General features: G+C 71.4%; 101 protein-coding genes, 1 other RNA gene and 1 pseudogene (2 of these 103 cut by a window edge). 65 read left to right on the top strand and 38 right to left on the bottom strand.

Annotated features, from left to right (window positions below):
• The 3 genes from EOT10_RS11945 to EOT10_RS11935 all read left to right on the top strand — a co-directional run.
• Positions 1-339: the final stretch of a lipoyl synthase gene (locus tag EOT10_RS11945; RefSeq protein ID WP_127828097.1), read on the top strand. 627 nt of this gene lie to the left of the window's left edge; the window shows 339 of its 966 coding nt (coding positions 628-966); the start codon falls outside the window, past its left edge; it ends in the stop codon at positions 337-339.
• Between the two features lie 259 nt (positions 340-598).
• Positions 599-802 (top strand): SCO2195 family GlnR-regulated protein, encoded by a 204-nt coding sequence (locus tag EOT10_RS11940; RefSeq protein WP_100592115.1) that lies wholly within the window; start codon positions 599-601, stop codon positions 800-802.
• Positions 803-832: 30 nt separating this feature from the next.
• Positions 833-1534, top strand: a complete 702-nt coding sequence (locus EOT10_RS11935) for a DUF4191 domain-containing protein (RefSeq protein WP_127828096.1) — start codon at positions 833-835, stop codon at positions 1532-1534.
• Positions 1535-1611: 77 nt separating this feature from the next.
• Here the strand turns inward: EOT10_RS11935 and EOT10_RS11930 are convergent, their stop codons facing one another.
• Positions 1612-2082 carry an RDD family protein gene (locus EOT10_RS11930; RefSeq protein ID WP_127828095.1) on the bottom strand — a complete coding sequence of 157 codons (471 nt, stop codon included), beginning with the start codon at positions 2080-2082 and terminating at the stop codon, positions 1612-1614.
• A 190-nt stretch (positions 2083-2272) separates the two neighbouring features.
• On the opposite strand from EOT10_RS11930, the gene glnA reads away from it, so the two are divergent.
• A complete protein-coding gene (glnA, locus tag EOT10_RS11925; RefSeq protein ID WP_127828094.1) occupies positions 2273-3682 on the top strand; it encodes a type I glutamate--ammonia ligase in 1410 nt (469 codons plus the stop codon).
• Positions 3683-3796: 114 nt separating this feature from the next.
• Positions 3797-4291 (top strand): DUF1269 domain-containing protein, encoded by a 495-nt coding sequence (locus EOT10_RS11920; protein ID WP_127828093.1) that lies wholly within the window; start codon positions 3797-3799, stop codon positions 4289-4291.
• A gap of 84 nt (positions 4292-4375) precedes the next feature.
• On the opposite strand, the gene EOT10_RS11915 is transcribed toward EOT10_RS11920, so the two are convergent.
• Complete coding sequence (locus tag EOT10_RS11915; protein WP_127828092.1) at positions 4376-5716, bottom strand: DUF2252 domain-containing protein; 1341 nt, start codon at positions 5714-5716, stop codon at positions 4376-4378.
• A 35-nt stretch (positions 5717-5751) separates the two neighbouring features.
• Positions 5752-6231, bottom strand: coding sequence for a hypothetical protein (locus EOT10_RS11910; RefSeq protein WP_223280935.1), 480 nt, complete (start codon positions 6229-6231; stop codon positions 5752-5754).
• Positions 6232-6380: 149 nt separating this feature from the next.
• On the opposite strand from EOT10_RS11910, the gene EOT10_RS11905 reads away from it, so the two are divergent.
• Positions 6381-7559, top strand: a complete 1179-nt coding sequence (locus EOT10_RS11905) for a winged helix DNA-binding domain-containing protein (RefSeq protein ID WP_127828091.1) — start codon at positions 6381-6383, stop codon at positions 7557-7559.
• Between the two features lie 81 nt (positions 7560-7640).
• On the opposite strand, the gene EOT10_RS11900 is transcribed toward EOT10_RS11905, so the two are convergent.
• Entirely contained in the window at positions 7641-7919 is a 279-nt protein-coding gene (locus EOT10_RS11900) for a hypothetical protein (protein WP_127828090.1), read from the bottom strand.
• 134 nt (positions 7920-8053) lie between these two features.
• On the opposite strand from EOT10_RS11900, the gene EOT10_RS11895 reads away from it, so the two are divergent.
• The 7 genes and pseudogenes from EOT10_RS11895 to EOT10_RS11865 form a co-directional block, all read left to right on the top strand.
• Positions 8054-8416 carry an arsenate reductase family protein gene (locus EOT10_RS11895; RefSeq protein WP_189491450.1) on the top strand — a complete coding sequence of 121 codons (363 nt, stop codon included), beginning with the start codon at positions 8054-8056 and terminating at the stop codon, positions 8414-8416.
• A gap of 194 nt (positions 8417-8610) precedes the next feature.
• On the top strand, positions 8611-9642 hold the full coding sequence (glnII, locus tag EOT10_RS11890; RefSeq protein ID WP_127828088.1) for a glutamine synthetase: 1032 nt from the start codon (positions 8611-8613) through the stop codon (positions 9640-9642).
• A 379-nt stretch (positions 9643-10021) separates the two neighbouring features.
• Complete coding sequence (locus EOT10_RS11885; protein ID WP_127828087.1) at positions 10022-10603, top strand: winged helix-turn-helix domain-containing protein; 582 nt, start codon at positions 10022-10024, stop codon at positions 10601-10603.
• Between the two features lie 96 nt (positions 10604-10699).
• Entirely contained in the window at positions 10700-11722 is a 1023-nt protein-coding gene (locus EOT10_RS11880; RefSeq protein ID WP_127828086.1) for an NAD-dependent epimerase/dehydratase family protein, read from the top strand.
• Between the two features lie 125 nt (positions 11723-11847).
• Positions 11848-13155 carry a sensor histidine kinase gene (locus EOT10_RS11875; RefSeq protein WP_127828085.1) on the top strand — a complete coding sequence of 436 codons (1308 nt, stop codon included), beginning with the start codon at positions 11848-11850 and terminating at the stop codon, positions 13153-13155.
• Positions 13140-13790: a LuxR C-terminal-related transcriptional regulator gene (locus EOT10_RS11870; RefSeq protein WP_127828084.1), complete on the top strand. Its 651-nt coding sequence runs from the start codon at positions 13140-13142 to the stop codon at positions 13788-13790. The genes EOT10_RS11875 and EOT10_RS11870 overlap by 16 nt, the downstream gene beginning before the upstream one ends.
• Before the next feature lie 303 nt (positions 13791-14093).
• A pseudogene (locus EOT10_RS11865) lies at positions 14094-14987 on the top strand (DUF1996 domain-containing protein); the annotation flags it as partial.
• A gap of 56 nt (positions 14988-15043) precedes the next feature.
• Here EOT10_RS11865 and EOT10_RS11860 read toward each other — a convergent pair.
• Entirely contained in the window at positions 15044-15457 is a 414-nt protein-coding gene (locus tag EOT10_RS11860) for a hypothetical protein (protein ID WP_127828082.1), read from the bottom strand.
• A gap of 122 nt (positions 15458-15579) precedes the next feature.
• Here EOT10_RS11860 and EOT10_RS11855 point away from each other — a divergent pair, with 122 nt between their 5' ends.
• From EOT10_RS11855 to EOT10_RS11830, 6 genes are all read left to right on the top strand, one after another.
• Entirely contained in the window at positions 15580-18693 is a 3114-nt protein-coding gene (locus EOT10_RS11855; RefSeq protein ID WP_127828081.1) for an alpha-N-acetylglucosaminidase, read from the top strand.
• 88 nt (positions 18694-18781) lie between these two features.
• Entirely contained in the window at positions 18782-19588 is an 807-nt protein-coding gene (locus tag EOT10_RS11850; protein ID WP_127828080.1) for a tyrosine-protein phosphatase, read from the top strand.
• A gap of 129 nt (positions 19589-19717) precedes the next feature.
• Complete coding sequence (locus tag EOT10_RS11845; protein ID WP_127828227.1) at positions 19718-21631, top strand: hypothetical protein; 1914 nt, start codon at positions 19718-19720, stop codon at positions 21629-21631.
• Between the two features lie 122 nt (positions 21632-21753).
• Complete coding sequence (locus EOT10_RS11840; protein ID WP_127828079.1) at positions 21754-22671, top strand: metal-dependent hydrolase; 918 nt, start codon at positions 21754-21756, stop codon at positions 22669-22671.
• Positions 22668-23735 (top strand): PDR/VanB family oxidoreductase, encoded by a 1068-nt coding sequence (locus EOT10_RS11835; protein WP_189491479.1) that lies wholly within the window; start codon positions 22668-22670, stop codon positions 23733-23735. Before EOT10_RS11840 ends, EOT10_RS11835 begins: the two co-directional genes overlap by 4 nt.
• A 56-nt stretch (positions 23736-23791) precedes the next feature.
• Entirely contained in the window at positions 23792-24493 is a 702-nt protein-coding gene (locus EOT10_RS11830; protein WP_127828077.1) for a TetR/AcrR family transcriptional regulator, read from the top strand.
• A gap of 48 nt (positions 24494-24541) precedes the next feature.
• Here EOT10_RS11830 and pulA read toward each other — a convergent pair whose 3' ends face one another.
• The 6 genes from pulA to EOT10_RS11800 all read right to left on the bottom strand — a co-directional run bounded on the left by pulA (position 24542) and on the right by EOT10_RS11800 (position 36612).
• Positions 24542-29845, bottom strand: coding sequence for a pullulanase-type alpha-1,6-glucosidase (gene pulA, locus EOT10_RS11825; protein WP_127828226.1), 5304 nt, complete (start codon positions 29843-29845; stop codon positions 24542-24544).
• Between the two features lie 150 nt (positions 29846-29995).
• On the bottom strand, positions 29996-31381 hold the full coding sequence (locus EOT10_RS11820; RefSeq protein ID WP_127828076.1) for an alpha-amylase: 1386 nt from the start codon (positions 31379-31381) through the stop codon (positions 29996-29998).
• A gap of 115 nt (positions 31382-31496) precedes the next feature.
• On the bottom strand, positions 31497-33218 hold the full coding sequence (locus tag EOT10_RS11815; RefSeq protein WP_127828075.1) for a glycoside hydrolase family 13 protein: 1722 nt from the start codon (positions 33216-33218) through the stop codon (positions 31497-31499).
• Between the two features lie 59 nt (positions 33219-33277).
• Entirely contained in the window at positions 33278-34192 is a 915-nt protein-coding gene (locus tag EOT10_RS11810; RefSeq protein ID WP_127828074.1) for a sugar ABC transporter permease, read from the bottom strand.
• Positions 34193-34211: 19 nt separating this feature from the next.
• Positions 34212-35210, bottom strand: coding sequence for a carbohydrate ABC transporter permease (locus tag EOT10_RS11805; RefSeq protein WP_127828073.1), 999 nt, complete (start codon positions 35208-35210; stop codon positions 34212-34214).
• A 127-nt stretch (positions 35211-35337) separates the two neighbouring features.
• Positions 35338-36612 (bottom strand): extracellular solute-binding protein, encoded by a 1275-nt coding sequence (locus EOT10_RS11800; protein WP_127828072.1) that lies wholly within the window; start codon positions 36610-36612, stop codon positions 35338-35340.
• A gap of 408 nt (positions 36613-37020) precedes the next feature.
• Between EOT10_RS11800 and EOT10_RS11795 the strand changes: the two genes are divergently transcribed.
• Both EOT10_RS11795 and EOT10_RS11790 read left to right on the top strand, forming a co-directional pair.
• Positions 37021-38049 carry a LacI family DNA-binding transcriptional regulator gene (locus EOT10_RS11795; RefSeq protein ID WP_262985409.1) on the top strand — a complete coding sequence of 343 codons (1029 nt, stop codon included), beginning with the start codon at positions 37021-37023 and terminating at the stop codon, positions 38047-38049.
• 93 nt (positions 38050-38142) lie between these two features.
• Positions 38143-39051, top strand: coding sequence for a phosphatase PAP2 family protein (locus EOT10_RS11790; protein WP_127828070.1), 909 nt, complete (start codon positions 38143-38145; stop codon positions 39049-39051).
• Here the strand turns inward: EOT10_RS11790 and EOT10_RS11785 are convergent.
• The gene (locus tag EOT10_RS11785; protein WP_127828069.1) at positions 39032-40609 is read right to left on the bottom strand and encodes an amidohydrolase; all 1578 of its coding nucleotides are present in this window, start codon (positions 40607-40609) and stop codon (positions 39032-39034) included. The two genes, EOT10_RS11790 and EOT10_RS11785, sit on opposite strands and share 20 nt — an antisense overlap.
• A 55-nt stretch (positions 40610-40664) precedes the next feature.
• Positions 40665-42149 (bottom strand): APC family permease, encoded by a 1485-nt coding sequence (locus tag EOT10_RS11780; RefSeq protein WP_127828068.1) that lies wholly within the window; start codon positions 42147-42149, stop codon positions 40665-40667.
• Between the two features lie 150 nt (positions 42150-42299).
• Here EOT10_RS11780 and EOT10_RS11775 point away from each other — a divergent pair, with 150 nt between their 5' ends.
• Positions 42300-42911 (top strand): TetR/AcrR family transcriptional regulator C-terminal domain-containing protein, encoded by a 612-nt coding sequence (locus EOT10_RS11775; RefSeq protein WP_127828067.1) that lies wholly within the window; start codon positions 42300-42302, stop codon positions 42909-42911.
• 172 nt (positions 42912-43083) lie between these two features.
• Here the strand turns inward: EOT10_RS11775 and EOT10_RS11770 are convergent, their stop codons facing one another.
• On the bottom strand, positions 43084-46077 hold the full coding sequence (locus EOT10_RS11770) for a bifunctional [glutamine synthetase] adenylyltransferase/[glutamine synthetase]-adenylyl-L-tyrosine phosphorylase (RefSeq protein ID WP_127828066.1): 2994 nt from the start codon (positions 46075-46077) through the stop codon (positions 43084-43086).
• Between the two features lie 356 nt (positions 46078-46433).
• Between EOT10_RS11770 and EOT10_RS11765 the strand changes: the two genes are divergently transcribed.
• The 5 genes from EOT10_RS11765 to EOT10_RS11745 all read left to right on the top strand — a co-directional run bounded on the left by EOT10_RS11765 (position 46434) and on the right by EOT10_RS11745 (position 50681).
• Positions 46434-46865, top strand: a complete 432-nt coding sequence (locus EOT10_RS11765) for a VOC family protein (protein WP_127828065.1) — start codon at positions 46434-46436, stop codon at positions 46863-46865.
• Positions 46866-46962: 97 nt separating this feature from the next.
• Entirely contained in the window at positions 46963-47853 is an 891-nt protein-coding gene (locus EOT10_RS11760) for an alkaline phosphatase family protein (protein ID WP_127828064.1), read from the top strand.
• 1 nt (position 47854) lies between these two features.
• Positions 47855-49153 carry an MFS transporter gene (locus tag EOT10_RS11755; protein ID WP_127828063.1) on the top strand — a complete coding sequence of 433 codons (1299 nt, stop codon included), beginning with the start codon at positions 47855-47857 and terminating at the stop codon, positions 49151-49153.
• Positions 49150-50181, top strand: coding sequence for a TolB family protein (locus tag EOT10_RS11750; RefSeq protein ID WP_127828062.1), 1032 nt, complete (start codon positions 49150-49152; stop codon positions 50179-50181). Before EOT10_RS11755 ends, EOT10_RS11750 begins: the two co-directional genes overlap by 4 nt.
• A 65-nt stretch (positions 50182-50246) precedes the next feature.
• Positions 50247-50681 (top strand): VOC family protein, encoded by a 435-nt coding sequence (locus EOT10_RS11745; RefSeq protein WP_127828061.1) that lies wholly within the window; start codon positions 50247-50249, stop codon positions 50679-50681.
• Between the two features lie 42 nt (positions 50682-50723).
• Here EOT10_RS11745 and EOT10_RS11740 read toward each other — a convergent pair whose 3' ends face one another.
• The 3 genes from EOT10_RS11740 to EOT10_RS11730 form a co-directional block, all read right to left on the bottom strand.
• The gene (locus tag EOT10_RS11740) at positions 50724-50915 is read right to left on the bottom strand and encodes a hypothetical protein (protein WP_127828225.1); all 192 of its coding nucleotides are present in this window, start codon (positions 50913-50915) and stop codon (positions 50724-50726) included.
• A 59-nt stretch (positions 50916-50974) separates the two neighbouring features.
• Positions 50975-51223: a hypothetical protein gene (locus tag EOT10_RS11735; protein WP_127828060.1), complete on the bottom strand. Its 249-nt coding sequence runs from the start codon at positions 51221-51223 to the stop codon at positions 50975-50977.
• Between the two features lie 116 nt (positions 51224-51339).
• Positions 51340-52701, bottom strand: a complete 1362-nt coding sequence (locus EOT10_RS11730; RefSeq protein ID WP_127828059.1) for a glutamine synthetase family protein — start codon at positions 52699-52701, stop codon at positions 51340-51342.
• Positions 52702-53073: 372 nt separating this feature from the next.
• Here EOT10_RS11730 and EOT10_RS11725 point away from each other — a divergent pair, with 372 nt between their 5' ends.
• The 3 genes from EOT10_RS11725 to EOT10_RS11715 all read left to right on the top strand — a co-directional run bounded on the left by EOT10_RS11725 (position 53074) and on the right by EOT10_RS11715 (position 56538).
• Complete coding sequence (locus EOT10_RS11725) at positions 53074-53748, top strand: thioredoxin-like domain-containing protein (protein ID WP_127828058.1); 675 nt, start codon at positions 53074-53076, stop codon at positions 53746-53748.
• Positions 53745-54365 (top strand): DUF305 domain-containing protein, encoded by a 621-nt coding sequence (locus tag EOT10_RS11720; protein ID WP_127828057.1) that lies wholly within the window; start codon positions 53745-53747, stop codon positions 54363-54365. Before EOT10_RS11725 ends, EOT10_RS11720 begins: the two co-directional genes overlap by 4 nt.
• 226 nt (positions 54366-54591) lie before the next feature.
• A complete protein-coding gene (locus EOT10_RS11715) occupies positions 54592-56538 on the top strand; it encodes a S53 family peptidase (RefSeq protein WP_127828056.1) in 1947 nt (648 codons plus the stop codon).
• A 79-nt stretch (positions 56539-56617) separates the two neighbouring features.
• On the opposite strand, the gene EOT10_RS11710 is transcribed toward EOT10_RS11715, so the two are convergent.
• A complete protein-coding gene (locus tag EOT10_RS11710) occupies positions 56618-58615 on the bottom strand; it encodes a carbohydrate binding domain-containing protein (RefSeq protein ID WP_127828055.1) in 1998 nt (665 codons plus the stop codon).
• 154 nt (positions 58616-58769) lie between these two features.
• Positions 58770-59744, bottom strand: a complete 975-nt coding sequence (locus tag EOT10_RS11705; RefSeq protein WP_127828224.1) for a hydroxyacid dehydrogenase — start codon at positions 59742-59744, stop codon at positions 58770-58772.
• Positions 59745-60090: 346 nt separating this feature from the next.
• Between EOT10_RS11705 and EOT10_RS11700 the strand changes: the two genes are divergently transcribed.
• From EOT10_RS11700 to EOT10_RS11680, 5 genes are all read left to right on the top strand, one after another.
• Complete coding sequence (locus EOT10_RS11700; protein WP_127828223.1) at positions 60091-60945, top strand: ABC transporter permease; 855 nt, start codon at positions 60091-60093, stop codon at positions 60943-60945.
• Positions 60946-60980: 35 nt separating this feature from the next.
• Positions 60981-61844, top strand: a complete 864-nt coding sequence (locus EOT10_RS11695) for a carbohydrate ABC transporter permease (protein ID WP_127828222.1) — start codon at positions 60981-60983, stop codon at positions 61842-61844.
• Between the two features lie 45 nt (positions 61845-61889).
• Positions 61890-63527, top strand: a complete 1638-nt coding sequence (locus EOT10_RS11690; RefSeq protein WP_127828054.1) for a sugar ABC transporter substrate-binding protein — start codon at positions 61890-61892, stop codon at positions 63525-63527.
• 73 nt (positions 63528-63600) lie between these two features.
• Positions 63601-64650 (top strand): LacI family DNA-binding transcriptional regulator, encoded by a 1050-nt coding sequence (locus tag EOT10_RS11685; protein WP_127828053.1) that lies wholly within the window; start codon positions 63601-63603, stop codon positions 64648-64650.
• Positions 64651-64911: 261 nt separating this feature from the next.
• Positions 64912-66669: an NAD+ synthase gene (locus EOT10_RS11680; protein WP_127828052.1), complete on the top strand. Its 1758-nt coding sequence runs from the start codon at positions 64912-64914 to the stop codon at positions 66667-66669.
• On the opposite strand, the gene EOT10_RS11675 is transcribed toward EOT10_RS11680, so the two are convergent.
• The 4 genes from EOT10_RS11675 to EOT10_RS11660 all read right to left on the bottom strand — a co-directional run bounded on the left by EOT10_RS11675 (position 66659) and on the right by EOT10_RS11660 (position 71495).
• Complete coding sequence (locus EOT10_RS11675; RefSeq protein ID WP_127828051.1) at positions 66659-67876, bottom strand: MFS transporter; 1218 nt, start codon at positions 67874-67876, stop codon at positions 66659-66661. The two genes, EOT10_RS11680 and EOT10_RS11675, sit on opposite strands and share 11 nt — an antisense overlap.
• A gap of 110 nt (positions 67877-67986) precedes the next feature.
• The gene (locus EOT10_RS11670) at positions 67987-68928 is read right to left on the bottom strand and encodes an endonuclease/exonuclease/phosphatase family protein (RefSeq protein WP_431313277.1); all 942 of its coding nucleotides are present in this window, start codon (positions 68926-68928) and stop codon (positions 67987-67989) included.
• A 281-nt stretch (positions 68929-69209) separates the two neighbouring features.
• Positions 69210-69821, bottom strand: a complete 612-nt coding sequence (locus tag EOT10_RS11665) for a TetR/AcrR family transcriptional regulator (RefSeq protein WP_127828049.1) — start codon at positions 69819-69821, stop codon at positions 69210-69212.
• Positions 69822-69902: 81 nt separating this feature from the next.
• Entirely contained in the window at positions 69903-71495 is a 1593-nt protein-coding gene (locus EOT10_RS11660; protein WP_127828048.1) for an MFS transporter, read from the bottom strand.
• A 206-nt stretch (positions 71496-71701) separates the two neighbouring features.
• Between EOT10_RS11660 and panB the strand changes: the two genes are divergently transcribed.
• The 3 genes from panB to EOT10_RS11645 all read left to right on the top strand — a co-directional run bounded on the left by panB (position 71702) and on the right by EOT10_RS11645 (position 74623).
• Positions 71702-72613, top strand: a complete 912-nt coding sequence (gene panB / locus EOT10_RS11655; RefSeq protein ID WP_223280934.1) for a 3-methyl-2-oxobutanoate hydroxymethyltransferase — start codon at positions 71702-71704, stop codon at positions 72611-72613.
• Positions 72614-72776: 163 nt separating this feature from the next.
• Positions 72777-73802, top strand: coding sequence for an ATP-binding cassette domain-containing protein (locus EOT10_RS11650; RefSeq protein ID WP_189491446.1), 1026 nt, complete (start codon positions 72777-72779; stop codon positions 73800-73802).
• Positions 73799-74623 (top strand): ABC transporter permease, encoded by an 825-nt coding sequence (locus tag EOT10_RS11645; protein WP_127828046.1) that lies wholly within the window; start codon positions 73799-73801, stop codon positions 74621-74623. Before EOT10_RS11650 ends, EOT10_RS11645 begins: the two co-directional genes overlap by 4 nt.
• Positions 74624-74657: 34 nt before the next feature.
• Here EOT10_RS11645 and EOT10_RS11640 read toward each other — a convergent pair whose 3' ends face one another.
• A complete protein-coding gene (locus tag EOT10_RS11640) occupies positions 74658-77939 on the bottom strand; it encodes an AfsR/SARP family transcriptional regulator (protein ID WP_127828045.1) in 3282 nt (1093 codons plus the stop codon).
• A 174-nt stretch (positions 77940-78113) separates the two neighbouring features.
• Here EOT10_RS11640 and EOT10_RS11635 point away from each other — a divergent pair, with 174 nt between their 5' ends.
• On the top strand, positions 78114-78914 hold the full coding sequence (locus tag EOT10_RS11635; protein ID WP_127828044.1) for a site-2 protease family protein: 801 nt from the start codon (positions 78114-78116) through the stop codon (positions 78912-78914).
• Here the strand turns inward: EOT10_RS11635 and EOT10_RS11630 are convergent.
• The 3 genes from EOT10_RS11630 to EOT10_RS11620 all read right to left on the bottom strand — a co-directional run bounded on the left by EOT10_RS11630 (position 78904) and on the right by EOT10_RS11620 (position 80947).
• The gene (locus EOT10_RS11630) at positions 78904-79113 is read right to left on the bottom strand and encodes a hypothetical protein (protein WP_127828043.1); all 210 of its coding nucleotides are present in this window, start codon (positions 79111-79113) and stop codon (positions 78904-78906) included. The genes EOT10_RS11635 and EOT10_RS11630 overlap by 11 nt on opposite strands.
• 64 nt (positions 79114-79177) lie before the next feature.
• Complete coding sequence (npdG, locus tag EOT10_RS11625) at positions 79178-79894, bottom strand: NADPH-dependent F420 reductase (protein ID WP_127828042.1); 717 nt, start codon at positions 79892-79894, stop codon at positions 79178-79180.
• A gap of 9 nt (positions 79895-79903) precedes the next feature.
• Entirely contained in the window at positions 79904-80947 is a 1044-nt protein-coding gene (locus EOT10_RS11620) for a sialidase family protein (protein ID WP_223280933.1), read from the bottom strand.
• A gap of 79 nt (positions 80948-81026) precedes the next feature.
• Here EOT10_RS11620 and EOT10_RS11615 point away from each other — a divergent pair, with 79 nt between their 5' ends.
• Positions 81027-81626: a hypothetical protein gene (locus EOT10_RS11615; RefSeq protein ID WP_127828040.1), complete on the top strand. Its 600-nt coding sequence runs from the start codon at positions 81027-81029 to the stop codon at positions 81624-81626.
• 258 nt (positions 81627-81884) lie between these two features.
• Here the strand turns inward: EOT10_RS11615 and EOT10_RS11610 are convergent, their stop codons facing one another.
• Positions 81885-82115, bottom strand: a complete 231-nt coding sequence (locus EOT10_RS11610; RefSeq protein WP_127828039.1) for a hypothetical protein — start codon at positions 82113-82115, stop codon at positions 81885-81887.
• Between the two features lie 58 nt (positions 82116-82173).
• Here EOT10_RS11610 and map point away from each other — a divergent pair, with 58 nt between their 5' ends.
• On the top strand, positions 82174-83031 hold the full coding sequence (gene map, locus EOT10_RS11605) for a type I methionyl aminopeptidase (protein WP_127828038.1): 858 nt from the start codon (positions 82174-82176) through the stop codon (positions 83029-83031).
• 147 nt (positions 83032-83178) lie between these two features.
• A complete protein-coding gene (locus EOT10_RS11600) occupies positions 83179-83829 on the top strand; it encodes a biliverdin-producing heme oxygenase (protein WP_127828037.1) in 651 nt (216 codons plus the stop codon).
• Here the strand turns inward: EOT10_RS11600 and EOT10_RS11595 are convergent, their stop codons facing one another.
• Positions 83830-84471, bottom strand: a complete 642-nt coding sequence (locus EOT10_RS11595; RefSeq protein WP_127828036.1) for a PhzF family phenazine biosynthesis protein — start codon at positions 84469-84471, stop codon at positions 83830-83832.
• Positions 84472-84657: 186 nt separating this feature from the next.
• Here EOT10_RS11595 and efeO point away from each other — a divergent pair, with 186 nt between their 5' ends.
• From efeO to EOT10_RS11575, 4 genes are all read left to right on the top strand, one after another.
• The gene (gene efeO, locus EOT10_RS11590; RefSeq protein WP_127828035.1) at positions 84658-85815 is read left to right on the top strand and encodes an iron uptake system protein EfeO; all 1158 of its coding nucleotides are present in this window, start codon (positions 84658-84660) and stop codon (positions 85813-85815) included.
• 30 nt (positions 85816-85845) lie between these two features.
• The gene (gene efeB / locus EOT10_RS11585) at positions 85846-87108 is read left to right on the top strand and encodes an iron uptake transporter deferrochelatase/peroxidase subunit (protein ID WP_127828034.1); all 1263 of its coding nucleotides are present in this window, start codon (positions 85846-85848) and stop codon (positions 87106-87108) included.
• A gap of 7 nt (positions 87109-87115) precedes the next feature.
• On the top strand, positions 87116-87973 hold the full coding sequence (gene efeU, locus EOT10_RS11580) for an iron uptake transporter permease EfeU (protein WP_127828033.1): 858 nt from the start codon (positions 87116-87118) through the stop codon (positions 87971-87973).
• Between the two features lie 69 nt (positions 87974-88042).
• A complete protein-coding gene (locus EOT10_RS11575; protein WP_223280932.1) occupies positions 88043-89029 on the top strand; it encodes an SCO2278 family lipoprotein in 987 nt (328 codons plus the stop codon).
• 49 nt (positions 89030-89078) lie between these two features.
• On the opposite strand, the gene EOT10_RS11570 is transcribed toward EOT10_RS11575, so the two are convergent.
• Positions 89079-89798: a bifunctional DNA primase/polymerase gene (locus tag EOT10_RS11570; RefSeq protein WP_127828032.1), complete on the bottom strand. Its 720-nt coding sequence runs from the start codon at positions 89796-89798 to the stop codon at positions 89079-89081.
• Between the two features lie 180 nt (positions 89799-89978).
• Between EOT10_RS11570 and EOT10_RS11565 the strand changes: the two genes are divergently transcribed.
• Complete coding sequence (locus EOT10_RS11565) at positions 89979-90824, top strand: glycerophosphodiester phosphodiesterase (RefSeq protein ID WP_127828031.1); 846 nt, start codon at positions 89979-89981, stop codon at positions 90822-90824.
• Here the strand turns inward: EOT10_RS11565 and EOT10_RS11560 are convergent.
• The 4 genes from EOT10_RS11560 to EOT10_RS11545 all read right to left on the bottom strand — a co-directional run bounded on the left by EOT10_RS11560 (position 90811) and on the right by EOT10_RS11545 (position 95131).
• On the bottom strand, positions 90811-91452 hold the full coding sequence (locus EOT10_RS11560) for a TetR/AcrR family transcriptional regulator (protein ID WP_127828030.1): 642 nt from the start codon (positions 91450-91452) through the stop codon (positions 90811-90813). The genes EOT10_RS11565 and EOT10_RS11560 overlap by 14 nt on opposite strands.
• 133 nt (positions 91453-91585) lie before the next feature.
• The gene (locus tag EOT10_RS11555) at positions 91586-92602 is read right to left on the bottom strand and encodes a small ribosomal subunit Rsm22 family protein (RefSeq protein ID WP_127828029.1); all 1017 of its coding nucleotides are present in this window, start codon (positions 92600-92602) and stop codon (positions 91586-91588) included.
• A 43-nt stretch (positions 92603-92645) separates the two neighbouring features.
• Positions 92646-93791: a serine hydrolase domain-containing protein gene (locus EOT10_RS11550; protein ID WP_127828028.1), complete on the bottom strand. Its 1146-nt coding sequence runs from the start codon at positions 93789-93791 to the stop codon at positions 92646-92648.
• Positions 93779-95131 (bottom strand): multidrug effflux MFS transporter, encoded by a 1353-nt coding sequence (locus EOT10_RS11545; RefSeq protein ID WP_189491443.1) that lies wholly within the window; start codon positions 95129-95131, stop codon positions 93779-93781. The genes EOT10_RS11550 and EOT10_RS11545 overlap by 13 nt, the downstream gene beginning before the upstream one ends.
• A 130-nt stretch (positions 95132-95261) precedes the next feature.
• Here EOT10_RS11545 and EOT10_RS11540 point away from each other — a divergent pair, with 130 nt between their 5' ends.
• Positions 95262-96035: an SDR family oxidoreductase gene (locus tag EOT10_RS11540; protein WP_127828026.1), complete on the top strand. Its 774-nt coding sequence runs from the start codon at positions 95262-95264 to the stop codon at positions 96033-96035.
• Positions 96036-96332: 297 nt separating this feature from the next.
• On the opposite strand, the gene EOT10_RS11535 is transcribed toward EOT10_RS11540, so the two are convergent.
• Positions 96333-96656, bottom strand: a complete 324-nt coding sequence (locus EOT10_RS11535) for a nuclear transport factor 2 family protein (protein ID WP_127828025.1) — start codon at positions 96654-96656, stop codon at positions 96333-96335.
• Between the two features lie 206 nt (positions 96657-96862).
• Between EOT10_RS11535 and EOT10_RS11530 the strand changes: the two genes are divergently transcribed.
• From EOT10_RS11530 to EOT10_RS11450, 17 genes are all read left to right on the top strand, one after another.
• Complete coding sequence (locus tag EOT10_RS11530; protein WP_127828024.1) at positions 96863-97429, top strand: DoxX family protein; 567 nt, start codon at positions 96863-96865, stop codon at positions 97427-97429.
• Positions 97430-97453: 24 nt separating this feature from the next.
• Positions 97454-97843, top strand: coding sequence for a MazG-like family protein (locus EOT10_RS11525; RefSeq protein WP_127828023.1), 390 nt, complete (start codon positions 97454-97456; stop codon positions 97841-97843).
• Between the two features lie 67 nt (positions 97844-97910).
• Entirely contained in the window at positions 97911-98477 is a 567-nt protein-coding gene (locus EOT10_RS11520; RefSeq protein WP_127828022.1) for an MOSC domain-containing protein, read from the top strand.
• A complete protein-coding gene (locus tag EOT10_RS11515; RefSeq protein ID WP_127828021.1) occupies positions 98477-99061 on the top strand; it encodes a GrpB family protein in 585 nt (194 codons plus the stop codon). Before EOT10_RS11520 ends, EOT10_RS11515 begins: the two co-directional genes overlap by 1 nt.
• Before the next feature lie 85 nt (positions 99062-99146).
• Entirely contained in the window at positions 99147-99422 is a 276-nt protein-coding gene (locus EOT10_RS11510; protein ID WP_189491441.1) for a DUF1876 domain-containing protein, read from the top strand.
• A 181-nt stretch (positions 99423-99603) separates the two neighbouring features.
• Entirely contained in the window at positions 99604-100650 is a 1047-nt protein-coding gene (locus tag EOT10_RS11505; RefSeq protein ID WP_127828020.1) for a sigma-70 family RNA polymerase sigma factor, read from the top strand.
• Positions 100651-100796: 146 nt separating this feature from the next.
• Positions 100797-101741 carry an ABC transporter ATP-binding protein gene (locus EOT10_RS11500; RefSeq protein WP_127828019.1) on the top strand — a complete coding sequence of 315 codons (945 nt, stop codon included), beginning with the start codon at positions 100797-100799 and terminating at the stop codon, positions 101739-101741.
• A complete protein-coding gene (locus EOT10_RS11495; protein WP_127828018.1) occupies positions 101738-102508 on the top strand; it encodes an MlaE family ABC transporter permease in 771 nt (256 codons plus the stop codon). The genes EOT10_RS11500 and EOT10_RS11495 overlap by 4 nt, the downstream gene beginning before the upstream one ends.
• Before the next feature lie 3 nt (positions 102509-102511).
• Positions 102512-103315 (top strand): MlaE family ABC transporter permease, encoded by an 804-nt coding sequence (locus EOT10_RS11490; protein ID WP_127828017.1) that lies wholly within the window; start codon positions 102512-102514, stop codon positions 103313-103315.
• Positions 103312-104556, top strand: coding sequence for an MCE family protein (locus tag EOT10_RS11485; protein WP_127828016.1), 1245 nt, complete (start codon positions 103312-103314; stop codon positions 104554-104556). Before EOT10_RS11490 ends, EOT10_RS11485 begins: the two co-directional genes overlap by 4 nt.
• Positions 104553-105590 (top strand): MCE family protein, encoded by a 1038-nt coding sequence (locus EOT10_RS11480; RefSeq protein WP_127828015.1) that lies wholly within the window; start codon positions 104553-104555, stop codon positions 105588-105590. Before EOT10_RS11485 ends, EOT10_RS11480 begins: the two co-directional genes overlap by 4 nt.
• Positions 105587-106750: an MCE family protein gene (locus tag EOT10_RS11475; RefSeq protein WP_223280931.1), complete on the top strand. Its 1164-nt coding sequence runs from the start codon at positions 105587-105589 to the stop codon at positions 106748-106750. Before EOT10_RS11480 ends, EOT10_RS11475 begins: the two co-directional genes overlap by 4 nt.
• Positions 106747-107871 carry an MCE family protein gene (locus EOT10_RS11470; RefSeq protein ID WP_223280930.1) on the top strand — a complete coding sequence of 375 codons (1125 nt, stop codon included), beginning with the start codon at positions 106747-106749 and terminating at the stop codon, positions 107869-107871. The genes EOT10_RS11475 and EOT10_RS11470 overlap by 4 nt, the downstream gene beginning before the upstream one ends.
• Positions 107868-109166 (top strand): MCE family protein, encoded by a 1299-nt coding sequence (locus EOT10_RS11465; protein WP_127828014.1) that lies wholly within the window; start codon positions 107868-107870, stop codon positions 109164-109166. Before EOT10_RS11470 ends, EOT10_RS11465 begins: the two co-directional genes overlap by 4 nt.
• Positions 109163-110440, top strand: coding sequence for an MCE family protein (locus EOT10_RS11460; RefSeq protein WP_127828013.1), 1278 nt, complete (start codon positions 109163-109165; stop codon positions 110438-110440). The genes EOT10_RS11465 and EOT10_RS11460 overlap by 4 nt, the downstream gene beginning before the upstream one ends.
• The gene (locus tag EOT10_RS11455) at positions 110407-110949 is read left to right on the top strand and encodes a hypothetical protein (RefSeq protein ID WP_431313282.1); all 543 of its coding nucleotides are present in this window, start codon (positions 110407-110409) and stop codon (positions 110947-110949) included. The genes EOT10_RS11460 and EOT10_RS11455 overlap by 34 nt, the downstream gene beginning before the upstream one ends.
• Positions 110950-110991: 42 nt before the next feature.
• On the top strand, positions 110992-111816 hold the full coding sequence (locus tag EOT10_RS11450) for a hypothetical protein (protein ID WP_127828012.1): 825 nt from the start codon (positions 110992-110994) through the stop codon (positions 111814-111816).
• Between the two features lie 86 nt (positions 111817-111902).
• On the opposite strand, the gene EOT10_RS11445 is transcribed toward EOT10_RS11450, so the two are convergent.
• The 3 genes from EOT10_RS11445 to EOT10_RS11435 form a co-directional block, all read right to left on the bottom strand.
• The gene (locus EOT10_RS11445; protein WP_127828011.1) at positions 111903-112403 is read right to left on the bottom strand and encodes a hypothetical protein; all 501 of its coding nucleotides are present in this window, start codon (positions 112401-112403) and stop codon (positions 111903-111905) included.
• A gap of 169 nt (positions 112404-112572) precedes the next feature.
• Positions 112573-112994, bottom strand: an RNA gene (rnpB, locus tag EOT10_RS11440) — RNase P RNA component class A.
• Between the two features lie 29 nt (positions 112995-113023).
• Positions 113024-114453 carry the 3' portion of an RNB domain-containing ribonuclease gene (locus tag EOT10_RS11435; protein ID WP_127828010.1) on the bottom strand. 31 nt of this gene lie beyond the right edge of the window, so the window shows 1430 of its 1461 coding nt (coding positions 32-1461); the start codon falls outside the window, past its right edge; the stop codon is at positions 113024-113026.

Here is a 114453-nt window from a genome sequence, read left to right as displayed (position 1 = left end):
ATCACGAAGGCCCGCGAGGCCGGCCTGGTCACCAAGTCCAACCTGATCCTGGGCATGGGCGAGGAGCGCGAAGAGGTCAGCGAGGCGCTGCGCCAGCTGCACGAGGCGGGCTGCGAGCTCATCACGATCACGCAGTACCTGCGCCCGACGCCGCGCCACCACCCCGTCGAGCGCTGGGTGAAGCCGCACGAGTTCGTGGAGCTGAAGGAGGAGGCCGAGCAGATCGGTTTCTCCGGTGTCATGTCGGGCCCGCTGGTGCGTTCCTCGTACCGCGCCGGACGGCTCTACCAGATGGCCGTCGAGAAGCGCGGCTCGTACGTCGCCTCGCAGGCGGTCTGACCCGGCACGACGGCACCGCCCGCCAGCCGTGTGAACTCGCGCACAAGTAGCTACCGGCCGGTAATGGCCAACAGGACGCGGTCCTGACAGTCCCCGCAGATGGGGGGACCGTCAGGGCCGCGTCCCTCGTTCGGCTCCCCCGCATCAAGGCTTCACGGGCGTTTGACCCTTCGGTCACGCCCTGGTAACACCGAACAGTGACGCTGTACTCACGCCACGTACACCCTTAGTCAGAGCCGCTCCCGAGGGGGACCTACCGATGCAGGCCGCGCCCGTACGCGCCACCGCCATCCCGACCTTCACCGACGCGCTCCGCGCGGTCGAGTCGCTGCTCATGAGCAGCGGCCAGCGCACCGCACGCCGCAATGCCTGGACCTCCGTGCTCGAGGACCGCCGCCGCGCCAAGGACCGGGTGGAGGCGCAGCGCGTGCTCGAAGAGGCTGTGGCCGCCCGCACGTCGTAGCCGCTTTACCGGACACGTAGACTTCAAGACATGGCGAGGAAGGAAACCGCAGCGGACGCTGCGAACCCCGGGCGACTCAAGCAGATCGCCCTGACCTTTAAGATGACCCGCAAGGCCGACCCGATGGTCAGTCTTGTACTCGCGGCTGTGGGAATCGTCACCTTTGGTGTGTTCCTCGCGATCGGTTTCTTGATCGGTCACCCGGTATATCTCGGAATTCTCGGCTTCCTGCTCGCCTTCCTCGCGATGGCGATCGTCTTCGGACGCCGTGCCGAGAAAGCAGCCTTCGGGCAGATGGAGGGCCAGCCCGGCGCGGCCGCCGCGGTACTCGACAACATCGGCCGTGGCTGGACCACGACCCCGGCCGTGGCGATGAACCGCAGCCAGGACGTCGTCCACCGGGCCGTCGGCAAGGCCGGCATCGTCCTGGTCGCCGAGGGCAACCCGAACCGGGTGAAGTCCCTGCTGGCGGCCGAGAAGAAGAAGATGGCCCGCATCGTCGCCGACGTGCCGGTCCACGACATCCTCGTCGGCAACGGCGAGGGCCAGGTGCCGCTCAAGAAGCTCCGCACCACGATGCTCAAGCTCCCCCGCGTCCTCGCGGGTCCGCAGGTCACGACGACCAACGACCGCCTCAAGGCGATGGGCGACCTGATGAGCAACATGCCGCTCCCCAAGGGCCCGATGCCCAAGGGAATGCGTATGCCGCGCGGCGGCGGCAAGGGCCGCTGACCCCCCTTCTACGACGGAGAGCCCCCGGACCGACCGGTCCGGGGGCTCTCCGTCTGTCTGCGTGTGGAGAAGTCCTGTCAGGCGCGGACCTGGACCGCGCGGGACAGGCGGTCGTGCAGGCCGCGGCCGTCACGGTCCCAGATCAGGGCGGGGACGGCGACGCACAGGAGCAGCGTGCGCACCAGGACGCGGCCGAGACCGAGACGTCCGCCGCCGTTCTCCGCGACGACGCGCAGGCCCATGACCCGCTTGCCGGGGGTGAAGCCGACCGTGCCGACGGTGAGCAGGGCGAGGACGAAGAAGATCCCCAGGGCCCAGTTCCCCGTCGACTGGTTGTAGCCGTGCGTGAAGAGCCCGTATGCGATCAGCATGCACAGGGCCCAGTCGATGACGAGGGCGGCGATCCGCCTGCCCGGGCGCGCGATGGAGCCGGGCCCTTCCTCGGGCAGCCCCAGCTGCTCACCGCGGTACCCGAACTCGACACCCGCGTCCTCGGCGGCCGCGCGCGGCCCGGAGAGCCACGATCCGATTGCTTGCCTGTTGTCCACCCGACCACGGTACTGCGCTCGGCCACCCGGCCCTGCCCTGACCCCCGCTCCGGTTAACGTCGGCGAAACAAATGGGTCATGCTTGAGAAATGGGGCCTGCCTAAGGTCGGGCCCAGCGTGTGCCACCGCACTTGGCCGCACCACCGAGCTACAACCCCGCCCCTCCCTGGGTGGGAGTAGGAGGAGTTGGATGTTCCAGAACGCCGATGATGTGAAGAAGTACGTCGCCGACAACGACGTCAAGTTCATCGATGTCCGGTTCTGTGACCTGCCCGGTGTGATGCAGCACGTCACCGTCCCGGCGGCGACCTTCGACCCGGCCGACGAGCTCGCCTTCGACGGCTCGTCCATCCGCGGCTTCCAGGCCATCCACGAGTCCGACATGGCGCTGCGCGCGGACCTGTCGACGGCCCGCGTCGACCCCTTCCGCCGCGACAAGACCATCAACATCAACTTCTTCATCCACGACCCGATCACCGGCGAGCAGTACAGCCGTGACCCGCGGAACGTGGCCAAGAAGGCCGAGGCGTACCTCGCCTCCACCGGCATCGCCGACACCGCGTACTTCGGTCCCGAGGCGGAGTTCTACGTCTTCGACAACGTCCGTTTCAAGACGTCGGAGAACGAGAGCTTCTACCACATCGACTCCGAGGCCGGCGCCTGGAACACCGGTGCGGAGGAGGACAACCGCGGCTACAAGGTCCGCTACAAGGGCGGCTACTTCCCGGTCCCGCCGGTCGACCACTTCGCCGACCTGCGCGCCGAGATGTCCCTGGAGCTGGAGAAGAGCGGCCTCCAGATCGAGCGCCAGCACCACGAGGTCGGCACCGCCGGCCAGGCCGAGATCAACTACAAGTTCAACACGCTGCTCGCCGCGGCCGACGACCTGATGCTCTTCAAGTACATCGTGAAGAACGTCGCCTGGCGCAACGGCAAGACCGCGACCTTCATGCCGAAGCCGATCTTCGGTGACAACGGCTCGGGCATGCACGTCCACCAGTCCCTGTGGGCCGGCGGCGACCCGCTGTTCTACGACGAGCAGGGCTACGCGGGCCTCTCGGACGTCGCCCGCTACTACATCGGCGGCATCCTCAAGCACGCGCCGTCGCTGCTCGCGTTCACCAACCCGACCGTGAACTCGTACCACCGCCTGGTCCCCGGCTTCGAGGCCCCGGTCAACATGGTGTACTCGCAGCGCAACCGCTCCGCCGCGATGCGTATCCCGATCACGGGCTCGAACCCGAAGGCCAAGCGCGTCGAGTTCCGCGCGCCGGACCCGTCCTCGAACCCGTACCTCGCCTTCTCGGCCCTCCTGATGGCCGGCCTGGACGGCGTGAAGAACAAGATCGAGCCGGCCGAGCCGATCGACAAGGACCTCTACGAGCTGGCTCCCGAGGAGCACGCGAACGTCCAGCAGGTCCCGACCTCCCTGCCCGCGGTCCTCGACGCCCTGGAGGCGGACAACGAGTACCTGCAGGCCGGCGGCGTCTTCACGTCCGACCTGATCGAGACGTGGATCGACTACAAGCGCACGCACGAGATCGCCCCGATCCAGCTGCGCCCGCACCCGCACGAGTTCGAGCTGTACTTCGACCTCTAGGACGACCCCGGGCCCCCGTCACCTCCTCCGGGAGGGGCGGGGGCTTCGTTGTGCGCGCTGTCACAAACACTCATAAACTCGGGCGAACAGGAACAGACTTCCGAGGAGTGCCGCATGAGCAATCTGTTCGTCGTCGCCTACAACGACCTCGCCACGGCCAACCAGGTCCGCGAGAAAATGATCGACCTGTCCAAGCAGCACCTCGTCGAGCTCGAGGACATCGTGGTCGTCGAGCGGCGGGACGACGGGAAGATCAAGCTGCACCAGGCCGTGAGCCACACGGCGACCGGTGCGGCCGGCGGAGCGTTGTGGGGCGGGGTCATCGGGCTGCTCTTCCTGGCGCCGCTGCTCGGCGCGGCCGTCGGTGCCGCGGCCGGTGCCACCGGTGGAGCGATGACCGACACGGGCATCAACGACGACTTCATGAAGGACCTCAGCCAGAACCTGCAGCCCGGCGCCGCCGCACTGTTCGTCCTGGTGAAGCAGGCCGCCCCGGACAAGGTCATCCCGCAGATCGCGTCGTTCGGCGGCCAGCTCGTGCAGACCTCGCTCAGCAACGAGGAGGAGCAGCACCTGCGCGACGCACTCAAGGCGGCCCAGAGTTCCTGAGAGGTTTCAGGACGGACGCGACGGTACGGCCGGCCCCGGGCGGGGCCGGCCGTACCGTCGCGTCCGGGGACCGCTCCAGATGTCTCAGACGCCCGGCGCCGCGGTGATCAGGCCGTCCGAGATCGCCCGGCGCAACGCCGTGTGGTCCGTGGCGTTCTGGTCGGCGTAGCGCAGGGCGAAGTCCGCCACCGCGCGGTCGAAGGTGTCGGCGCCGCCGAGGTAGCCGGCGATGGCTATGCGGTCTCCGGAGCGGGCGTGGGCGCGGGCGAGCGCGGTGCCGCACAGCCGGGCGTAGGCCCGCAGTTCCTTGGGGCCCATCCCGGCGACGTCGGCGGAGCCCTTCATGTCGCGCAGCTGACGCCAGTAGAACGCGCGGCCCTGCGGCCCGGTCATCCAGCCGAGGAAGATGTCGCCGGACGCCTGGAGCAGGCGCTGGCCCGCGACGACGCGATGGCCCGGGTGGACGTACGGGCCGTGCGGCTGGTGTTCCTCGACGACGGACCGGGTGGCCTCCTTGATCTGGAGGAACAGCGGGTCGTCGGCGTCGCGCCCTTCGAGCAGCACGACGAAACACCGGGTGCCGACACTGCCGACGCCGACGACCTTGCGGGCGGCCTCGACGAAGCGGTAGCGGTCGAGGAGGCGGCGGCGTTCCTCGGCGAGCGTGGAGCGGTAGTCGCCGAACAGTTTGCGCACGGTGGCCGTGTCGGGGGTGCTCGCCGGTTCGAGGAGCGGCGGGTCGTGGATGATGCGGCGGCGCCCGCCCGCGACCTCGGTCAGTTTGCCGAGCGCCTGGAGGCTGGTGCGGCGGGTGGCGTGGGCGAGGGTGGCCTGGATGCGGCGGCGGTTGCGGGCGGAGCGGATGAGGGGGAGCAGCTCGTGGGCGTCGATGTGCTCGTACCAGACGGCGAGTTCGCCCATCCCGGCGAGCCGGCGCATGGCCTCCCGGTACGCGGCGGCGGCCGCGCGGGCCGCGTCGTGGGCCTGGGCGTCGGTGTGCCCGTTGTCGCGCGCGGCGACGGCGACGCTGGCGGCAAGGCGTTTCACGTCCCATTCGAAGGGGCCGGGGCTGGTCTCGTCGAAGTCGTTGACGTCGAAGAGGAGGGACCGTTCCGGGGAGGCGAACAGGCCGAAGTTCAGGAGGTGGGCGTCGCCGCAGAGCTGGACCGTGAGTCCGGTGTCGCGCTGGGTTGCCAGGTCGCCGGTCATCACGGCGGCGGCGCCCCGCAGGAACGCGAACGGCGAGGCCGCCATCCGTCCGTAGCGGATCGGCAGCAGCTCGGCGACGCGGTCGGCCGCCTGCTGCTCCAGTACGACGACGGGGTCGGCGCGGTCGGCGGCGGGTATCCACGCCCCGTGCGAGGAGCGTGACGCCCGCTTGCGGGCCGCCTTGCCCAGGGCGGCACGGGTGTGAGGGGTGCTCATGCGGCGCTCCCGTGGGTCCGGCTGGGCGGTCGCGGCTAGTGCCGCAATGCCCGGGCGACGTCCGCTTTCACGTCGCCGGACAGGGTGCGGTTGCTGCGGGCCTTCGCCTTCTTGGAGGCACCCTTGTCCACGTCGTCGATCGTCACGACGACCGTGTCGAGGAGGTTGCCACCGGGGTCACGGAAGTCGACCTGCACCGCGTACGACGCCTTGGAGCCCGAGCTGTTGGTGGCGGTGACGGGGACCGCCGTCCGGTCGCCGTCCTTCGTCACGGCACCGAGCTCGATGTCGCCCTTGGCGTTCACACCGCCCTTGACGCGGTCCAGTTCCTTCTGGGCCTTCGCCGTGGCGGAGGCCACCACGCCCCCGGCCCTGGACGCCACCGACGACGCGGCGGACGCGGCCTTGGAGGCCTCGCTGGAAGGGCTGTTGTTGTTCGAGCACCCTGCCGCCGCGAGCACCACCACGGCCACGAGCAGCCCGGCTGCCGCTCCCCGCATGCCACGTCCCGACATCACGCCTCCCGCTGCCCGTTCCGGTCACGTCACCTCAGTCAAGGCCGCCGGGCCCCGCGCGGCATGCCGGGCACGGCAAACAGGTGAGGCCCGCACGGGCCCGGGGGCAGGATGGGAGGCGGTCAGGGAACCGTCCCAGGGAGGTACGCGTGAGTGGTCGGCGGCACATCGGTGCGGCGGAGCGGCGGGCCCGGCTCGCCGCCGGTCAGCTGCTGGCGCCCGGCGCGCGGGCCTCCTCCGCCGAGGAGGTCGCCGGGTCGCTCGTGGCGCTGCACGGCACGGACCCGTCCACCGTGTACCTGGCGGTCGGCGCGCGCCTCACGGACCCCGCGAAGACCGTCGCCGATGTCGAGCGCGCGCTGTACACGGACCGTTCCCTGGTGCGGATGCACGGCATGCGGCACACGGTGTTCGTGTTCCCCGCCGGCCTCACCGCGGTGGTGCACGCGTCGACGGGCCTGGAGGTCGCGGCGCGGGAGCGCGCCTCCCTCGTCAAGCAGCTGGAGGCGGGCAGCGAGCACGACGCGGCGTGGCTCGCCGAGGTCGAGGCGGGCACCCTGGCCGCGCTCGCGGCGCGCGGTGAGGCGACGGCGGCCCAACTGTCCGAGGACGAACCGCGGTTGCGCACCCAGCTCCTGTACGCGCCGGGCAAGACGTACGAGGCCTGGCAGGCGGTCTCGACGCGCGTGCTGCGGGTGCTCGGCATGGAGGGGCGCGTCGTGCGCGGGCGGCCCCGCGGCTCGTGGACGTCGAGCCAGTTCCGGTGGGCTCTCGCGCCGGCGCACGCCGAACTCTCCGTGGCGGAAGCCAAGTCGGAGCTGCTGCGCCACTGGCTGGGCTCGTGCGGTCCGGCGACGGAGGCCGACCTGAAGTGGTGGACGGGCTGGAAGGTCACCGACGTACGCCGGGCCCTCGCGGCGATCGGAGCGGTCGAGGTGGGGCTCGACGAGGGGACCGGGTTCGTGCTCCCCGACGACGTGGAGCCGGTCGCCGGTGGCGGGGAGCCGTGGGCCGCCCTGCTGCCCGCGCTCGACCCGAGCGCGATGGGCTGGCAGCAGCGCGACTGGTATCTGGCGCCGGAGCTGCGGGCGCCGCTCTTCGACCGGGCGGGCAACATCGGGCCCACCGTGTGGTGGGACGGGCGGATCGCGGGCGGGTGGGCGCAGGGCAAGGACGGCGAGGTCCGGTGGCGGCTCCTCGCGGACGTGGGCCGGGAGGCCGCGGCCGCCGTCGAGGAGCGGGCCGCGGCGCTCCAGGGGTGGCTGGGCGCGGCGCGCGTCACGCCCCGTTTCCGTACGCCGCTGGAGAAGGAGCTGGCGGCGGGGTGACACACCTCGGGCTCAACTGCCGTGTGCCGCCCGCCCGTCGGGACGTGACGGGCGGGCGGCACACCTGGGGCCTTACGGGGGTCAGCGGCTGTAGCGCATCAGCGCGCGGACCATGTGGCAGGTGATGTCCGACGGCGGATGGATCCCGACGCGCTCCGCCGCGCTCCGTATCGTGCTGTTGCGGGCCTGGTCCGGGAGGTAGACGCCCGAGTCGAGCAGGGCGATCGCGAGGCGCATGGCCTTGAGGCGGCGGTTGTGCGTGACGTACCAGTCACGCGGCCGTCCCGCGGGCAGGGCCTTCTTGGCGAGTGGCTTGTAGGGAAGGTCGATCAGCATCGGTGCGGCAGCGGGCACAGACATCCTCCTGTCGCGGGAGGGAGACCCTTCCAGAGCCCTCCACGGCCCTGGACGCTCCCTCGAACACTGCTTCTATTCTACGGGCGGGCACTGACAACAGCCCCTGGTCAGCAGGCATGTCCCGTACCGTTGGCCCCATGGAAATCTGGATCAACCCGGCCTGCTCGAAGTGCCGTAGCGCACTCTCCCTGCTCGATGCCGAGGGCGCCGACTACACCGTGCGGCGCTACCTGGAGGACGTGCCGTCCGAGGACGAGATCCGCGGCGTCCTCACGCGGCTCGGCCTGGAGCCGTGGGACATCACGCGGACACAGGAGGCCGACGCGAAGGAGCTCGGCCTGAAGGACTGGGCGCGGGACGAGAGTTCGCGCGACCGGTGGATCGCGGCGCTCTCCGCGCACCCGAAGCTCATCCAGCGGCCGATCATCACGGCCGAGGACGGTACGGCGGTGGTGGGGCGCAGCGAGGAGGCGGTCCGCGACGCGCTCGGCCGCGGCTGAGAGCCGGACTACGGCACAGGGCGCGTGCGGGCTCGCGGCGAAACGTGACTCCAGCCACAAAGGGCCCGGGTAACACGGGGTTCACATTCGGGCAACGGACGGGAAATCGCCCGTTGACAGTCTGCGAAGCAGCACCGAGGCGCCGCACCCGCACATGACCGCGCCGTACAGACCCACCCGAAGGATGTGGCCCCGTGACGTTCAAGGCTGAGTACATCTGGATCGACGGCACCCAGCCGACGGCCAAGCTCCGTTCGAAGACGAAGATAATCGCGGGTTCCGCGCCGGCCCTGGAGGAGCTGCCGATCTGGGGCTTCGACGGTTCGAGCACCAACCAGGCCAAGGGGCACTCCTCCGACCGTGTCCTGCGCCCCGTCGCCTTCTACCCGGACCCGATCCGCGGCGGCGACGACATCCTCGTCATGTGCGAGGTCCTGAACATCGACATGACGCCGCACGAGTCCAACACCCGCGCCGAGCTGGCCGAGGTCGCCGAGCGGTTCGCGGGCCAGGAGTCGATCTTCGGCATCGAGCAGGAGTACACGTTCTTCGAGGGCGAGCGCCCGCTCGGCTTCCCCGTCGGCGGCTTCCCGGCCGCGCAGGGCGGCTACTACTGCGGTGTCGGCGCGGACGAGATCTTCGGCCGTGACGTCGTCGAGGCGCACCTGGACAACTGCCTCAAGGCGGGGCTCGGCATCTCCGGCATCAACGCCGAGGTCATGCCCGGCCAGTGGGAGTTCCAGGTCGGCCCGCTCGCCCCGCTGGAGGTCTCCGACCAGCTGTGGGTGGCCCGCTGGCTGCTCTACCGCACCGCCGAGGACTTCAAGATCTCCGCGACCCTCGACCCGAAGCCGGTCAAGGGCGACTGGAACGGCGCGGGCGCGCACACCAACTTCTCCACCAAGGCCATGCGCGAGGGCTACGAGGCGATCATCACCGCCTGCGAGTCGCTCGGCGAGGGCTCCAAGCCGATGGACCACGTCAAGAACTACGGCGCGGGCATCGACGACCGCCTGACGGGCCTGCACGAGACCGCCCCGTGGAACGAGTACAGCTACGGCGTCTCCGACCGCGGCGCCTCGGTCCGCATCCCGTGGCAGGTCGAGAAGGACGGCAAGGGCTACATCGAGGACCGCCGTCCCAACGCGAACGTCGACCCGTACGTCGTCACGCGCCTGATCGTCGACACGTGCTGCACCGCTCTGGAGAAGGCCGGCCAGGTCTGATCCGCGACCGTCCCCCGAAGGGCGTCCACCGGTCCGGTGGGCGCCCTTCGCGCTGCCCCGGGGGCCTCACGGAACGTCAAGTTCACGCCAAGGTGCCGTCCGACCTGTGAGAGGGGGGTCCTGCCCCGCTGACCCGTCTGCTTCAATGGGGGCATGGCCAGCTTCCAGAACACCGCGACGGGTCGCCACGACCTCGAGCCCTTCTGGCCTTCCCGTCAGCACCATGACTTCGACCGGGTGTGTTGCCGCGCGGAGAACGCGCAGGCCCTCTAAAGCCGTTCACCCCGGCGTTCGGTCCGCGCGCACGACGCAGGTCCTTCTGCGACCTCGCAGTTCTCGACGATCTCGATGACTCCTCGCGCGAAAGAGTTGACCACTCATGGCGAACACCCGTTCCTTCTCGCCCGCTTCCACCGCCACCGCCGTTCCCTCCCCCGCCGTCTCCGGACGGCACCGACTGCGTGCCGTCGACCGGGACGAGGTGGTCGAGGTCGCGGACTTCCTGCCGCCGGGCGCGACCTGGCTGCCCGCTCCCCCGCACACCCTGCCGACGCTGCCGGGCCGCCCGCCGATGGTCGGCTACCTGGTGCTCGTGCCCGCGGACCAGCAGCCGCTGCTCCCGGTGCCCGACGAGCCGGTACGGCAGCCCGAGGACGGGCGGCACACCGACGCCCTCGTCCACATCGACACCGTGCAGCGCACCGCCCGGGTCGACGGGCGCCGGCTCGACCTGACGTACCTGGAGTTCGAGCTGCTCGCCCATCTCGTCGCGCATCCGCACCGGGTGCACACCCGCGACCAGCTCGTGACCACGGTGTGGGGCTACGGGCACGTGGGCGACGGGCGGACCGTCGACGTCCATGTCGCACGGCTGCGGCGCAAGCTCGGGGCCGAGCACCGTCAGGCGATCCAGACGGTGCGGCGGGTCGGCTACAAGTACGCACCGCCCGCCACGCGTTGACCGCCCCCCGGTTCCGCCGGCCTCCCCCGGCCGGATCGTTCTCCCCTGGGCAGAACCCGATTCCCTGACGCGCCGCGAGCGGGCAGAGTCACCGGCATGAGACTTCTGGTGCTCGGGGGTACTGAGTTCGTGGGGCGCGCCGTGGTGGAGGCCGCGGTCGCCCGGTCCTGGGACGTCACCGTCTTCCACCGTGGGCGGCACGCGCCGCCGGACGGGGTGCGGTCCCTGCGCGGGGACCGCACCGCGGACGGCGGACTCACCGCGCTCGCGGCGAGCGAGGTCGAGGGCGGGGACGGGGGCGAAGCCGAGTGGGACGTCGTCGTCGACACCTGGTCGGCGGCGCCCCGCGCGGTCCGTGACGCGGCCCGGCTGCTCGCGGGGCGGGCCGGACGGTACGTGTACGTGTCGAGCGCGTCCGTGTACGCGTGGCCGCCCCCGCCCGGATACGCCGAGGACGCCCCGCCCGTCGACGGCGCCTCGCCCGACGCGGAGCAGACGGACTACGCGCGGGACAAGCGGGGCGGCGAACTCGCGGCGGTCGGCGCGTTCGGCGCCGACCGGTCCCTCCTGGTGCGCTGCGGTCTGATCCTCGGCCCGTACGAGAACATCGGCCGGCTCCCCTGGTGGCTGACGCGGATCGCCCGGGGCGGCCCCGTCCTCGCGCCCGGCCCCCGTGACCTGCCGCTCCAGTACGTCGACGTGCGCGACCTCGCCGCCTGGGTCCTCGACGCCGCCCAGGCCGGCCTGAACGGCCCGTACAACCTGATCAGTCCCTCCGGGCACGCCACCACGGGGCGGCTGCTCGACGCGTGCGCGCGGGTCACCGGCGGGGACGCCGAACTGCGCTGGACCGCTCCCGAGGTGATCGAGGAGGCCGGGATCGCGCCGTGGACGCAGCTTCCGGTCTGGGTGCCGCCGGACAGTGACCTGCACGGGGCCCTGCACTGCGCCTCAGTGGCGAAGGCGGTCGCGGCGGGGCTGCGGTGCCGGCCCGTCGAGGAGACTGTCGCCGACACCTGGGCGTGGCTGGGGTCCGTCGGCTGCACGGCGCCGCAGCGCCCGGACCGGCCGGTGGTCGGCCTGGACCCGGCGACGGAGGCGAAGGTCCTGCACGGCTGACGCGAACGCGCGGGGTGGTGCTGACTACACCCCCGGGGCGGGTGCCCGGCCCATGCCCCTGGCGGCCGTACGCGGGAAGACTGGGGGCGTACGGGTCGGGCGGTGGACGGAGAACGGTGAACGGGATGGACGCGTCGGGTACGGACAGGGATACGGGTGCGGGGGCCGGGCGGGCGCGCGCCGCGCTGGTCGCGGGGGTGCGTGGGCTGGCCCTGGCGGTGGTGGGGTTCGCGGGGTCGCTCACTCTGTTCGTGCTGTCGGCCCTGTCGATCGCGTTCGTCGTCCTGGGAGTCGGAGTGTTCACGACGCCGCCGGTGCTGTCCCTGGTCAGGTCCTGGGCGAACCGGCGGCGCGTGCTGGCCGCCGAGTGGTCCGGCGTGCGTGTCCCGGCGGCGTACCGGCCCTTTCCCGAGGCTCCGCGGACCGGGGTCATGGGGGTGGTGGAGCGGTGCCGGCTGATGCTCGGGGACCCGGCGACCTGGCGGGACCTGCGGTGGCTGCTCGCCGACATGACCGCCGGATTCGTGACCGCGCTCCTGCCGGCCGTGCTCGCCCTCTACCCGCTGGAGGGGTACGCCCTCGCGGCCGGCCTGTGGCGCGTCGTCACGGACGGCACGCACGTCGGCTGGTGGTTCGGGTTCGTGCCGGTCGGCGGGCAGGGCTCGGCGTTCCTGGCCGCCGGGCTCGCCACCGTGCTGCTCGTCGCCGGCTTCTTCCTGGCCCCGGCCCTGCTGCGGGTCCACTTCCTCCTCACCCGGGCGGTCCTCGCGCCCGCGTCGGGTGAACTCGCCGCGCGCGTCCAGGTGTTGACGGAGACGCGGCGCGACGCGGTCGACACCTCGGCCGCTGAGCTGCGCCGCATCGAACGCGACCTGCACGACGGCGCGCAGGCCCGTCTGGTCGCCATGGGCATGGACCTCGGCACGATCGAGGCGCTGATCGAGAAGGACCCGCGGGCGGCCAAGGAGATGCTCGCGCGGGCCCGCAGGTCGTCCGCCGACGCCCTCACCGAACTGCGCGACCTGGTCCGCGGCATCCACCCGCCGGTCCTCGCCGAGCGCGGCCTCGGCGACGCGGTGAAGGCGCTCGCGCTGCGGCTGCCGGTCGCCACCGACGTCGACGTGGACCTGCCGGGCCGCGCCGAGGCGCCCGTCGAGTCGGCGGCGTACTTCGCCGTGAGCGAGGTCCTGACCAACGCGGTCAAGCACTCCGGGGCCGACCGCGTGCGGGTCGGCCTGCACCACAGCGGCGCGACGGGCGTGCTGCGGATCGCCGTCACCGACAACGGGAACGGCGGCGCGCGCGTCGGGGCGGGGTCGGGGCTGAGCGGGATCGAGCGCCGGCTCGGTACATTCGACGGTGTCCTCGCCGTCAGCTCCCCCGCCGGCGGTCCGACCACGGTGACGATGGAGATTCCTTGCGCGTTGTCCTAGCCGAAGATCTCTTCCTGCTCCGCGACGGCCTGGTGCGTCTCCTGGAGGCGTACGACTTCGAGATCGCCGCGGCCGTCGAGAGCGGGCCCGAACTCACCAAGGCACTGGCCGAGTTGACGCCGGACGTCGCCGTCGTCGACGTCCGGCTGCCGCCGTCGCACACGGACGAGGGACTGCAGTGCGCGCTCGCCGCGCGGCGGGCCCGGCCCGGTCTGCCGGTCCTCGTCCTGTCCCAGCACGTGGAGCAGCTGTACGCGCGGGAGCTGCTAGCCGACGGGAACGGCGGGGTCGGCTATCTGCTGAAGGACCGGGTGTTCGACGCGGACCAGTTCGTCGACGCGGTGCGCCGGGTCGCCGCCGGCGGTACGGCGATGGACCCCCAGGTGATCCAGCAGCTCCTGTCGCGGCGGGCCGCGGACGACACGCTCGGCGCGCTGACACCGCGCGAGCGGGAGGTGCTGGAACTCATGGCGCAGGGCCGGTCGAACGCGGCCATCGCGGCCCAACTCGTCGTCACGGAACGGGCGATCACGAAACACACCTCCAATATCTTTCTGAAGCTGGGACTTCCGGTGTCGGACGACGACAACCGGCGCGTTCTCGCCGTCATCGCCTATCTGGATCAAGGCCGTTGACCATTTCCATTGAACAAGGGACCCGCGCGCCCCGTACGTAGCGCCATGGGACGCACTTCACGCAAACGGCGCTCGTCACTCGCGGCACGCATGACACTCGCGTCGGCCGCACTGGCCCTCGGCGCGGGAGGGCTGATCGCGGTGAACGTCTACGCGTCCGCCCACGAACAGAACTCGGCGTGGGGCGGCGGCCGGCCGAGCAGCGGTCCACCGAGCGACAGTCCGCCGAACAGCGATCCGCCGAGCGCCGGTCCACCGAGCAGCGATCCGCCGAGCGCCGGTCCACCGAGCAGCGATCCGCCGAGCGGCAACGGACCCGACGCCTCCGACTTCGTCGACATCCGCTCCGCCCCGCCCGCCGCCGAGCCCCCGCCCATCCGGCGCGGCGCCTCCCGGGGCACGTTCATCACGCGATGCGGGCGGAACGAGAACGGCAAGTTCAATCCGGACAACGTCATCGTCGCGCCCGGCGTGAGCAATGGCGCGCACCATATGCACGACTACGTGGGAAATCAGGCGACCGACGCTTTCGCCGGTGACGACGATCTCGCGAACGGCGCGACGAGTTGCCGCAATCAGGGCGACAAGTCGACCTATTACTGGCCTGTTCTGCGCTTGCGGGACGGAAAGGACGAGAACGACGCGCAGGCCGACGGCGGCGGCAAGGACCAGAATGTCGGCGAGATCCAGACCCCGGCCTCGGTCACGCTGAAGTTCGTGGGAAATCCGGCGGGAAAGGTCGTCGCCATGCCGCGGTTCCTGCGGATCATCACCGGTGACGCCAAGGCCTTCACCAACGGCGACGCGAACGCCAACGCGTCCTGGAGCTGCACCGGCTTCGAGGACCGGCAGCTGAGGGACAAGTACCCGCTCTGCCCCGACGGCAGCGACGTCGTGCGCACCTTCAGGTTCCAGAGCTGCTGGGACGGGCGCAACACCGACAGCGCGAACCACCGCACGCACGTCGCCTTCGCCGACCCGGGCAGCGGCGCGTGCCCGCCCGGCTTCAAGGCGATCCCGCAGCTGGTGCAGCGCATCGTGTACGACGTGCCCCCGGGCCCCGGCTTCGCCGTCGACTCGTTCCCCGAGCAGCTGCACAAGCCCGTGACCGACCACGGCGACTTCATCAACGTCTTCGACGAGAACCTGATGAACCAGGTCGTGAGCTGCGTCAACCGGGGCCGGCGCTGCGCCTGACCGCCTGTCCCCCGGCCTGCCCCCCCGGCCTCCTCCCCCGGCCGGCCGCCGCGCGGTCAGCTCGCGTGGTGGCCGGCGTGCCCTGACCTCTCCACGGTCCCGCCGAGCCGGCCGCGCAGCCGTGTGACGACCCGGTCGGCGCCGACGGCGACCCACCTGCGGCCGAGCAGGTACGTGCCGCCGTAGTCGTCGGCCTGGTCCAGCCACGCGGCCCGGCCGCGGTCGGTGGCGAAGGTCGTGAGGACGTAGCGGTCCCGGCCGTCCCCGCAGGTGGCCTGGCGCAGTTCCTCGGCGTCGGTCTGGATGTCGGGCCTGCACCCGGCCCTCGCGGCGAGCTGTTCGAGGCTGCCGGTCGCGGTCCTCGGCACGCCGTCACCGTGCGTTCCGCAGCCGGTCAGGGCCGCAAGCGAGAGGGCCGCCAGCGAGAAGGCCGTCCCCGTCACCCGTACGCACCACACGCGTCGCGTCATTCCCGTCGCTTCCTTCCGTCCCGTGCGGCGACACGAACTCGCCAGCTCCGTACACACCGTTGAGCAAGGGCGGTCTCAGGGTTACCGTGCGCCGCACCAATCGACGCAGGGGGCACACATCCATGACCGCACCGTCGCGACGTTCCGTCCTCGGCACCGCCGGCGCCATCGGCGCCATCGGCCTGGGAGCCGCCGCAGGGCTCACGGTCCCGGCTCACGCCGCCGAGGGCCCCGCCTTCGATACGGCTCCCGTGCGCGCCGCGCTCAACAGACTGCTCCCGGACCACGCGGACCAGTTCCGGCTCGGGCTCCTCTCCGCGCAGGGCGGCCGCGACCGGTTCCGGGTGACCGGCACGCGGGGCGGCATCGAGGTGTCCGGGACGACACCGGCCGTGCTGCTCACGGGAGTTCACTGGTATCTGAAGTACGTCTGCGGGGCGCACATCGCGTGGAACGGCAGCCAGCTGGACCTGCCGAAGGTCCTGCCCGCGCCGGCCCGCCCGCTGGAGAGATCCACCGCGCTCCCCCACCGGTTCGCGCTCAACGACACGAACGACGGCTACACCGCGCCGTACGCCGAATGGGCGTACTGGGAGCGGATGATCGACGTCCTGGCGCTGCACGGCTGCAACGAGGTCCTCGTCATCGCGGGCACCGAGGCCGTGTACGAGCGCGTCCTGAAGGACTTCGGGTACAGCGATGCGGAGTCGCGGGCCTGGCTGCCGGCGCCCACGCACCAGCCGTGGTGGCTGCTGCAGAACCTGTCCGGCTACGGCGGCCCGCTCTCGCCCGAACTCATCGCCCGGCGCGTCGAACTCGGGCGGAAGATCGCGGGCAGGCTGCGCGAGCTCGGCATGTCACCCGTGTTCCCCGGCTACTACGGGCACGTCCCCGACGGCTTCGTGGAGCGCAACGGGGGCGACGCGCACGTCGTGCCGCAGGGCACCTGGCACGGCTTCGACCGGCCCGACTGGCTCGACCCCCGCACCCGCTCCTTCGCCGACGTCGCCGCCTCCTTCTACGGGCACCAGAAGGACCTGTTCGGCGCGGCCGCGCACTTCAAGATGGACCTCCTGCACGAGGGCGGCACGGCCGGGGACGTGCCCGTGCCGGACGCGGCGCGCGGCGTCGAGCAGGCGCTCCAGAAGGCGCACCCGGGGGCCACCTGGGTGATTCTCGGCTGGGAGGCCAACCCGCTGCCCGCGCTCATCGACGCGATCGACAAGAAGCGCATGCTGATCGTCGACGGCGTCTCCGACCGCTTCGCGGGCGTCACCGACCGCGAGAAGGACTGGGGCGGCACGCCGTACGCCTTCGGCACGATCCCGAACTTCGGCGGGCGCACCACGATCGGCGCCCGCGCCCACGTCTGGAACGAGAAGTTCTTCGCGTGGCGCGACAAGGCGGGCAGCGCGCTCGCCGGCACGGCGTTCCTGCCGGAGGGCACCGACCGCGACCCGGCGGCCTTCGAGCTGTTCTCCGAACTGGCCTGGACCGAGGCCCCCGTGGACCGGGCCGACTGGTTCTCGGGGTACGCCGACTTCCGTTACGGCGGCCGGGACGCGCAGGCCCGCGCCGCCTGGCGCGCCCTGCACGACACCGCGTACCAGCACACCGCTCCGGAGCGCAGCGACCCGCACGACTCGCTGTTCGCCGCCCGGCCCGACCTGGCGGCGAACCGGGCGGCCGAGTACGCGCCGCGCGCCCTCACCTACGACCCGGGGCGCTTCGACGCGGCCCTGAGCGGGCTGCTCGGCGTCGGCGGCTCGCTGCGGCGCAGCGCCGCGTACAAGTACGACCTGGTGGATGTCGCCCGGCAGGCGCTCGCGCACCGCTCGCGGCAGCTCCTGCCGCAGTTGCGGGCCGCGTACGGCAGGAAGGACCAGGGCACGTTCCGGGCCCTGGCGACGCTGTGGCTGAAGCTGATGCGGCTGTCCGACGACGTGACGGGGACGCATCCGGCGTTCCTGCTCGGGCCGTGGATCGACGACGCGCGGCGGCTCGCGACGAACGACGCCGAGCGCGCCGAGTTCGAGCGCACGGCGAAGGTGATCGTCACGGTGTGGGGCGACCGGGCCACGTCGGACCCGGGAAGCCTGCACGAGTACGCCAACCGCGAGTGGCACGGCCTGATGTCCGACTTCTACGTGCCGCGCTGGCAGAAGTGGCTGGACGAGCTGGAGGACGCGCTTGCCACGGGGTCGGCGCCGGCGGCCGTCGACTGGTTCGCGTTCGAGGAGTCGTGGACGCGGGAGCGCAAGGACTATCCGCTGCGGCCGGTCGGGGACGCGTACAAGACGGCGGCGCGGGTGCGGGACGTGCTCGCGCGGGCGCCGTACCAGGGGTCGCTGAAGGTCACGGCGGATCCGGCCGCGTTCCCTCCCGGCGGGCACGCGCGCGTGGAGGCCGCCTTCCGCAATGTCAACGGGCTGCGGGCGACGGGGACCGTGGACTTCACGCTGTCCGGCATCGACGCCACGCCCGAGGGCCCCACGTCCCTGTCCCGCGTCGCGCCCGCGGGCTCGGGCACGGTCCGCTGGCAGGCGAACACCCCGGGCACACCGCTCGACCGGCCACTGCGCCCGCTCCCGTACACGCTCTCGGTGCGGTACGGGCCGCAGGGTGAGGACCGGGTGACGTCGGTCCACGAGGGGACGCTCTTCGAGGCCGGGCCGCTCGACGACGGCTTGAGGACGGTGACCAACAACGCTGCTGTCTTCGGGCAGTTGGGTGACCGGTACGCGATCGACGGGGCCGGCGCGGACCTGTGGAAGGGGACCACCGAGTTCGGCTCCGCGTACCGCGAGGGGGACTTCGCGGACGGGTCGGCGGCGCAGGTGAAGGTGACGGCGCAGGCGGCGACCGGCGCGTGGGCGCGGGCGGGCCTCATCGTCCGCAACTCCCTTGCCACGCCCGGCTCCCCGGGCTTCCTGAACCTGTCCGTGACGCCGTCCAACGGGGTCGTGCTGTCGTACGACTCGAACGGGGACGGGACGCTCGACACGTACAAGCGCGTCACCGGGATCAAGGCGCCGGTGACGCTCAGGCTGACCCGGTCCGGCGGTTCGTACACCGGCTCCTTCTCGGTGGACGACGGGGCGACGTGGCGGACGGTGGCGACCGTGGCGGTGCCGGGGGCAGCGGCGCGGCAGGACGTGGGCCTCTTCATGACGGCGACGAACGGGGGCGGCGGGGCGCGCGGCACCGTGGAGTTCGCCGGCCCGCAGCTCGGGTAGCGACGCGTCCTGGGGCACCCCCTGGGCCAGAATGGGCGGGACGAAAGCCGCGAATCCGCTCGCGACTTGCGACCCTGGAGTCCCGCCCATGCCCGCGTCCGCGATCCCCGCCACCACCGTCGCCAACCTCCGTGACCTCGGCGGCACCGCACTGCCCGGCGGCCGCGTCGTCCGCTCCGGCCTCGCCCTGCGGTCCGGGCAGCTCGACCGGCTCGACCCGGCCGCCGATCCGGCCTTCGCCGCGCTCGGCGTCCGCACGATCGTGGACTTCCGCACGAACGCCGAGCGTGCCTCCCATCCGGACCACGTCCCCGACGGCGTCCAGCTCCTGGTGGCCGACGCGCTCGCCGACAAGATCGCCCAGAACGGGGTCGCGCCGGCCGCCGCCCAGCTCAGGCACGTCCTGTCCGACCCGGCGCTCGCCGAGGAGAAGCTCGGCGGCGGGCGCGCCGAGTCCCTGTTCGCCGACACCTACCGCGCCCTCGTGTCGACCCGGTCCGCGCGGGCCGCCTACCGCACGCTCCTGACCGAACTCGCCGACCCCGACGCGGGCCCGCTGCTCTTCCACTGCACCGCGGGCAAGGACCGCACCGGCTGGGGCGCCACGGTCGTCCTGACGCTCCTCGGGGCGGACGAGGAGACCCTGGAGGCGGAGTACCTGTCGGTCAACGCGGCGGTGCGGGAGGCCTTCGCGGCGCTCGTCGAGGGGTTCACCGCGCAGGGCGGCGACCCGGAGATCGCGCTCGCCCTCATCGGCGTACGGCCCTCGTACCTGCGGGCCGCGCAGGACGAGGTGGCGGAGCGGTACGGGGACTTCGGGACGTACGTGCGCGAGGGGCTCGGGGTGCCGGACGAGGCGGTGGAGCGGATCCGGCGGCGGCTCACGGCAGAGTAAGAGTGCCCGAAGTCGACGTGTTTTGTGGTGAGTTGACCAGCCCGGCGCCCGACCGCCCCACGGAGACGGCATGACGCCGTGAAGTGACCATCCGACGATTCGCTCGTTCAGCTGAACGTGCAGTCGAAGGTGCAGTCACAGGATGTCGTCCCCCGTCCCGGCCCGGTCGTCGACGTGGAGCAGGCCGAGGCCGCTCTCGTCGAGCACTATCCACGGCTCGTCCGGCTCGCCTATCTGGTGCTCCCGCCCAGCCTCGGCCGCAACCGGCGTGTGCTCACGGCGCACTCCCTGACGCAGCGCGCCCTGCCGCGCGCCCGCACCTCGGCCGTGGCGGCGGCGATCCCGGCGCCGCGCACCGCACAGGGACGCCACGCCGACCCCGGCTACGGGTTCGTCCGGCTCAGGGTCCTGCGCACCGCGCTCGACGCCGGCCGGCCGCTGCGCCGCCCGGCCTGGCCCCGGCGCTCGCAACTGCCGCCCCTGCTCCCCCAGGTGTGGGGCCTGCGGCTCTTCCCGCGCTCGGGCGGCGCCGACGAACTGGCCCTCGACCAGCGGCTCTCCGCGCTCAGCGGCCCCGGCCGCGCCGCCTTCGTCCTGCGCGGCCTCGAACGGCTCGACGACACCGCCGTACGGAACCTGCTCGACGCGGCGGGCGCCGAGGACCCGGACGCCGCGCTCGCCGAGGCGGACGGCGTGGTCACGCCCGCGGGGAAGGAGGCGCTCACGCTCCTGGAGTCGACCGAGTTCGACCCGTGCTCGCTCCAGGCGAGGCCGCCCGACCTGATGCGGCGCAGGCAGCACGTGAAGGCCGTGATCGCGGCCGCCGCCGCGACGCTGGTGTGCGGGGCGCTGCTCGGCCTGCCGGGCGGCGGCTGGGCCCCGGACGGCGCCGCCGCGCCCGCGTACGCGCAGAATCCGGCCGGGCGGGCGGCCCTGGATCCCGCCCGGCTCACGAAGGTCCCGGCCACGGCCTGGCAGACCTCGGCCCGCACGGACTTCTCGGTCTGGCCGGCGCGCGGCTCCCTGACCGGCGACCGGGCGCTGCTGCGGCGCGCCCTCGCCGTGTGGGCGCGGCCGGGCGGGTCCGTCCAGGTCTCCGCGACACCGGGCACCCAGGCCGGCGCCCCGCCGGGCCCCCCGCAGCTCCTCTACGCGGGCGAGGCCGACGGGGCGCGGATCGTGCTCCTGTACGACGGTCTTCGGGTCGTGCGGTACGCGGAGCCGAAGGACGGCACGAGCGGTGCCGCGCTCGACTTCGCCCGGGCGGACGGCGCGACGGGACCGGAGGCGGGCGCCCTGGTAGTGGACCGGGCCGACGGCAACGTCCGCTATCTGACGGCGCCCTGGGTGCGTGCGGCGGCCGTACGGAACCTGCTGCGCCCGTCGGCCGCGCCCATGCCGCTGCACCGGGACCGCGACGGTGTCACGGCCCCGTTCGCCAGCCCGGCGCTCGCCCGCGGCTGCACGTCGTGGAACGCGCTGGCCCTGCGGGACGACGCGGGCACGCGCCTCTCCACCGACCTCGGCGAACTCGTCCCGGCCCACCTCACCGCGGGCCGCCCCGGCGCCCCGCGCGAGGCGGTCGCGGCCGACTGGCAGCACACGGCGTGTTCCCTGACCGCCGTCCGCTCCCACGGGGTGCGCACGGTCAACTCCTGGGCGTACGCCCGCCAGCCGCTCCCCGAGGGCGCCGGCACGGCGGACTGGTCGTGCGCGCGGGCCGACACGTGGCGGGGCGGCGGGGCGCGGACCCTGGCCCTGTTCACGGCGCCGGGCGCGGTGACGGCGGCGGTCGCGGCCACGGCGGAGGGCACCCCGGCGTGCGGCAACCGGGACCCGCTGGTGCTGGCGGGCGTCCTGTGGAAGTCGCGGGGCGGCACCTGGTACGTGGTGGCCGGGGCGAGCCGGCAGGTCACGTCCGTCGCGTCGTCGGGCGGGGTCCGGGCCGCGGGCAACATCCTGGCCGCGCCGGCCCGGCCAGGCACCACGGCGAAGCTGTCCGGCCGCACGGCGTCGGGCCGCCAGGTGGGCGCCCTGCGCTGACCCCGGGGTCCCGGCCCTGCGCCGGCTCCGGGGCCCCGGAGGTAACCCGCTGCTGACGTCCCCGTAAAGAAATCCGTGCGCGAGGGGTGTACCGACCCTCTACCCGTCAGTACATTGACGCCATGTCTAATACGCAGAGCCGGGCGCCGCGGCCCGTCGCTGACGAGCACGTCGCGCTCAAGGCACGCAGGGTCTCCTTCTCCTGGGACAAGACCCCGCTCCACTGGATCCCGGACGACCCGTTCACCACGCACACGATCAACGTGCTGCATCTCCTGCTGCCGGCGGGCGAGCGGTGGTTCGTCCACGTCTACAAGCAGGTCCTGCCGTACATACGCGACGACCGGCTGCGCGAGGACGTCATCGGGTTCATCGGCCAGGAGGCCATGCACTCGCAGGCCCACGACGAGGTACTGCCGCACCTCAAGGACCAGGGCCTCGACCCGACCCCGTACACCGCGCAGGTCGACTGGTTCTTCGAGAAGCTGCTCGGCGACCGGACGCTGCCGCCGGGGCGGGCCCGCGAGTGGTGGCTGATGGAGCGGGTCGCGCTCATCGCCGCGATCGAGCACTACACCGCGTTCCTCGGCGACTGGGTCCTGAACGCGGACGAGCTGGACCGCAAGGGCGCCGACCCCACGATGCTCGACCTGCTGCGCTGGCACGGCGCGGAGGAGGTCGAGCACCGCTCGGTCGCCTTCGAGCTGTTCGAGCACGTCGACGGCGGCTACCGGCGCCGGGTGCGGACCTGGGCGCTCGCGTTCTCCGCCCTGATGTTCCTGTGGCAGCGCGGCGCGCGCTACTTCATGGAGAACGACCCGACCGTCCTCGACGGCAAGGCGTCCTGGAAGGAGTTCTACCACGGCGGCAAACGGGGCGTCCTGCCCTCCACCGGCGCCATGCTGAAGTCCATCCCGCGCTACCTCAGCCGCTCCTACCACCCCTCCCAGGAGGGCAGCACGGCTCAGGCCGTCGCCTATCTGGCCTCGTCCCCCGCCGCGACCGCGGCCGAGGCCCGGACCTCGAACGGAGCCGTCTGACCATGCCCCGCCTCCGCACCGTCCTCCTCGTCGCGGGCACGGCCCTGGTGGCCCGGCGGGCCATGCGCCGCCGCATCCAGGCGTCGCCCCTGTGGCCGATGCCCGCCCTCGACGAGCCCATCTCCGGCCGTCCGCGCGCGCGGGCCCTGCGCCTTCTTCTCACCCGGCACGAGACCGTCGCCGACGGCGTCGCCCAACTCCGCCTGGAGGGACAGGCCCTGCCCGCCTGGGAGCCGGGCGCGCACCTCGACCTCGTCCTGCCCTCGGGCCTCATCCGGCAGTACTCGCTGTGCGGGGACCCCGAGGACACCTCGTCGTACACCGTGGCGACCAGGCTCGTCGAGGACGGCAGGGGCGGGTCGCGCGAGGTGCACGAGCAGCTCCAGGAGGGGATGGAGATCGAGGTGCGCGGGCCGCGCAACCGTTTCCCCCTCGCCCCGGACGCCCCCTCGTACGTGTTCGTCGCGGGCGGCATCGGCATCACCCCGATTCTGCCGATGCTGCGCGCCCTCGACGCACGCGGCGCCGACTGGCACCTGCTGTACGGGGGCCGCACACGCGCCTCGATGCCGTTCCTGGAAGAGGTGGAGAAGCTAGGCGGTGAGCGGGGGCGGGTGACCGTCGTCGCCGAGGACGCGGACGGGCGCCCGGATCTGGCCGGACTGTTCGCCGACCGCGCGCCGGGCACGGCGGTGTACTGCTGCGGGCCCGAGGGCCTGATGGAGGCCGTGGCCGCGGCGCTTCCCGGCCACTGCGAGCTGCATCTGGAGCGCTTCGCCCCGCACACGTCGGCCGACGGGAACGGGCCGTTCGAGGTCGAGCTGCGCCGCAGCGGCCGCACCGTCGCCGTTCCGGCCGGCACCTCGGTGCTCGCGGCGGTGCGCGCCGAGGTGCCGAGCGTGTCGTACTCCTGCGAGCAGGGCTTCTGCGGGACGTGCCAACAGCGGGTCCTGGAGGGGGAGATCGATCACCGGGACGAGCTGCTCACGGACTCGGAGCGTGACGACTCGATGCTGATCTGTGTCTCCCGGGCACGCGGCGAACGCCTCGTGCTCGACCTGTGACGCCCACAGGCGGACCGGCGCGACACGGGGCCGGAATTGCTCGGTAGGGTGTTCGTATGACAACCGGGGTGCGCCGCAGGATGGGAGTCGAGGAGCGGCGGCAGCAGTTGATCGGGGTCGCACTCGAACTGTTCAGCCACCGCTCCCCCGACGACGTCTCCATCGACGAGATAGCCGCGGCCGCGGGCATTTCCCGGCCGCTGGTCTACCACTACTTCCCGGGCAAACTCAGCCTGTACGAGGCCGCGTTGCGGCGGGCGGCGGACGATCTGGCGCAGCGCTTCGAGGAGCCGCAGGACGGTCCGCTCGGCGCCCGCCTGATCCGCGTCATGGGCCGCTTCTTCGACTTCGTGGACGAGCACGGGCCCGGCTTCTCGGCGCTGATGCGGGGCGGCCCGGCCGTCGGCTCGTCGACGACGAACGCGCTCATCGACGAGGTCCGGCAGGCCGCGTACGTCCAGATCCTCGCGCATCTCGGGGTCACCGCCCCGTCCGCCCGCCTGGAGCTCGTGGTCCGCTCGTGGATCTCGCTCGCCGAGTCCACGGCGCTGATCTGGCTCGACGGGCGGCGCATCCCGCGCGGTGAGCTGGAGGCGCAGCTCGTGCACGACTTCGCCGCGCTCGCCGCGGTGAGCGCCGCGTACGACGAGGAGATGGCGGCGCTGCTGCGGCGCATCCTGGCGGGCGAGCCGGCCGACGGGACGTTCGGCGACCTCATCGGCCGCTTGGTCGCGCTCGCGCCCGTCGCGGTGTCCTGACGCCCGGTGGGGCAGGGGCCGGTCCCCCGCCCCACCGGGCGTTCGCGGTCAGCGCGTGAAGACCGCCACCGTCCGCGCCGGGACCGTGAAGGTCCCCGAACCGGCGTCGTACGAGGCCGACTTGACCACGGGATCGCCGCCCGCCGCCTGCACCGGGTGCAGCCGGTACGGGGTGCCCGCGACCGCGCCGACGTGCTGCTCCTGCGTGCGCGGTGTGGCGTTGAAGACGACGACGAGGTCACCGAGGCGCATCGTGATGACGCCGGGCGTCTCGTCCTTGCCGGAGAGCGGGAAGGACAGCTCGTCCTGCACCTGCCCGGCCGTCGCGAGACCGAAGCCCCGCTCCGTCGTACGGATCTTCAGCAGATCCCGGTACGCGGCCGACGTCCGCTCGATGTCCGCGCACCGCGCCACGGGCACCGAGGTCAGCAGGGGTGTGGCGGAGGGCCACTTGTCCTTGTTGTCGGCGGCGGGCGGCAGTCCGCGCCCGAAGCCGTTGCCGTCGCGGCAGTCCCAGTGGACGGCGTTGAACCAGTCGCCGCTGTCGAAGGAGTTGCGGTCGAGGGACTTGGAGCGCAGCAGGTCGGTGCCGGCCTGGGAGAGCGCGGGTCCCTGCGAGAGCGCGGCGGTCGCGAGGGCGAGGACCTGCATGCGGGAGCGGTCGGAGGCGCTGGTGGAGGCGGGCAGTTTGTAGGTGAGGGCGTCGTAGAGGGTCTCGTTGTCGTGGGCGTCGGCGTAGGCGAGGGCGTCACCGGGCGCCTCTGCGTATCCGGCGGGGGCGCCGTTGTAGTCGACGTCGGAACCCTTGACCGTGCGGCCGGCGCTGTCGGTGAAGGTGTAGGCGGCGAGGTTGCCCGTCAGGCCGACCTTGATCAGGTCCTGGTAGTGCAGGAGCCGGTCCTTCTGTTCCGCCGGACTGCCGTTCGCCTTCGAGGAGTTGGGGTCGGTGTAGAGGCCGGAGGCGAAGCCCTGGACGCCGGGGTCGGCGTCGAAGGGGCTGCCGCCGCGCACGGCGTCGCGGGCGCGGTCGGAGAAGGTGGCGATGCCGGTGCCCGCCATGTTCTTCTGCGTGGCCTGCACGAAGCGGGCGTCGTCGGCGACCTCGCCGAAGTTCCAGCCCTCCCCGTACAGGATGATCTTCTTGCCGTCGACGCCGTCCCTCGCGACGGTGAGCGCGTCGAGGGCCTTGCGGACGGCGAGGATGTTGGCCTTGGGGTGGTGTCCCATGAGGTCGAAGCGGAAGCCGTCGACCTTGTACTCCTTGGCCCAGGTGACGACCGAGTCGACGACGAGTTTGCCCATCATGGTGTTCTCGGGCGCGGTGTTCGCGCAGCACGTGGAGGTGGCGACGGAGCCGTCTGCCATGAGGCGCTGGTAGTAGCCGGGCACGATGCGGTCGAGCACCGACGTCTTCGCCTGGCCGCTCGCGGCGGTGTGGTTGTAGACGACGTCCATGACGACCCGCAGCCCGTCCGCGTTCAGGGCCCCGACCATCTTGCGGAACTCGACGGTGCGGCCGGTGCCGTCCGGGTCGGTGGCGTAGGAGCCTTCGGGGACGGTGTAGTGGTACGGGTCGTAGCCCCAGTTGTAGGCGTCCTTGGCCGCCGTCTTGCCGACGCACGCCTGCTGCTGGTCCGAGGCGGGCCCGTACGACGTCAAGTCACAGTCGGGGACGGCTTGTCGGGACTTCTTCTCCGGGATGGTGGCGATGTCGAAGGCGGGCAGGAGGTGGACGTACGAGGTGCCGGCCTTCGCGAGTTCGCGCAGGTGCCTGCTGCCCGCGCTGTCCTTGTCGGTGAAGGCGAGATAGGTGCCGGGGTGCTGTGAGGTGCGGTCCTCGACGGAGAAGTCGCGGATGTGCAGTTCCTGGATCTGGGCGTCGCGCAGCGGCACGGCCTCGGGCTTCTTCAGGGCCTGCCAGCCGGACGGGGCGAGGTTCCTCGCGTCCAGGTCGACGACGAGGCTGCGCTCGGAGTCGGCCGTGAGGGCGGTGGAGTACGGGTCGGTGACCTTGTTGGTGACGACCTTCTGGACGCTGGGCGCCCACACCTTCACGGCGTACCGGTACGGCTTGCCCTGCCAGGAGCGCGGCCCGGTCACGGACCACACGCCGGTGGCGTCGTCGCGGCGCATGGGGACGGTGCGGCCGTCCAGGTCGAGGGCGGCGGACTGGGCGGTGGGCGCCCAGACGGACAGGGTGACGCGGCCCTTCGCGAAGACGGGCCCGAGGGCCGCCGTGCGGGCCTTGGCCGCGTACAGGTCGTCGAGGACTCCGGCGGTCTGCACGCCGGTCGCCGTGACGAGGGCGCCGTTGGCGATGCGCCTCGTGAGGAGCAGCTGGCTCTTGAGGGCGTCGCGGATCCGGCCGCGGTCGCGGGGGTCGACGGTGTAGGCGTCGTACTTCTTGAGCTGCGGGAAGCGGGCGAGCTGCGCTTCGGTGAGCCCGCTCGCCCGCTTCGTCAGGCGCAGCCAGCGGCCCTCGTCGCTCAGGGCGCCGCCCTCGACGGTGATGCCGCCGTCGCGGGCGTAGACGAGCTGGGCGGACAGGGCCGCCCTGCCGCCGGCGGGCAGGGCGACGGTGTCGCGGTCGATCCACTGGGCCTCGGCCTTGGTGAGGTCGAGGTCGGGCGCTCCCCCGGTCTGCGGCAGGACGTGGCGGGCCTGTCCGGCGAGCAGCCAGACCTCGTGGCCGTCGGCGGTGAGGTCGAGGGACTGGTCAGTGGGCAGGTCCTTCTCGTCGCCCTTGTGGAGGATGTAGCTGAGCGAGGTCGCGCCGTCGGCGAGCGGCACCTCGAAGGTGACGCCGTACGCGTCCTTCTTCACGGGCTGGAGCGGCTTGGACCAGTCGGTGGGGTTCTTGGCGCCGGTCCAGGTGTGCAGGCCCCAGCCGTCGTAGTCGCCGTCGGCGCGCTGGTAGTGCAGGACGGCCTTGGTCCTGTCCTGCGGCGGATAAATACCGTCGGGCGCGGTGGCACTCTGCCCGTCCTTGCCCTGCTCGACCCAGACCTCTCCGGTCGCGCCCAGGTCGATGGTGCGCGCGGGCCCGTCGGCCGTGCCGCCCTTCTCGACGGTGTACGTGACGTCGGCGGCGCTCTCGTCGAGCTTCACCCAGGCGAAGGCGCCGTACGCGTCACGGCCGGTGAAGTCCCCTGTTCCAGCCGGCGACTTGAGCTGCCAGCCGTCGTAGTCTCCGTCGGCGCGCCGGTAGTGGACGACGGCGTAGGCGCGGTCGACGGCGCTGGGCCTGGCGGGCACGGGCGCCTTCCCCGCCGTCGAGGTGGCGAGGTCACTCGCGGTGCGTCCGGCACGGTCCACCACGACTGCCTTGTACCGCAGGGGTGTTCCGGCGGCCACGGTGCCGGGGAGGTACTGGGTGATCTTGTACGGGGCATGGTCGACGGAGCCTAGGGTGTGCCAGGCCCCGTTGCCGGTCTGGGCGGCGAAGACGACGCGGTTCAGCTGTCCGCCGTCGACGTCGGCGCCGAGGGTCACGGTGCCGGTGGCTCCGGCGGCGGGGGCGTGGAGGGTGAGCGAGGGCTCGGCGGCGGGCGCGGGCAGCGGCTTCGCGGCCTTGTAGACGACGGCGGATCCGGCCGGCACGGTGACGGTGACGTCCCGGTCGGAGCCGCTGGTCACGGCCTTGTCGGTCCCGTACACGCCGTCGAAGCGGGTACCGGCCGAACCGGTCGCGAAGGTCGCGTCCTTCGCCTCGGCCGCGTTGTTCAGGGCGACGACGTACTCGGTGCCGGTCTTCGCGTCCGTACGGGAGAAGGCGTACACGGAGCCCTTGGCGTAGCGCTCGGTCTGGACGCCGTCGGCGAGGGCCGGGTTGTCCTTGCGGAGCTTTCCGAGAGCGGCGATCTCCTTGTAGAGCGGTGCGCTCGGGTCGTAGGAGTCCTCGGCGTGGGTGCGGTTCGTGCCGAGTTCGTCGTCGTCGAGGTAGTCGTCGACCTTGGAGGCGAACATGGTCTGGCGGGCGTCCTTGTCGCCGCCGGACCCGGTGAAGCCCTGTTCGTCTCCGTAGTAGACGACGGGGTTGCCGCGCGACAGGAACATCACGGCGTTGGCGAGCCTGTCGCGCCGCACGAGTTCGGCGTCGGTCGCCTTCGGGTCGTCGGCCCTGAGGAAGTACCCGATGCGGCCCATGTCGTGGTTGCCGAGGAAGGTGACCTGTTCGTAGGCGTCGGCCTTGTCGCCGGCGTACTTGTAGTCGTCGGCGAAGACCTTGGCGAGGCGGTCGGCGGAGGCGCCCTGGGAGGCGTAGGCGCGGGCCGCGTCCTGGAAGGGGAAGTCGAGCGTCGCGTCGAGGCGGCCCCGGGTGACATAGGGCGAGGTGACGTCGGTGTCGGCGGAGTACACCTCGCCGAACATGAAGAAGTCGGGCCGCCCCCGCTTCTTCGCGTAGGCGTCGAGCGCGGTGGCCCACTGGGTCCAGAAGTCCAGGTCGACGTGTTTGACGGTGTCGATGCGGAACCCGTCGATGTCGAAGTCCTTCACCCACCGCTCGTAGATCTTCTCCATGCCGGAGACGACCTCGGGCCGCTCGGTCCACAGGTCGTCGAGCCCGCCGAAGTCGCCGTACTCGGCGCTCTCTCCGGCGAAGGTGGAGTCGCCGCGGTTGTGGTACATCGTCGGGTCGTTGAGCCAGGCGGGCACCTTCCGCCCGGTGTTCTTCGGGGTGTACGGGAACGAGCCGGCGCCGACCTCGCGCATGCCGTCGCGGTCGTCGAAGGGGCGGCCCCGGGTGTCGAGGTAGGGGTAGGCGCCCTTGGGACGGTAGCCGTACTCCTTCTCGGCGTAGTCGACGGTGTCGGCGGTGTGGTTGGTGATGACGTCGAAGAAGACCTTCATGCCCTTGGCGTGGGCGCGGGCGATCAGCCTCGCCAGGTCCTCGTTGGTGCCGAAGTGCGGGTCGACCCGCGTGAAGTCGGTGATCCAGTAGCCGTGGTAGCCGGCGGAGGCGTCCTTGCCCTCGCCCTGGACGGGCCGGTTCTTGAAGATCGGGGCGAGCCAGATGGCGGTCGTGCCGAGGCCCTTGATGTAGTCGAGCCGGTCGGTCAGGCCCTTGAGGTCGCCGCCCTGGTAGTAGCCCTTGTCGGTGGGGTCGTAGCCGGTGGCGGAACGCGAACCGGTCAGGCCTCCATGGTCGTTGGCGGGGTCACCGTTCGCGAAGCGGTCCGGCATGACGAAGTAGAACTGCTCGCGGGTGAGGTCGTGGCGGGCCGGTGCGGCGGCGAGCCGGGCGTCGGACGGGGGCGCGGGCGGGCTCTCGGCGGCGGCCGCGAGGGGCAGGGCCGGGGCGAGGGCCGCGCACAGGGCGAGCGCTACGACGGCGGCGGTGCGTCTCGGCAGCGGCCGGGCGGGGCCGGTTCGGGCAGGGCGTATCACGGGAGCTCCTCGGCGGGAGGGACACAGGGGTGCGGGTGCGCGGACAGAGCCGCCCGGCGCGAGCGGGGAGAAACGCGCCGGGCGGCCGGAACGGGGGTTGCCGGAGGGACCGTGTCAGCAGCCGGACTTGCCGGCGTACAGGGCGAGGGCCGTATTGGCGTCGAGCGTCGCCGTGAACTGGCCCGAACTGTTCACGCTCACCGGCGAGTTGCTCTGTACGTCGCAGTACGTGCCCGCGGCGAGCGACGTCTGGTAGGTGCGGGTGAGGGCGAAGGACTCGTGGTTGATGGCGACGTAGCCCTTGGTGCCGCGGCCGAAGGCGATCGCCTGGAAGCCGTTGTCCCACCAGTTCGTGACGGACTGGCCGCGGGTGGCGTTGCGGAACGCGACCATGGACTGGATCTCGGGCCAGGCGTGCTGGCACTTCCAGCCGTCCTGCCAACAGGCGTTCATGGTCCCGCCGTTGGGCGGTCCGGCGTCCTTGTCGGTCCATTCGTAGCCGGAGTTGATGTCCGGCGATCCGTAGGGCCAGGCCAGCATGAAGACGTTCGCCAGGGTGTAGTCGGCGCCGTTCTTGTAGTTGAGGGTGTCGCCGCCGCGCTCGGTGTCGTGGTTGTCGACGAAGACGGCGGACTGCCCGGAGGGCATGTAGCCCCAGCCCTCGCCGTAGTTCTTCAGGTAGGCGAGGTTCTCGTTCTGGAAGACGCGCTTGAGGTCGCGGGCGTAGCGGAACTCTTGGACGTCGCCGTTGCCGAGGTACTCGCTGGGCGAGACGGCCTCACCGGCGCCGTAGATCGCCTCCTGCTTCCAGTAGGCGTTCGGGTCGCTGAGCCGCGACTTGATGTTGGCGAGGTCGGCGGCGGCGATGTGCTTGGCGGCGTCGATCCGGAACCCGTCGACGCCCAGCGAGAGGAGGTCGTTCATGTACGCGGCGATCCGGCCGCGCACGTACTCCTCGCCGGTGTCGAGGTCGGCGAGGCCGACCAGCTCGCACTCCTGGACGTTGAACCGGTCCTGGTAGTTGCTGACCTGCGCCGTGCAGTTGTCCATGTCGGCGGCCGAGTAGGTGCCCGGGTAGTCGTACTTGGAGTACGGGGAGCCGCCGGTGCCGGTGCCCGATCCGGCGGCCATGTGGTTGATGACGGTGTCCGCGACGACCTTGACGCCGGCCGCGTGACAGGTGTCGACCATGTTCCTGAAGGCCGTACGGTCCCCGAGCCGGCCCGCGATCTTGTAGCTGACCGGCTGGTACGAGGTCCACCACTGGGAGCCCTGGATGTGCTCCTGGGGCGGCGAGACCTGCACGTATCCGTAGCCGGCGGGGCCGAGCCTGGCGGTGCACTCCTTCGCCACCGAGTCGAAGCGCCACTCGAAGAGGACGGCGGTGACGTCCTTGGTGCCGGGCGGGGAGGCCTGCGCCGTCCCGCCGGTCACCAGGCCGGAGCCTATGAGGGTGCCGGCGGCGAGGGCGAGCGCGGCCGCCCGCGATCTGTGAGCCATGGTTCCTCCTGCACGTCGATGTGCCGATGAGGTGTCCCTGCCAAGTGCAGGGGGCTGTGGGGGGTGCTCTCCCCGGCCGCGCGGGTGGGGGGCCGGGGAGAGCGGCGAAGCAGGGTCAGACCGTGAACCACACGGTCGTGTCGGCGGGGACGACCGCGTGGCCGTCACCGTGCTGGATGTCGTCGGCGGCCGAACTCGTCAGCAGGGTCCGAGCGGACGCGGGCACGCGCACCCGCACGTCCGCGCCCGTCGTGTTCGCGACGCACACGAACGCCTCGCCGTCGCCGCGCGGCTCCCGCCGGAACGCGAGCACGCCTTCGGGCGCCGGAAGCCACGCGACGCGGTCGCCCGCGCCGAGTGCCGGGTGCACGCGCCGGGCCGCGAGGGCCGAGCGGTACATCTCCAGGGTCGAGCCGGGCACCCCGGTCTGCGCCTCCACGCTCAGCGCGCCCCAGCTCGCGGGCTGCGGCAGCCAGGAGCCGCCCGCCCCGAAGCCGTACGAGGGCCCGTCGACGGTCCACGGGATCGGCACCCGGCACCCGTCGCGGAAGCCGTCCTGCCCGGCCGCGCGGAAGAACGACGGGTCCTGGCGCACCTCGTCGGGCAGGTCGACGACGTCGGGCAGGCCGAGCTCCTCGCCCTGGTAGATGTACGCGGAGCCGGGCAGCGCCAGCATGAGGAGCGTGGCGGCGCGGGCGCGGCGCAGGCCGAGCGCGGGGTCGGCGGCGACGCGCTGCTGGGTGCCGAGGCCGGGCGGGTTGGCGTAGCGCGTGGTGTGCCGGGTCACGTCGTGGTTGGACAGGACCCAGGTGGCGGGGGCGCCGACCGGGCGCATCGAGTCGAGGGAGCGGTCGATGATGTCGCGCAGTTCGACGGCGTCCCAATAGGCGCCCAGGTACTGGAAGTTGAACGCCTGGTGCAGTTCGTCGGGACGCACGTACAGGGCGGTGCGCTCGACGGTCGGCGTCCACGCCTCGGCGACGAAGATGCGCTCGCCCGCGTATTCGTCGAGGATCAGGCGCCAGGCGCGGTACACGTCGTGCACGCCGTCCTGGTCGAAGAAGGGCATGACGTCGTTGCCGAGCAGCTTCAGCTGTTCGTGGGCGCCGAGGTCGGGCAGGCCCGCGGCCTTCACCAGGCCGTGGGCCACGTCGATCCGGAAGCCGTCGACCCCCATGTCGAGCCAGAACCGCAGGATGGAGCGGAACTCGTCGCCCACGGCGGGGTGGTCCCAGTTGAGGTCGGGCTGCTCCGGCGCGAAGAGGTGGAGGTACCACTCGCCGTCGGCGACGCGGGTCCAGGCGGGGCCGCCGAAGATGGACTCCCAGTCGTTGGGCGGCAGTTCACCGTCCGCGCCCTTGCCGGCCCGGAAGTGGTAGCGCTCGCGCAGCGGGGATCCGGGGCCTTCGGCGAGGGCCCGCTTGAACCACTCGTGCTGGTCGGACGAGTGGTTGGGCACGAGGTCGACGATCACGCGCAGGCCGAGCCCGTGCGCGTCGCGGATCACGGCGTCCGCGTCGAGGAGGGAGCCGAACATCGGGTCCACGGCACGGTAGTCGGCGACGTCGTAGCCGGCGTCCGCCTGCGGGGACGCGTAGAACGGGCTGAGCCACACCGCGTCCACACCGAGGTCTCTCAGGTGCGGGAGCCGGGAGCGGATGCCTTCGAGGTCACCCATACCGTCGGCGTTGCTGTCGGCGAAGCTGCGCGGATAGACCTGGTAGATCACCGCGTCGCGCCACCAGCCGGTGGGCGCGTCCGCGGGAACGGAGGCCGAGGCGGAGGTCGAGGCGGAGGTCGAGGGGGCCTGCGCCGGGTCGGCAGTGTGCTGACTCATGGTGTCCTTGCTGCGTCAGGGGTTTGCGTGCGTGCGGGCGGCGGAGAGTGCGGCGGGTCTCAGCCCTTGGTGCCGCCCGCCGTGAGGCCGGTGACCAGGTTCCTCTGGACAAGGTAGAAGAACGCGGACACGGGAATGGCGATCAACACCGCGGTCGCCGCCATGTAGTTCCACTGCGCGTCGTGTTCGCTGACGAAGCTGCGCAGGCCCACGGCGAACGTGTACTTCTCGTCGTCGAGCATGAACGTGGAGGCGAAGGCGACTTCGCCGAACGCGGTGATGAAGCTGTAGAACGCGGCCACCGCGAGGCCGGGCCTCGCCAGCGGGACGATCAGCCGGGCGAAGGTGCCGAAGGGCGAGAGGCCGTCGATGCGGCCGGCCTCGTCGATCTCGTGGGGGATGGTGTCGAAGTAGCCCTTGAGGAGCCACGCGCAGTACGGCACCGCCGTCGAGCAGTACACGAGGATGAGGCCGCCGTACGTGTCGATGAGGCCGAGGTCGCCGAGGATCTCGTACATCGGCACGATCAAGACGGCGATCGGGAACGCCTGCGTGAGCAGCAGGATCCACATCAGCTTGCGGTGGCCGGGGAAGCGCATGCGCGAGACGGCGTAGCCGGTGGTGGCGGCGAACAGGACGCCGACGACCGTGGTGCCGAGGGAGACGATCAGGGTGGACTGGAGCCACTTGAAGAAGTTGGTGTGCTCCAGGACGAACGAGTAGTTCGAGAAGGCCGCCTTGCCGAGGATGCGGCCGGGGTGGAGGTAGTCGTCCTTGTCCGGGCCGAGCGAGAGGTAGATCAGCCAGGCGATCGGGAAGAGGGCGATCAGGCCGGCGAGGCTCAGCACGCCGTGCGTGGCGAACGTCGCGAGGCGGCTGCGCTCGCCGCGCCGGCGCACCCGTCGCGGGCGGACGGCCTCGGTGGTCGTGTCCGTGCGCGGGGCCGGGGCGTCGACGGTGGTCGTGGTGCTCATGGGGGCGGCTCCTGCGGCGTCAGGCGAGCTGCTCATTGCGGTTCAGCCAGCGGTAGTAGAAGGACGTGAAGACGGCCAGCATCGACAGGAGCAGCACGCCGTAGGCGGCGGACTGGGCGTAGTCGCGCGGCTGCTGGCCGAAGCCCAGGTAGTAGGCCCACGTGACGAGGATCTGGGCGTCGGGGGCGGTGTTGCCGAACAGCAGGAAGATGACGTTGAACTGGTTGAACGTCCAGATGACGCCGAGCAGGACGACGGTCGAGCTGACCGGCCTGAGGCCCGGCAGGGTCACGTTCCAGAAGCGCTGCCACGGGTTCGCGCCGTCCATCTCGGCGGCCTCGTACAGCACCGGGTCGATCGACTGGAGGCCGCCGAGCAGCGACACCATCATGAACGGCACGCCGCACCAGGTGTTGACGAGGACGGCGGCGGTGCGCTGGAAGAGCGGGTCCTCCAGCCACTGCGGCTGCGGCAGATGGAGCGAGCCGAGCACGGAGTTGATGACCCCGGAGTCGGAGAGCATGATCCGCCACGAGAACACGGTGACGAACGTCGGTACGGCCCACGGCAGGATGAGCAGCAGCCGGTAGAAGGTGCGCCCGCGCAGCTTCTGGTTGAGCAGCATCGCGAGGCCGAGTCCGATGACGTAGTGCAGGGCCACGCAGAGCGCCGTCCACACGATCGTCCAGACGAAGTGCGACCAGAAGCGGTCGTAGGCGGTCGGTCCCCACAGGATGTCCGCGTAGTTGCCGAGGCCGATGAACCGGTAGGTGGCGTCGATGTGGTTGACGCCGATGGTGCGGGCCGAGTTGAGGCTGTCGGCGTCGGTGAGCGTCAGGTAGAAGCCCCGCACCAGGGGGTAGAGCACGAGTACCCCGAGCACGACGACGACCGGCGCGATCATCGCGTACGCGTACCAGTGCTTCTGGTACGAGCGCCTCAGGCGCCCGAACGGGCCGGGGCGCGGTGCGCGCCCGCCGCGCGTCCTGGCGGCCGTGCTGTCGACGGCGACTGTCATGGCTTGGCACCTTCTGGGGAGTGGCTGATCGGTGCGTGCGGCTCGGCGACGCCGGTTCCGCCCGCCCCCTCGCGGGGCGGAACCGGCGGGAGGCCGTCAGGCGGGGGTCACTTGCCGAGGTCGGGGGTCACTTGCTGAAGTCGGGGACGAGCTTCGCGAACGCGGTCTGCGCGTTGCCGATGCCCTGGTCCAGGGACTCCTTGCCGCCGGCGACCTTGGGCAGCTCGGTGTCGAGCGGGGCCCACAGGGAGCTGTACTCGGGCAGTTCGGGGCGCGGCCGGGCGGCGGCGAGCACCTTCTGGTAGCCGGCGATGCCCGGGTCGGCGGTGACCTGCGTGGTGTACGCGTCGGCGCGGGTCGGCAGCGTCGAGTTCTTGAGGGCGATCTGCTCCTGCGTGCTCGCGGAGGTCATCCACTTCACGAAGGTGAGCGAGGCGTCCTGGTGGGCCTTGTCGGAGCCGGCGTAGACGGAGAGGTTGTGGCCGCCGGTGGGGGCGCCCGGCTTGCCGGTGGAGCCGGCCGGGACGGTGGCGATGCCCAGGTTCGCCTTGTCCTTGAAGGCGGAGCCCTTGTAGAAGTTGGTGATCTCCCAGGGGCCCTGGATGATCGCGGCGACCTTGCCGTTCACGAACGCGTCCTGGATGTGGGCGTACGCGTCGGCGGTGCCGTCGGCCTTGTGGAGGCCCTTGCCGTCGAAGAGGCCCTGCCAGGCGGTGAGGCCCTTCTTGGCCTCGGGCGAGCCGATGGTGATCTTCTTGGCGCCGGCGTCGACGGTGTCGGTGCCCTCGCCGTACAGGAACGGCTGGGCGTAGTAGCCCTGCGCGGAGCCCCAGTAGCCGTCGACGCCCGTCTTCGACTTGATCTTGGCGGCGTCGGCCTTGAGGTCGGACCAGGTGGCGGGCGGCTGGCCGATGCCCGCCTTCTTGAAGAGGTCCTTGTTGTATACGAGGGCCAGCGTGTCGGTGACCAGCGGCGCCCCGTAGGTCTTGCCGTCGAACTGGGCCTGCTTGATCAGGCTCGGCTGGAACTTGTCCTTGTCGGCGAGGGCGTCGGTGCCGTCGAGCGGGAGCAGGTAGCTCTTCTTGGCGAAGGCCGGTGTCCAGCCCACCTCGGCGCGCAGCACGTCGGGGGCGCCCTTGGAGCCGGCGGCGGTGTCGAACTTGTTCTGCGCCTGGTCGAAGGGGACGTTGACGTACTTGACCTTGATGTCCGGGTTCGCCTTCTCGAACCGCTTGACCAGGGCCTGGTAGGTCGGCGCCTCGTTCGTGGCGTTGGACGTGTCCCACCACGTGATGGTGACGGGGCCCGACGCCTTGTCGCCGCCGCTGTCGCTTCCGCCGCAGGCCGTCGCCGCGAGGGCGAGGGACGCCACCAGCGCGGTGGCCGCTGTGCCACGCCGCATGAGATCTCCTAGAGGGTGAAAGCCGGGAGCGGGGAGGCCGCCGGGCGACGTGAACGTAACAGCGTTGAAAGCAGCGCGAAAGACCTTGCAGAAAAAAATTGCAAGCGCCTCCAGGAGTTACCGGCCCGTGACCCACCCTCCCCGCCACCCTCCCCCGCCACCCGCCGTACATCCGGCAGTTGACCGCTCCGACCAGCCAGAGACCGCCTTGTGCAAGAATCTGCAAGCTCTTGCTACAACGGGCCCGCGAGGGGATCATCGAAACCCCATGGGCCGCGCGTGAGCCACAGGTCCGTCACACGAGGGAGCGCCATGACGCAGCAGTCCGCAGCGGGCCGTTCAACTGCCCGCACGCGGCGTCCGGTTGGAGGTGGGCAGTCCGACGCACGGGCGGTACAGTCCCATCCCGTGACCGCGCGACTGGCCGACATCGCAGCGCAGGCGGGGGTCAGCGAGGCGACGGTCAGCCGGGTGCTCAACGGCAAGCCCGGCGTGGCCGCAGGCACCCGCCAGTCCGTGCTTGCCGCGCTCGACGTCCTCGGCTACGAACGGCCCGTACGGCTGCGGCAGCGCAGCGCCGGACTGGTCGGCCTGATCACGCCGGAGCTGGAGAACCCCATATTCCCCGCGCTCGCGCAGGTCATCGGCCAGGCCCTGACCCGCCAGGGCTACACGCCGGTCCTCGCCACCCAGACCCCCGGCGGCTCCACCGAGGACGAGCTCACGGAGATGCTCGTCGACCGGGGCGTCGCCGGCATCATCTTCGTCTCCGGACTGCACGCCGACACCTCGGCGGACATGCAGCGCTACGAGCAGCTGCGCGCACAGGGCGTGCCGTTCGTCCTGGTCGACGGCTTCTCGCCGAAGGTGCAGGCACCTTTCATCTCTCCGGACGACCGGGCCGCGATGCAGCTCGCCGTCACCCACCTCGTCTCGCTGGGCCACACCCGGATCGGGCTCGCGCTCGGCCCGAAGCGGTTCGTGCCGGTCCAGCGGAAGATCGAGGGTTTCGTACGCACGATGCAGGACCTGCTCCCCCTATCCTCCGAGGAGATCGAGCGTGATCTGGTCCAGCACTCGCTCTACACGCTGGAGGGCGGTCAGGCCGCGGCCACGGCGCTCATCGACCGGGACTGCACGGCCGTCGTGTGCGCCAGCGACATGATGGCGCTCGGCGCCATCCGGGCGGCTCGGCAGCGGGGCCTCGCCGTCCCGTCCGACGTCTCGGTGGTCGGCTTCGACGACTCCCCGCTGATCGCCTTCACGGACCCGCCGCTGACCACGGTGCGCAAGCCGGTCCCGGCGATGGGCCAGGCCGCCGTCCGCACACTCCTGGAGGAGATCGGCGGAACGCCCGCCCCGCACAGCGAATTCGTCTTCATGCCCGAGCTGGTGGTCCGCGGTTCAACCGCTTCGGCTCCGGGGCCGCGCCCCTAGGGAAACGGTCGTCCACAGGGTGGAGAGTGTGCGTACAGGACCCGCCCGAGGGATGATCGGACGTGGGTGTGGTATCTGGCAGACTCTGTCTCTATGGGTGAATCGACCGTGACGACACTGGAAGGCCGGCAGGGGCCCACCACATCGCCCACGGCGGACGACCACCGCGCTGGGCGGGGACTCCTCGGCCGTATGCGCGCACCGCGACGCCCCAGGCTCTGGTTCGAGATCCTGCTGATCGCGGTGAGTTACTGGACGTACTCCCTCGTCCGCAACGCCGTTCCGGAGCAGCGGACGAAGGCACTGAGCAACGCCGACTGGATCTGGCGGATGGAGAACCATCTCTCCATCGCGGTCGAGGAGAGCGTCAACCACGCCGTGAACTCGGTGACATGGCTCATCGTCGGCATGAACTACTACTACGCGACACTGCACTTCATCGTCACGCTGAGTGTGCTGGTGTGGCTGTTCCGCCACCATCCCGGCCGTTACGCGGCGGCCCGGCTCGCGCTCTTCGCGACGACGGCGGTGGCCCTGGTCGGCTACTACCTGTACCCACTGGCCCCGCCCCGCCTGATGCACGGCCCGGCGTTCGTCGACACCGTCAAGGTCCACGAGACATGGGGCTCGATGGCCTCCGGCGACCTGAAGCACATGTCGAACCAGTACGCGGCGATGCCGTCCATGCACATCGGCTGGTCGCTGTGGTGCGGCCTCACGATCTTCGCGCTCGCCCGGGTGCCGTGGGTGCGGGTCCTCGGAATCATGTACCCGACACTGACCCTGGTCGTCATCGTCTCCACGGCGAACCACTTCTGGCTGGACGCGGTGGGCGGCATGCTCTGCCTCGCGTTCGGCTTCACGGTGGCGCGGCTCTGGTACGGGGCGCTGCCCTACTCGCTGCCGCGCCTCGTGGAAGGCAAGGCCCCCCGCAAGGGGCGGACCGGCCCGGTCGCGGAGCCCGAGCCGGTCCCGTCGGGGGTCAGGCCCCCCGGTGCGTGATGTGACCGCCGACGGTGGTCAGGCGGACCGGCGCCTCGGCCACCTCGTCGGCGGGCGCCTCGACCGGGTCGAGGCCGAACGCGGTGAGGTCGGCCCGCAGACCGGGGGCGATGCGCCCCGCGTCCTCGCCGGCGGCCAGCGCCGCGTGTGAGGTGCAGCCCTCCAGCGCCATGAGCCCCGTGAGCCCCTGCCCGTGGCTCGCGGCACCCTCCGGCACCCGGGCCATGGACAGGACGCGGCGCACGTCGTAGTGCGCGATCGGCCAGTCGGAGCCGAGCGCGAGGACGGCGCCCGCGTCGCGCAGGTCACGGATGCGCCAGGCGCGCGAGGCCCGGTCCGAGCCGAGCCGCTTCGACCACTCGTCGGCGTGGTCGCCACGGGTGTACGCGGTGTGCGGCGGCTGCATCGAGGCGGCGACGCCCAGCGCGGCGAACCGCGGGATCGTGTCGTCGGGCACCGTCTCGATGTGCTCGATCCGGTGCCTGCCCCGGCCGCTCGCGCCCAGGGCCTCGACGGTGTCCAGGACGTGCCGCACGGCCGCGTCGCCGATCGCGTGGGTGGCGGTGCCGACGCCGGCCTCGTGCAGGTAGCGCACCGCGTCCGAGTACGCCTGCGGGTCCGGCCAGAACGCGTCGGTGCCCTGGCCGTGGCAGTCCGCGTGCTCCAGCCACGCGGTGCCGCCCTCGACGGTGCCGTCCATGAAGAACTTCACCCCGCCGACCCGCCAGTGCTTCCCGGCCTCGCTCTGGAGGGCGATCAGCTCGTCCAGGCCGGCCTTGTCGACGCCCGGCATGCACCAGGGCGCGATCCGCAGGCGCAGCGGAAGGACGGCCTCCTCCTCGACCGAGGCGAGGAGCTGCGGCACGTCGGCGTGGCCGAGGTCCATGACGTGGGCGCCGGTCAGGCCCGTGGCGGCCATGTCGGACAGCAGCGCGAGGAGCCCGGCGCGGCGCTCGGCGAACGAGGGCCGCGGCATGACGGCGACCAGCAGGTCCATCGCCGCGTGCTCGACGAGGTACCCGGTCGGGCGCCCGTCCGCGTCGCACACGATCTCCGCGCGCTGGGCGAACTCGCGCGGTCCCGTGATCCCGGCGGCCGCGAGCGCGCTGCCGCTGGCGAGCGCCGAGTGCCCGTCGTAGAGGCGGACGAAGGCGGGCGCGCCGTCGAGCACGTCCTCGATCAGGGCACGGTCGACCGTGCGGCCGCCGAACGCGTTGTGGTCGAGGCCCCAGGCGACGACCCAGCCGTCGACGCGGGGCGCCGTGCGCAGGGCCGCCCGCAGCTCGTCCAGGTTCCGTACGCCGGACAGATCCGCGCCGGTCGCCATCTCCAGGCCCCACACGGGGTGGCTGTGCGAGTCGACCAGACCGGGCACGAGGGTCGCGCCGGTCAGGTCGACCCGCTCGGTGCCGGGGCCGCTCCAGTGCGCCACGAGCTCCTCGGTGTCGCCGACGGCGGCGATCAGGCCGTCCCGGACGGCCACGGCGCTCGCCTCCGGCAGGGCGGGATCGAGGGTACGGACGCGGGCGCCGGTGAGGAGGAGGTCGGCTGCGGGCATGGGGGTGAACTCCGTTCGGGGTGAGGCTGTGTTCCGTAGGGGCGGGCGGTGCTGGCTACACGGTCTCCGCCTCCGCGTCCGGTTCCGCGGCGAACCGCTCGAACACGTCCGGCTTGGTGCGCCGCAGCCGCCAGGCGAGGCCGAGCCCGAGCACGAAGACGGCGGGCGCCACGGCGATCAGGACGATGTTGACCACGGTGGTCGCCCCGGTGAACAGGTCGATGTGGGTGCAGACGAGGACGGTCGCCACGCTCAGCAGGACCGTCGCCGCGATCGGCGCGACGACCGTGCGCAGCACACCTTCCTGGTGGGTGATGCGGCGGAAGTAGAACGGCACGGCGATCGCGGCGAGCAGCTGGAGCAGCATCAGGCCGATCATGCCCGGCGTGTTCACCCACAGGAGCAGCTGCGCGTACGGGTCCGCGCCCGCGGCCCAGAAGCCGGTGACGACGACGGCGCCGACGGCGGTCTGGGCGAGCCCCGCGACGTACGGGGAGCGGTGCTTGGCGTGGACGCGGCCGAAGGACTTCGGCGCGACGCCCTCCTCGGCGAGCGCGAGGCCGTAGCGGTTGATCGCGTTGTGGAAGGCGAGGAGGGAGGCCAGGACGCTGGTCACGATGAGTATGTGCATCAGGTCGGCCGCCCAGCCGCCCACGAAGGTCGTGATCGCGGAGAAGAACAGTTCCGCCGGGTTCGTGCCCGCCGCCTTGACGACCTGGGCGTCGCCGAAGGCCTGGATGACGGTCCACACGATGAACGCGTAGAACAGGCCGAGGAACGCGACCGCGATGTACGTGGCGCGGGGCACGGTGCGGCCGGGGTCGCGGGCCTCGCGGCGGTAGATGACGGTCGACTCGAAGCCGGTGAACGCGGCGAAGGCGAAGGCCAGGACGACGGCGGTGCCGGGGACGAACACGTTGCCCGGCGCGAACGACGCGAGGGACAGGCCGTGGCCGCCGCCCTTGAGGAGCACACCGCCCGCGAGCAGCACGAGGATGCCGGTCTCGGCGCAGAGCAGGACGCCGAGGAGCTTGGCCCCGAAGTCGATGGACCGGAAGCCGCCGTACCAGATGAGCACGAGCCCGGCGAGGGACACCGGCAGCCAGGGGATGTCGATGCCGAAGAGGGCGTGCAGGGTCTCCTGCGTGGCGGTGCCGAGGAGGCCGTAGACGCCGATCTCCATGCCGTTGTAGCCGACCATGGCGAGCAGGGCGGCGCCGATGCCCACGGAGCTGCCGAGGCCGCGCGTGATGTACGCGTAGAAGGCGCCGGCGCTGCGGACGTGGCGGCTCATCGTGGTGAAGCCGACGGCGAAGACGGCGAGGGTGAGGCCGGCGAGGAGGTAGCCGACGGGGGCGCCGATGCCGCCGAGCGCGATGGCGAACGGGGCGACGCCCGCCATGACGGTGAGCGGGGCGGCGGCGGAGACGACGAAGAAGGCGATGTCGGAGGTGCCGAGGGTGCCGGTGCGCAGGGTCGGTTCAGCGGCGGGGGCAGTGCCGGTCGCGCTGTTCTGAGTCTGTGGGGAGGTCACGGGCATGGGGAGGGGAAGCCCTTCTTGCGACGGGAGGGACGAGTGTCCCGGAGGCGTCGTCCCGGGGGCCGGGAAGCGAAACCTAAAGGCTTTCGGTTTCGGCAATGTAGCCTCCGTTTGGGCATTCGGGAAGACCTCAGATTCGGAGAGCGCACGATGGGACGGCCGAGCAAGCCGCTGCTGGACAAGGAGCGGATCACCACGACCGCGCTCGAACTCGTCGACGAGAAGGGCGACTTCAGCGTCCCGCGGATCGCGAAGAAGCTCGGCGTACAGACGGGATCCGTGTATCACCATGTGGACGGCCGGGACGGGATCGTGGAGCTGCTACGTGAGCGCGTCTGCGAAGCGATCGACCCGACGCCCCTCACGTCGCCCGGGCAGCCCTGGGAGGAGGCGCTGACGGTCTGGGCCCGCTCCTACCGGGCCGCCTTCGCCGCCCATCCGAAGGCGATCCCGCTGCTCGCCACGTCGCCCGTGCGGGCGCCGCGGGTCCTCGAACAGTACGAGCTCGCGGCGGAACTCCTGCTGGATGCCGGGTTCGCCCCGGCGGACGTGATGCCCGTGATCATCGGCCTGGACAACGTCGTACTCGGCTCGGCGCTCGACCTGGCGGCGCCGGAGACGATGTGGGAACCGGCCGACGCGACGGCGACGCCGCACCTGACGCAGGCGCTGGCGGCGATGGACGCCGGCCGCCCGGACAGGGCCTTCGAACTGGCACTCACGGGACTCATCGCCCACGCGCGGGCGCTGCTTCTGGCTTGACCGGGGTATGGGTGGCCCCGCGAGGGCCGCTCACCTGCGGCGCGGTGTGCCGGCGGCGCTCGGGGAGGGCTTGGGGCGGCACGGCACCGCCGGGAAGGGCCGTGGGGGCTGAGCGCCGTCGCGGCGGGATGAAAGGGGCGGCCCCCTTTCGAACCTGCCCCCCGCGTGAGCGCTACGCCCCGTAGAAGCGTTCCTCCATGATGGCTCGGGCTCGGCGTGTGGCCCGGCGGTAGTCGTCCAGCATGTCGCCGACGTGGCCGGGGTCGTAGCCCAGGTAGCGGCCCACCGCCGCGAGCTCACGGCCGTCGGACGGGAACGTGTCGCCCGGGCGGCCGCGCACCAGCATGACCGCGCCGCGCACGCGGGACGCCATGACCCACGCCTCGTCCAGGATCGCCGCCTCCTCCGCCGGGATCAGCTCCGCCGCGCACGCCGCGGCCAGCGCCTCCCGGGTGCGGGTCGTGCGCAGCCCCGGCTCCGCCCACCCTTGCTGGAGCTGCATGAGCTGCACGGTCCACTCGACGTCGGAAAGCCCGCCGCGGCCCAGCTTGGTGTGCAGCGTCGGGTCGGCGCCGCGCGGCAGCCGCTCCGACTCCATGCGCGCCTTGAGCCGCCGGATCTCGCGCACGGCGTCCTCGCCGAGGCCCTCCGCGGGGTAGCGGAGCGGGTCGATCAGGTCGATGAAGGCGCGGCCCAGATCCAGGTCGCCCGCGACGGGTTCGGCCCGCAGGAGCGCCTGCGACTCCCACACCAGGGACCACCGGCGGTAGTACGCCTCGTAGGACTTGAGGCTCCGCACGAGCGGCCCCGACTTCCCCTCCGGACGCAGGTCCGCGTCGATGAGGAGCGGCGGGTCCGCGCTCGGCAGGGCGAGCAGCCGCTGCATCTCGGAGACGACGCGGTGCGCGGCCTTGGCGGCCTGGTGGTCGTCGACACCCTCGCGCGGCTCGTGGACGAACAGCACGTCGGCGTCGGAGCCGTAGCCCAGCTCGTGGCCGCCGAAGCGCCCCATGGCGATGATCGCGAACCGGGTGGGCAGTTCGTCGCCCCACCCCTCGCGCACGACGGCGCGCAGCGTCCCGGCGAGCGTCGCGGCCGTGAGGTCGGAGACGGCCCCGCCGACCCGGTCCACCAGGGCGCCCTGGTCGGCCTCGGCGGGCGTGTCCTCGGTGCCGTAGGAGGCGATGATGTCGGCGGCCGACGTACGGAACAGTTCCCGCCGCCGTACGCCACGGGCCGCCGCGACGGCCTGTTCGGCGCCGTCGGCGCGGCCCACCGCGGCGAGCACCTCCTGCTCCAACTGGGCGTGCCCGCGCGGTTCGAGGCCCCGCTGGTCACCGAGGAGGGCGACGGCTTCGGGCGCGCGCATCAGCAGGTCGGGGGCGAGCCGGCCCGCCGACAGGACACGGGCCAGGTTCTCCGCCGCCGCGCCCTCGTCCCGCAGCAGCCGCAGGTACCAGGGCGTCTTGCCGAGCGCGTCCGACACCTTGCGGAAGTTGAGCAGCCCGGCGTCCGGGTCGGCGGAGTCGGCGAACCAGCCGAGCAGCACCGGCAGGAGCGTCCGCTGGATCGCCGCCTTGCGGGACACGCCGGAGGCCAGCGCCTCCAGGTGGCGCAGCGCCGCGCTCGGGTCGGCGTACCCGAGGGCCACGAGCCGTTCGCGCGCGGCGCCCGTGCTCAACCGCGTCTCGCCGGGCGCGAGTTGGGCCACGGCGTCGAGCAGCGGCCGGTAGAAGAGCTTCTCGTGCAGGCGGCGCACGACCGAGGTGTGGCGGCGCCAGGCCCGGTGGAGTTCGGTGATCGGCTCGGTGCGCATGCCCATGGAGCGCCCGGTGCGCCGCAGGTCCGCGTCGTCCTCGGGGACGAGGTGCGTGCGCCGCAGCCGGTAGAGCTGGATGCGGTGTTCGAGGGTGCGCAGGAACCGGTAGGCGTCGTCGAGCTGGACGGCGTCGACCCGCCCGACGTACCCGCCGTCGGCGAGCGCGGCAAGCGCGTCGAGGGTGGTGCCGCTGCGCAGCGACAGGTCGGCCCTGCCGTGCACCAACTGCAGGAGCTGCACGGCGAATTCGACGTCGCGCAGGCCGCCGGGCCCCAGCTTCAGCTCGCGGTCGAGCTCGCCGGCGGGGATGTTCTCGACGACGCGCTTGCGCATCTTCTGCACGTCGGGCACGAAGTTCTCGCGCTCGGCGGCCTGCCAGACGAGCGGCGCGAGCGTACGGACGTACTCCTCGCCGAGCGGGAGGTCGCCGGCGACGGGGCGCGCCTTGAGCAGGGCCTGGAACTCCCAGGTCTTGGCCCACCGCTGGTAGTAGGCGAGGTGGGAGGACAGGGTGCGCACGAGGGGGCCGTTGCGGCCCTCGGGCCGGAGGTTGGCGTCGACGGGCCAGATGGTCCCCTCGATCGTCGTCTCGGAGCAGATCCGCATCATGTGCGAGGCGAGCCGGGTCGCGGCCTGCAGCGCCTTGCCCTCGTCGGCGCCGTCGGCGGCCTCGCCGACGAAGATGACGTCCACGTCGGAGACGTAGTTGAGTTCGTGGCCGCCGCACTTGCCCATCGCGATGACCGCGAGCCGGCACAGCGCGGCGTCCGCGGGCGCGTCCGTCTGCGCGATGGCGAGGGCCGCGCGCAGGGTGGCGGTGGCCAGGTCGGCGAGTTCGGCGGCCGTCTGCGCTATGTCGGTGGTGCCGCAGACATCGCGCGCGGCGATCGACAGGAGGCAGCGCCGGTACGAGACCCGCAGCGAGACCGGGTCGGCGGCGTCCGCGAGGCCCCGCTCGAACTCCTCGACACCGGGGTGCAGGTCGGACGGCTCGTACGTGACGAGGGCCTGCCAGTCCAGCGGGTGCCGGGCCAGATGGTCGGCGAGCGCCTCGGACGCGCCGAGGACCCCGAGGAGCCGGTCGCGCAGCGGCTTGGCCGTGAGGAGCGTGTCGAGGAGTTCGCGGCGCTCGGGGTCACCGTCCTGCGCCTCGACGAGCCGCACGAGCCCGTGGAGGGCCAGATCCGGGTCGGCGGTGGCGCCCAGGGCGTCGAGGAGCAGCGGGTCGGAGCGCACGGCCGACAGGTCGGGCGTGTCCAGGAGCCGCTCGGCGGCGGAGGGATCCGTGAAACCGTGCCGCAGCAGCCGTGTGAACGTACTGCTCCTGCGCCCTTGCGGCACCGACATCGCAGGTCCTCCTGTTCGATCACACACTCGTCCTGAGCCTAGGGCCTGTCCGGCGGATCAGGCCGGTTTCAGGTTGCCGGAAACAATCTGTGCAGGCGAGCGGGGTCTGTTGCGTGCGGCTGCAAGGCGGAGGAGGGCGACAAGGGCGACAACGCGATGGGGGTCCCCCCGCGCGAGCGCAGCCGAGCGTGGGGGAGTTGGCAACCGACGACCCCGCGACCCCGGCATGATCCGCCGGACAGGCCCTGAGGCTTCGCCGATGACTTCCGCCCGCGTGCGGGGTCTCTCCTTCGACGAGAGCATCAGAAGAGCGGGGGCGCACGCCACCCGCTCCGCGCAGCTGGATGGGAGCACCCATGGAATGGACCCTCGAAGTGGTCGTCGTGCCCGTCACGGACGTGGACCGGGCGAAGGACTTCTACGTGAAACAGGTCGGGTTCGGGGTCGACGTGGACCAGGTGGTCGCGGAGGGCATCCGCGTCGTGCAGCTGACGCCGCCGGGCTCGCGCTGTTCGATCTCCCTGCTGCAGGGCATGCCGGGCGCGCCGGGGCAGGCGCCGATGGCACCGGGATCCCTCACCGGGCTCCAGCTGTGCGTGACGGACATCGCCGCGGCGCGCGCGGAGCTGGTGGAGCGGGGCGTGGACGTGAGTCCGGTGCAGCACGCGGGGGCCACGGGCTGGGAGGAGGGGGCGGGGGACGTGTGGAACTCGTTCATGTTCTTCACCGACCCGGACGGCAACGGCTGGACCGTGCAGCAGGCGCCGGCTCCCCTCGCCGAACGCTGAGGTTCACTGCCCCTTCACATGGGCGTGAGACAAGGGCATCTTGGCGTGTGCATGCTCTACCCGCACCGCCGCCGTCTCCCCCCACCGGAGGTCTCACGTGCTCGGCAGATCATCACTGTTCCGCAGCGGCCGCGCCGCAGCGCTCGCGTCCGCCTTCGCCCTGACCGCCACGGCGGTCGCGCTCTGGTCCGGAGTCGGCGGCTCGTCCGCGCAGGCCGCGGCCGGCGTCCCGACCCCGGACCACACCGTCGTCGTGGTCTTCGAGAACCACGCCTACGACCAGGTGATCGGCTCCTCCAGCGCCCCGTACATCAACAGCCTCAAGACGAACGGCGCCAACCTCACCGCGTCCTACGCGCTCACCCACCCGAGCCAGCCGAACTACTTCGCGCTGTTCTCCGGCTCGACCCAGGGCATCACGGACGACAGCTGCTACACGCCCGGCTTCTCCTCGCAGCCCAGCCTGGCCTCCGAGCTGATCGCCGCGGGCAAGACCTGGGGCAGCTACAACGAGGGCCTCCCGAGCCAGGGTTCGACCACCTGCTCGTCCGGAAAGTACGCCCGCAAGCACAACCCGTGGTTCGGTTTCAGCAACGTCCCGACCTCCACGGCGAAGACGTTCGCCCAGTTCCCCACGGACTACTCGACGCTCCCCCAGGTCTCCTTCGTGGTCCCCGACCTGTGCAGCGACATGCACGACTGCTCGGTGTCGACCGGTGACACCTGGCTCAAGAACAACCTCTCCGCCTACGCGACCTGGGCGAAGACGCACAACAGCCTCCTCGTCGTCACCTTCGACGAGGACAACCGCCTCGCCGGCAACAAGATCCCGACGGTCCTCTACGGCCAGCAGGTGACCCCCGGCGCCACCTCGGCGACCACCTACAACCACTACGACGTCCTGCGCACCCTGGAGGACATGCACGGCCTCCCGCACGCGGGCAACGCGGCGTCCGGCAAGGACATCACGGGCATCTGGGCTCCGTGACATGTACGTAGCGGACAGCCGTAACCAAGCTTCTCCCACGGCGTCCGCGGAACCCGCCGCCCGGCCACCGGCCGGGCGGCGCGGCACCGCGCTCGCCCCCACGGTCCTGGCCCTCGGCACGGTCAGCCTGATCACCGACGTCTCGTCCGAGATGGTCACCGCGGTCCTGCCGCTCTACCTCGTCGCGGGACTCGGCCTCTCCCCTCTCGGCTTCGGCCTCCTGGACGGCGTCTACAACGGCTTCTCGGCCCTCGTCCGCCTCGTGGGCGGACACCTCGCGGACCGGGGAGGCGGCCGCCACAAGAGCGTCGCCCTGCTCGGCTACGGACTCTCGGCGCTCTGCAAACCCCTGCTCCTGCTGGCCACCACGCTCCCCACCATCGGCATGGTCCTGGCCGCCGACCGCACCGGCAAGGGCCTGCGCACGGCGCCCAGGGACGCCCTGATCTCCCTCAGCAGCACCCCGGCCACCCGCGGCAGGGCGTTCGGCGTCCACCGGGCGATGGACACCACCGGCGCCCTCCTCGGCCCGCTCGCCGCTTTCCTGATCCTGCGCGCGACGACGGACGGCTACGACGCGGTCTTCACCGTCAGCTTCTGCGTCGCGGCCACGGGCGTCCTGGTCCTGCTGCTGTTCGTACCGCGCCACCGGCAGGAGCCGCACGAGCCCGCCGCGCACGACGCTCCCCCGCGCCCCACCTTCCGGTCCGCGCTCGCGCTCCTGCGCCGCCGCGAGGTCCGCCGCACCACCGTGTGTGCCCTGCTCCTCGGCCTCGCCACCGTCAGCGACTCCTTCGTCTACCTGCTGCTCCAGCGCCGGCTCGGCGTCCCCGACCAGTGGTTCGCGCTGCTCCCGCTCGGCACGGCGGCCGCGTTCCTGCTGCTCGCCGCGCCCCTGGGCAGGCTCGCCGACCGCGTGGGCGGCTGGCGCGTGTTCCTCGCCGGCCACGCCGCGCTCCTCGTCGCGTACGGCCTGCTGCTCTCGCCGTGGCACGGCACCGCCCTGCCCTACGTCGTCCTGGCCCTGCACGGCGGCTTCTACGCGGCGACGGACGGCGTCCTGATGGCCGCCGCGTCCACCGCCATCCCGCCGGAGCTGCGCTCGTCGGGGCTCGCCGTCGTCCAGACCGGCCAGGCGCTGGCCCGGTTCGTCTGCTCCATCGGTTTCGGCGCCGCCTGGACCGCGTGGGGCGACCGCACGGCGCTCGGCACGGCCGCGGTGCTGCTGGCCGCCGGAGCGGCCGTGGCCTGCGCGTTCCGCCCCGGCACCCCCACCCCCACGGAGGCAGCACCCGCATGACGACACGCAACAGGCTCCTCGTCCTGGCCGCCGCGGTCATCGCCCTGGCGGCCGTGGCCACCGCGTCGGTCTGGCACGCGGCGGCCCGGTCCGACCGCAGGGACCAGGCCCGGCCGGGCGGCCCGAGGATCACGGCGGGCCGGGTGACGCTGCCCGCCGAAGCCACCGGCACCCCCCGCCGCCTCGTCTTCCGCAACATGGCGTGGGGCCCGCACCGGGACGAACTCACCACGGTCCCGGCGGGCCGCCCCGACGCGCCCCGCACCGCGTCCGGCGTCAAGTGCCTGCGTTTCTACGCCGCTTCGGGCACGGCCGTCTGCCTCTCGGCGAACCGGGGCGCGATGCAGGACACGTACACGGCACGTGTCCTGGACGGGCGGCTGAAGGAGAAGGCGCACTACGCGCTGCCGGGCATCCCGTCGCGGGCCCGCGTCTCGCCGAGCGGGCGGTACGCGGCATGGACGGTGTTCGTGGGCGGCGACAGCTACGCGGGGACGAACTTCTCCACGCGCGCGGCGATCGTCGACACCCGCACGGGCCGCCTCACCCCCACCCTGGAGGACTTCCGGGTCGTCAAGGAGGGCAGGACCTACCGGGCGGCCGACAGCAACTTCTGGGGCGTCACGTTCGCCGCGGACGACCGCCACTTCTACGCGACGCTGGCGACGCACGGCCGGACGTACCTCGTCCGGGGCGACCTGCGCACCCGCACCCTGACCACCGTCCACGCGAACGTGGAGTGCCCGTCCCTGTCCCCCGACGGCACCCGCGTCGCGTACAAGAAGCGCGTGAAGGGCCTCCCGGCGGACGCCCCGTGGCGGCTGTACGTACTCGACCTGCGCACCCTCCGGGAGACGCCCCTCGCGGAGACCCGCAGCGTCGACGACCAGGCGGTGTGGAGCGACGCGCACACCCTGACCTACGCGCTGCCGGGCGACTACGGCGCGGACCTCTACACGGTCCCCGCGGACGGCACGGGCACCCCGCGTCTCCTGACGAAGGCGGCGGTGTCCCCGGCGTACCTGTGACCCGGACGGGTGACTTCCCGCTGCGCCAAGTGGCAGACGGGCCCGCCGCCCCCGAGGGTGGGGGGATGGACATGACCCTGGAAGTGATTCAACTGCCCGTCACCGACATGGACCGCGCGAAGGACTTCTACGCGAACCGGGTCGGATTCTCGGTCGACGTGGACCGCGAGGTGATGCCGGGCGTCCGGATCGTCCAGCTCACCCCGCCCGGATCCGGCTGCTCGGTCAATCTCGCCCAGGGCGTCCCGAACCCCACGGGCACCCCGGAGCCGGGCACGTACCACGGACTGCAGCTCGTGGTGGCGGACATCAAGAAGGCCCACGCGGAGCTGACGGCGCGCGGCGTCGACGTCTCGGAGCCCCAGCAGTACGCGCCCGACGACGGCGGCACGTTCATGTACTTCACCGACCCGGACGGCAACGGCTGGGCGGTGCAGGAGTACCGCAAGCGCGCCGAGCAGCCGCTGCACGAACTGCTCGCCGAGCAGCACGCGAGCTGACCCGCGTCACGACCCTGGTCACAGCCCTGGTCGCGGCCGCGGTCACGGCTCCGGGATGAGCCGTACCACCGTCACGGCCAGGATCGAGCCGGAGACGTAGTACCGGACGATGACGCCGCGCACGGTCGCCTCCCTGCGGTCCGCCCACCGGCCGATGGGGAGGGACCCGTGCCCGTACGGGTCGACCCCGAGGGTGCGTTCCAGTTCCGCCCGGAAGGGCTCCGGCTCCGCCATCTTCGCGAGGGTGTCGTCGGCGGGCGGGGCGTAGGCGATGCGATGGCGGTGACGATGGCTCACGCGGCTCCGGCCCTCTCCGCTTCCTCGCGGGCGAGCCGGTCCATGATGGCGTCGGCGGCCGGGTCGGGCACGGCCTCCAGCATCCAGTGCCGCATCACGGCGTGGATCTCGTGCACCCCGGCCGCGTTGATCTCCCGGTCGAACTCGTCGCGCCGGCGCTCCGGGAGGGCGTCCCGGATGGCGGGGATGCTGTTGGGCACCTCGACCTCGACCCCGTCCACAATGGTTCTGAGCGGATCGGCCATGCTGCGCTCCCTTCTGCCTCACCGACCACGGTAGCGAGCGCACCACGACAAAGGGGGCGAGACGCCTCAAGCGCCCCGCCCCCGTGCCCCAAAACCCTTACAGCACCGGAAAACCCTTACAGCACCGGCAGGTTCTTCCGCAGTTCGAAGGCCGTGACCTCGCTGCGGTACTCCTCCCACTCCTGCTTCTTGTTGCGGAGGAAGAAGTCGTAGACGTGCTCCCCCAGCGTCTCGGCGACGAGTTCGCTGCGTTCCATGAGGGTGATCGCCTCGCCGAGGTTCTGCGGGAGCGGCTCGATGCCCATGGCGCGGCGCTCGGCGTCGGTCAGGGCCCACACGTCGTCGTCGGCGCCCGGCGGGAGCTCGTAGCCCTCCTCGATGCCCTTGAGTCCGGCGGCGAGCAGCACCGCGTACGTCAGGTAGGGGTTCGCGCCCGAGTCGATCGAGCGGACCTCGACGCGCGCGGAGCCGGTCTTGCCGGGCTTGTACATCGGGACGCGGATGAGGGCCGAGCGGTTGTTGTGGCCCCAGCAGATGTACGAGGGGGCCTCGCCGCCCGCGCCGGCGGTGCGGCCGCCGCCGCCCCAGATGCGCTTGTACGAGTTGACCCACTGGTTGGTGACGGCGGAGATCTCCGCGGCGTGCTTGAGCAGGCCCGCGATGAAGGAGCGGCCGACCTTGGAGAGCTGGTACTCCGAGCCGGACTCGTAGAACGCGTTGCGGTCGCCCTCGAAGAGGGAGAGGTGCGTGTGCATGCCGGAGCCGGGGTGCTCGGAGAACGGCTTGGGCATGAAGGTGGCGTTGACCCCCTGCTCCAGGGCGACCTGCTTCATGACGAGGCGGAACGTCATGATGTTGTCGGCCGTGGAGAGCGCGTCGGCGTACCGCAGGTCGATCTCCTGCTGGCCGGGGGCGCCCTCGTGGTGGCTGAACTCGACCGAGATGCCCATGGATTCGAGCATCGTGATGGCCTGGCGGCGGAAGTCCATGCCGACGTTCTGCGGGGTGTGGTCGAAGTAGCCGGAGTTGTCGGCCGGGGTGGGACGCGTGCCGTCGAGCGGCTTGTCCTTGAGGAGGAAGAACTCGATCTCGGGGTGGGTGTAGAAGGTGAAGCCGAGGTCGGAGGTCTTGGCCAGCGCCCGCTTCAGGACGTAGCGCGGGTCCGCGAACGACGGGGAGCCGTCGGGCATCAGGATGTCGCAGAACATCCGGGCCGTGCCGGGGGCCTCGGCGCGCCAGGGCAGCACCTGGAACGTCGACGGATCGGGCTTGGCGATCATGTCGGACTCGTAGACGCGGGCGAAGCCCTCGATCGCGGAGCCGTCGAAGCCGATGCCCTCGTCGAAGGCCTGCTCCAGCTCCGCCGGGGCCACGGCCACCGACTTGAGGAAGCCGAGGACATCCGTGAACCACAGGCGGACGAACCGGATATCCCGCTCCTCGAGCGTCCGGAGCACGAATTCCTGCTGCTTGTCCATTGTCCGATTCCACCCATCCTTGCTGGTCAGGCCGCCTGCGTCCGCGTCTCGCGGGACCTGGTAGGCAGGCTCCTGAGCATCCCACCACATCACCGTTTCGTCCGCGTTGCCGACCATGATCGACTCGTCGACCCCGGTCCGAACATCGTGCGAACAGCAGATGTGTACGACTCCGTGCCCATAGTGCCTGCTGAGGCCCCTCGTCCCATAGTCCCCGCGGCCCGGGGCGCCTGCGACACGGCATGGCCAGCGCCTCATGCGCCCCACTACGATCAGCCCACCCGATCACCCGACCAGCCCCGTCTCCCGCCCAGTCCCCTCCAGTCCCGCCCCGTCCCGTCCCGTCCCATCCCTTTCCCAGAAGGACTCACCATGGGTTCCCCCAACAGCACCGACACCGCGACGCGCAAGGAACGGATCGAGGAGATGCGGCGCGCCGAGCGCTCCCGCGAGCGGCGCGGCCGCGTCCTCACGATCGTGGTGAGCGGCGTCGTCGTCGCGGGCCTCGTCGGATTCGGGGCGTGGGCCCTGACGAAGGGGGACGCCGCGTCGAAGGACAGCGCGAAGGCCGACGCCAAGTCGGCGGCCGCGGGCTCGTTCACGACCGGCGCGGACGGGGTGAGGACCTGGACCGGGAAGCTGACCCGCAACCACGTCGCGCACAAGGTCACGTACCCGATGACGCCGCCGGTGGGCGGGGACCACAGCCAGGTCTGGATGAACTGCAACGGCGACGTCTACAAGAAGGCGATCCCGAACGAGAACGCGGTGCACGCCATGGAGCACGGCGCGGTCTGGGTGACGTACACGGACAAGGCCGATCCGGGGGACGTGAAGAAACTGGCGGCGAAGGTGTCGCAGACGCCGTACTCGCTGATGAGCCCGGATCCGGACCAGAAGGACCCGATCATGCTGAGCGCCTGGGGGCACCAGCGGACCGTGAAGAGCGCGACCGACCCGGACGTGAACACGTTCTTCGCGTCGTTCGTCCAGGGCAAGCAGACCCCGGAGCCGGGGGCCGCCTGCACCAACGGCCTGACCCAGTGAGGCGCACGGCCTGGCTCGCGCCGGCCGTGGCGGCGGTCCTCGTCGCGGGCGGCGCGGTCACGTACGCGGTCGCCGACGGGGAGTCGGGTGGTGACGCGGCGGCCGTGCGGGTGCCGGGCGCGGAGTCCGCCGACGCCGGGTTCGCCCGGGACATGGCGGTCCACCACCAGCAGGCCGTGGAGATGTCGTACATCGTGCGCGACCGCACGCACGACGAGGAGGTGCGCCGCCTCGCCTACGACATCGCGCAGACGCAGGCCAACCAGCGAGGCATGCTGCTCGGCTGGCTCGATCTGTGGGGGCTGCCCAAGGTGTCCGCGAAGCCGCCGATGGCGTGGATGGGCATGGCCGACATGCCGCCGGGGCAGGACGGCGCGCTGATGCCCGGAATGGCCACGAACGCGCAGCTCGACGAGCTGCGCAAGGCGAGCGGCAGGCGCGCCGAGGTGCTGTACCTCCGGCTCATGACCGCGCACCACAAGGGCGGTGTCCACATGGCGCAGGGCTGTGTCGAGCGGTGCGGGGTCGGGGTGGAGAAGCGGCTCGCGGCGGGCATGGTCGCGTCCCAGAAGTCGGAACTCGACCTGATGGCGGGGATGTTGAAGGACCGGTCGTGACGGGGGCAACGGGGGGCACACCCACAGCCAACCCCCAGCCCGATCACGTAACGCCTTAAATCGCCCTCAAATCGCCCCCGAATAGCGTTCCTTGGGCTCTTCTTGGTGCTTCCATTCCCCGCGCATGAACGGTTCGGCGCAACAGTGATCAGTTGCGTGCACAGATCGACCAGTGCACACGCGTCACAGTCGCCACACGCGACGAACCACATTCGCAGGGGGTTGTATGAGATCCACCCGTGCCGCGGCCCGCGCAGGGCTGAGCCTGGCAGCGACACTGCCACTGCTCGCCGGCGCGCTCGCCATCGCAGCACCCGTCGCGCAGGCCGACCCGAACCCGGGCGCCCGCGACGCACTGACCGGCACCAAGCCGCTGTGGGCCACGGCCAAGGCCGACCAGGGCGCCGCATCGGACACCTCGGCCGTGCACGCCCGCGTCTACCTCGCGGGGCGTGACGCGGCGGGCCTCGCCGCGTACGCGAAGGCCGTGTCCGACCCGAGTTCGCCGCTCTACGGCAAGTACCTCAGCGCCAAGCAGGCGCAGGCCCGCTTCGGCGCGACCAAGGCCCAGATAGCCGACGTCACCAAGTGGCTCGAGTCCTCGGGCCTCACCGTGACCGGCGTCAGCAAGCACTACGTATCCGTCTCCGGCGACGTCGCCGCCGCCGAGAAGGCGTTCGGCGCGCAGCTGCACAACTACGCCAAGGGCGCGCACACCTACCGCGCACCCGCGGCCGCCGCCACCGTGCCCGCCGCCCTGAACGGCGCGGTCCTCACCGTGACCGGCCTGGACAACGCGCCGCACAAGGCGAACCACGACGAGACCCTGCCGCCGCCGGACGCCGTGTTCCACAACGCCGGCCCGTTCTCGTCGTACTTCGGCTCGAAGACGGCGAGCAGCCTGCCGTCGGCGTACGGCCAGAAGGCCCCGTACGCCGTGAAGGGCTACACCGGCAAGCAGCTTCGCGCGGCCTACGGCGCCGGCACGAAGACCGGCAAGGGGGTCCGCGTCGCCATCACCGACGCGTACGCCTCGCCGACCATCGCGAAGGACGCGGCCACCTACGCCCAGCGCAACGGTGACGCGGCCTACCGCAGCGGCCAGCTGAAGCAGGTCCTGCCCTCGGACTACACCAAGACCGAGGAGTGCGGCGCGGCCGGCTGGTACGGCGAGGAGACCCTCGACGTCGAGGCCGTGCACGCCGTGGCGCCCGCCGCCGACATCACCTACGTCGGCGCCGCGTCCTGCTACGACGACGCGCTGCTCGACTCGCTCGGCAAGGTCGTCGACGGCCACCTCGCCGACATCGTGTCGAACTCGTGGGGCGACATCGAGGCCAGCCAGACCCCGGACCTCGCCGCCGCGTACGACCAGATCTTCAAGTTCGGCGCGATCGAGGGCATCGGCTTCTACTTCTCGTCCGGCGACAACGGCGACGAGGTGGCCCACACCGGCACGAAGCAGGTCGACACGCCCGCCAACTCGGCGTGGGTGACGGCCGTGGGCGGTACCTCGCTCGCCGTCGGCAAGGGCGACACGTACCAGTTCGAGACCGGCTGGGGCACGCTCAAGTCGAGCCTGTCGGCGGACGGCAAGAGCTGGGCGGGCTTCCCCGGGGCGTACACCTCGGGCGCGGGCGGCGGCACCAGCAAGACGGTGAAGCAGCCGTTCTACCAGCGCGGAGTCGTCCCGAACACGCTGGCCCGCGCCAACGGCGGCCAGCAGAAGATGCGGACCGTGCCGGACATCTCCGCGGTGGCCGACCCGAACACCGGCTTCCTCGTCGGCCAGACGCAGACGTTCCCCGACGGGTCGCTCAAGTACGACGAGTACCGCATCGGCGGCACCTCGCTGGCGGCCCCCGTCATCGCGGGCGTCCAGGCGCTGGTACAGCAGGCCCGCGGCGGGCACGCGCTCGGCTTCGCCAACCCGGCGATCTACGACCACTTCGGCTCGAAGATCTACCACGACGTCACGGACCGGCCGGGCGGCCGTGACCTGGCCGTGGTCCGCGTCGACTACGCGAACGGGTTCGACGGGGCCGACGGCCTGCTGACCTCGGTCCGCAGCCTCGGCAAGGACAGCTCGCTCAAGGCCGTCACCGGCTACGACGACGTGACGGGTGTCGGCTCGCCGGCGCCGGGCTACGTGACGTCGTTCGGCCGCCGCTGACCGGCACGCACGAAGACGGCGCCCGCCCCCGGGTCAGAACCGGAGGCGGGCGCCGCCGCATGTGTACGACCTCGCGAGGCTACTGCTTGACGATCCTCAGGTCGTCGCACCAGCCGCTGCCCTTGCCGGTACGGGTGTAGCAGTACAGGGTCGCCGAGGTGTTGGTGGCGCCCGTGGTGAAGGTGATGCTGCCGGTCTTCCAGCCGAAGGCGGTGAACGCGGGGATCCGGGTCTCGGTCCCGCCGAAGTTCTTGACGCCCACGGCCAGTTGGGTGTCGTAGGCGTCGACGCGCCCCCAGCCGGAGAGCGTGTACGTCGTGTTCGGCTCGACGGTGACCTTCTGCTCGGCGGTGCTGGGGTAGCCCGAGACGCGCAGGGCGGCGCCGCCACTGTGCGGGTTCACGGTGTCGAGCGCGACGGTCCCGGACGGTGCCCACGGCGCGACGCCGCCCGCCTCGAAGCCGGGGTTGGCGACCAGGTTGGTGCCGCCCGAGCAGGCCGCGTCGTCGAACGCGGACGCCTGGTGGGCGCCGATGTCGGGACGGCACGCCACGGGGGCCGGACCGCCGAAGTAGTCCTTGCCGCCGGATCCGGTGCTGACCATTCCGGCGCCACGGGCCGGGGAACCGGCCTTCAGCTGGTAGCCGGCGGGGTCGGCGGAACCCGGGGCGGCGAGCTGCGGGTCGGCGGTCACCTTGCCGGGGTCGGCGGGCTCGGAGGCCGGGTGGTTGCCGTACATGACGTTGTTGCGCCAGGTGTGCTGGGAGGCGATGCCGCCGTAGCCGCCGGTGCCGAGGTTGTAGATGATGTTGTTGGCCCACAGGGTGGTGGACGCTCCGCCGCTGCTCTCCACGATCGCCGTGGTCGAACCGGCCTTCATGTAGAAGGTGTTGTTGAGCATCTGGGCGGCGGCGTCACCGACCGCGTACAGGATCCGGGACCCGTCATTCACCGACAGGTTGTAACGGGCCACGGTGCCTGCGGTGTTGGCCCCGCCCCCGCAAGCCCCGCACAGCAGCAGGAAGCCGCCCTGGTTGTCGTGGCTGTAGTTGTACTGGAAGACGGCGCCCCGCGTGCCGAAGTCGGCGTCGAAGGCCATGCCGTCGTTCAGACCGGGCCGCCGCACATGGTGGACCTCGTTGTACTGGAAGACGGTCCCGTCGCTGTTGATGGTCCAGAACCCGGCGTTGTTGCCCGCCGAGCGCATCCAGATGTCGTAGCCCTCGTTGTGCTCGACCAGCGCGTCGCGCGTCGCACGCACGACCATGCCGTCGCCGCCGATGTCGTGGATCTTGTTGCCGCGGAACACGACACGCGTACTGGCCGTCCACGCCGGCCCGCTGGTGCAGCCGTAGATGGCGCGGCAGTTCCAGCTGGACATGGTGGTCAGGCCCTCGCGGTCGACCTTGTAGACCTCACTGTTCTCGACAAGCACGTCGTCGAAGCGGGTCGGCGTGGTCGTGCCGGAGACACGGAACTGGATGCCGTTGCTGCTCTTGGTGTCGCCGCCGTTGACGTCGTGGACGTAGACGTCGTCGAGGACGTAGTGCGTGCCGGTGCCGTGGTCGGCGAGCTCGACGAGGATGCCGTTGCGCTCGGCGTCCGTGGCGCCCTTGTTGGTGACCTCCAGGCCGCTGATCTCCCACTGCTCGACGTTGAGGAGATGGACGGCGGCGTAGACGGTGCCGCCGCCCTCGATCACAGGGCGGGCGCCGCCGGAACCGTAGGGGGACACCCTGACGGGGTTGCCGGCCGCGCCGGACCCGGTGGGCTTGAGCTGGCCCTGGCAGGTGGCGCCGCGCTTGAAGTAGAGGCGGTCGCCGGGGCCGTAGGTGACGGCGTTGGCGGCGGCCAGGGAGTTGTACGGCGCGGCGAGGCTGCCGTCACCGTTCGTGGCGGCGGAACAGTCCACGTAGTAGGGGGTGCTCGCGGACTGCTCGGGGTGGGCCGGGTGAACGGGTCTGGCCGGGTCCCCGGCCTGGGCGGCCGCGGGGGCGACGAGCACGGAGGCGGCGAGCGCGAGGCCCGCCGCGAGCGTGGTGCCGGCTCTTCGGAGCCCTGATGTAACCGGTGCCATTCTTACTCCTGGGGATAGGAGGGAAGTTCGGCAAGTACCGTGCCCAGTAAGGCCCTTGTGGTCAATGGGTCGGGCAGGAAACGGTTACATTCACTTGCCGATCCCCCGTCTCACGCAAGCCGTGCCCTCGCCTCACGCGGGCCGTGCCTCCGTCTCACGCGAGCCGTGCGAGGTCCTCCCGCACCAGCTTCCCGAGCAGTTCCTCGCCGCGCGCGAACCGCTCCGCCTCCTCGACCGCGTACTGCCCGAGCCTGCGCACCTCGCTGCCCTGCGCGCCGGCCATGTGCGGGGTGACGAGGACGTTCGGCAGTGCGAGCAAGGGGTGGTCCGGCGGCAACGGCTCGGGGTCGGTGACATCCAGAAAGGCGTCGAGCCGCCCGGCCGCGCACTCCCGGGTCAGCGCCTCGGTATCGACGATCGACCCCCGGGCCGTGTTGACGACGACACCGCCGTCCGGCACGAGCTTCAGCATCTCCTCCCCCAACATGCCCCGGGTCTCCGGCAGTTGAGGTGCGTGCACGCTCACGACAGAGCTCCGCCGGCACAGCTCGGCGAGCTCCACGAGCTCCGCCCCCAGAGCAGCCGCCTCCTCCTTCCCGACGTACGGATCGGTCAGCAGGATCCGGTACCCGGCGTCCGAGGCGCGCAGCCCGGCGATGACGCGCCGGCCGATGCGGGAGGCGCCGATGATGCCGACGACCCGCCCGTCGGCGCCCTCCCGCTCGGTGAAGCCGGGCCACCCGCCGGCATAGCGCGCGGCGACGGGCAGCGCCTTCTTCGCGGCGAAGGTGATCGCGGCGAGCGTGAAGGCGACGACGGGGCCCGCGTTGGCGTCCGCGGCGGAGGACACGGTCACGCCGGGCCGGTCCCACAGGGCGTCGGTGACAACGGGCTTGACCGATCCGGCGGCGTGCACGACGGCCCGCAGCCGGGGCGCGTGCGCCAGGACGTCCTCGGTGAGCTGCGGGCAGCCCCAGCCGGTGATCAGCAACTCGGCCCCGGCCAGGACCGCACGGGCCTCCGGGGTGTCGAGCGGCCCGGTCAGCGGCACGGGCGCGAGGTCGGCGCACCGCCCGAGCCGTTGCCGCAGGTCCGACGGGATGACCCGGTCGAGCACCTCGGCGTCCATGGCCAGTGCCGCGATCGGTCGGTGTGCTGCCACGCGCTACCACCCTCCACCATGCAGAAATCTAGTAACCGGTTACCTCAAGATGTCAGGAGGCTAGGCCGAACTTCGAAGAATGGTCAATAGTTCACGAGGACAAGGGGGTTGACCCGGCGTAGTAACCGTTTTAGATTCCCGCTCACCTTGTTCCAACAACGGAGGGGTTTCCGTGCCCACGGTGGCGAAGGACAGGCCCGAGACCGAGGCGGTGAAGCCCCCCGGCACCCCGGGCATCGGGTCAAAGTCAGGCAAACACAACCAGGACAGCCTCGGGAAGCGGTTTCGGAGCAGCCGCACCCTGCTCCTGCTGATGCTCCCGGGCCTGGCCTACTTCCTCCTGTTCCACTACGGCGCCTTCATCGGCAACGCCGTGGCGTTCAAGGAGTACGTCCCGTTCGACGGCCTGTGGCGAAGCCCCTGGGTGGGCTTCGCCAACTTCAGCCGGATGTTCGGCGACCCGGGCTTCTGGCACGCGACGTGGAACACCTTCTACATAGCGGTGCTCCAGCTCACGTTCTTCTTCCCGATCCCCCTGGCGATCGCGCTGCTGCTCCACAGCCTGACCTCGGACTTCCTGCGCCGCTTCGTCCAGTCGGTCGTCTACCTGCCCCACTTCCTCTCCTGGGTCATCGTCGTGGCCCTCTTCCAGCAAGTCCTGTCCGACACCGGCCTGTTGAACTCGTTCCTGAGCGACTCCGGGATCCATACCGTCGACATCATCGGCAACCCCGACGCGTACCGCCCGCTGGTGGTGGCCGAGGTCGTCTGGAAGGACGCCGGCTGGGGCACGATCATCTTCCTGGCCGCGCTGATGCAGGTCGATGAGCAGCAGTACGAGGCGGCGGCGATCGACGGGGCGGGCCCCTGGCGCCGTTTCTGGCACGTCACCCTGCCCTCCATCCGGCCCATCATCGTGCTGCTCCTGATCATGCGCCTCGGCGACATCCTCTCCGTCGGCTTCGAACAGATGCTGCTCCAGCGGCAGTCGGTCGGCCCGCAGGTCGGCGAGGTCCTCGACACGTTCGTCTTCTGGCAGGGAATCGTCGGCGGCGACACCGGATACGCGGCCGCCGCCGGCCTGTTCAAGGGCCTGGTCGGCGCGGTCCTCGTCTTCACCGCCAACCGGGTCGCGCACAAGCTCGGCGAGCAGGGGGTCTACAAGTGAGCACGGCAGCCAATCACCTCACGCGCCCGGCCTGGATGGAAAAGCCCAAGCCCCTCACCACGGTCGCGAAGGCCATCGCCGTCGTCGCGGTCCTGGCTCTGGTCCTGGTTCCCTTCATCGTGATCATCTCGACGTCACTGGCCTCCAACAGGGAGGTGGTCGCGAACGGCGGCTGGGTCCTGTGGCCCACGGACCCCACGCTGCGCGCCTACCGCAACATCCTCAGCGGCGGCATCGTCACCAAGGCCCTGGGCGTAAGCGTCGGCATCACCGTCATCGGCACCCTGGCCTCGCTCGCCTGCACGTCCTTCCTGGCCTACGCGCTGAGCCGCCCCGGAGTCCTGGGCGGCAAGCCGATCCTCCTGATCGTCCTGTTCACCTTCCTCTTCCCCCCGGGCATGATCCCGGCGTTCCTCCTGGTCAAGGGCCTGGGCCTGCAGAACATGTACGCGGCTCTGATAGCCCCCGTCCTCATCAACGTCTTCAACCTCGTCGTCCTGCGCGGCTTCTTCCAGGGCATCCCCGAGGAGCTTTACGAGGCGGCGCGCCTCGACGGCGCGGGCGACTGGACGGTCTTCTGGCGCATCGTCCTGCCCCTCTCCAAAGCAGCGCTCGCCGTCGTCGGCCTGTTCTACGCGGTGAGCTACTGGAACGCCTGGTTCAACGCCTCGATCTACCTGGAGTCGGACCACTGGCCGCTCTCCCAGGTCCTGCGCACCTATGTGATCGGCGGCGCGCAGATCACCGACACGGGCCTCAGCGAGGCGGGCATGGTGTCGGCCCCGCAGACGACACAGATGGCAGTCCTGGTCATCGCCACCGTCCCGATCCTCGTCGTCTACCCGTTCGTGCAGAAGTACTTCACCAAGGGCGTGCTCACCGGCGCCATCAAGAGCTAGTCAACTCCCCGTTCCGAAGGGTCGATTCACGTGTCCGGTTCCTCGATGTCGCGCCGTACGCTGCTGCGTTCCATAGCCGTCGGCGGCGCAGCCCTTGCCGCCCCGTCCGTCCTCACCGCGTGCTCCACCGACTCCGGCGACGGCGGCTCGGTCTCCAACGCGGGTAAGAAGGGGGCCGCGTGGCCCACGTACACCCCCGCCGGCGGCGCGACGCCGGACCTCGCGCCGACCGCCGAGGGCGTGCAGGCCGGCTATACCTCGTACCCCGGAAAGCTGGTCAAGGCTGTCGCCGAGAAGCCCGGCACCGGTAAGGAGAAGATCAGGGTCCTCACCATCACCTACGGCACCCCGCCGAAGCCTGCGGCGCAGAACAAGCTGTGGACCGCGATCAACGAGGCGCTCGGTGTGGACGTCGAGTTCACCGTCGTCCCCGACGCGGACTTCCGGACCAAGATGGCGACGCTGTTCGCGGGCGACGACATCCCGGACATCATCAACATCGGCGGCGGCTACGTCCTCCCGCGCGAGGCCCAGTTCGTGAAGTCGCGCTGCGCCGACCTCACGGAGTACCTGTCGGGCGACGCGGTGAAGGACTACCCGCACCTGGCGGGCATCCCGACGTACGCCTGGCAGGGCATGGGCCGCATCTCGGGCCGCATCTTCGGCGTCCCGGTGGAGCGCCCGAAGCCGCAGGACACGATGTTCTTCAACGGTCAGGCCTTCGCCAAGGCGGGTTACAAGCCCGGCATGTCGGCGGACGACTTCGCTGCGATGGCGAAGGACGCCACCGGCGGCAAGAAGTGGGCGCTCGGAGCATCCATGACCGCCTACTACGGCTTCAAAACGCACGCCACCTGGCACGGCGCACCCAACGAGTGGCGCATCAAGGACGGCAAGACGACGTACTTCGCCGGCACCGACGAGTTCAAGGCGTCGCTCGAATTCATGTCGAAGCTCCGCAAGCAGGGCTCGTACTACCCGGAGGCCACCTCGGTCTCGCAGGTGGACCTCAAGACGCAGTTCTGGAACGGCTCGGTCCTGTCGATGACCGACGGTTTCCTCTCCTACCCGGGTTCGGCAGCCGGCATCAAGGGCGCGTTCGACCTGGACGCCCTTGTCCCGTACACCCCCGAAGGCGTGACGCCCGGCTACCAGCAGAGCCGGGGCGCCTTCGGCTACACCGTGATCAAGAAGGCGTCCAAGGACCGCGTCAAGCTGATGCTGCGCATCCTGAACTATCTGGCGTCCCCCTTCGGTTCGGAGGAGTACGAGCTGGTCCATTTCGGCCTGGAGGGCACACACTTCAAGCGGGACAAGGACAACAACCCGATCGCTACGCCGCTCGGCCTGGTCGAGTCGAAGGTGAACCTGCCTTTCGTGTACCTCAGCGACGCCCCGCAGGTCCTCTACGCGCCCGGCTACGCCGACGTCATCAAGCGGCTGCACGCGTGGCAGCAGAAGGTCGTCCCGATGATGGTCCCCAACGACTCGTGGGGCCTGCAGTCGGACACGTACAACAAGCAGGGCGCGACCCTCACCCAGATCATCCAGGACGGCGTCACCGCCGTCGTGAGCGGTCGCCAGAAGGTCTCCGACTGGGACGGCATCTACAAGAAGTGGCTCAGCCAGGGCGGCAAGCAGGCGCTGGAGGAGTACGCCAAGGAGTACGAGGCCGCGCACTGACAACACGGCATCGTCCATGATGGTCCGGGGCGGCATCGCCCGCCCCGGACCGGCAAGTTGAGGAGAGACAACAGTGGGTGAGCGGGTCACCATCCGTGACGTGGCCGCGCGCGCGGGCGTCTCCGTCGCGACCGTTTCGCGGGTCCTGGCAGGCAACTACCCGACGTCCGCGGCGTCACGCGCCAAGGTCCAGCGGGCCGCGAAGGACCTGGATTACGTGGTGAACGCGCATGCCCGAGCGCTGGCGGGGGCGGGGCGCAAGACGATCGCGGTCCTGATGTTCGACGTGGTCAGCTCCTTCTACGCCGCGGTGGCGCAGGGTGTCGAGATGGAGGCCGCCCAGCACAACAGGCTCACCCTGGTCTGCTCGACGGGCGGCGACGCGGCCCGCGAGCTGGCCCTGGTCCAGATGATGCGCGAACAGGCGGCGGAGGCCGTGGTCCTGGTCGGAGGCGTCATCGAGGACGACGAGTACCGCGAGCGCATGGCGCACTACGCGGAGGCGCTGGCTGCGGCCGGCTCTCGGCTTGTTCTGTGCGGACGTCCGGCGCCTGCCCCCGACGTTCCGGCACTCGTGGTCGAGTACGACAACGGCGCGGGCGCCCACGCCATCACCAGCCACCTGCTCGGCGCTGGGCACCGGAAGATCGCGATGATCGGGTATCAGCCCGGCAACACCACGGGCGAGGACCGTGTGACGGGCTATCTGCGCGCCCTGGACGACCACGGCGTCCCCCGCTCTGACGCGATCCTGCACGGCGTCGGCTTCGGCCAGCAGCACGGCTACGAGGCGATGCGTGATCTGTTGGACAAGTGCGACGGCAAGCCCGACTTCACCGCGGTCTTCGCCGGCGACGACCGCGTGGCCGCGGCGGCGATCCGTGTCCTGGCGGAGTACGGCCTGCGGGTGCCCGAGGACATCTCGGTGGTGGGCTACAACGACGACCCGGTGGCCGCGGACATCACCCCCGGCCTCACCACGGTCCACATCCCTGGCGAGGAAATGGGCCGCACCGCGGTCCGTCTCGCCCTCACCGGCACCTCCCGCCCCGGCCAGCAACGCCATCTTCTGGGCACGCACATAGTGATCAGAGACAGCGTCCGGCCCAACCGGACGCCTTAGCTACCGAGTGGTGGGGTGTCGTTTCTGGTTCGTGGGCTGCTGTTGCGGCGTGGGGGTCGTTGCGTTTTTGGGTGCGGGGCCGCGGGGGCATGTACGTGCTCGCTGTTCTACGGGTTTACGTGGGGTTCGCGTCCCGTGCGCGTGGTGCTGGTGGCTCCGCGCGCACATGCCCCCACGGCCCCTCCCGTCTCGTAGGCGGCCTGCTGGCCGGTGAGGCTTCTCATCAGGACATCGCGTCAGTCAGACGAATATGCTGATCCCGTGCCTCAACTACGTCTCGCTCTGAATCAGATCGACTCGACCGTCGGCGACCTCGCCGGAAACGCCGAGGCGATCGTCCGCTGGACCAAGCACGCGGCCGAACAGGGAGCGCACCTGGTCGCGTTCCCCGAGATGGCCCTCACCGGCTACCCCGTGGAGGACCTCGCCCTGCGCGAGTCCTTCGTGGAGGCCTCGCGCCAGGCTCTGACCACTCTTGCCCAGCGCCTCGCCGACGAGGGACACGGCGATCTTCCCGTGATCGTCGGCTACCTGGACCGTTCGGAGACGGCACAGCCCAAGTACGGCCAGCCCGCAGGGGCCCCGCAGAACGCCGCCGCGGTCTTCCACCAGGGTCGTGTCGTGCTGACGTTCGCCAAGCACCACCTTCCCAACTACGGCGTCTTCGACGAGTTCCGTTACTTCGTGCCGGGTGACACGCTCCCTGTCGTCCGGGTCCACGGAATCGACGTGGCGCTCGCCATCTGCGAAGACCTCTGGCAGGACGGCGGCCGCGTACCGGCCACGCGTACGGCGGGCGCCGGCCTCTTGATCTCCATCAACGCGTCGCCGTACGAGCAGAACAAGGACGACACCCGCCTGGACCTCGTACGCAAGCGCGCGCAGGAGGCGGGCTGCACCCTCGCGTACGTCGCCATGATCGGCGGCCAGGACGAACTCGTCTTCGACGGCGACTCGATCGTCGTGGACGCCGAGGGCGAAGTCGTGGCGCGGGCCCCCCAGTTCGCCGAGGGCTGCGTAGTTTTGGACCTGGATCTCCCGGCGGCGCGGCCGGAGGCCCTCTCGGGCACCGTCGACGACGGCCTCCGCATCGACCACGTGACGCTCTCCGAGGACCACGTCGCCCCGTACGAGCGAGAGCTCACCGGCGGCTACGCGGACCGTCTGGACGACGACGAGGAGGTCTACTCGGCGCTGGTCGTGGGCCTGCGCGCCTACGCCGCGAAGAACGGTTTCCGGTCAGTTCTGATCGGGCTCTCGGGCGGCATCGACTCGGCGCTGACCGCGGCGATCGCCTGCGACGCGCTGGGCGCGCAGAACGTGTACGGCATCGCCATGCCGTCGAAGTACTCCTCGGACCACTCGAAGGGCGACGCGGCGGAACTGGCCCGCCGTACCGGCCTCAACTTCCGCACCGTCCCCATCGAGCCGATGTTCGACGTGTACATGGAGTCGCTGGGCCTCACGGGCCTCGCCGAGGAGAACCTCCAGTCACGCCTGCGCGGCACGCTCCTGATGGCGGTCTCCAACCAGGAGGGCCACATCGTTCTTGCCCCGGGCAACAAGTCCGAGCTGGCGGTGGGCTATTCGACGCTCTATGGAGACTCGGTGGGTGCGTACGGTCCCATCAAGGACGTGTACAAGACGTCGGTCTTCCGGCTTGCCGAGTGGCGGAACAGAGCGGCTGCGGAGCGGGGGCAGACTCCGCCGATTCCGGAGAACTCGATCACCAAGCCGCCCAGCGCGGAGCTGCGCCCGGACCAGGTGGACACCGATTCGCTTCCGGACTACCCGGTCCTCGACGCGCTCCTGGCGCTCTACGTGGACCGGGACAAGGGCCGGGACGCGATCGTGGCGGCGGGCTTCGACCCCGCGCTGGTGGCGAAGACTCTGCGAATGGTGGACGCGGCGGAGTACAAGCGTCGCCAGTACCCGCCGGGCACCAAGATCTCCGCGAAGGGCTTCGGCAAGGACCGGCGCCTGCCGATCACGAACAGGTGGCGCGAATCTATTCAATGACGGAAGGCACTCGGTTTGATGGGCGGGGGTGCATGGCCACCAGCCTGCCGGGCCCGCCGCCCCGTCGCCGGTCCACCCCGTAGGCGACCGCCGCCACGCCTATCCCGAGTCCCGCGAGCGCGGCCCCCGCGACCGCGGGAGACGTGAGCCCGAAACCGGCCGCGAGCGCCAGCCCGCCGATCCAGGCGCCGCCCGCGTTCGCGAGGTTGAAGGCGGCCTGGTTGGCGGAGGAGGCGAGCGACGGCGCGTCGGATGCCTTCTCCATGACCATCAGCTGGAGCGGCGATCCGGTGGTGAAGGCCGCCATGCCGAGTAGCGCCACGGCTACTGCGGCGCTCCACCCTGTGTGCATGAGGAGGGGAAAGAGCGCCAGCACGATGCCGAGTGAAATTAGTCCCCCGAACAGCGTCCCCCGGAGGGATCGGTCTGCAAGCCTCCCGCCCAGCAGGTTTCCCGCCGTGGCGCCTACGCCGAACAGGCCGAGCAGCAGCGTCACACTGCCCGCCGCGAAACCGGCCACGCCGGTGAGCATGGGCGTGACATAGCTGTACGCGGCGAAGAGCGCCCCGAAACCGGCGACTGTGGTGCCGAGCGCGAGCCACACGGGCAGGGAGCCGAGGGCCTTGAGCTCGCCGCGCAGTCCGCCGGTCTCGCCGTGGTCGTGATCTGCGGGGACGAGGAGCAGGAGTGCGGCTATCGCGGCGAGCCCGATGGCACTGACCGCGAGGAACGTGGCGCGCCAGCCGAGCTGCTGGCCCATGAGCGTGGCGACGGGGACGCCGATGACGTTGGCGACCGTGAGCCCGAGGAACATCAGGGACACCGAGCGGGCCTTGCGTTCCGGGGCCACGAGCGAGGTGGCGACGACCGCGCCGACACCGAAGAAGGCACCGTGCGGCAGCCCGCTGACGAAGCGCGCCACCATCAGCAGGTGATAGTCGGGCGCGGCGGCGGACACCGCGTTGCCGGCCACGAACAGCACCATGAGTGCGACGAGGACGCGGCGGCGCGGCATGCGCGCGGTGAGCGCGGCGAGCAGCGGCGCTCCGATGACGACGCCGAGGGCGTACGCGGAGACGAGGTGTCCGGCCGACGGGATGGAGATGTGCAGGTCGTCGGCGACGTTGGGCAGGAGGCCCATCATCACGAACTCGGTGGTGCCGATGCCGAAGGCGCCCACGGCTAGGGCGAGCAGGGCCAGGGGCATGAAACAGAGACCTTCCACGGGGAGACGGGCGCGAGAGCTTTTAGTTTACGTGCGGAACAAACTCTCTCGCGCCCACTGTTCCGTGTGATGAACCCCCGGTTTCCTCCCCGTCAAGACCGGGTGAGATCCACCGTCGCCGCGATCGGCAGATGATCGCTGGCGGTCTCGGGCAGCGTCCACGACGTGACCGGCTCCACACCCTTGACCATGATCTGGTCGATACGGGCCATGGGGAACGAGGCGGGCCAGCTGAACCCGAAACCGCTGCCCGCGGCCCCCTGCGTGGAACGCATCTGCGCCGTGACACCGTTCAGCGCGCGGTCGTTCATCGTGCCGTTGAGGTCCCCGAGCAGGATGACCTTGCCCAGCGACTCATGGGCGATGGCCTCGCCGAGCGCGTCGGCGCTGGTGTCACGCTGACTCGCGGTGAACCCGGCGTGCAGCTTGACCCGTACCGACGGCAGATGCGCCACGAACACGGCGACCCCGCCCTGCGGCGTGGTGACCGTCGTCCGCATCGCGCGCGTCCAGCCGAGCTTGATGTCGACAGGCCGCGTCCCGCTCAGCGGGTACTTGCTCCACAGCCCGACCGTGCCGGCGACGGCGTGGTACGGGTACGACTTCGCGAGCGCACGCTCGTAGACGGGCACGGCGCCGGCGTTGAGTTCCTCCAGGGCGACGACCTGGGCCCCGGAGGCGGCGATGCCGTCGGCGGTGCCGGTCGGGTCGGGGTTCTCCGCGTTGACGTTGTGCGTGGCTACGGTCAGTTCGCCGCCCGCCGCCCCGCCGGCCCCGCCCGCCTTGTCGGTGAGGAGCCCGCCGAAGAGGTTGAGCCACACGATGGCGGGCACCAGCACGGCGACCAGCGCCGTCGCCGACTTCCGTACGAGCGCCAGGACGAGCAGCACGGGCACGAACACGCCCAGCCACGGGAGGAACGTCTCGGTGAGGGAGCCCAGGTTCCCGAGCGTGTTGGGGATCTGCGCGTGGAACAGCATCACGAGCGCGACCAGAACGGCCAGTACGGCGAGCACCGCTCCGCGGCGCCACATCCCCCGGTCACCGCGCCATCCGCCGGTCAGGCGGCGGAGCGGGTCTCTGGAAGGCTGGTGCCCCGAGCCGCCGCCACCCGTTTCCGTCCTGAACCCCTGCGCCATACCGTCGTCGCCTCACTGCCCTGCCGTGCACACCGACCTCGCCCTGAAACCCTAGGGGATGATCGGCGCCCTCCTCGCCGTCCACGACGGCCGTACGGGCACGAGGACGAGCGGACAGGCACCGGGAGTTCCGCTTCGGCGGGGTGTACGGGGCCTCTGTGACGAAACGCGCACATTCAGTCCGGTGGCCGCAGCCCGGCGAGCGCGCAGTCCACGATCCGCTCGGAGAGGTCGTCGGCGAGGGGCGCGTCGGGGCGGATCATCGTGCGCAGGAGCATCGGCCCGACGATGAAGTCGTTGGCGAGTTCGAGGTCGACATCGGGGCGCAGCTCACCGTTCTCGACGCCGCGCCGCAGCACGTCGAACATGACGCGGCGGCGCGGCTCGATCACGGTGGCGTGGTACGCGTCCCAGAGCCTCGGCAGGCTCTTCATCTGCGCGAAGACGTTGTGCAGCAGGGCCGAGGAGCGGAGGGACAGGCCGCGTCGGCGCAGGTGTTCCAGGAGGACGATCAGGTCCTCGCGCATGGAGTTGCCCGGCAGTTCGGGCTCAGGGTCCTCCATGATGCGCAGGACCTCGACGAAGAGTTCCTCCTTGCCGGACCAGCGCCGGTAGATCGTCGCCTTGCCGACGCCCGCGGTGCGGGCGATCCGCTCGATGGACAGCTCGGTGAGCGGGACGCCCTCCTCGATCAGCTTGAGGACGCCCTCGACGATGGCCCGCTCGACGGCCTCGCTGCGCGGGCGCCCCCGTCCTGCGCGCCCCGCGCCCACCACGTCCACGGCCACTCCGCCTCTCCGCCTTCCCGTCGCTTCGTCGCCTCTGGGTCCTCGCGTCTCCGCGTCCAGCGGCGATTATCTCAAGTCACCTCATCGGCCCGCCCTGACGGTCTCCTCGGTGCTCTCCTCGACCGGCGCCTCGGGTGCGTGCCCCGGCAGGAACAGCGCGGTGACGACGGCGCTGGCGAGGGCCACCCCGGCCCCGCACAGGGCGGTCACGTGCATGGCGTGCAGGAACGAGTCGTTGGCCGCGCCGACCAGCGCGTCGCCCCTCGGGCCGAGCTTCGCCGCGATGCCGAGCGTGGCCTCGATGGACTCGCCGGCCGTGTGCCGCAGGCCGGGGGGCAGCAGGCCGAGCTTGTCCTGGATGCCGCTGCGGTACGCGGTGGACAGCACGGAGCCGAGCACGGCGATGCCGAGTGCGCCGCCGACCTGGCGGAACGTGTTGCTGAGCGCCGACGCGGAGCCCGCCTTCTCGCGGGGCAGGGCCTGCATGATGACGACACTGGTGGGGGTCATGACGTGCGCCATACCCGTACCCATCAGGAAGAAGACGACTTCGAGGACCCAGATGGGCGTGTCCGCGTCGAGGATCATGAACGCGGCGAGCATCGCGGCGAGGAGCACCAGGCCGCCGGTCGTCACGGCCCGTACGCCGAAGCGGTCGACGACGAGGCGGGCGCGCGGCGCGAAGATCAGCTGGGCGGCGGCGAGCGGCAGCATCAGGAGGCCGGTCTGCAGCGGCGAGTAGCCGCGCACGCTCTGGGTGTAGAAGACCGAGAAGAAGGTGACGCCCATCAGCGCGAAGAAGACGAGCGCGATGGCGGCGATCGCCGCCGAGAACACCTTGTTCTTGAAGTACCTGATGTCGATGGACGGGTGGTCGCTGCGCCTCTCGTACAGGACGAAGGCGACGAGGACGACGAGTCCGGCCCCGATCGTGCCGAGGACCGCCGGGTCCGTGAAGTCGGCGAGCTGGCCGCCCTTGATGATGCCGTAGACGAGCAGGACGAGTCCGACGACGGAGAGGGCCACGCCGACGAGGTCGATACGGCCGGGCCTGGGGTCGCGGGAGTCCGGCACGAGGGCCAGCATCAGGACGACGGCGATGATCACGATGGGCACGTTGACCAGGAAGACCGAGCCCCACCAGAAGTGGTCGAGGAGCAGACCGCCGGTGATCGGGCCGATGGCGATGGCCAGGCCGACGCCGCCCGCCCAGATACCGATGGCCTTGGGCTGCTCGTCCCGCTCGAAGACGTTCATCAGGACGGCGAGCGTGGCCGGCATGACGAAGGCGGCACCGAGGCCCATAAGTGCCCGGAAGACGATGAGCTGTACGGGTGATCCGGACTCGGCGGCGAGTGCGGAGCCGAGGCCGAAGACGACGAGTCCGCCGACCAGGACCTTCTTGCGCCCGAGCCGGTCTCCGAGGAGTCCCGCCGTGAAGAGCAGGCCGGCGAAGACCAGCGTGTAGGCGTTGATCGCCCACTCCAGCTCGCTCTGCGTGGCGCCGAGGCCCGTGGGGGCCGGGGTCGAGATCGTCTTGATCGCGACGTTCAGGATGGAGTTGTCGAGGACGACGATCAGCAGGCTGAGCATCAGCACGCCGAGGATCGCCCAGCGGCGGCGGTGCACGGCCTCCGGTATGCGCGGGGCCGCGGGAGCGGCGGGAGTGGTCATACGGAAAGCCTAGGGCAATTTCGATACGAGACCGTCTCGTATTGGAAGGCCTTAAGAAGACTTTACGAATCCGGTGCGGGGCCGCTGCCGGGCGGGCCGCGGCGCACGTCACACCCCACTAGCGCCGCGTCGGCACGCAGTGCCACCATGGAGGCGATCCGGGGACGCCGTGAGGGCGCCTCGAGACAACAGAAGGAGCCGTTGCGATGACGCAGCTTTCGGCTGCCCAGAACAGCCCCGAGAACCCGCAGAGCGCGCAGCCCACGCAGAGCAACTCCGACAGCAGCCATGGCAGCAAGGCGCTGTACGGAGGCAAGAGCTCCCGGCGTGTCACGGTGCGCGACATCGCGCTCGCCAAGGAGCGCGGCGAGAAGTGGCCGATGCTCACCGCGTACGACGCGATGACCGCGTCCGTCTTCGACGAGGCCGGCATCCCGGTCATGCTCGTCGGCGACTCCGCGGGCAACTGTCACCTCGGCTACGAGACCACCGTGCCCGTCACCCTCGACGAGATGACGATGCTCTCGGCCGCCGTCGTACGGGGCACCAAGCGCGCCCTCGTCGTCGGCGACCTCCCCTTCGGCTCGTACCAGGAGGGCCCCGTCCAGGCCCTGCGGTCCGCGACGCGCCTGGTCAAGGAGGCCGGGGTCGGCGCCGTGAAGCTGGAGGGCGGCGAGCGTTCGCTGGCCCAGACCGAGCTGCTCGTGCAGTCCGGCATCCCCGTGATGTCCCACCTGGGCCTCACCCCGCAGTCCGTGAACACCATGGGGTACCGCGTCCAGGGCCGCGGGGACGAGGACGCGCACCGGCTGCTGCGGGACGCCAAGGCCGCGCAGGACGCCGGCGCGTTCGCCGTCGTCCTCGAACTGGTCCCGGCCGAGCTGGCCGCCGAGGTCACCCGGTCCCTGCACATCCCGACCGTCGGCATCGGCGCGGGCCCGGACTGCGACGCCCAGGTCCTCGTCTGGACGGACATGCTCGGCCTCACCGGCGGCAAGATGCCGCGCTTCGTGAAGCAGTACGCGGATCTGCGCGGCGTCATGGGCGAGGCGGCGAAGGCGTTCGCCCAGGACGTGGTCGGCGGAACGTTCCCCTCGGAGGAGCACTCGGTCCACTAGGGCGTGTCCGGCGGATCAGGGTCGGACACACCCTGGGACCGCTCGGCCTCACGGCCACAACTGAACCAATGCGGCACCACGGCAGCCCGTCGATCTTCCCCCGTCGGCGGGCTGTCGGCCGCCTGTCGGCGGATTGTCGGTGGCGGCTGGCACCTTGTTCGGCATGACGCGAATCGACAAGAAGCCCAGCGACGGCCCGGCCGCCGTCACGGTGCGGGGGCTGGTCAAGCACTACGGCGAGACCAAGGCGCTGGACGGCGTGGACCTGGACGTGCGCGAGGGCACGGTCATGGGCGTGCTCGGTCCGAACGGCGCGGGCAAGACCACCCTCGTCCGCTGCCTGTCCACCCTCATCACCCCCGACTCCGGCTCGGCGTTCGTCGCCGGGTACGACGTGGTGAAGCAGCCCCGGCAGCTGCGCCGCGTGATAGGCCTGACCGGCCAGTACGCCGCGGTCGACGAGAAGCTCTCCGGCCGCGAGAACCTGTACATGATCGGCCGCCTCCTCGATCTGTCCCGCAAGGACGCCCGCGCCCGCGCCGACGCCCTCCTGGAGCGGTTCTCGCTCACCGAGGCGGCCACGCGCCCGGCGAAGACGTACTCCGGAGGCATGCGCCGCCGGCTCGACCTCGCCGCGTCGATGATCGGCAGCCCCTCCGTGCTCTACCTGGACGAGCCGACGACCGGCCTCGACCCGCGCACCCGCAACGAGGTGTGGACCGAGGTCCAGCGCATGGTCGGCGACGGTGTCACCGTCCTGCTCACCACCCAGTACATGGAGGAGGCCGAGCAGCTCGCCTCCGAGCTGACGGTCATCGACCGGGGCAAGGTCATCGCGAGCGGCGCCATCGACGACCTGAAGGCGAGGGTCGGCGGCCGCACCCTGCGCATCCGCCCGGCCGACCCCCTGGAGCTGCGCCCGCTGGCCACCGCGCTCGACGACATGGGCCTCACCGGCCTCGCCACGTCGACGGTGGACACCGAGGCCGGCGCCGTGCTGGTGCCGATCCTCAGCGACGAACAGCTCACCGCCGTGGTCGGCGCGGTCACCGCGCGCGGCATCACGATCGGCTCGATCTCCACCGAACTGCCCAGCCTGGACGAGGTGTTCCTGTCCATCACCGGCCAGAAGGCCAGTGCCCCGCAGGACGACACCCGCTCCGCCGACCTCGAAGGAGCCTCCGTATGAGTGCCGCCACGCTGGCACCGCCCCTCAAGGGCGACGCGGACGCGCGCATCAGCCTGCGCTCCCACATCCGTCACACCGGCGCGCTGGTGCGCCGCAACCTGCTGTGGATCCGTCAGGACCCCGAGTCGATGTTCGACGCGGTCATGATGCCGATCGTCTTCACGCTCCTGTTCGTGTACGTCTTCGGCGGCTCGATCGGGCAGGCGCTCGGCGGCGGTCAGGACCAGTACGTGCAGTACGTGGTCCCCGGCATGATGGCGATGATGAGCATGAACATCGCCATGGCCGTCGGCACCGGCTTCAACCAGGACTTCCAGAACGGCATCATGGACCGCTTCCGCACCCTGCCGATCGGCCAGGGTTCGGTGCTCTTCGCCAAGATCGTGGTGGAGCTGATGCGGCTGCTCATCGCGACGACAATCATGATGATCGTCGGTGTCCTGGTGGGCTTCGACATCACGAACTGGGGCGGCCTGCTCGCCGCCGTGGGCCTGAGCGCGCTGTTCGGCACGTCCATCATGTGGATCTTCCTGGTCCTCGGCGTCACGATGAAGAGCGCCCAGTCCGTGCAGGCCATGGGCTTCCTGGTGCTGTTCCCGCTGCAGTTCGGCTCGTCGATCTTCGCGCCGACACAGTCGATGCCGGGCTGGCTCCAGGCCTTCACCGACTACAACCCGCTGTCCACGCTCGCGGACTCCGCGCGCGGCCTGATGGTGGGCGGCCCGGCCGCGCACGACGTGTGGGTGACGGTGATCTGGGCCGCGGCCCTCACGCTCGTGATGGCTCCGATCGCGATCCACAAGTTCCGTACAAAGAGCTGACGTTCACGGGGGCCGGCGCCGTCCCGTGCACGGGTCAGTCGCGGTAGCGGTCCACCAGGGCGGTGGCCTCGTCGAGAGACAGGCCGCCGCCCTCGGCGTACGCGGCCTCGTACGCGCGGTCGCCGAGGACCGCGCGGATCGCGGCCTCGGCGGACTCGCGGGCGTCACGCTCCAGATAGGACCGCACATGCCCGGGCGGCAGCTGCCCGTCGGCCGCTCCCACGAGGCGGCCCGCGTCGCGGGCGTCGGCGGCCTCGCCGCTCAGGCTCAGGGCGCGGCCCGCGGTGACCAGGTGCAGGGCGGGCATGTGCGGGGCGATCACCACGGACAGCGGGTCGCGCGCCAGCTCCAGGGCGTGGGCGGCGCGGGCGAGTGCCTTGCGCGCGTGGCCGTCCGCCGAGTCGAGCCAGGCGTGCATCCCGGCGATGAACCCCCGGAAGACGACGAAGTTCATCGCCTTGAACTCCTCCTGGAGGAGCCGCAGTTGCTCCCGGGCCTCGGCGATGCGGCCGGTGGCGCCGTACCGCCCGGCCAGGAACATGCGGGCGGCCGGCCAGGCCTCGTTCGCGTGGCGCTTGTCGGGGTCGAGGATGCCGCGCAGGAGCGCCTCGCCGCGCTCGCCGTCGCCCTCCTCGATCAGGGCCTGCCCGAGCCGCGCGTTCAGGAGGGCGACCTGCGCCTGGGCGCCGAGGAGTTCGGCGCCCTCGATGGCGGCCGCGTAGTCCGCCGCCGCCTCCGTGTACGCGCCCTTGCGTTCATGGGCCTCGCCGCGCGCGGACAGTGCCTCGGCGACCCCCCACTGGTCGCCGAGCCGGGTGAACAGGTCGAGGGCCTCGTCCGCGTCCCGGACGGCGTCGCCCGACCGGTCGCTGCGGTTGGCGAGGATGTTGGCCCGCAGCTGGAGGGTGAGGGCCAGCTCCCAGGTGTAGCCGAGCTCGCGGCAGGTCTTCACGGTGATGTCGGCGAGGTCCCACAGCCCGTCGATGTCGCCGCTCATCATCACCGCGTAGAACCAGAGGTTGCCCGGCGGGCGGCAGGTCTGCGGGAGGCCGGGGCGGTACGCCTGCGCGATGGCCCGCAGCTTCCCCTCACCCTCCTCGCTCTGCCAGGTCTCCATCTCCATGTCCATGTAGGCGAGCCGCAGCAGATGGACCTCGCGGCGCGCCTCCACGAGGAGTTCGCCGCGCAGCGGGGGCGGGTTGTCGGTGCAGCGCTCGTGGAGCGGGGGCGCGGGCGCGGCGGGCGGGGCGAAGGGATCGGGGCCGAGCGCGACGGTCTCGCGCGCCCAGTTACGCGCGTCGACACGCAGGTCACGCATCTGCCAGAACCAGGCGAGCGACAGCACCAGGGACAGCGCCTCCTGCTCGTCCCGCGCGGCGGTGGCGTGCCGCAGGGCTGTGCGCAGGTTCTCGTACTCGCGTTCCAGGAGGGCGATCGCGGCGCGCTGCCCGTGGCCGCGCAGCTGCGGGTCGGTGGTGCGGGCCAGCTCGCGGTAGTACGTGAGGTGGGCGCGGTCGGCGCCCGCCCGGTCACCGGCCTCGTCGAGCCGGTCACCTGCGTACTCGGCGACGGTCTCCAGGAGCCGGTACCGCATGCCGCCGTCGGTGCCTTCTCCGCCCCAAGGGGCCGCCACGACAAGGGACTTGTCGACGAGTGAGCCGATCGCGTCGAGCGCGCCGGGCCCGCACACGGCCTCGGCCGCGGCCAGGTCGCAGCCGCCGCTGAACACGGAGAGCCGGCGCAGGACGGTCCGCTCCCCCTCGTCGAGGAGGTCCCAGGACCAGTCGACGACGGCTCGCAGCGTCTGCTGCCGGGGCAGGACCGTGCGGGCTCCGGAGGTGAGCAGCCGGAAGCGGTCGTCGAGGCGGTCGGCGATCTGTCGCGGGGTGAGCATGCGCAGCCGGGCGGCCGCGAGCTCGATGGCGAGGGGCAGCCCGTCGAGGCGCCGGCAGATCTCGGCGGCGGCCCGCTCGTCGTCCTCGACCCGGAACCCCGGCCGGACGGCCGCGCCCCGCTCACCGAGGAGCCGCAGCGCGAACGGTTCCGGCAGCGGCTCCACGGGGTGCAGCAACTCCCCCGGTACGCCCAGGGGTTCACGGCTCGTCGCGAGCACGGTCACGCCAGGGCACCGGCCGAGGAGTTGCTCCGTGAGGCGGGCGGCGGCGTCGACGACGTGCTCGCAGTTGTCGAGGACGATCAGCATGCGGCGGCGCGCGCAGTGCTCGGTGAGCCGGACGACCGGGTCGTCGCCGTGCCGGTCGGAGGCGGCCCGCAGCTCCTCGGCGCCGGCGCCGCGCAGCACGGTCTCCCGGGCTCCCAGCGCGGTGACGACGGCCTCCGGCACGGCGTCGGGATCCTCCACGGGCGCGAGCTCCACGAACCACACGCCGTCCGGCACGTCCATGCCCTCGGCGGCCTCCTGGGACAGCCGGGTCTTGCCCGCGCCGCCCGGCCCGAGCAGCGTCACGAGCCGCTCCCGGGCGAGCTCCTCGCGGATCGCCTCCATGTCGTCGGTCCGGCCGACGAAGGAGGTGAGGCGGGCACGGAGGTTGCCGGGGGCGGCGGGGCGGCTGCCGCCGGGGGCCGGTGCGGGGGCGGACGGGCTCAGCAGGCCGACGTGCAGTGCCTGGAGCTCCGGCCCTGGGTCGGTCCCGAGCCGCTCCGCGAGCATCACGCGTACCCCCTCGTACGCGGCCAGGGCCTCCGCCGGGCGCCCGGCGTCGCGCAGGGCGCGCAGCCGCAGCGCCTGGAGCGGCTCGTCCAGCGGACGCGCGTCACACAGCGCCGTCAGCTCGGGCAGCGCGGCCTCGGCCCGGCCCAGCGCCAGGGACGCGGCCAGGCGGGTGCGGCGGGCGTCCAGGTGCAGGGCCTCCCAGCGGGCGGCGTCCGCCGAACGGTCCGGCAGGTCGGCGAGCGCCGGATCGTGCCACAGCGCCAGCGCGTCGTCGAGGACGGCGGCCGCCTTGCCGGGATCCCCGTCGGCCAGCGCCCCCACGCCGTCCCCGACGAGCCGCTCGAAGCGGAACAGGTCGATGTCCTCGCGAGCGGCCGCAAGGCGGTAGCCACCGTCCAGGGAGTGCACGGCGTCGGCCCCGATCGCCCGGCGCAGCCGCCCGACGAGAGCCTGGAGCGCGCCGGCGACATCGGCGGGCGGATCCGCGCCCCACACCTCCTCCGCCAGGACCTGCGGCGGGACGGTCCGGCCGGGCCGCAGCGCCAGCACCGTGAGCAGGGCACGCAGGCGCGCCCCGCCGACGGGGACGGCCGTGCCGTCGTCGCGGAGTACCTGTGTGGAACCGAGGATGCGGTAGCGCACCGGCCCATTGTCCCCGTACAGGGCGCCTGTCCGCTCCTGGGTTTCGGCAACGGGGGATCCCCGGAACCCAGGACACTCCTTGAAGCGTTTCCCTGACACCGCACCGGCGATACGGTCGTCCCTTCGCCTTCACGACCCAGCTCAGCCAACGGCACCACGTAGGAGCCCTTCTCCATGACCACCGCTGCCACCCGTCACAGCGATCGCCGGATCAGCCCCGTCTTCCTCGGCATCGCCGCCGTCACCGCGGTCTCCGGCTGGGCGGTGTGGACGGACTTCGCCGCGCAGCCCGGCCTCGCCGTCTTCCTGTTCGTGACGGGCGCCTGGGTCGTCTCCCTGTGCCTCCACGAGTACGCGCACGCACGGACGGCGCTGCACAGCGGGGACATCTCGATCGGCGCGAAGGGCTATCTGACCCTCAACCCTCTCGCCTACACGCACGCCCTGCTGAGCATCGTGCTCCCGGTCATCTTCGTGATCATGGGCGGGATCGGGCTGCCCGGTGGCGCGGTGTTCATCGAGCGGGGCCGGATCCGGGGGCGCTGGCGGCACAGCCTGATCTCTGCGGCCGGACCGCTGACGAACGTGCTGTTCGCGGTCGTGTGCACCGCGCCGTTCTGGCTGCACGCGCTCGACGGCGTGCCCGACACGTTCCGCTACGCGCTGGGCTTCCTGGCTCTCCTCCAGGTGACCGCGGCCATTCTCAACTTCCTCCCCGTCCCCGGCCTCGACGGCTACGGCGTGATCGAGCCGTGGCTGCCCCAGGGGGTACGGCGTCAGATGGAGCCGTTCGCGCAGTTCGGCCTACTGGCCATCTTCGCCGTCCTGTGGATCCCGGGGGTGAACCAGGTGTTCTTCGACATGGTCCACGCCATCATGCGCGCCCTGGGTGTCACCGAGTGGGACACGTACTGGGGGCAGCAGTTCTACCGCTTCTGGCAGGGCACTCCCGAGATCCCCGTAGTCACGCAGTAGCGGTCGGGCCGGCTGCCGCCTCCGCCTTCGCCTGCTTCTCGATCTTCGCCCGGCGCACGTAGTACCAGGTCATGTTCGAGGTGAGCCCGGCGAGCAGCACCCAGACGATGCCCAGCAGGCTGCCCTGCGCGAAGGCGACGACGGCGGCTGCCACGGAGAGGACGCAGACGACGAGGGCGTACAGAGCGAGGCGGGGCATGGGGGGTGGCTCCTGTCGGACGGAAAGTCGTACGCCAACCAGTGTCCCCCACGCCCGCGCGTGCCTATACGTCGGTCACGCGCAGACCCGCGTGTGCCTTGTAGCGGCGGTTCACCGAGATCAGGTTGGCGACCAGCGACTCCACCTGGTGCGCGTTGCGCAGCCGCCCCGCGAACACTCCTCGCATACCGGGGATGCGGCCGGCCAGCGCCTGGACGATCTCCACGTCCGCCCGCTCCTCGCCGAGCACCATCACATCGGTGTCGATCTCGTCGATCGACTCGTCCTGGAGAAGAACCGCCGACAAGTGATGGAACGCGGCCGCCACCCGCGCCTCAGGCAGCAGCACCGCCGCCTGCTCCGCGGCGCTCCCCTCCTCCGGCTTCAGGGCGTAGGCACCCTTCTTGTCGAACCCGAGAGGGTTGACGCAGTCGACGACGAGCTTGCCCGCGAGGTCCTCGCGCAGCGACTCCAGCGTCTTGCCGTGGCCCTCCCACGGGACGGCGACGATCACGATGTCGCTGCGGCGGGCGCACTCCGCGTTGTCCGCGCCCTCGACTCCCAGGCCCAGCTCGTCCGCCGCGGCCTGCGCGCGCTCCGCCGCCCTGGATCCGATGATCACCTTCTGGCCCGCGCGGGCCAGCCGGTAGGCGAGGCCCCGTCCCTGATCGCCCGTGCCGCCGAGCACGCCCACGACGAGGCCGGATACGTCGGGAAGATCCCAGGGGTCCTTGGCGGGGACCTTGGCGGGAGGCGTCTGCACACTGTCTGTAGAGGTCATACCGTGACCCTACTCAGCCGTACCCGCCGTCAGAAGTACGACGGGGATCCGCCGGAACGTGATGCTCTCGTACGCGCTGAAGTCTCCGGTCTCGTACAGCAGTCCGACGGTACCCCCGTCCACACGGACCAGGTCCGAGTAGGCGGCCGGCCTCCCGTCCACGGTGTACGCCACACGCCAAGTCACCCCATCGTCACAGCTCGCCCGTACGGCCATCCGCGCCCTGCGCACAGGGTCCGCCGGGCCCGCGTACAACAAAATCCCCTCCGCCACGAGCAGGCTTCCCTGCACCACCGGTCCGACGAGGCCGGCCTGTGGGCGGAACGCCGTCACCAGCGTCTCCCCGCCGTCCTTAGAGCGGGCGTCCAAGCGGGTTCCTGGTGCAGATGACTGCTCTCTGGCATTGAAGTAGAGCCCCCCGTCGGGCAGTTCCGCCACCGTGGTCTCGTTCACATTCCTGCCATCGACCACATACCCGAGCCGCCAGGATCTGCCCCGGTCGTCGCTCAGCAGGCAGTGACCACCGTCGGAGGACGGGAATGAGTGGTTCGCCGGGATGACCAGCCGCCCGGCCGTCGTCTGGACAGCGTGGCCCGGGCCGGTCGCGTACCAGCGCCAGTCCGGGCGCTTCACCTGCTCCGTGATCTCCCTCGCCGGCGACCAGGTCAGCCCGTCGTCGTCGCTGTGCACCACCCAGACCCTGCGGCCCTCCTCGGGAGGGATCTCGCCCCGCCTGATGGCCGTCTCGGTGGCTCCGGCGGCGTTGCGTACGTGGACCACCAGGACCCGGCCCGTGTCCAGGACCACCGGCGCGGGGTTGCCCGCCAGGTCGTCCCGGTTCGCGGCCACCACATGGAGCGGGCCCCAGCTTCGGCCTCCGTCCGTGGATCTCTTCAGGACGATGTCGATGTTCCCGGAGTCCTCACGCGAGCCGACGCGCCCCTCGCAGAACGCGAGCAGAACGCCGGACGGAGTGGCGACGACGGCAGGAATCCGGAAGCTCGCGTATCCGTCGTGGCCTTCAAGAAAAGGAACAGACGTTTCGGTCGGCATCTGTGTCCCCTCCCCGCTCCGGGGGAATTCCGGGTGAACTCGGCCTGACGAGTCAACTGTTGAGGCAGGATGCGCAGGCATGGACGCCGTACGGGTCGCACTGCTGCGGGAAGTGCTCGCCGGAACCGAGTGGCTGGGCGAGACGCGCCGCTTCGCGGGGGCGTTGCGGACGTCCGTCGTGCCGCATGGGGGTGGGCTGCTGCTCGTCGGGACGCCGGAGTACGAGCCGTGGCATCTCGCGGCGCATCTGGTGGACGAGGCCGCGTGGTCCGGGATGCCGGAGCTGTCGCCGACGCTGGTGCGGCATGGTGCGGGCGAGGGGGATCCGGCGCATCTCGCGGTGGGTCTCGGGCGGGTGGAGGCGGCCCGGCGGGGTGAGACCTTGCTGGTAGTGGCGCCGGGGGCGCCGGGTGAGATGCTGCTGGAGCGAGTACATGACGCTCGCCGCGCCGGGGCCACGGTGCTCGCGCTGTCGGCGAGTGACCGTGACCTGCATGCGATGGCGCATGAGGCGCTTGTTCCTGGGCCGGATCTTGATCTCGACACGGCGCAGCATCTGGTGAGTGCGGCGGCGGGTGAGAATCCCGTCGCTACGGGGCGGGGGCCGAGGCGGCGCTTCCGTGACAGGTTGTCCCGGCTGGCCGACCAGCTGACGTCACCGCCGCCTGGCGGCTGGTAATGGGGCCGGAGAGAGCCAGCCCCACCGGCCACCAGGCCGCGCACGAGACGGGAGGGGCCGTGGGGGCATGTGCGCGCGGAGCCACCAGCACCACGCGCACGGGACGCGAACCCCACGTAAACCCGTAGAACAGCGAGCACGTACATGCCCCCGCGGCCCCGCACCCAAAAACGCAACGGCCCCTACAGCCGGCAGAGCCCACGAAACAGAAGCGACCCACCCACCACTCGGTCAGACTGAGCGCCGGTGGGGACGGTGTCACGTCTCGTCGTCGTTCCGGGCCTTGGCGTCGTGCCACTTCGGGTCGGACTCCCACTCGAGGTTGCGTTCGCGGGCCGTGTCCATCGCGTGTTCGGCCTCGGTACGCGTCGCGTACGGGCCGAAACGGTCCTTGTTGGGGCACTCGGGCCCTTCCTCGACCTTCTGGTGTTCCAGGCAGTAGTACCACTCGCCGGGCTTCCCGACGGTCCGCTTCTTGAACAGGGCCATCTGCGGCTCCTCTCGCCATGACCATGGTCCCCCACGGCCGCTGGATACACTCGCTGGTATGTCTGGCCAGTCGCTGCTCGTACCAGGGGAGCTCTCTCCCACTCGTTCCGTACCCGGAAACATCCGGCGTCCCGAGTACGTGGGCAAGCCCGCCCCGACGCCGTACAAGGGACCGGAGATCCAGACCCCCGAGACGGTCGAGGCGATGCGTCTCGCGGGGCGTATCGCCGCCCAGGCCATGGCCGAGGCCGCCAAGGCCATCGCGCCGGGCGTGACCACGGACGAGCTCGACCGGATCGCTCACGAGTTCATGTGCGACCACGGCGCGTACCCCTCGACCCTGGGCTACCGCAACTTCCCGAAGTCGCTGTGCACGTCGGTCAACGAGGTCATCTGCCACGGGATCCCCGACTCGACCGTCCTGAACGACGGCGACATCGTGAATCTTGATGTGACCGCGTACATCGGCGGCGTCCACGGGGACAACAACGCCACTTACCTGGTGGGTGATGTCGACGAAGAGTCCCGGCTCCTCGTCGAGCGAACCCGTGAGTCGCTCAACCGCGCCATCAAGGCCGTCCGGCCGGGACGTCAGATCAACATCATCGGGCGCGTCATCGAGTCGTACGCGAAGCGGTTCGGGTACGGCGTCGTGCGCGACTTCACCGGGCACGGCATCAACTCGTCGTTCCACTCGGGGCTGATCATTCCGCACTACGACAGCCCCCACGCGACCACGGTGATCCAGCCGGGGATGACCTTCACCATCGAGCCCATGCTGACGCTCGGCACCCATGAGTACGACATGTGGGACGACGGGTGGACCGTGGTGACCAAGGACCGGAAGCGGACTGCTCAGTTCGAGCACACCCTCGTTGTCACGGACACCGGCGCGGACATTCTGACGCTGCCATAAGGCGTCTCCGCTTTGCAGGCCCGCCCCCGACCACAGGCCCGCCCCCGACCAGGGGCGGGCCTTTTATGTTGCCTTGATCGTGGTTCGGGGTAGCGTTTTACCGACAGCACGTCGGTAACCTGTCGCACCTTGATGCGCGGAGGCCTCATGGACACGCCGTTCTCCACCCTGATCCGCACCGCCTCGCACGAGCAGCACGCCGAGGCGGAGAGCACCACGTTCATGAGTGATCTTCTGGGTGGGGCCCTGGGCGTGGACGCCTATGCCCGCTACACGGAGCAACTGTGGTTCGTCTACAGGGCGTTGGAGGGTACGGCCGGTCCACTAGCGAGTTCACCTGTGACCGCTCCGTTCATCCGGCCCGAGTTGTTCCGACTCCCCGAGATCGAGCGGGATCTCGCACACCTACGGGGCGAGAACTGGCGCGCCAGGCTCTCCGCCCTGCCCGCCACCCAGGCGTACGCCGATCGCGTCGCGGAGTGCGCCCAGAGTTGGCCCGGGGGGTACGTGGCCCACCACTACACCCGGTATCTGGGGGACCTCTCCGGCGGGCAGGTCATCCGCGACAAGGCGGAGAAGGCGTGGGGGTTCACCCGGAAGGGTGACGGCGTGCGGTTCTACGTCTTCGAAGGCATCGAGAATCCCGCCGCCTTCAAACGGAGTTACCGCGAGCTGCTTGACGGCGTGCGTGTGGACGAGCTGGAGAAGCAGCGCATCGTGGGTGAGTGCAAGCTCGCCTTCGCCCTGAACACCGACGTGTTCAAGGCGCTGGGCGAGGAGTTCAGCAGCGCAGCCTGATCAGGCGAGTCGCACACGGCCGCCCACCTCGATCAGGCCCGCCGGCTGAGGTGCCGTGAGGATCTGGGAGCCGCGGCCCTGCGTGATGTTCAGGGCACGCCCCAGTTCCGCCGTGAGCAGCAGCGCCGCCGCGCCCGTCGCCTCGTCCTCCGTGATCCCGTCGCCCCGGCCCGGGAACCCGCGCGCCCGCACCCGGCCCGCCGCCACGTCCTCCCACGCCCAGGCGTAGATCCATTCGCCGGGCGCGGGAACAGGGAGGGCGTTCACCACTGCTGGTGATGCGTACGTTTTCAACGTCCTCGAGGGGGCCCATTCCGGGCGCGCCTCGATCCAGGTGAACTCGCCGTCGAGCCGCGTACCGACGACGCCGGCGGGCGTGACCAGCTCCGGCACATCGAGCAGCCAGGCCACTCCTACGCAGGGGTGGCCCGCGAAGGGCAGCCTCAGGGTCGGCGTGTAGATGTCGATGACGCCGCGTTCGGGGTCGTCCACGAACACCGTCTCGCTGAAGCCCAGTTTCGCCGCCAGGGCCTGCCGGTCCTCGCGGTCGGGGATGTCGGTGCCGTCGCGCACCACCCCCAGTTCGTTGCCGTGGTCGCCCCGAGGTCCACAGAACACGCGCAGCACGTCGTAGTCCGTCACTCCGGCAGTTAATCACTCGGGCTCAAGGGCGGGCAGTTCACCCCTTATCAGACTTTCCTGCACCCCTGCCCGCTATGAGGCCACCCGGTGAGAGCTGAATCACGGGACCCCCGGGTAGCACTGAGGTAAGCCTCGGTTAAGTTAGGTCTGCCTCACTCACCTGTTGCGAAACGTCTTGGAGCCCGCATGCGAGCCGTCCGACTCACAGTTGTCACCGCCGCCGCCACCGCGGCGACCCTGGCCGCCGTCACGGGCTGCACCCAGAAGAGCGATGCCAAGGCCGGCGGCGACCACGTCATCCAGGTCACGGCGACGGACGACAAGTGCGAGGTCTCGAAGACCGAGTTCCCGGCCGGGCACGTCGAGCTGTCGATCGAGAACAAGGGCTCCAAGGTCACCGAGGTCTACGTCCTCTTCCCGGACGACCGCATCGTCAGTGAGCGCGAGAACATCGGCCCCGGCACGAAGCAGAAGCTCACCGCCGAGGTCAAGGCCGGCTCGTACGAGATCGCCTGCAAGCCCGGCATGAAGGGCGCCGGCGTCCGGCAGAAGGTCACCGTCACCGGCGGCAAGAGCGTCAAGCGTGACGCCCGCCTGGACAAGGCCGTCGCCGACTACCGCACGTACGTGGAACAGCAGGCCGAGGACACGCTGCCCAAGGCCAAGACGTTCACGGACGCCGTGCGCAAGGGCGACCTGAAGGCCGCTCAGGCCGCGTACGCGCCGTCCCGTATCGGCTGGGAGCGCACCGAGCCCGTCGCCGAGTCCTTCGGTGACATCGACCCGAAGGTCGACGTCCGGGAGGACGGCCTGGAGGCCGGGCAGGACCCGAAGACCGACTGGACCGGCTGGCACCGCCTGGAGAAGGCGCTGTGGCAGGACAAGAAGATCGGCTCCAGGGAGAAGGAGCTGGCCGGCCGGCTCGACAAGGACCTCAAGGACTGGCAGGAGCGGGTCGGCAAGGCGGAGATCACGCCGACCTCCATGGCCAACGGTGCCAAGGAGCTCCTCGACGAGGTCGCGACCGGCAAGGTCACCGGCGAGGAAGAGCGCTACTCGCACACCGACCTCGTCGACTTCAAGGGCAACGTCGAGGGCGCCGAGAAGGCGTACGACCTGCTCAAGCCCGTCGCCGCGGAGAACGACCCCGCGCTGGCGAAGGAGCTCGACAAGCAGTTCGCCGCTCTGGACAAGCTGCTCGACAAGTACCGGGGCGACAAGGGCTCCTACGAGTTCACCTCGTACGACAAGGTCGGCAAGGCGGACCGCAAGGAGCTGTCGGACGCGGTCAACGCGCTCGCCGAGCCGCTGTCCCACCTCGCCGCCGCCGTCGTCGTCAAGTAATCGTCCGGGTACGCAGGTAAGGGGTCAGGCATGACGGACACCACGAGCGAGAGCGCCAACTCTCGTACGACTTCCCGGCGTTCGCTGCTCGCCATGGGCGGGGCCGGGCTGGTCGTCGGTGCCGCCGCGGCCGGCGGCGCCGTCGCCGTGACGCGCTCGGGTGACGAACCGCAGCCCGTCGCGGACACGGGGGGCGCGGTCGCGTTCCACGGCGCGCATCAGGCCGGCATCGCCACCGGCGTCCAGGACCGGCTGCACTTCGCCGCGTTCGACGTGAAGACGGACGACCGTGACGAGTTCGTGCAGCTCCTGAAGGACTGGACGAAGGCCGCGGCCAGGATGACGGAGGGGCGCGTCATCGGTGACGGCGCGTACGGCGGGCTGCCGGAGGCGCCTCCGGACGACACCGGCGAGGCCCTGGGGCTCAAGCCGTCCCGGCTCACCCTCACCATCGGCTTCGGCCCGTCCCTGTTCGAGAAGTTCGGACTGGCCGACAAGCGCCCGGAGGCCCTGGTCGACCTGCCGAAGTTCCCGGGCGACAATCTCGACAAGGCCCGCAGCGACGGGGATCTGTGCATTCAGGCCTGCGCCGACGATCCCCAGATCGCGGTGCACGCCATCCGTAATCTCGCCAGGATCGGCTTCGGCAAGGTCGCCGTCCGCTGGTCCCAGCTCGGGTTCGGCAAGACGTCGTCGACGACGCCGGACGCGCAGACCCCGCGCAACCTGTTCGGCTTCAAGGACGGCACCCGCAACATCGCCGGCACCGAGAGGGAGGCTCTCGACCAGCACGTCTGGGCGGGCGCCGGTGACGGCCCCGCGTGGATGACCGGCGGTTCCTACCTCGTGGCGCGGCGCATCCGCATGAACATCGAGACGTGGGACCGTACGTCGCTGTCCGAGCAGGAGGACGTCTTCGGGCGTGACAAGGGCGAGGGCGCCCCGGTCGGCAAGGCCAAGGAGCACGACGCCGTGTTCCTGAAGGCCCTCAAGCCGACCTCGCACGTCCGCCTCGCGCACCCGGACTCCAACGGCGGCATCCGCATTCTGCGCCGGGGCTACTCCTTCACGGACGGCACCGACGGTCTCGGCAGGCTCGACGCGGGCCTGTTCTTCCTGGCTTATCAGCGCGACGTGCGCAAGGGGTTCATCCCGCTGCAGCGGTCCCTGTCGCGGCACGACGCACTCAACGAGTACATCCAGCACGTGGGTTCGGCAGTCTTCGCCGTCCCGCCCGGCGTCCGGGACTCGGGCGACTGGTGGGGCCGGGCGCTGTTCTCCAAGGAGGCATGAGGACACGATGTTCGGCAACTATCTGATCGGTCTGCGCGAGGGGCTCGAGGCCTCTCTCGTCGTCTGCATTCTGATCGCGTATCTGGTGAAGACGGAGCGGCGTGACGCGCTGCGTCCCATCTGGATCGGTATCGGTATCGCCGTCGCCGTGGCGCTCGGTTTCGGGTTCGCGCTGACCTTCGGCTCGCAGGAGCTGTCGTTCGAGGCGCAGGAGGCGCTCGGCGGTTCGCTGTCGATCGTCGCCGTGGGTCTGGTGACCTGGATGGTCTTCTGGATGCGGCGCACCGCGCGGCATCTGAAGTCCGAGCTGCACGGCAAGCTGGACGCCGCCCTCCAGATGGGTACCGCCGCGCTGGTCGCGACGGCGTTCCTGGCCGTGGGGCGCGAGGGCCTGGAGACCGCCCTGTTCGTGTGGGCGTCGGTGCGCGCGTCGAACGACGGCACGCACGGGCCGCTGATCGGGGTCCTGCTGGGTCTGCTGACGTCGGTCGTCCTCGGCTGGCTGTTCTACCGGGGCGCCCTGAAGATCAACCTCGCGAAGTTCTTCACGTGGACCGGCGGCATGCTGGTGGTCGTGGCGGCGGGCGTGCTCGCGTACGGCGTGCACGACCTGCAGGAGGCGCAGTTCCTGGGCGGCCTGTCCAGCCTGGCGTTCGACATCAGCGCGACGATCCCGCCGGACAGCTGGTACGGGACGCTGCTGAAGGGCGTGTTCAACTTCCAGCCCGACCCGACCGTGCTTCAGGTCGTCGTCTGGCTGGCGTACTTGACCGTGACGCTCGCGGTGTTCTTCGCGCCGTCCGGTTTCCTGTCCCGGAAGGCGAAGGCCGGGGCGCCGGCGCCCCGCGAGTCCGCCGAAGCCTGATCCGGGCGCATCCGCCGCTCCCCTCCCCGATAGGGTTCGGGCCCGGGAAGGGGAAGGTGAAGAGAGTCGATGAGCAAGCTCCTCCGCAGGCCTGGTGGTCTCAGGAAGCCGGCCACCATGGTGGCCCTCGCGGCCGCGGTGGCGGTCACGGCGAGCGGGTGTGTGACGGTGCACGGGGAGCGGGAGGTCGTCCCGGCGGCCGGTAAGGCCGAGGCCGCCCGCGCCCTGAAGGACTTCACCACCGCGTACAACAAGGCCGACAAGGCGTACGACCGGTCTCTCGACGAGGACCATGTGACCGGTGCGCTCGGCGCGATCGACGCGGCGAAGCTGAAGGCCGGGCACGTCAACCACCCGGACGGCAACGCGAATCACACGCCGCTCGTCCTGTCGGACGCCCGGTTCTCGATCCCGAAGAAGGCGGGGTGGCCGCGCTGGTTCGTCGCGGACACCAAGGCCAATCGGGGCGGTGACTTCCGGTGGATGCTCGTCTTCACCCGGAGCGACGCGGGGCGGCCGTGGCAGGTGTCGTATCTGACGCTGATGTCCCCCGGGGACGTGCCCGAGCTGAAGAAGGACAAGGACGGCTGGGCGCAGCCCGTGACGGCGGACGACGCGGCTCTCGCGGTGGCGCCGGAGGATCTGAGCCGGTCGTACGCGACGTATCTCAAGGACGGCGGGAACGGTTTCGCACCGGGCCGGCACACGTCCGAGTGGCGGACGACGCGGGAGAGGACCGCGAGCCGCCCGGGTCTCGCCCGGCAGTACGTCGACGAGCCCCTGACGTCGGGGGACTACGCGCCGGTGGGTCTGCGCACCGCGGACGGCGGCGCGATGGTGTTCTTCGCGACGCATCACTACGAGAAGCAGACGGCGTCCAAGGGTCTCAGCATCACGGTCGACAACGAGAACGTGAAGGCGCTGATGACGGGCGACCTGAAGCAGTCGCTGACGCTGGAGCGGGTCTCGAACCAGGTGGCCGTCGACCCGGCGAAGGGCGGCGACGTGGACATACTGACGCGGCTCGAGGGCCTGACCGGCGCCAAGGGCAGCTGACCCGCCCCACCTCGCTCCGCCCCGCTCCGCCTCGCCCCGCGCGGCGCTGTCAGCCGCGCGAGGGCCAGGCCGCGGCCTGTTCGTCGCCGGCGAAGCGCGCGCAGGAGTCGGTGAGGACTTCGAGGAGCGTCAGCGGGTCGGGCAGCGGGTGTTCGAGGCCGCGTACCCAGTCGACGGAGCGCTCACCGGGCAGCCGGGCGGGCGGCACGAGTACGTACGAACCGCGGCAGTGCCAGCGCAGGCCGGGGTGCTCGTCCATGGTCTCGGGGTGGCAGTCAAGCTCGCAGGGCCACCACTCGTCCTCGTCCTCGGGGGTGCCGCGGGTGGCGGTGAAGAAGAGCATGCGGTCGCCGCCGGAATCGGCGACGGGGCCCACGTCGATCCCGGCGGCCAGGAGGCGTTCGAGCGCTTCGCGGCCGGCGTCCAGGGGGACGTCCAGGACGTCGTGGACCATTCCGGTCGCGGTGATGAAGTTGGCGAGGGGCTGGTGCTCGGCCCAGCGCTGGATCTGGGCGCGGTCCGTCGTGGACTGCGTCTGCCAGGCGAAGGAGACGGGGTGCCGGCCGGGCGTGGGACAGCCGATGCGGCTGCACGAACACCGGTAGTCGGAGGGGTACGCGGCGGGTGCGAGCGGCAGTCCCGCGGCGGCCGCGGCCAGGAGCAGCGCCTCGCGGCCGCCGTCGCCCTCGGCCTCCTTGGGGCGCCGGGCGCGCAGCCACTGGGAGATCCTGCCCTGTCCGCCGGACCGGCGGCCGTACTCCGCGCCCATCTATCCCCTCACCTCACCGTAGTACCGAGAAGCATCTCCCATGGTCGCACCATCCTGCGCCGCGGGGGGCCACAGTCCACATCCGGGGTACCCGGGGTGATGCCGAGCGATACGAGGCGCGGAGGACAATCGGGTGTCATTAGCTGCTTTGTGGTGATTTCCGCGCCTACGGTGGTCGGCATGGTCACACGGTCTGCGCTGTTGAGCCTCGGCGGGCTACTGGCCCTCGCCCCGTCGGTCCTCTCGCCGGTCGAGTGGGGTCCCGCCCCGCTGACCGTGGACAGCCTCCCCCGCGTCGCCCTGACGGCGCACCGCGGCGGCGCCCTGGAGGTCCCGGAGAACAGCATGTCGGGCCTGGCCGCCGCCTACGGACGCGGCACCGCGCAGGTCCTCGACTTCGACACCCGGATGCTGCGCGACGGCACGCTCGTGGTCCTGCACGATCCGACCCTGGACCGCACGACGTACGCCTCGGGCCCGGTCGACCGGATCGACGCGCGGCAGTGGGCGGCCGTGCGGCTGCGCCCCCGGGCCTCGCTGCCGGGCCGCTGGCGGTCGGAGCGGCTGCCGACGGTGGCGCAGGTGCTCGACCGTTTCGGCGGCCGCACCGTGCTGATGCTGGAGGCGAAGGACCCACGGAGCCTGGGCGGGCTCTCCGGGATGATCCACCGCCGGGGCCTGACCCGCTCCGTGTTCGTGAACTCCAACGACCCGGCCGTCGCCCTGCGCGCGCACCAGCTGGGCCTCACGGCGCAGCTGTGGCGCTCCGAGGAGCAGATGCGCACGGACCGTCCGGCGCGCTGGGCGCGGTTCGTCGACCTGCTCGACGTGGACTACCGGGCGCGCGACGCCGATCTCGTACGGGCCGTGCGGTCCGGGATCCCCCGGGTGTGGGCGCACACGGTGAACACGCCCCGGCAGCGGGACCGGGTGCTGCGGCTCGGCTGCGACGGCGTGATCTCGGACGCGCCGGGGCTGCTGGCCCGTACGCCGTCGGGGGCGGGCGCGCCGGTCAGCGCGGGCTGATCCCGTACAGGGCGTACTCGACGAGAGTGTCGGCGTAGGCGTGGTCCAGGGGGCCCGTGCCCTGGAGCCAGCGCTGGGCCAGCGGCGAGACGAACAGGTCGCGGGCGATGTACGGGTCGATCTCGGCGCGTACCTGGCCGGCGTCCTGGGCGGCGCGCAGCCGCCGCGCGTACAGCTCGAGGGAGGGCATGAGGAGCAGGCCGACGAACTCCTCGCCGAACGTGGGGTTGGCGACGCCCTCGGCGGCGAGGGCGCGGGCCGCGGCGTCGTAGCGGGGGTCGAGGAGCTCGTCGACGGTGGCGCGCAGGACCGTCTTGAGGTCGGCCTCCAGGTCACCGGTGTCCGGGATGCCGTCCGCCTCCGCCCAGCCCCCCTGACCGGCCGCCCCCTGCCCGGCCGCCTCCGCCGCCTGGACGCCGAGGTCGACGAACGCCTCCATCAGGACCTCGGCCTTGGAGGACCACCAGCGGTAGATCGTCTGCTTGCCGACGCCCGCGCGGGAGGCGATGCCCTCGATGGTGGTCCTGGGGTAGCCGACCTCGGCGACGAGGGCGAGCGCGGCCTCGTAGATCGCGCGGCGCGAGCGCTCGCTGCGGCGGTTGGAGTCGGGGGTGGTCTTCTGGGCCATGACCCGAATGTAGCAGCGGGCGAACCGAGACGTGTCGTCTCACTTGTGCGCAGGAACTGCGCCCCGCGTAAGGGGCGTGGGGAACTGCGCGATCAGCCCCCACCGTCCCGCGGACGAAAACCCGCACCCTCCCTTACTGGGCCGGAGGCCACCCGTCGCCCCAGTCCGCGTCGCGCGCGGCCCGGTACAGCGGCCCGTGCCGCTTCGTCACCGTCTCGCGGCCCAGGCCGCCCTCGGCCTCGCACAGATCCAGGAGCACCTGGCCCTTACGGATCTGCGGGCGGCGCACAATGCGCGCCGCCACAGGTTCGGGCACGAACCGCGTCGCGCACACATAGCTGAACTTCTCGTCCTCGTACGCCAGTGATCCGCCCTTGACCTGGCGGTGCAGCGACGACCTGCTGACCCGGGCGGAGAAGTGGCACCAGTCGGTGCCGGGCTCGATGGGGCAGGCGTCGCTGTGCGGGCAGGGCGCGGCGACGTGGAACCCGGCGTCGACGAGGCGCTGCCGGGCCTCGATGATCCGCTCGTAGCCGTCGGGGGTACCGGGCTCGACGACGACCACCGCGCCGTTCTCGCTCGCGGAGCGGGCCGCCGCGTCGACCACCGCGCGGCGGTCGTCCGGGGTCAGTTCCTTGAGGACGTACGACACCGTCACGAGATCGGTGCTCTCGATGGTGAGCGCCGCTCCGATACGAGAGCGCTGCCACTTCACGGACGCCAACCGGTGGCAGGAGGCGGCCAGTTCACGGCCGAGGGCGAGGGCGGGCTCGGCCCAGTCGAGGACCGTGACCGGGCGCTCGCCCGCCCACGTGTCGGCGGCGGCCCACACCGCGGCGCCCGTCCCGCCGCCCACGTCCACCTGGCTCCCGGGCGCCCAGCCCTGCGGCGCCGCGTCGGCGAGCGCGCCGAGCGCCGAGCGGACGGCCTCGAAGGTCGCCGGCATCCGGTACGCGGCGTAGGCGGCGACGTCGGCCCGGTCCCGCAGGATCGGCGCGTCCGTGGGGGTGCTCCCCCGGTAGCTCGCGATCAGCCGGTCGACGGCGCGCGCCGCCTGGGTGGGCGGCAGCCCGTCGAGCAGGCCCGCGAGCGCCGCACGCAGGGTGTCGGCCGGGGAGGCCGGCGAGTAAGGGGTCAGGGGGGCGTTCACCCCCTGATTCTACGGTCGCGCCGGGGGCCCGGAGGCAAGACGGCTACGCGCCCACGGCCCGCGCCAGACGCGTCGCCGCCGCCGCGCGCGGCCCGTTCCGCGGGGGCCTGCGGCGCGGGTGGACCGTGTTCGCGAGGAGGATCAGGAAGGTGTCCGTGGCGCGGTCGAGGACGACCGACGTGCCGGTGAAGCCGCAGTGGCCCGCCGCGCCGCGGCCCGCGAGCTCGCCCATGAACCACGGCTGGTCGATCCGGAAGCCGAGCCCGGGGGCCGTCAGCATCAGGTCGACATGGTCGGGGCCGAGGATGCGGGCGGTCCCGTACGAGCCTCCGTTGAGGAGGGCGCGGCACAGGACCGCGAGGTCGTGCGCCGTGGAGAAGAGACCCGCGTGGCCGGCGACCCCGCCGAGCGCCCAGGCGTTCTCGTCGTGGACGGCGCCGCGCACCAGGCCCCGGTCGGCCTTCGCCCAGGGCCGGCGCTGGTCCTCGGTGGCGGCGGCGCCGGGGCACGGGCCGAAGCCGGTCGCGGTCATGCCGAGGGGCCGGGTGATGCCGTCGCGTACGAGGACGTCGAGGGGGCGGCGCGCGACGCGTTCCAGTACGTGCTGGAGCAGCAGCATGTTGAGGTCGGAGTAGAGGTACGTGCCAGGCGGGGACGAGGGGGCCTCGGCGTGCAGGGCCGCGAGGCGTGACGCGTCGTCCGGGCAGTCGTAGAGCGGGAGTTCGGGGCGCAGGCCCGAGGTGTGGGTGAGGAGCCGGCGGATCGTGACGCCGTGCTCGGCGGCGGCGGTGAACTCGGGCACGTAGGAGCCGACCGGCGCGTCGAGGTCGAGGGCGCCGCGCTCCAGTTGCTGCACGGCGGCGACCGTCGTGAACAGCTTGGTGACCGACGCGAGGTCGAAGGGGGTGTCGGGGTGCATGGGGGTGCGGGCGGCCGGCGGGAGTTCGACGCCGCGGTCGGCCGTCTCGTCGTAGGCGAGGTACCGCTGCGCCCAGCCGGCCGCCTCGTGCGCGGCGACGACGGGGCCGCGGCCGGCGAGGACGACGGCGCCCGCGCACCAGGGGCGTGCCCCGCGCGGCAGTTCGCGTACGTCCTGGACGAGGTGGCGCAGCTCGTCGGGGTCGAGCCCGGCGCGTTCGGGGGTGCCGGGGCGCAGGCGCGGGGTGCTCTGCCTGTTCAGTCTGTCCACGGGGCCGCTGTCTCCTCCGGCGTCGGCTCGGTACCGCGGCGCCAGGGGCGGCACAGTCCCACGAAGCAGACGAGGGCCGCCAGCGCGCAGGCCAGTTGGACGACGGCCATCGGGACGGCGGTGTCCTCGCCCGCGACGCCGACGAGCGGTGAGGCGATCGCGCCGACCAGGAAGGAGGAGGTGCCGAGGAGCGCGGAGGCGGAGCCCGCGGCGTGCGGGGTGCGCATCAGGGCGAGGGCGTTGGTGTTGGGCAGGGTGAGGCCCATCGCCGACATGAGGACGAACAGGCCGGCCGCGACCGGGGCGAGGCCGACGTCACCGAGGGCGCCGGTCGCCATCAGCAGGAGCGCGGCGGCGGCGAGCGCGGTGATCACGAGGCCGGCGGCGAGTGCCTTGTCGAGGCTGACACGGCCGACGAGGAGCTTGCCGTTGATCTGGCCCACGGCGATCAGCCCGACGGAGTTGATGCCGAACAGGAGGCTGAAGGTCTGGGGCGAGGCGCCGAAGATTTCCTGCACCACGAACGGGGAGGCGCTGATGTAGGCGAACAGGGCGGCGAACGCGAAGCCGCCCGCGAGCAGGTAGCCGGTGAAGACGCGGTCGGCGAGGAGGCCGCGCATGGTGCGCAGTGCCTCGGCGGTGCCGCCGCCGTGCCGGCGCCCGGGGGCGAGCGTCTCGGGCAGGCCCTTCCACACGAGGGCGGTCAGCGCGATGCCGACGGCGGTGAGGACGACGAAGATGCCGCGCCAGTCCGTGATCCGCAGGACCTGGCCGCCGATCAGGGGCGCGACGATCGGGGCGACGCCGGAGATCAGCATGAGGGTGGAGAAGAAGCGGGCCATCTCCACGCCGTCGTACAGGTCGCGCACGACCGCTCGCGCGATCACGATGCCGGCGGCCCCGGCGAGGCCCTGGACCAGGCGGAAGCCGATGAGGAGCGGGGCGGTGGGGGCGAGGGCGCAGATTGCGGTGGCGGCGATGTAGACGAGGAGGCCGATGAGGAGGGGGCGTCTTCGGCCCCACTTGTCGCTCATCGGGCCGACCGCGAGCTGCCCGAGCGCCATGCCGGTGAGGCAGGCGGTGAGGGTGAGCTGGGCGGTGGCGGCCGAGGTGTGCAGCGCGCCGGTGACCTCCGGGAGCGCCGGGAGGTACATGTCCATGGACAACGGCGGTACGGCGGTGAGGCCGCCGAGGACGAGGGTGACGAGGAAGCCGGTGCGGCGGCGCGCGGTGAGCGCGGGTCCCGGGACGGGTGCGTCCGGCGCCTCGGGTGCGTCGGGCGCCTCGGGTATGCGTCGCGCATCGCGTGCGGACGCGTGCTCGCGGCCGTGGTCCGGCATGCGGTCCCCCTCTCGGTCGTCTATTCGATTGCCCATGCTCTCAGCTCGGCCGGCCCGCCTGGGCCCGGCGGTCTCCACATGGCGGAAGGGCGATCTCCCCGCACCCGGTCCTGCCGTACGCTCCGGGGCCATGAACGCTCAGCACAACGCCCCGGGCCGGCACGTACCGACCGCCGTGGTGACCGGCGCGGGCTCCGGAATCGGCCGGGCCGTCGCCCTCGAACTGCTCCGCGCGGGCTGGCGGGTGGCCCTCGCCGGCCGTCGCGCCGAGACCCTCGACGCGACGGCGGCCCTCGCCCCCGCCGCCGAGTCCCTGTCGGTGCCGACCGACGTCACGCGCCCCGACGACGTGGCCGCGCTCTTCACCGCGGTACGGGACCGGTTCGGGCGCCTGGACCTGCTCTTCAACAACGCGGGAACGTTCGGCCCCGCGGCCCCCGTCGAGGAACTGGACTACGAGTCCTGGCGGCAGGTCGTCGACACGAACCTCAACGGCGCGTTCCTGTGCGCGCAGGCGGCGTTTCGGCAGATGAAGGAGCAGGACCCGCAGGGCGGCCGGATCATCAACAACGGGTCCATCTCGGCGCACACGCCCCGGCCGCGCTCGACGGCGTACACGACGACGAAGCACGCGCTGACGGGGCTGACGAAGTCGCTCTCCCTGGACGGGCGTCCGTACCGGATCGCGTGCGGGCAGATCGACATCGGCAACGCGGCGACGGACATGACGGAGCGTATGCAGACCGGGATCCTCCAGGCGAACGGGTCGCTCGCCACGGAGCCGGTGATGGACGTCGCGGACGTGGCGCGCACGGTGCGTCACATGGCCGAGCTGCCGCTGGAGGCCAATGTCCAGTTCGCTACGGTCCTGGCGACGAACATGCCGTACATCGGGCGTGGTTGAGCCAAAGAATCTACACAAACGGAATGGGGCCTACCGGCACAATTCAGGGCAGTGCAGATCGTATGATCGACGCACCTCCACCGGAGCTTCACATTCGGAGGGTGAACCGCCACGGGCGTACTGCCACGGGCGTACTGCCACTGAGCCATCGCCAGAGGGGGGAACGCGGGCAACCGTTCCGCGGTCGACGGGTGGGGGAACCTGCCTCAGTACCGCAGGAAACGACCCGGGCCGCGGAGCGGTTGCCTGCACCACGAACGCCCCTTCGGGGGCGTTCGGCGGGTGTGCGGTCGGGGCCTACGCCTGGCCGGTCTCGAAGCGGGTGACCTTGCCCCCGTCCACGGTGAACTGCCACTTCGTCCGCATCTCGCCCCAGGCGTCGTTGCGGTAGAGGGCCGTCAGGGCGAGGCCGTGCGCGTACTCCTTCTCGATCTCCATGTGCCCGTTGGAGTCGAAGATCTCGCGGCCGGTCCACTCGTCGACGTCCCGGTCCGACCCGTCGTCGGCCATCGTCGCGCCGGGCGCGAGGACGGCCCGGAAGGCCTCCCGGTCATGGGCGTTCACCGCGGTCACGAAGGCCCGGACGGCCGGGTCGCTGAGCTTCGCTGTCTGGATGGGCATGACGTCTCGTCTCTCCTTCCGGCGCTACGGTGCCGGGCCTTCCGGTCGTACGTCGCCGGGCTGCGGGGCGACAGGCCCCTCGGCCCGGCCCCCGGGCCAGACTCACCCCGCGGCCCCGGGCCCGCCACCCGGCCCGCCACCCGAACGGGCCCGCGCACCGGGTGCCGGGGCCCGGCCTGCCGGACCGTAGGACCATGACTTGTGACATGCCTTGTATGGACCGACGTGACCTCGGACTGCTCGCGCTGCGCGTGGGCACGGGCGGCGTGCTCGCCGCTCACGGAGCGCAGAAACTCCTCGGCTGGTTCGGCGGCGGGGGCCTGCACGGGACGACCGCCGCGATGCAGGCCATGGGCTACGCCCCGGCCAAGGCGAGCGCTCTGGCCGCCGGCGTCGGCGAGGCGGGCGGCGGCGTCCTGCTCGCCCTCGGCCTCGCCACCCCCATGGCCGGCGCCGCGGCCGCCGGAACGATGGCCGGCGCGGCCGCCGTGCACGCGCCCAACGGGTTCTTCGCCCAGGGCGGCGGCTACGAGTACCCGGCCTTCCTCGGCTTCGTCGCCGCCGGACTCGCGGTGACCGGCGCGGGCCGCTACTCCCTCGACCATGTGCTGGGCCACGTCCTCGACCGGCACTGGATGGTGCCGGCCGCGCTCGTGGGCAGCGCCGCCGCCGCGCTCGCGGTCGTCGGCTCGCGCAACAGGCGGGTGGGCGGGCCGAGCCCGGAGGAGGGTTCCGGCGATGCGGACGATTCCCCGGAGACCATGGAGGAGTAGCCCGTCCGTGACAGGCTGCGGTGCATGCCCGAGAACACTCGACCCGAGAACACTCAGCGCGAGTTCGCCCCGCTCACCTACGACCACGTGTGGGACACCGTCGAGCGGCTGCGCGCCTGGCTCGACGCGAACGGCCGGCGCACCGGGCAGGACGCCGTCCTGCTGCGCGTGCTGAAGCTGTCGGAGGAGGTCGGCGAGGTCGCCGAGGCGGTCATCGGCGCCACGGGACAGAACCCGCGCAAGGGCGAGAGCCACTCCTGGCAGGACGTCGAGGCGGAACTCTGCGACGTCGTGGTGACGGCCCTCGTCGCCCTGCGCACCCTCACCCCCGACGCCCCCGAGGTGTTCGCCGCGCACCTGCGCAAGGTGGCGGAAAGGTCGCTCATCGGCCAGGTGCCGCCGCCCGGGAGGTAGAACGCTTCGGGACGTGGGATTAGGGTCCGCGGTGGATCACGATCACCAAACGGAGACGGGGGCCCGCATGAGCGGTGACGGCAGGTTCGACGGCGGCACGATCATCGCGGTCAGCAGCAACGGAACGTACTCCTTCACGAAGCCGAACCGGGAGAGCATCACGCTGCTCGCCGGGCTCGGGGTCGAGGGTGACGTGCACGCGGGTGTCACGGTCAAGCACCGTTCGCGCGTCGCGCAGGACCCGACCCGGCCGAACCTGCGGCAGGTCCACCTCATGCACGAGGAGCTGTTCGCCGAGGTCGGCGAGCGCGGCTTCTCCGTGGCACCCGGCGACCTCGGCGAGAACGTCACGACGACCGGCATCGACCTGCTCGCCCTGCCCACGGGCACGCTGCTGCACCTGGGCGAGGACGGCGCGGTCGTCGAGGTCACGGGCCTGCGCAACCCGTGTCTGCAGATCGACCAATTCCAGGACGGGCTGCTCAAGCAGGTCGTCGGGCGCGACGAGAGCGGCGCGGTCGTCCTCAAGGGCGGCATCATGAGCGTCGTACGGACCGGTGGCGTGGTGCGTCCCGGTGACGCGATCCGCGTCGTCCTGCCGGACGGGCCGCACATCCCGCTGGAGCGCGTCTGATGACGACGGAGTCGGAGGTGCCCGTCGTCGTCCCGTACGACGCCGCCTGGCGTGAGCGGGGCCTCGCACTGTGCGCCGAACTCGGCGCCGCGCTCGGCCCGTTGGCGCTGCGCGTGGAGCACATCGGCAGTACGTCGATCCCGGGGATGGCGGCGAAGCCGGTCTACGACCTCCAGGTGAGCGTCGCCGGCCTGGACGAGGCGGAGGCCGTGTTCGCCCCGCCCCTCGCCGGCCTGGGCTTCACTCTCTCCCCCTACCGCCGCGACCATGTGCCGGCCGGCCTGGAGGACGACCTGTCCCGCTGGGCCAAGCGCTTCTGGTTCCGCCGCGGCCCGGCCGCCGACCCCGTCAACCTGCACGTCCGCCGCACCGGCTCCCCCAACGAGCGCCTGGCCCTGCTGTTCCGCGACTGGTTCCGCGCCCACCCGGCGGCGGTCCCGGCGTACGCCCACTTCAAGTACGCCCTCGCGTCCAGGGTCTCCGACACCGGCACGTACGCGGACATCAAGGACCCGGTGGTCGACCTGGTGATCGTGGTGGCGGAGGCATGGGCGGCGGAGACGGGCTGGACACCGGACGCGTGAGCGCGTGAGCCCGTGAGCGCGTGAGCGCGTGCGCGGATGCGCTGGGAGGCGCACGCTGGTAACAGCAGTTCCGGAGGTGATCGCGATGCCGGCACAGACCACTGTCGGATGGCATGTAGAGCTGGAATTCGAGGAAGACACCCACCGCACGCGCGCCGCCGCGCTCGTCCGGCTTCCCGACGGGAGCGAGGTAAGAGCCCACGGCTACGCCAGCCGCCACCCCTCCGACACGAACCAGCCCCGGGTCGGTGAGGAGATCGCGGGTGCGAGGGCGCTCAACGAGCTGGCGATGAAGATGCTGACGAAGGCGCACGACGAGATCGACGAGGCGTCGGGGCGGACGTCGCATCCGCTGAGGTGAGGGTCCCGGGGAGTCCGCTGACCGACCCCTGACCGAGCCCTGACCGACCACGGACCGGCCACAGACCGACCTCCGACCGACGGCTCTCCGGCAACGGTGTGGACTCGATGGGCCCCGCCCCCTCCACAGCCGCGGATACCGGGCGGTAATGTCGCCATCCGCCGGACGTGAAGGGGCCCTCATGGCGACGGACATCCCTGCGGAGATACGAGCGGCCGACGACCGTTGGCGGCGCATGTGGAGCCACCGCGAGCAACTGCTCAAGGTGGCCCGGCGCCGGTCGATGAGCCCGGAGGACGCCGAGGACGCGGTGCACGAGGCGATGCTGCGCGCCGCGGAACGCCCCGAACTCGACGACGAGCGCCTCGGGGCGTGGCTGACGACGGTGACCGTGCGGCTGTGCATCGACCGGTACCGGCAGGTCAGCCGCGAGGCCGAGGTGCACCGCAGCCCCACCCTCACCGCGCCGGGTCCGGTGCCTGTCGAGGAGGCGGTGTGTGACCGGGCCGAGGCCCGGTGGCTGGCCGTGCGCAGCGGGGAACTGCCCGCGCGTCAGGCGGAGGCGCTGCGGCTGAAGTCCGAGGACCTCGACGTCGGCCAGGTCGCCGTGCGCATGGGGCTGAGCTATCGCACCGTGGAGTCACTGCTCGCCAGGGCGCGGCGGACGCTGCGGAACTCGCTGGCCGGGACGCTGGGCCTGGCCCTGTTCCTGTGGGGGCGTGGCAGGCTGCGCGCGGGCGGGCACATACAGGCCGTGGCGATGACCTCGACGGCCGCGACCCTGGTGGTGGCGGGGTGTGTCCTGCCGTACGTCCACGGCGCGGACGGGCGGGGCGCGGCGTCCCGGCCGCCGGTGTCCCGCACCGAGCGGGCGGCGGCCCCGGAGACACTGCGGCCGAACGGCGCCGCCCGGACGGTCACGCCGCAGCGCGGGGATACGCCGACGCCCGGTGATACGTCGAAGCCCGCTGATACGCCGACCGCGACGCCCTCCCCTTCACCTGACGGTCACGGACGGTCGCCGCTGGCGCTCCCCGTGCCGTCGCTGCCGGACGCCTCGCTGGCACCGGTGCCGTCCGTGCCCGGTGTCCCGGGCGTTCCCGGAGCGTCCGGCCTGCCTCGTGTTCCCGGGCTCCCCGACGCGCCGGCCGCGTCCACGGTCCCGACGAAGCTCCCGCCCGTACCGAAGGCTCCCGTCGGGGCACCGACCACGCCCGCACTGCCGTAGCACTCCCGAAACCTCGAACAGCACCCCCCGAAACCCTCGAAACTCTCGAACTCTCGAAAAGAAATCCGTGTCCGCCGCGACGGACGCCCGGTCCCTCCCCGTAGAGCAGTTGTCGGAGCTGCTCCACTGCGCGAAGGATGGACCGGATGGGTGTCGAGATCTGTGTGGAAGGGCTGACCAAGTCCTTCGGCCACCAGGTCGTCTGGCAGGACGTCTCCCTCACGCTGCCCGCCGGAGAGGTCTCGGTCATGCTCGGCCCGTCGGGCACGGGCAAGTCGGTGTTCCTCAAGACGCTCGTCGGGCTGCTGAAGCCGGACCGGGGCTCCGTGACGATCGCGGGCCGGGACATCACGAGGCTGCGCGAGCACGAACTCTACGAAGTGCGGAAGTTGTTCGGCGTGCTGTTCCAGGACGGCGCGCTGTTCGGGTCGATGAACCTGTACGACAACATCGCCTTCCCGCTGCGCGAGCACACCCGTAAGTCCGAGAGCGAGATCCGGCGCATCGTGCTGGAGAAGATGGACCTGGTCGGGCTGCTCGGTGCCGAGCGGAAGCTGCCGGGCGAGATCTCCGGCGGGATGCGCAAACGGGCCGGTCTCGCGCGGGCCCTGGTGCTCGACCCGGAGATCATCCTGTTCGACGAGCCGGACTCGGGCCTCGACCCCGTACGCGTCGCCTACCTCAACCAGCTCATCGTCGACCTCAACGCGCAGATCGACGCCACCTTCCTGATCGTCACGCACGACATCGCCTCGGCCCGTCAAGTGCCGGACAACATCGGCCTGTTGTTCCGGCGCGAGCTGGTGGTGTTCGGGCCCCGCGAGAAGCTCCTGACCAGTGACGAGCCGGTCGTCCGGCAGTTCCTGAACGGCCGGATGGAGGGGCCGATCGGGATGGCGGAGGAGAAGGACGCCGCGCAGGTCGAGCAGGAGCTGGCGCGCCTCGGCGACGTGGACCGCAAGGCACGGCACGCCGGCAACGACATGACGCCGCGCCTGCTGCCCGGGCCCGGCATCACCCGCCCGCCCCGCTGGGAGGCGATCGCGCGGCGCGAGGCCGAGCTGCACCGCAAGGAGGCGGCGGACGCATGAGCCTGTCACCGACCGGGGCGCTCCGGCAGTCGGGGAACCTCTTCGCGATGGCCCTGGACGTGATCAGGACCGTGCCCCGACGCCCCTTCCAGGCACGGGAGTTCATCCAGCAGGCGTGGTTCGTCGCGAGCGTCACGATCCTGCCGACGGCCCTCGTGTCGATCCCCTTCGGGGCCGTCATCGCGCTCCAGATCGGCAGCCTGACCCGGCAGCTCGGCGCCCAGTCGTTCTCCGGGGCCGCCTCGGTCCTCGCGGTGCTGCGGGAGGCCTCGCCGATCGTCACGGCGCTGCTGATCGCGGGCGCGGGCGGCACGGCGATCTGCGCGGATCTCGGGGCGCGGAAGATCCGTGAGGAGATCGACGCGATGCAGGTGCTCGGCATCGACCCCATCCACCGTCTGGTCGTCCCGCGTGTGCTGGCGTCGATGGTGGTGGCGGTGCTGCTCAACGGCCTGGTGTCGGTGGTCGGTGTCGCGGGCGGCTACTTCTTCAACGTCGTGCTGCAGAACGGCACTCCGGGTGCCTATCTCGCCTCGTTCACCACGCTCGCCCAGCTCTCGGACCTGTGGGCGGCGGAGATCAAGGCGCTGGTGTTCGGTGCGATCGCCGCGATCGTCGCCTCGTACAAGGGGCTGACGGCGAAGGGCGGGCCGAAGGGGGTGGGTGACGCGGTGAACCAGTCCGTGGTGATCACCTTCATGTTGCTGTTCGTGACGAACTTCGTGATGACCGCCGTGTACTTCCAAGTCGTTCCGCAGAGGGGCTGAGGGATGGCGCTGCTGAAAGCCCTGGAGGACCTGGGCAGTCAACTGTCGTTCTACGGGCGCTCGTTGGCGTGGACGGGCCGCACGGTCCGCCGCTACAAGAAGGAGATCCTGCGGCTGCTCGCCGAGGTGAGCTTCGGGCGCGGCGCCCTCGCCGTCGTGGGCGGCACGGTCGGTGTCATCGCCTTCCTGTCGTTCTTCACCGGCACGGAGGTGGGCCTGCAGGGGTACGCGGCGCTGAACCAGCTCGGCACGTCCAACTTCGTGGCGTTCCTTTCGGCGTACTTCAACACCCGGGAGATCGCTCCCCTGGTGGCGGGTCTCGCGCTCTCGGCGACGGTCGGCGCGGGCTTCACCGCGCAGCTCGGCGCGATGCGGATCAGCGAGGAGACCGACGCCCTCGAAGTCATGGGCGTGCCCTCGCTGCCGTTCCTGGTGACCACCCGGATGATCGCCGGTTTCCTCGCGGTGATCCCGCTGTACGTGGTGGGGCTGCTGTCCTCGTACTTCGCCGCCCGCACCATCACCACCGGCTACTACGGCCAGTCGGCGGGCACGTACGACCACTACTTCCAGCAGTACCTGCCGCCGGTCGACGTGCTGTGGTCCTTCGGGAAGGTGCTCGTCTTCGCCGTGCTGATCATCCTGGTGCACTGCTTCTACGGCTATTACGCGAGCGGCGGCCCGGCGGGCGTCGGTGTCGCCGTGGGCCGCGCCGTGCGCACCTCGATCGTCGCGATCAACGTCCTGGACTTCTTCCTGTCGCTCGCGATCTGGGGCGCCAACACGACCGTACGGATAGCGGGATGAGCCGGAGCAGAGTGCTGAGACTGCGGCTGTACGGCGTCGTGTTCCTCGCGGTGCTCGCGCTGCTGCTGTCCCTGTCCGTCGCCGTGTACCAGCAGGTGTTCACCTCGGTCGTACGGATCACGCTCGAAGCCGACAGCCTCGGCAACCAGCTCGATCCGCGCGCCGACGTCAAGCTGCGCGGGCTGCTCGTCGGCGAGGTGCGCGCCGTGCACTCGGACGGGCGGAAGGCGACCCTCGACCTCGCGCTCGATCCGCAGTACGTCGCGGACATCCCCTCCGACGTGCACGCGCGCCTGCTGCCCAAGACGCTGTTCGGCGAGAAGTACGTCGACCTGGTAGCGCCCCCGCACGCCTCGGCGCGGCCCATCCACGCCGGGGACGTCATCACCCAGGACCGCACCCGCGTCGGCATCGAACTCCAGCAGCTGATGAACGACCTGCTGCCGCTGCTGCGGACCGTGCGGCCCGGCGAGCTCAACGCCACGCTGTCCGCGTTCGCCACCGCCCTCGAAGGGCGCGGCGACCGGATCGGCGGCAACCTCACGCGCGTGGAGGACTATCTGCACCGCCTCAATCCTCATCTGCCGTCCCTCACCGAGGACTTCGCGCGCCTCGCCGACGTCGCCGAGGTGTACGGCGACGCGGCGCCCGACCTGATGGCGATCCTCCGCAACACCGTGACCACCAGCCGTACCGTCGTCGAGGAGCGGGACCGGCTCGCGGCCGCCCTCTCCACGACGGCCACCGCCGCGCACACCGGGGACGACTTCCTGCGCGCGAACGGCGACCGGCTGATCACCCTCGGCCGGGTCTCGCGGCCGACGCTCGGGCTCTTCGCCCGGTACGCGCCCGAGTACCCCTGCCTTCTCGCCGGCCTGGTCCGCCAGGAGAAGGCCTCCGAACAGGCATTCCAGGGCGGCAAGATGCACATCACGCTCGAAGTGGTCCGCCAGCAGGGCGCGTACCAGCCCGGCGAGTATCCCCGCTACGCCGACCGGTCGGGGCCGAACTGCCGTGGCATGCCGCATCCGCAGGTGCCCGCGCCGGGGGTGCATCTCGACGACGGGTCGAAGCAGGGGAGTCCGGCCGGTCCGGCCGGTGTGTCCGCCACCCGGGCCGAGCAGCGCGCCGTCGGCTCGCTCGTCGCGCCTGTCCTGGGCGTGCCCGAGGACGAGGTGCCGCCGGTGGCGACCCTGCTGTTCGGGCCGATGGCACGCGGAACGGCGGTGAGCGTCACATGAGGACGTCGGGAGCCCGGCGGGCCGCCGCCCCGCTGATCAAGTTCAGCCTCTTCGCGGTGGTGACGATCCTGGCGACGGCGCTGCTCGCCGCCACCATCGTCAACATCTCCTTCACGCCCGAGCGCACGTATCACGCGGTGTTCAGCGACGTCACCGGCCTGGAGAAGGGCGACGACATCCGGGTGGCCGGGGTGCGGGTCGGCCAGGTGGAGGGCATCCGGATCAAGGACCGGACGCTGGCGGAGGTCACCTTCACGGTCGGCGCGGACCGTCCGCTGCTGCGGAGCACCGGCGCGGTCGTCCGCTACCGGAACCTCGTGGGACAGCGTTACGTGGCCCTGACCGAGGGCGCGGGCGACGGCACAGAGCTGAAGCCGGGCGCCACGATCCCGCTGTCGCGCACCCGGCCCGCCCTCGACCTCAACGCGCTGCTGAACGGCTTCAAGCCCCTGTTCGCCGCGCTCAGCCCCGACGACGTCAACCAGCTCGCCACCGAGATCATCCGGACCCTCCAGGGCGAGGGCGGCACGGTCAACAGCCTGCTCGTGCACACGGCTTCGCTCACCACGACCCTGGCCGGCCGCGACAAGCTGATCGGCTCGGTGATCGACAACCTCAACACCGTGCTCGGGACCCTCGACAAGCGCGGCGCCCGCTTCTCCGGGCTGCTCAAGCAGCTCCGGCGGCTGATCTCCGGCCTGTCCGCCGACCGCAAGCCCATCGGGCAGTCGCTGGTGAACATCGGCGACCTGACCGACGCCACGTCGGGGCTGCTCAAGGACGCCCGCCCGCCCCTGAAGGACGACATCGCCCGGCTGACCGATGTCACCGGAACGCTGAACAGGAACGAGAAGACCGTGGAGGGCGTCCTGCAGAGGCTGCCGAACAAGCTGAACGACCTGACGGGGACGGCGTCCTACGGCTCGTGGTTCAACTTCTACCTCTGCGACTTCGACGGCCGGATCGTGCTGCCGAAGACGAAGCAGGTACTCACCCCCGAACTGCACGTGGCGAGGGCGAGGTGCGGCGCATGAGCCGTAAGCACCGCCCGGAACCGCTGGTCAAGGTCCGGATAGACCCGCCCAGGCTGCCGAAGCTGCCGCCGGTACGGCTGCTGCCGCGCCGGGCACCGCGCCCCCGCCGCCCGGAACCCCTGGTCAAGGTCCGCATAGACCCGCCGAAGCTGCCCCGTGTACGGATCCGCCGCCCGCACCTCACCCCCTTCCGCGAGCGGAACCCCGTGGTGATCGGAGCCGTCGGGCTCAGCGTCCTCGCACTCCTTGCCGTGGCCGCGTTCAACGCCGACAGCCTGCCGCTGATCGGCGACGGCGAGACGTACAGCGCGGCCTTCTCGGAGGCGGGCGGACTCAAGCCGGGCGACCAGGTGACCATCGCCGGCGTCAAGGTCGGCAAGGTCGAGAACGTCGACCTCGACGGTGACCACGTCAAGGTCACCTTCAAGGTCAAGGGCGACCCCGCGTTCGGCACCCGGACCGGCGCCGCGATCCGCGTCAGGACGATCCTCGGCGCGAAGTACCTCGCGCTGCGCCCCGAAGGACCGGGTCAGCTGAAGCCCGGCAGTGAGATTCCGCTGAGGCGGACGACCCCGGCCTACGACGTCGTGCAGGCGTTCAGCGATCTCACGACCACGACGGAGAAGGTCGACACCGACCGTCTCGCCACGGCCCTCGACACCCTCTCCACCACCTTCCAGGACTCGCCCGCCGAGGTACGGGCGTCCATCAAGGGCCTGTCGAAGATCTCCCGGACGGTCGCCTCGCGCGACCAGGCCCTCGGCGAACTCCTCGACCACGCGAACGGCGTGACGGGCGTCCTCGCCGAGCACTCCAAGGACTTCTCCGCACTGGTCAAGGACGGCGACAAGCTGTTCAAGGAGATCAGCAGGCGGCGCCAGGCGATCCACAAGCTGCTGAAGAGCTCCGTCACGCTCGGCATCGAGCTCTCCGGCCTCGTCGACGACAACGACAAGGAGATCGGGCCCGCGCTCAAAGGCCTGAACCGTGTGGTGCGGATGCTCGAACGCAACCAGGCGAGCCTCGACCGGAGCGTCAAGCTGCTCGCGCCCTACGTACGGGTCTTCGGCAACACCCTCGGCAACGGCCGGTGGTTCGACTCCTACGTCCAGAACCTGGTCGCCGCCCCGGTGGTGCCGCGCACGGGAGGCACCCGGTGAAGAACCTGAAGAAGCGCGTGGCCGTGGTCACCGCACTCGCCCTCGTCGCCTCGCTCACCTACGTGCTGTGGCCGCGTACCGGGTCCGTGCACGTCACCGCGTACTTCCCGCGCACCGTCGGCATCTACCCCGGCTCGGACGTCCGCGTCCTCGGCGTCCGCATCGGCAGGGTCGAGAAGATCACTCCGGAGGGCGGCCGGGTGCGGGTGGAGCTGTCGTACGAGGAGGGCCGCAGGGTCCCGGCGGACGCGCAGGCCGCGATCATCAACTCGTCGGTGGTCAGCGACCGTTACGTGCAGCTGCTGCCGGTGTACCGCAAGGGCGCGCTGCTGCGGGACGGTGACGTCATCCCCGAGACGCGGACGGCCGTGCCGGTCGAGCTGGACCGCGTCTTCGACAGCCTGCACACGACGGCCGACGCGCTCGGGCCCAAGGGCGCCAACAAGAAGGGCTCCCTGGCGCGGCTGCTCGGCGTGAGCGCGGACAACCTCGACGGCCAGGGCGAGAACCTCAACCGGACGGTCAAGGACCTCTCGCAGGCCGTCACCACCCTGTCCGACGGCCGCTCCGACCTGTTCGGCACGGTACGGAACCTTCAGGTGTTCACGGCGGCGCTCGCGGCCGACGACAAGAGCGTGCGGTCGTTCAACACCAGCCTCTCCGAGGTCGCCGCGCAGCTGGCGGGCGAGCGCGGGGACCTCGCGGAGGCGCTGCGGAACCTGGGGACGGCGCTCGGCGACGTGTCGGTCTTCGTGAAGAAGAACAAGAAGTCGCTGACCTCTGACGTGAAGGGCCTGAGCAAGGTGACCAAGGTGCTCGTCACCCAACGGGCCGCGCTGGAGGAGCTGTTGGACGTCGCCCCCACGGGCCTGTCGAACCTGAACGACGCCTACAACCCGTCCTCCGGCACCCTCGACACCCGCAACAACGCCCAACAGGCCCAGGACCCGGCCTCGTTGCTGTGTTCCGTGCTGCGGACGACCGGCGACGAGGGCGGCAAGAACCCCGACTGCAAGGAGCTGAAGAAGCTCTTCGACTCCCTGCCGAAGGTGCCCAAGGGCCCCGCGGCCACGGGCACGGTCGACCGGACGCTCGGCGGAATCCTGGGGGCGAGCGCATGAGCGCACTGCGCAGAGCCGGGGCGGTCACCTGGGTGGCCGTCGGCTCCCTGCTGCTGTCCGGCTGCGGGTTCAACGGCTGGTACGACGTCCAGCTGCCCGGCGGAGCCGCTTCCGACGGGCACGCGTACCACGTCACCGTCGAGTTCCGGGACGTCCTCGACCTGGTGCCGCAGTCGGCGGTGAAGGTCGACAACGTCACCGTGGGCGCCGTCGAGAAGGTGCAGCTGGACGGCTGGCACGCGCGCGTACGGCTGCGGATCGCCGACGACGTGAAGCTGCCGGCCAACGCGCTCGCCGGGCTGCGGCAGACCAGCATCCTCGGCGAGAAGTACGTCGCGCTGTCCGCCCCGCCCGGCACCGCGCCGGTGGGCCGGCTCCGCGACGGCGACCGCATCCCGCTGTCCCGCAGCGGGCGCAACCCGGAGATCGAGGAGGTGCTGTCCGCGCTGTCCGCACTGCTCAACGGCGGCGGGGTGGCCCAGCTCAAGACGATCACCGTGGAGCTGAACAAGGCCCTGGACGGCCGGGAGAACCGGGTCCGGTCGCTGCTCAAGGAGCTGAACACGTTCATCGGCGGCCTGGACGACCAGCGCCACGACATCGTCCGCGCCCTCAAGGCCGTCGACCGGCTCGCGGGACGGCTCGGCAAGGAGAAGAAGACGATCGCCCGGGCCGTCGACACCATGCCGCCGGCCCTGAAGGTCCTCGCCGACCAGCGCCGCGACCTGACGAAAATGCTCACCGCCCTGTCGAAGCTCGGCAAGACGGGCACCAAGGTGGTCAACGCCTCGCACGACGACACCGTCGCGAACCTGAGACAGCTGCGACCGGTCCTGCAGCAGCTGGACAAGGCGGGCGACGACCTGCCCAACTCGCTTGAGCTGCTGACCACTTACCCGTTCCCGCGCAACGCGGTGGACGCCGTCAAGGGCGACTACGTCAACCTCAAGATCACCGCGGACCTGGACCTGAGGGACCTGTACGGGAATGTGACGGGCGGGTCCGGCAAGCCCGGCAAGGGGCACGGCGGTTCCCAGGGCCCCCAGGCCCCCGGACTGCCGGATCTCCCGGACCTCCCGCACGTGCCGGATCTGCCGCATGTCCCGGCTCCCACGCCGCGCCCGAGCACTCCGAGCCTGCCGTCGGCCCCGTCGGGCGGCGGTGGTGGAGGCGGTGGAGGTGGCGGTCCGCTGTGCCCGCCGGTGTGCACCAGCAGCTACACCACCCCAGGAGCGCTTCCCGAGGGCATCGACCTCGCGCTCGCCGAGCTGATGCTGAAGGGGGTTCAGCCGTGATCACCCGCATGGTCAAGGCCCAGCTGCTCGCCTTCGCCACCGTCACCGCCGTCGGGGTGTCGTACGTCGGCGCCGCGTACACCGGCCTGGCGGACCGCGTCCTGGACCGCGGCTACACCGTACGAGCGGACTTCGCCGACTCCGGGGGCGTCTTCCCCGGCGCCGAGGTCACCTACCGCGGAGTGCCGGTGGGCCGCGTCGGCGCGCTGCGGCTCACCGGCTCGGGCGGGGTGTCGGTGGCCCTGGACATCAAGGACGGCACACAGCGCATACCGGCGGACACCCTCGCCGTCGTCGCGAACCGTTCCGCGGTGGGCGAGCAGTACGTCGATCTGCAGCCGCGCACGTCACACGGCCCGTATCTGCTCGACGGCGGCTCCATCCCGCGCGCCCGCACGCGCCTGCCGCTGCCCACCACGGACCTCGTCCTCAGCCTTGACCGCCTGGTGAAGTCGGTCGGCAAGGACGATCTGCGGGTCACCGTCGACGAGTTGGACAAGGCGTTCTCCGGCACCGGTCCGAACCTGAGCCGCCTCGTCGACTCGGGCAACGAGCTCGTGGACTCGGCGTCCGGGTCCCTCCCCCAGACGGTCTCGCTGATCGAGGACTCGCGGAAGGTCCTCAAGACGCAGGCCGACCAGGGCTCGTCCATCAAGTCGTTCGCACACGACCTGGCCGCGCTCAGCGCGCAGTTGAAGTCGAGCGACGGAGACCTGCGCAAGCTGATCGGCAACGCGACACCGGCCGCGCAGGAGTTGAACTCGCTGCTGAAGGACATCTCACCGCGCCTCTCCGTCCTGCTGGCCAATCTCATCAGCGGCGGCCAGGTCACGCTGGCCCGGCTGCCCGGCGTGGAACAGGCCCTGGTCACCTTCCCCGCTCTGGTCGCGGGCAGCTACACGGTCGTGCCGGGCGACGGCACGACCCACTTCGGCCTCGTGGTGAACGCCGACGACCCGCCGCCGTGCACCCAGGGGTACGGGACGGCGCGGCGCGACCCCGCGGACACCAGCACGCGCGAGGCGAACACCGACGCGCGCTGCACGGCCCCGCGCGGAAGCAAGACGTCGGTGCGGGGCACGCAGAACGCCCCCGGCGCGCGGGCCACTTCCGGCGGCGCGCAGCAGTCGGCGTACGTCGCCCCGTACGACCCCGAGACCGGCACTACGACCGGTCCGGACGGAAGGCCCGTCGAGATCGGCTCGACAGGCGGACAGCAGACCGTATTCGGAAAGGAGTCCTGGCAATGGCTGCTCGTCGGACCGATGTCATGAGGTGGGGCGCGAGGCGGGTCATGAACGCCCTGTCGGGCAGGGCCTGGACGGTGGGACTCGTCGTGGCGACGGTCCTCAGCACAGCACTGGCCGGCTGGCTCGGCCTCCGCCTCCACGACCGGCACGAGGCGGATCAGCGGCGCCAGGACGTCCTGGCCGCGGCCCGCCAGTCGGCGCTGAACTTCACCTCGCTCGACTACCGGCACTACGACCGGGACAGCGCGAACGTCCTGGAGGGCGCCACCGGCGACTTCAAGAAGCAGTTCGCCGCGCAGACCGCACAGTTGACCAGGCTCGTCACGGAGAACAAGTCCGTGTCCGAGGGCCAGGTGCTCGAAGCGGGCGTCATCCGCTCCGACGCGCACGCGGCCCGCGTCCTGGTGGTCGCCGACAGCAAGGTGACCAACACGGCGGCGCCCAGGGGCGAGGCCCGCACGTATCGGCTGCAGCTCGACCTGGTGCACCGGGGCGGCCGCTGGCTGACGTCCGACGTCGAGTTCGTCGGCTGATCGCCCCACTCTCCACCCGTACCACCCTTGAGGAGCAATACCGTGGCGAAGACGACCAACCGAAGCCGCGGCTCCGGTGCCGCTTCCGGCACCCGGCGCACCATGACCGCGGCCGCCCGCGCGGCGGCCAAGCGCGCGGAGCGCGGCCACCGCGAGCCGGGTCCGTCGGCCACCGGCGAGGAGGCCTCGGTGCAGCGCGCAACGCCGGACGCCGGACGCACCCTGCTCATCGAGCCCCCGCAGGAGGGCGGCTGGGACGATCCGCCCGAGCCGTCGCCGGAGTCCTTCGGCGAGGACGCTCCGCGGGACGAGGCCGAGGTCGAGGCCGAGGTCGAGCCCGGCTCCGGCACGCGGGCGCGGCGCGGGCGGCGACGCCTGCTCACCGCGGTCCTCTGCGTCCTGCTCGTTGCGGGCCTGGCAGCCGTCGCCGTGCTCGGGTGGCGCTACCGGGAGGGAGCGCGGGCGGACGAGGCGCGCGGGCAGGCACTCACGGCCGCGCGGCAGGCGGCCCCGGTCGTCCTCTCGTACGACTACCGGCATCTGGACCGCGACTTCAGCGCGGCGCGCGCCCGGCTCACCGGCCACTTCCGCGACCAGTACGGCAGGACCACGGCAACGGTGGTCGGGCCGACGGCGAGGAAGTACCACGGGGTGGTCAGGGCGACGGTGGCGCGGCCCACGGGCGGCGGCTCCCCGGCGGCGTCCGTGGTCTCGGCCTCCGCGGACCGGGCCGTGATCCTTCTCTTCGTCAACCAGGTGACCACGAGCACCCAGGTCCAGGGCTCCCGCGTGGACCAGAACCGGGTGCGGATGACGCTGACGCGTACGGCCGGCGGCTGGAAGGTGAGCGCGGTCGACGCGCTGTGACCTCGCCGTCTTCCAGCGCCGCTGTTGCGATGCCCCCGCCTCGGAGAGAGCAGGACAAGGCGGGGGCATCGTCACGTCACCAGGTGTCAGTGGAAGAGCAGGGAGGCGTCACCGGCGGCGGTGGAGACCGATCCCGGGCAGAGGAAGCTGCCGGAGGTCTTCGTCGCGGTGAACGCCTGGTTCACGTACTTGCGGGTGGTCGTGTCGCGGTTCCACAGGGTGTTGGTCGCCTTGTAGCGGCAGGAGATGCCGCTCATCGTTCCGGTGATGTCGATGACGTCGGCCGTCGCGTGGCCGGCCGCGTCGTCGAAGGTGACGTTGGGGTTGTTGTTGAGGGCGGCGGTGATGCCCCCGGTACAGCTCAGGTTGCCGCCCGGATTGTTGATGCTGGTTCGGTCGATGGACAGCGCGGTGGGCGGGTTGGCGCTGGTCCGGGCGTTGGTCCAGGTGCAGGTGTTGCCCGCGACGACGATCACGCCGTCGACCTGTTGCGTCGCGGTGGTTCCGGAGGTCGCGGCCGTAGCCGCTCCGGCGGTGGCCGCGATGATCAGGGCGGTGACACACGAGAGGGTCGAGAACTGCCTCATGTCGCTCCTTCTGGCCGCGTCTCTGTGGGGTGTGAGCGTCATGGAAGGTCCCACAGGGACCTTGAATTGTCAGGTGCCCGTCAACTTTTTGGCCGGATAGCGCTACCTCGAACGAGGTGTCCCGGACTCCCCTTGAAGGGGCGGACGTGAAGGGCCAGAAGTGAAGGGGCAGACGAGTCGGGCTGTACGCCGGGTTCTGTCGCCCGGTCGCCTCGCGGCGGCCGGGGAGACGGCCATCCATCTAGGGCCGGCGTTGCCGCCGGCCTCGTGCGGTCTACCCGCGGACTCGGGCGGGCAGCCCTCGAACGTCCGCGCAGAACCGCTGCCTTTTACAAAGCGGCGCTTCCTTTTGACCTTGCTCCAGGTGGGGTTTACCTAGCCGCCTGAGTCACCTCAGGCGCTGGTGGTCTCTTACACCACCGTTTCACCCTTACCGAGGGCCTCACGGTCCCCGGCGGTCTGTTTTCTGTGGCACTGTCCCGCGGGTCACCCCGGGTGGCCGTTAGCCACCACCTTGCCCTGTGGAGCCCGGACGTTCCTCGGGAGAATCCCTCGTGAAAGGGGCCCTCACGCGACCGTCCGCCCGGCTCGTCTGCCGTGCCGACCATGCTACCCGGCGCTCAGGCGGGAGCGAACTGCACCTTTGCCGTGCCCGGGGCCGCCTGTGTCAGGCGTACGCGCAGCCGCTCCCCCAGCGGCAGCGGTGCCGTGCCGCCCTCGATGCGGGCGACGACCGCCGGGTCGGTCAACTGGACGGTGCCGATGGAGGGTTCGTCGTCCATCACGTCGACCACGCACGCGTCGAAGGTCTCGCCGATCCGGTCCTTGAGGAGCGCGGCCTCGACGATGTCGACGCACTCGCGCTCGACCGTGTTGGCCCGGCGCGCGCCGTCCGCCATCTCCTTCGGCAGGGCGGGCAGCGCCGCGAGCACCCACTCCGGGGGCGGGCTGCCCGCGGACGCGGCCAGGCACAGTTCGGAGGCGTAGCGGTCGGCGAGGCGGCGCAGTGGGGCCGTGCAGTGGGCGTAGGGCGCGGCGACGGCGGAGTGGACGGTGAGGCCGGGGAGCGTGCCGCCGCTGAACACGGTGTAGCCCGCGCCGCGCAGGAGCGTCGTGCACTCCTGGAGGAACGCCGCGTGGTGCGGCTGCCGGGGGTCGAGCGAGCGGACGAGCTGCGCGTACGGGACGTGGTGGGGCCAGTCGATGCGCAGGGCGACGGCCGTGCGGCGCAGGCGGCCGACGGCTCCGTCGGGGGCGGCGGGCAGGGTGCGCAGGATGCCGGTGCCGGCGGCGAGCATGAGGTCGGCGGCGGCCATGCCGGTGAGCAGGGAGATCTGCGCGTTCCAGCCGTCGGCGGGGAGCGGGGCGCGGTAGCCGAGGACGTAGCGGCCGTCGCGTTCGGTGATCTCCTGTTCGGGGACGTTGAGGGAGATGCCGCCGCGCTCGGTCTCCCGTTGTTCGCGCAGGCGGCCGATGTCGCGCAGGAGGGCTACGGGTTCCTCGGCGGTGCCGTCGTCGATCGCCCGCTGTACGCCTTCGTAGTCGAGTTTGGCGCGGCTGCGGACGGTGGCGCGGGTGACGTCGGTGGCGACGGTGCGCCCGTCGGCGTCGAGGTCGAGGGTCCACAGGACGGCGGGGCGGGTCTGGCCGGGCAGGAGGCTGGCGGCGCCTTCGCTGAGCACGGCCGGGTGCAGCGGGACCTTCCCGTCGGGGAAGTAGAGGGTGGTGACGCGGCGGTGGGCCTCGCCGTCGAGGAGTGCGCCGGGCGTGAGGTACGCGGCGACGTCGGCGATGGCGTAGCGGACGCGGTAGCCGCCGGCGGCGCGGCGCGACAGGTGCATGGCCTGGTCGAGGTCGACGGAGGTGGGCGGGTCGATCGTGAAGAAGGGGATGTCGGTGGCGTCCCGGACCGGCTGCGGCGAGGGTGGGGGCGGGTGCGGGGCCGCCGCGGCCCGTTCCGCCTCGGCGAGGACGTCGGCCGGGAAGGCCCCGGGCACGCCGAGGGACGTACGCAGGTCACGCAGTGCGGCGCGCAGCGGGGCCTCGGCTG

This window comes from Streptomyces antnestii, from assembly GCF_004005495.1.
Taxonomy (GTDB): Bacteria; Actinomycetota; Actinomycetes; order Streptomycetales; family Streptomycetaceae; genus Streptomyces; species Streptomyces antnestii.
This window is presented reverse-complemented; position numbering and strand designations above follow the sequence as displayed.

Coding starts and splice junctions, on each gene's coding strand:
- EOT10_RS11940 (WP_100592115.1), top strand. CDS start 599: ATGCAGGCCGCGCCCGTACGCGCCACCGCCATCCCGACCTTCACCGAC.
- EOT10_RS11935 (WP_127828096.1), top strand. CDS start 833: ATGGCGAGGAAGGAAACCGCAGCGGACGCTGCGAACCCCGGGCGACTC.
- glnA (WP_127828094.1), top strand. CDS start 2,273: ATGTTCCAGAACGCCGATGATGTGAAGAAGTACGTCGCCGACAACGAC.
- EOT10_RS11920 (WP_127828093.1), top strand. CDS start 3,797: ATGAGCAATCTGTTCGTCGTCGCCTACAACGACCTCGCCACGGCCAAC.
- EOT10_RS11915 (WP_127828092.1), bottom strand. CDS start 5,716: ATGAGCACCCCTCACACCCGTGCCGCCCTGGGCAAGGCGGCCCGCAAG.
- EOT10_RS11910 (WP_223280935.1), bottom strand. CDS start 6,231: ATGTCGGGACGTGGCATGCGGGGAGCGGCAGCCGGGCTGCTCGTGGCC.
- EOT10_RS11900 (WP_127828090.1), bottom strand. CDS start 7,919: ATGTCTGTGCCCGCTGCCGCACCGATGCTGATCGACCTTCCCTACAAG.
- EOT10_RS11895 (WP_189491450.1), top strand. CDS start 8,054: ATGGAAATCTGGATCAACCCGGCCTGCTCGAAGTGCCGTAGCGCACTC.
- EOT10_RS11885 (WP_127828087.1), top strand. CDS start 10,022: ATGGCGAACACCCGTTCCTTCTCGCCCGCTTCCACCGCCACCGCCGTT.
- EOT10_RS11880 (WP_127828086.1), top strand. CDS start 10,700: ATGAGACTTCTGGTGCTCGGGGGTACTGAGTTCGTGGGGCGCGCCGTG.
- EOT10_RS11875 (WP_127828085.1), top strand. CDS start 11,848: ATGGACGCGTCGGGTACGGACAGGGATACGGGTGCGGGGGCCGGGCGG.
- EOT10_RS11860 (WP_127828082.1), bottom strand. CDS start 15,457: ATGACGCGACGCGTGTGGTGCGTACGGGTGACGGGGACGGCCTTCTCG.
- EOT10_RS11855 (WP_127828081.1), top strand. CDS start 15,580: ATGACCGCACCGTCGCGACGTTCCGTCCTCGGCACCGCCGGCGCCATC.
- EOT10_RS11850 (WP_127828080.1), top strand. CDS start 18,782: ATGCCCGCGTCCGCGATCCCCGCCACCACCGTCGCCAACCTCCGTGAC.
- EOT10_RS11840 (WP_127828079.1), top strand. CDS start 21,754: ATGTCTAATACGCAGAGCCGGGCGCCGCGGCCCGTCGCTGACGAGCAC.
- EOT10_RS11830 (WP_127828077.1), top strand. CDS start 23,792: ATGACAACCGGGGTGCGCCGCAGGATGGGAGTCGAGGAGCGGCGGCAG.
- EOT10_RS11820 (WP_127828076.1), bottom strand. CDS start 31,381: ATGGCTCACAGATCGCGGGCGGCCGCGCTCGCCCTCGCCGCCGGCACC.
- EOT10_RS11815 (WP_127828075.1), bottom strand. CDS start 33,218: ATGAGTCAGCACACTGCCGACCCGGCGCAGGCCCCCTCGACCTCCGCC.
- EOT10_RS11810 (WP_127828074.1), bottom strand. CDS start 34,192: ATGAGCACCACGACCACCGTCGACGCCCCGGCCCCGCGCACGGACACG.
- EOT10_RS11805 (WP_127828073.1), bottom strand. CDS start 35,210: ATGACAGTCGCCGTCGACAGCACGGCCGCCAGGACGCGCGGCGGGCGC.
- EOT10_RS11800 (WP_127828072.1), bottom strand. CDS start 36,612: ATGCGGCGTGGCACAGCGGCCACCGCGCTGGTGGCGTCCCTCGCCCTC.
- EOT10_RS11790 (WP_127828070.1), top strand. CDS start 38,143: ATGGGTGAATCGACCGTGACGACACTGGAAGGCCGGCAGGGGCCCACC.
- EOT10_RS11785 (WP_127828069.1), bottom strand. CDS start 40,609: ATGCCCGCAGCCGACCTCCTCCTCACCGGCGCCCGCGTCCGTACCCTC.
- EOT10_RS11780 (WP_127828068.1), bottom strand. CDS start 42,149: ATGCCCGTGACCTCCCCACAGACTCAGAACAGCGCGACCGGCACTGCC.
- EOT10_RS11775 (WP_127828067.1), top strand. CDS start 42,300: ATGGGACGGCCGAGCAAGCCGCTGCTGGACAAGGAGCGGATCACCACG.
- EOT10_RS11770 (WP_127828066.1), bottom strand. CDS start 46,077: ATGTCGGTGCCGCAAGGGCGCAGGAGCAGTACGTTCACACGGCTGCTG.
- EOT10_RS11765 (WP_127828065.1), top strand. CDS start 46,434: ATGGAATGGACCCTCGAAGTGGTCGTCGTGCCCGTCACGGACGTGGAC.
- EOT10_RS11755 (WP_127828063.1), top strand. CDS start 47,855: ATGTACGTAGCGGACAGCCGTAACCAAGCTTCTCCCACGGCGTCCGCG.
- EOT10_RS11750 (WP_127828062.1), top strand. CDS start 49,150: ATGACGACACGCAACAGGCTCCTCGTCCTGGCCGCCGCGGTCATCGCC.
- EOT10_RS11745 (WP_127828061.1), top strand. CDS start 50,247: ATGGACATGACCCTGGAAGTGATTCAACTGCCCGTCACCGACATGGAC.
- EOT10_RS11740 (WP_127828225.1), bottom strand. CDS start 50,915: ATGGCGGAGCCGGAGCCCTTCCGGGCGGAACTGGAACGCACCCTCGGG.
- EOT10_RS11735 (WP_127828060.1), bottom strand. CDS start 51,223: ATGGCCGATCCGCTCAGAACCATTGTGGACGGGGTCGAGGTCGAGGTG.
- EOT10_RS11730 (WP_127828059.1), bottom strand. CDS start 52,701: ATGGACAAGCAGCAGGAATTCGTGCTCCGGACGCTCGAGGAGCGGGAT.
- EOT10_RS11725 (WP_127828058.1), top strand. CDS start 53,074: ATGGGTTCCCCCAACAGCACCGACACCGCGACGCGCAAGGAACGGATC.
- EOT10_RS11715 (WP_127828056.1), top strand. CDS start 54,592: ATGAGATCCACCCGTGCCGCGGCCCGCGCAGGGCTGAGCCTGGCAGCG.
- EOT10_RS11710 (WP_127828055.1), bottom strand. CDS start 58,615: ATGGCACCGGTTACATCAGGGCTCCGAAGAGCCGGCACCACGCTCGCG.
- EOT10_RS11705 (WP_127828224.1), bottom strand. CDS start 59,744: ATGGACGCCGAGGTGCTCGACCGGGTCATCCCGTCGGACCTGCGGCAA.
- EOT10_RS11700 (WP_127828223.1), top strand. CDS start 60,091: ATGCTCCCGGGCCTGGCCTACTTCCTCCTGTTCCACTACGGCGCCTTC.
- EOT10_RS11695 (WP_127828222.1), top strand. CDS start 60,981: ATGGAAAAGCCCAAGCCCCTCACCACGGTCGCGAAGGCCATCGCCGTC.
- EOT10_RS11690 (WP_127828054.1), top strand. CDS start 61,890: ATGTCGCGCCGTACGCTGCTGCGTTCCATAGCCGTCGGCGGCGCAGCC.
- EOT10_RS11675 (WP_127828051.1), bottom strand. CDS start 67,876: ATGCCCCTGGCCCTGCTCGCCCTAGCCGTGGGCGCCTTCGGCATCGGC.
- EOT10_RS11670 (WP_431313277.1), bottom strand. CDS start 68,928: ATGTGGCGCCGCGGAGCGGTGCTCGCCGTACTGGCCGTTCTGGTCGCG.
- EOT10_RS11660 (WP_127828048.1), bottom strand. CDS start 71,495: ATGACCACTCCCGCCGCTCCCGCGGCCCCGCGCATACCGGAGGCCGTG.
- panB (WP_223280934.1), top strand. CDS start 71,702: ATGACGCAGCTTTCGGCTGCCCAGAACAGCCCCGAGAACCCGCAGAGC.
- EOT10_RS11650 (WP_189491446.1), top strand. CDS start 72,777: ATGACGCGAATCGACAAGAAGCCCAGCGACGGCCCGGCCGCCGTCACG.
- EOT10_RS11645 (WP_127828046.1), top strand. CDS start 73,799: ATGAGTGCCGCCACGCTGGCACCGCCCCTCAAGGGCGACGCGGACGCG.
- EOT10_RS11635 (WP_127828044.1), top strand. CDS start 78,114: ATGACCACCGCTGCCACCCGTCACAGCGATCGCCGGATCAGCCCCGTC.
- EOT10_RS11630 (WP_127828043.1), bottom strand. CDS start 79,113: ATGCCCCGCCTCGCTCTGTACGCCCTCGTCGTCTGCGTCCTCTCCGTG.
- npdG (WP_127828042.1), bottom strand. CDS start 79,894: ATGACCTCTACAGACAGTGTGCAGACGCCTCCCGCCAAGGTCCCCGCC.
- EOT10_RS11620 (WP_223280933.1), bottom strand. CDS start 80,947: ATGCCGACCGAAACGTCTGTTCCTTTTCTTGAAGGCCACGACGGATAC.
- EOT10_RS11615 (WP_127828040.1), top strand. CDS start 81,027: ATGGACGCCGTACGGGTCGCACTGCTGCGGGAAGTGCTCGCCGGAACC.
- EOT10_RS11610 (WP_127828039.1), bottom strand. CDS start 82,115: ATGGCCCTGTTCAAGAAGCGGACCGTCGGGAAGCCCGGCGAGTGGTAC.
- map (WP_127828038.1), top strand. CDS start 82,174: ATGTCTGGCCAGTCGCTGCTCGTACCAGGGGAGCTCTCTCCCACTCGT.
- EOT10_RS11600 (WP_127828037.1), top strand. CDS start 83,179: ATGGACACGCCGTTCTCCACCCTGATCCGCACCGCCTCGCACGAGCAG.
- efeO (WP_127828035.1), top strand. CDS start 84,658: ATGCGAGCCGTCCGACTCACAGTTGTCACCGCCGCCGCCACCGCGGCG.
- efeB (WP_127828034.1), top strand. CDS start 85,846: ATGACGGACACCACGAGCGAGAGCGCCAACTCTCGTACGACTTCCCGG.
- efeU (WP_127828033.1), top strand. CDS start 87,116: ATGTTCGGCAACTATCTGATCGGTCTGCGCGAGGGGCTCGAGGCCTCT.
- EOT10_RS11575 (WP_223280932.1), top strand. CDS start 88,043: ATGAGCAAGCTCCTCCGCAGGCCTGGTGGTCTCAGGAAGCCGGCCACC.
- EOT10_RS11570 (WP_127828032.1), bottom strand. CDS start 89,798: ATGGGCGCGGAGTACGGCCGCCGGTCCGGCGGACAGGGCAGGATCTCC.
- EOT10_RS11565 (WP_127828031.1), top strand. CDS start 89,979: ATGGTCACACGGTCTGCGCTGTTGAGCCTCGGCGGGCTACTGGCCCTC.
- EOT10_RS11560 (WP_127828030.1), bottom strand. CDS start 91,452: ATGGCCCAGAAGACCACCCCCGACTCCAACCGCCGCAGCGAGCGCTCG.
- EOT10_RS11545 (WP_189491443.1), bottom strand. CDS start 95,131: ATGCCGGACCACGGCCGCGAGCACGCGTCCGCACGCGATGCGCGACGC.
- EOT10_RS11540 (WP_127828026.1), top strand. CDS start 95,262: ATGAACGCTCAGCACAACGCCCCGGGCCGGCACGTACCGACCGCCGTG.
- EOT10_RS11535 (WP_127828025.1), bottom strand. CDS start 96,656: ATGCCCATCCAGACAGCGAAGCTCAGCGACCCGGCCGTCCGGGCCTTC.
- EOT10_RS11530 (WP_127828024.1), top strand. CDS start 96,863: ATGCCTTGTATGGACCGACGTGACCTCGGACTGCTCGCGCTGCGCGTG.
- EOT10_RS11525 (WP_127828023.1), top strand. CDS start 97,454: ATGCCCGAGAACACTCGACCCGAGAACACTCAGCGCGAGTTCGCCCCG.
- EOT10_RS11520 (WP_127828022.1), top strand. CDS start 97,911: ATGAGCGGTGACGGCAGGTTCGACGGCGGCACGATCATCGCGGTCAGC.
- EOT10_RS11515 (WP_127828021.1), top strand. CDS start 98,477: ATGACGACGGAGTCGGAGGTGCCCGTCGTCGTCCCGTACGACGCCGCC.
- EOT10_RS11510 (WP_189491441.1), top strand. CDS start 99,147: ATGCCGGCACAGACCACTGTCGGATGGCATGTAGAGCTGGAATTCGAG.
- EOT10_RS11505 (WP_127828020.1), top strand. CDS start 99,604: ATGGCGACGGACATCCCTGCGGAGATACGAGCGGCCGACGACCGTTGG.
- EOT10_RS11500 (WP_127828019.1), top strand. CDS start 100,797: ATGGGTGTCGAGATCTGTGTGGAAGGGCTGACCAAGTCCTTCGGCCAC.
- EOT10_RS11495 (WP_127828018.1), top strand. CDS start 101,738: ATGAGCCTGTCACCGACCGGGGCGCTCCGGCAGTCGGGGAACCTCTTC.
- EOT10_RS11490 (WP_127828017.1), top strand. CDS start 102,512: ATGGCGCTGCTGAAAGCCCTGGAGGACCTGGGCAGTCAACTGTCGTTC.
- EOT10_RS11485 (WP_127828016.1), top strand. CDS start 103,312: ATGAGCCGGAGCAGAGTGCTGAGACTGCGGCTGTACGGCGTCGTGTTC.
- EOT10_RS11480 (WP_127828015.1), top strand. CDS start 104,553: ATGAGGACGTCGGGAGCCCGGCGGGCCGCCGCCCCGCTGATCAAGTTC.
- EOT10_RS11475 (WP_223280931.1), top strand. CDS start 105,587: ATGAGCCGTAAGCACCGCCCGGAACCGCTGGTCAAGGTCCGGATAGAC.
- EOT10_RS11465 (WP_127828014.1), top strand. CDS start 107,868: ATGAGCGCACTGCGCAGAGCCGGGGCGGTCACCTGGGTGGCCGTCGGC.
- EOT10_RS11445 (WP_127828011.1), bottom strand. CDS start 112,403: ATGAGGCAGTTCTCGACCCTCTCGTGTGTCACCGCCCTGATCATCGCG.